94 protein-coding genes, 2 tRNA genes and 5 pseudogenes are annotated in these 114797 nt (G+C 70.0%); 64 read left to right on the top strand and 37 right to left on the bottom strand.

All coding sequences use genetic code 11. From position 1 onward, the window contains the following. Positions 1-746: 746 nt before the first annotated feature. The 3 genes from ABZ855_RS26065 (at position 747) to ABZ855_RS26055 (ending at position 3425) form a co-directional block, all read left to right on the top strand. On the top strand, positions 747-1079 hold the full coding sequence (locus tag ABZ855_RS26065) for a DUF1778 domain-containing protein (RefSeq protein ID WP_360810691.1): 333 nt from the start codon (positions 747-749) through the stop codon (positions 1077-1079). Next, positions 1006-1587: a GNAT family N-acetyltransferase gene (locus ABZ855_RS26060; protein ID WP_360810688.1), complete on the top strand. Its 582-nt coding sequence runs from the start codon at positions 1006-1008 to the stop codon at positions 1585-1587. Before ABZ855_RS26065 ends, ABZ855_RS26060 begins: the two co-directional genes overlap by 74 nt. A 566-nt stretch (positions 1588-2153) precedes the next feature. Beyond that, complete coding sequence (locus ABZ855_RS26055; protein ID WP_360810686.1) at positions 2154-3425, top strand: hypothetical protein; 1272 nt, start codon at positions 2154-2156, stop codon at positions 3423-3425. Between the two features lie 160 nt (positions 3426-3585). Here ABZ855_RS26055 and ABZ855_RS26050 read toward each other — a convergent pair whose 3' ends face one another. The 7 genes from ABZ855_RS26050 to ABZ855_RS26020 form a co-directional block, all read right to left on the bottom strand. Beyond that, complete coding sequence (locus ABZ855_RS26050; RefSeq protein ID WP_360810684.1) at positions 3586-3777, bottom strand: hypothetical protein; 192 nt, start codon at positions 3775-3777, stop codon at positions 3586-3588. Between the two features lie 32 nt (positions 3778-3809). Then, a complete protein-coding gene (locus tag ABZ855_RS26045; RefSeq protein WP_360810682.1) occupies positions 3810-4511 on the bottom strand; it encodes a transposase in 702 nt (233 codons plus the stop codon). A gap of 92 nt (positions 4512-4603) precedes the next feature. Further along, positions 4604-5068 (bottom strand): hypothetical protein, encoded by a 465-nt coding sequence (locus ABZ855_RS26040; RefSeq protein WP_360810680.1) that lies wholly within the window; start codon positions 5066-5068, stop codon positions 4604-4606. 1 nt (position 5069) lies between these two features. After that, positions 5070-5978: a nucleotide-binding protein gene (locus ABZ855_RS26035; RefSeq protein WP_360810678.1), complete on the bottom strand. Its 909-nt coding sequence runs from the start codon at positions 5976-5978 to the stop codon at positions 5070-5072. Between the two features lie 201 nt (positions 5979-6179). After that, positions 6180-6253, bottom strand: a tRNA-Pro gene (locus tag ABZ855_RS26030). A 42-nt stretch (positions 6254-6295) separates the two neighbouring features. Further along, on the bottom strand, positions 6296-7072 hold the full coding sequence (locus ABZ855_RS26025) for a Pr6Pr family membrane protein (protein ID WP_360810676.1): 777 nt from the start codon (positions 7070-7072) through the stop codon (positions 6296-6298). A gap of 94 nt (positions 7073-7166) precedes the next feature. Next, a complete protein-coding gene (locus tag ABZ855_RS26020) occupies positions 7167-8090 on the bottom strand; it encodes a metallophosphoesterase (RefSeq protein WP_360810674.1) in 924 nt (307 codons plus the stop codon). A 78-nt stretch (positions 8091-8168) separates the two neighbouring features. Between ABZ855_RS26020 and ABZ855_RS26015 the strand changes: the two genes are divergently transcribed. Continuing rightward, positions 8169-8633, top strand: coding sequence for a GatB/YqeY domain-containing protein (locus ABZ855_RS26015; RefSeq protein ID WP_360810672.1), 465 nt, complete (start codon positions 8169-8171; stop codon positions 8631-8633). A 159-nt stretch (positions 8634-8792) separates the two neighbouring features. On the opposite strand, the gene ABZ855_RS26010 is transcribed toward ABZ855_RS26015, so the two are convergent. After that, positions 8793-11108: a transglycosylase domain-containing protein gene (locus ABZ855_RS26010; RefSeq protein WP_360810670.1), complete on the bottom strand. Its 2316-nt coding sequence runs from the start codon at positions 11106-11108 to the stop codon at positions 8793-8795. A gap of 419 nt (positions 11109-11527) precedes the next feature. Between ABZ855_RS26010 and wblA the strand changes: the two genes are divergently transcribed. Then, positions 11528-11866 carry a transcriptional regulator WblA gene (gene wblA, locus ABZ855_RS26005; RefSeq protein WP_053745774.1) on the top strand — a complete coding sequence of 113 codons (339 nt, stop codon included), beginning with the start codon at positions 11528-11530 and terminating at the stop codon, positions 11864-11866. Positions 11867-11877: 11 nt separating this feature from the next. On the opposite strand, the gene ABZ855_RS26000 is transcribed toward wblA, so the two are convergent. Beyond that, complete coding sequence (locus ABZ855_RS26000) at positions 11878-13344, bottom strand: ArsA family ATPase (RefSeq protein WP_360810668.1); 1467 nt, start codon at positions 13342-13344, stop codon at positions 11878-11880. Further along, positions 13341-14318 carry an ArsA-related P-loop ATPase gene (locus ABZ855_RS25995; protein ID WP_360810666.1) on the bottom strand — a complete coding sequence of 326 codons (978 nt, stop codon included), beginning with the start codon at positions 14316-14318 and terminating at the stop codon, positions 13341-13343. Before ABZ855_RS25995 ends, ABZ855_RS26000 begins: the two co-directional genes overlap by 4 nt. 95 nt (positions 14319-14413) lie before the next feature. Here ABZ855_RS25995 and ABZ855_RS25990 point away from each other — a divergent pair, with 95 nt between their 5' ends. From ABZ855_RS25990 to ABZ855_RS25975, 4 genes are all read left to right on the top strand, one after another. Further along, positions 14414-14572 carry a DUF4177 domain-containing protein gene (locus ABZ855_RS25990; RefSeq protein ID WP_003967454.1) on the top strand — a complete coding sequence of 53 codons (159 nt, stop codon included), beginning with the start codon at positions 14414-14416 and terminating at the stop codon, positions 14570-14572. Next, positions 14569-15042 carry a RidA family protein gene (locus ABZ855_RS25985; RefSeq protein ID WP_360810664.1) on the top strand — a complete coding sequence of 158 codons (474 nt, stop codon included), beginning with the start codon at positions 14569-14571 and terminating at the stop codon, positions 15040-15042. The genes ABZ855_RS25990 and ABZ855_RS25985 overlap by 4 nt, the downstream gene beginning before the upstream one ends. Before the next feature lie 189 nt (positions 15043-15231). Next, positions 15232-16107 (top strand): NUDIX hydrolase, encoded by an 876-nt coding sequence (locus ABZ855_RS25980; RefSeq protein ID WP_360810662.1) that lies wholly within the window; start codon positions 15232-15234, stop codon positions 16105-16107. Beyond that, the gene (locus ABZ855_RS25975) at positions 16104-16934 is read left to right on the top strand and encodes an MBL fold metallo-hydrolase (RefSeq protein WP_360810660.1); all 831 of its coding nucleotides are present in this window, start codon (positions 16104-16106) and stop codon (positions 16932-16934) included. The genes ABZ855_RS25980 and ABZ855_RS25975 overlap by 4 nt, the downstream gene beginning before the upstream one ends. 175 nt (positions 16935-17109) lie before the next feature. Here the strand turns inward: ABZ855_RS25975 and ABZ855_RS25970 are convergent. From ABZ855_RS25970 to ABZ855_RS25960, 3 genes and pseudogenes are all read right to left on the bottom strand, one after another. Beyond that, positions 17110-17310: pseudogene (locus ABZ855_RS25970) on the bottom strand (nucleotidyltransferase); the annotation flags it as partial. Between the two features lie 22 nt (positions 17311-17332). Then, positions 17333-18412, bottom strand: a complete 1080-nt coding sequence (locus tag ABZ855_RS25965; protein ID WP_360810658.1) for a PQQ-binding-like beta-propeller repeat protein — start codon at positions 18410-18412, stop codon at positions 17333-17335. Between the two features lie 131 nt (positions 18413-18543). Beyond that, positions 18544-19218, bottom strand: coding sequence for a Crp/Fnr family transcriptional regulator (locus ABZ855_RS25960; RefSeq protein WP_006382668.1), 675 nt, complete (start codon positions 19216-19218; stop codon positions 18544-18546). Between the two features lie 326 nt (positions 19219-19544). On the opposite strand from ABZ855_RS25960, the gene nth reads away from it, so the two are divergent. The 3 genes from nth to ABZ855_RS25945 all read left to right on the top strand — a co-directional run bounded on the left by nth (position 19545) and on the right by ABZ855_RS25945 (position 22654). Continuing rightward, the gene (gene nth, locus ABZ855_RS25955; RefSeq protein WP_360810655.1) at positions 19545-20621 is read left to right on the top strand and encodes an endonuclease III; all 1077 of its coding nucleotides are present in this window, start codon (positions 19545-19547) and stop codon (positions 20619-20621) included. Between the two features lie 97 nt (positions 20622-20718). Then, positions 20719-21441 (top strand): CoA pyrophosphatase, encoded by a 723-nt coding sequence (locus ABZ855_RS25950; RefSeq protein WP_360810653.1) that lies wholly within the window; start codon positions 20719-20721, stop codon positions 21439-21441. Between the two features lie 13 nt (positions 21442-21454). Continuing rightward, positions 21455-22654 (top strand): MarP family serine protease, encoded by a 1200-nt coding sequence (locus ABZ855_RS25945; RefSeq protein WP_360810651.1) that lies wholly within the window; start codon positions 21455-21457, stop codon positions 22652-22654. Positions 22655-22693: 39 nt separating this feature from the next. On the opposite strand, the gene ABZ855_RS25940 is transcribed toward ABZ855_RS25945, so the two are convergent. From ABZ855_RS25940 to ABZ855_RS25915, 6 genes are all read right to left on the bottom strand, one after another. Continuing rightward, positions 22694-22873 carry a hypothetical protein gene (locus ABZ855_RS25940; protein WP_319210052.1) on the bottom strand — a complete coding sequence of 60 codons (180 nt, stop codon included), beginning with the start codon at positions 22871-22873 and terminating at the stop codon, positions 22694-22696. 128 nt (positions 22874-23001) lie between these two features. Continuing rightward, on the bottom strand, positions 23002-23982 hold the full coding sequence (locus ABZ855_RS25935) for an alpha/beta hydrolase (protein WP_360810649.1): 981 nt from the start codon (positions 23980-23982) through the stop codon (positions 23002-23004). Continuing rightward, complete coding sequence (locus ABZ855_RS25930) at positions 23979-24455, bottom strand: phage holin family protein (protein WP_360810647.1); 477 nt, start codon at positions 24453-24455, stop codon at positions 23979-23981. Before ABZ855_RS25930 ends, ABZ855_RS25935 begins: the two co-directional genes overlap by 4 nt. 65 nt (positions 24456-24520) lie before the next feature. Further along, complete coding sequence (gene nhaA / locus ABZ855_RS25925; RefSeq protein ID WP_360810645.1) at positions 24521-25972, bottom strand: Na+/H+ antiporter NhaA; 1452 nt, start codon at positions 25970-25972, stop codon at positions 24521-24523. A 180-nt stretch (positions 25973-26152) separates the two neighbouring features. Then, positions 26153-28108, bottom strand: coding sequence for an acetate--CoA ligase (gene acs / locus ABZ855_RS25920; protein WP_360810643.1), 1956 nt, complete (start codon positions 28106-28108; stop codon positions 26153-26155). A gap of 193 nt (positions 28109-28301) precedes the next feature. Then, a complete protein-coding gene (locus ABZ855_RS25915; RefSeq protein WP_360810641.1) occupies positions 28302-30788 on the bottom strand; it encodes a SulP family inorganic anion transporter in 2487 nt (828 codons plus the stop codon). Positions 30789-31093: 305 nt separating this feature from the next. Here ABZ855_RS25915 and ABZ855_RS25910 point away from each other — a divergent pair, with 305 nt between their 5' ends. Then, positions 31094-32353 carry a hypothetical protein gene (locus tag ABZ855_RS25910; RefSeq protein ID WP_360810639.1) on the top strand — a complete coding sequence of 420 codons (1260 nt, stop codon included), beginning with the start codon at positions 31094-31096 and terminating at the stop codon, positions 32351-32353. A 188-nt stretch (positions 32354-32541) separates the two neighbouring features. On the opposite strand, the gene ABZ855_RS25905 is transcribed toward ABZ855_RS25910, so the two are convergent. Continuing rightward, on the bottom strand, positions 32542-33525 hold the full coding sequence (locus tag ABZ855_RS25905; RefSeq protein ID WP_360810637.1) for an ATP-binding protein: 984 nt from the start codon (positions 33523-33525) through the stop codon (positions 32542-32544). 108 nt (positions 33526-33633) lie between these two features. Between ABZ855_RS25905 and ABZ855_RS25900 the strand changes: the two genes are divergently transcribed. Beyond that, positions 33634-34458 carry an oxidoreductase gene (locus ABZ855_RS25900; RefSeq protein ID WP_360810635.1) on the top strand — a complete coding sequence of 275 codons (825 nt, stop codon included), beginning with the start codon at positions 33634-33636 and terminating at the stop codon, positions 34456-34458. A gap of 385 nt (positions 34459-34843) precedes the next feature. Here the strand turns inward: ABZ855_RS25900 and ABZ855_RS25895 are convergent, their stop codons facing one another. Then, positions 34844-35677, bottom strand: a complete 834-nt coding sequence (locus tag ABZ855_RS25895; protein WP_360810633.1) for an HAD-IB family hydrolase — start codon at positions 35675-35677, stop codon at positions 34844-34846. A 517-nt stretch (positions 35678-36194) separates the two neighbouring features. On the opposite strand from ABZ855_RS25895, the gene ssd reads away from it, so the two are divergent. The 7 genes from ssd to ABZ855_RS25860 all read left to right on the top strand — a co-directional run bounded on the left by ssd (position 36195) and on the right by ABZ855_RS25860 (position 41424). Beyond that, positions 36195-37301, top strand: coding sequence for a septum site-determining protein Ssd (gene ssd, locus ABZ855_RS25890; protein WP_360810631.1), 1107 nt, complete (start codon positions 36195-36197; stop codon positions 37299-37301). After that, entirely contained in the window at positions 37298-38503 is a 1206-nt protein-coding gene (locus ABZ855_RS25885; RefSeq protein ID WP_360810629.1) for a TadA family conjugal transfer-associated ATPase, read from the top strand. Before ssd ends, ABZ855_RS25885 begins: the two co-directional genes overlap by 4 nt. Positions 38504-38523: 20 nt before the next feature. Then, positions 38524-39369 (top strand): type II secretion system F family protein, encoded by an 846-nt coding sequence (locus ABZ855_RS25880; protein ID WP_360810768.1) that lies wholly within the window; start codon positions 38524-38526, stop codon positions 39367-39369. 70 nt (positions 39370-39439) lie between these two features. Further along, complete coding sequence (locus ABZ855_RS25875; protein WP_360810627.1) at positions 39440-40246, top strand: type II secretion system F family protein; 807 nt, start codon at positions 39440-39442, stop codon at positions 40244-40246. A 104-nt stretch (positions 40247-40350) separates the two neighbouring features. After that, the gene (locus tag ABZ855_RS25870; protein WP_360810625.1) at positions 40351-40569 is read left to right on the top strand and encodes a DUF4244 domain-containing protein; all 219 of its coding nucleotides are present in this window, start codon (positions 40351-40353) and stop codon (positions 40567-40569) included. After that, positions 40556-40948 (top strand): TadE family type IV pilus minor pilin, encoded by a 393-nt coding sequence (locus ABZ855_RS25865; protein WP_360810623.1) that lies wholly within the window; start codon positions 40556-40558, stop codon positions 40946-40948. Before ABZ855_RS25870 ends, ABZ855_RS25865 begins: the two co-directional genes overlap by 14 nt. Positions 40949-40953: 5 nt before the next feature. Further along, positions 40954-41424: an Rv3654c family TadE-like protein gene (locus tag ABZ855_RS25860; protein WP_360810766.1), complete on the top strand. Its 471-nt coding sequence runs from the start codon at positions 40954-40956 to the stop codon at positions 41422-41424. A 13-nt stretch (positions 41425-41437) separates the two neighbouring features. Here ABZ855_RS25860 and ABZ855_RS25855 read toward each other — a convergent pair whose 3' ends face one another. Continuing rightward, positions 41438-43915, bottom strand: coding sequence for a DEAD/DEAH box helicase (locus ABZ855_RS25855; protein WP_360810621.1), 2478 nt, complete (start codon positions 43913-43915; stop codon positions 41438-41440). Between the two features lie 80 nt (positions 43916-43995). Here ABZ855_RS25855 and bldG point away from each other — a divergent pair, with 80 nt between their 5' ends. The 12 genes and pseudogenes from bldG to ABZ855_RS25795 all read left to right on the top strand — a co-directional run. Next, a complete protein-coding gene (gene bldG / locus ABZ855_RS25850) occupies positions 43996-44337 on the top strand; it encodes an anti-sigma factor antagonist BldG (protein ID WP_005475923.1) in 342 nt (113 codons plus the stop codon). 126 nt (positions 44338-44463) lie between these two features. Beyond that, on the top strand, positions 44464-44892 hold the full coding sequence (locus ABZ855_RS25845) for an ATP-binding protein (RefSeq protein ID WP_319210079.1): 429 nt from the start codon (positions 44464-44466) through the stop codon (positions 44890-44892). Positions 44893-45198: 306 nt separating this feature from the next. Next, a complete protein-coding gene (locus ABZ855_RS25840) occupies positions 45199-47604 on the top strand; it encodes a sodium-translocating pyrophosphatase (RefSeq protein ID WP_360810618.1) in 2406 nt (801 codons plus the stop codon). 207 nt (positions 47605-47811) lie between these two features. Beyond that, positions 47812-48408 carry a small secreted protein gene (locus tag ABZ855_RS25835; protein ID WP_360810616.1) on the top strand — a complete coding sequence of 199 codons (597 nt, stop codon included), beginning with the start codon at positions 47812-47814 and terminating at the stop codon, positions 48406-48408. 117 nt (positions 48409-48525) lie between these two features. After that, positions 48526-50049, top strand: a complete 1524-nt coding sequence (locus ABZ855_RS25830; RefSeq protein ID WP_360810614.1) for a class I SAM-dependent methyltransferase — start codon at positions 48526-48528, stop codon at positions 50047-50049. Between the two features lie 554 nt (positions 50050-50603). Then, positions 50604-50801, top strand: a complete 198-nt coding sequence (locus tag ABZ855_RS25825) for a hypothetical protein (protein ID WP_360810612.1) — start codon at positions 50604-50606, stop codon at positions 50799-50801. 267 nt (positions 50802-51068) lie between these two features. After that, the gene (gene topA, locus ABZ855_RS25820) at positions 51069-53930 is read left to right on the top strand and encodes a type I DNA topoisomerase (RefSeq protein ID WP_360810610.1); all 2862 of its coding nucleotides are present in this window, start codon (positions 51069-51071) and stop codon (positions 53928-53930) included. Between the two features lie 147 nt (positions 53931-54077). Beyond that, complete coding sequence (tmk, locus tag ABZ855_RS25815) at positions 54078-57383, top strand: dTMP kinase (RefSeq protein ID WP_360810608.1); 3306 nt, start codon at positions 54078-54080, stop codon at positions 57381-57383. A gap of 162 nt (positions 57384-57545) precedes the next feature. Next, positions 57546-58751 carry a DNA polymerase III subunit delta' gene (locus ABZ855_RS25810; protein ID WP_360810606.1) on the top strand — a complete coding sequence of 402 codons (1206 nt, stop codon included), beginning with the start codon at positions 57546-57548 and terminating at the stop codon, positions 58749-58751. Positions 58752-58903: 152 nt separating this feature from the next. After that, positions 58904-60439 carry an alpha/beta hydrolase gene (locus tag ABZ855_RS25805; RefSeq protein ID WP_360810604.1) on the top strand — a complete coding sequence of 512 codons (1536 nt, stop codon included), beginning with the start codon at positions 58904-58906 and terminating at the stop codon, positions 60437-60439. A 179-nt stretch (positions 60440-60618) separates the two neighbouring features. Then, positions 60619-60692 (top strand) — tRNA-Thr (locus ABZ855_RS25800). 667 nt (positions 60693-61359) lie between these two features. Next, positions 61360-62688 (top strand): annotated as a pseudogene (locus ABZ855_RS25795) (CocE/NonD family hydrolase); the annotation flags it as partial. Positions 62689-62973: 285 nt separating this feature from the next. On the opposite strand, the gene ABZ855_RS25790 reads toward ABZ855_RS25795, so the two are convergent. Continuing rightward, the gene (locus ABZ855_RS25790) at positions 62974-63972 is read right to left on the bottom strand and encodes a helix-turn-helix domain-containing protein (protein WP_360810602.1); all 999 of its coding nucleotides are present in this window, start codon (positions 63970-63972) and stop codon (positions 62974-62976) included. 93 nt (positions 63973-64065) lie between these two features. Between ABZ855_RS25790 and ABZ855_RS25785 the strand changes: the two genes are divergently transcribed. Then, positions 64066-65034, top strand: coding sequence for an NADP-dependent oxidoreductase (locus ABZ855_RS25785; RefSeq protein ID WP_360810764.1), 969 nt, complete (start codon positions 64066-64068; stop codon positions 65032-65034). Between the two features lie 195 nt (positions 65035-65229). After that, complete coding sequence (locus tag ABZ855_RS25780) at positions 65230-65634, top strand: DUF4345 domain-containing protein (protein WP_360810601.1); 405 nt, start codon at positions 65230-65232, stop codon at positions 65632-65634. A 215-nt stretch (positions 65635-65849) separates the two neighbouring features. Here ABZ855_RS25780 and ABZ855_RS25775 read toward each other — a convergent pair. Together ABZ855_RS25775 and ABZ855_RS25770 are read right to left on the bottom strand one after the other, a co-directional pair. Beyond that, positions 65850-66221, bottom strand: a pseudogene (locus ABZ855_RS25775) (GNAT family protein); the annotation flags it as partial. Positions 66222-66493: 272 nt separating this feature from the next. Beyond that, the gene (locus tag ABZ855_RS25770) at positions 66494-66910 is read right to left on the bottom strand and encodes a hypothetical protein (RefSeq protein WP_360810599.1); all 417 of its coding nucleotides are present in this window, start codon (positions 66908-66910) and stop codon (positions 66494-66496) included. 358 nt (positions 66911-67268) lie between these two features. On the opposite strand from ABZ855_RS25770, the gene ABZ855_RS25765 reads away from it, so the two are divergent. The 5 genes from ABZ855_RS25765 (at position 67269) to ABZ855_RS25745 (ending at position 72247) form a co-directional block, all read left to right on the top strand. Next, entirely contained in the window at positions 67269-67673 is a 405-nt protein-coding gene (locus tag ABZ855_RS25765; RefSeq protein WP_360810597.1) for a hypothetical protein, read from the top strand. Positions 67674-67833: 160 nt separating this feature from the next. Then, a complete protein-coding gene (locus tag ABZ855_RS25760; protein ID WP_360810595.1) occupies positions 67834-68925 on the top strand; it encodes a hypothetical protein in 1092 nt (363 codons plus the stop codon). A 143-nt stretch (positions 68926-69068) separates the two neighbouring features. Then, the gene (locus ABZ855_RS25755) at positions 69069-70277 is read left to right on the top strand and encodes a hypothetical protein (protein ID WP_360810593.1); all 1209 of its coding nucleotides are present in this window, start codon (positions 69069-69071) and stop codon (positions 70275-70277) included. A gap of 156 nt (positions 70278-70433) precedes the next feature. Beyond that, positions 70434-70799, top strand: a complete 366-nt coding sequence (locus ABZ855_RS25750) for a hypothetical protein (protein WP_360810591.1) — start codon at positions 70434-70436, stop codon at positions 70797-70799. Positions 70800-71086: 287 nt separating this feature from the next. Then, positions 71087-72247 carry an acyltransferase gene (locus ABZ855_RS25745; protein ID WP_360810590.1) on the top strand — a complete coding sequence of 387 codons (1161 nt, stop codon included), beginning with the start codon at positions 71087-71089 and terminating at the stop codon, positions 72245-72247. Between the two features lie 10 nt (positions 72248-72257). Here the strand turns inward: ABZ855_RS25745 and ABZ855_RS25740 are convergent, their stop codons facing one another. The 4 genes from ABZ855_RS25740 to ABZ855_RS25725 form a co-directional block, all read right to left on the bottom strand. Then, a complete protein-coding gene (locus ABZ855_RS25740; RefSeq protein ID WP_360810588.1) occupies positions 72258-72449 on the bottom strand; it encodes a hypothetical protein in 192 nt (63 codons plus the stop codon). Continuing rightward, on the bottom strand, positions 72446-73489 hold the full coding sequence (locus ABZ855_RS25735) for an alpha/beta hydrolase (protein WP_360810585.1): 1044 nt from the start codon (positions 73487-73489) through the stop codon (positions 72446-72448). Before ABZ855_RS25735 ends, ABZ855_RS25740 begins: the two co-directional genes overlap by 4 nt. A gap of 50 nt (positions 73490-73539) precedes the next feature. Beyond that, a complete protein-coding gene (locus ABZ855_RS25730) occupies positions 73540-75315 on the bottom strand; it encodes a fatty acyl-AMP ligase (RefSeq protein ID WP_360810583.1) in 1776 nt (591 codons plus the stop codon). Positions 75316-75391: 76 nt separating this feature from the next. Continuing rightward, on the bottom strand, positions 75392-75622 hold the full coding sequence (locus ABZ855_RS25725; protein ID WP_360810581.1) for a DUF6059 family protein: 231 nt from the start codon (positions 75620-75622) through the stop codon (positions 75392-75394). Between the two features lie 245 nt (positions 75623-75867). Here ABZ855_RS25725 and ABZ855_RS25720 point away from each other — a divergent pair, with 245 nt between their 5' ends. From ABZ855_RS25720 to ABZ855_RS25695, 6 genes are all read left to right on the top strand, one after another. Next, positions 75868-77109 (top strand): cytochrome P450, encoded by a 1242-nt coding sequence (locus ABZ855_RS25720; RefSeq protein ID WP_360810579.1) that lies wholly within the window; start codon positions 75868-75870, stop codon positions 77107-77109. Positions 77110-77432: 323 nt separating this feature from the next. Further along, entirely contained in the window at positions 77433-78380 is a 948-nt protein-coding gene (locus tag ABZ855_RS25715; protein ID WP_360810758.1) for a PDR/VanB family oxidoreductase, read from the top strand. Between the two features lie 39 nt (positions 78381-78419). Next, positions 78420-79250: a 2-amino-3,7-dideoxy-D-threo-hept-6-ulosonate synthase gene (locus tag ABZ855_RS25710; RefSeq protein WP_360810577.1), complete on the top strand. Its 831-nt coding sequence runs from the start codon at positions 78420-78422 to the stop codon at positions 79248-79250. Between the two features lie 37 nt (positions 79251-79287). After that, positions 79288-80388 carry a 3-dehydroquinate synthase II gene (locus ABZ855_RS25705; protein WP_360810575.1) on the top strand — a complete coding sequence of 367 codons (1101 nt, stop codon included), beginning with the start codon at positions 79288-79290 and terminating at the stop codon, positions 80386-80388. A gap of 7 nt (positions 80389-80395) precedes the next feature. Beyond that, positions 80396-81595 (top strand): FAD-dependent monooxygenase, encoded by a 1200-nt coding sequence (locus ABZ855_RS25700; RefSeq protein ID WP_360810573.1) that lies wholly within the window; start codon positions 80396-80398, stop codon positions 81593-81595. A 73-nt stretch (positions 81596-81668) separates the two neighbouring features. Further along, positions 81669-82475 (top strand): arylamine N-acetyltransferase, encoded by an 807-nt coding sequence (locus tag ABZ855_RS25695; RefSeq protein ID WP_360810571.1) that lies wholly within the window; start codon positions 81669-81671, stop codon positions 82473-82475. 34 nt (positions 82476-82509) lie between these two features. Here ABZ855_RS25695 and ABZ855_RS25690 read toward each other — a convergent pair whose 3' ends face one another. Beyond that, a complete protein-coding gene (locus tag ABZ855_RS25690) occupies positions 82510-84117 on the bottom strand; it encodes an NB-ARC domain-containing protein (RefSeq protein ID WP_360810756.1) in 1608 nt (535 codons plus the stop codon). Between ABZ855_RS25690 and ABZ855_RS25685 the strand changes: the two genes are divergently transcribed. Further along, a complete protein-coding gene (locus ABZ855_RS25685; protein WP_360810773.1) occupies positions 84116-84865 on the top strand; it encodes a hypothetical protein in 750 nt (249 codons plus the stop codon). The two genes, ABZ855_RS25690 and ABZ855_RS25685, sit on opposite strands and share 2 nt — an antisense overlap. Positions 84866-85332: 467 nt before the next feature. Here ABZ855_RS25685 and ABZ855_RS25680 read toward each other — a convergent pair. The 3 genes and pseudogenes from ABZ855_RS25680 to ABZ855_RS25670 form a co-directional block, all read right to left on the bottom strand. After that, positions 85333-86022 (bottom strand): annotated as a pseudogene (locus tag ABZ855_RS25680) (AfsR/SARP family transcriptional regulator); the annotation flags it as partial. Between the two features lie 153 nt (positions 86023-86175). Continuing rightward, positions 86176-86958 (bottom strand): AfsA-related hotdog domain-containing protein, encoded by a 783-nt coding sequence (locus tag ABZ855_RS25675; protein ID WP_360810569.1) that lies wholly within the window; start codon positions 86956-86958, stop codon positions 86176-86178. Positions 86959-87526: 568 nt separating this feature from the next. Further along, positions 87527-90637, bottom strand: coding sequence for a BTAD domain-containing putative transcriptional regulator (locus ABZ855_RS25670; RefSeq protein WP_360810567.1), 3111 nt, complete (start codon positions 90635-90637; stop codon positions 87527-87529). A gap of 345 nt (positions 90638-90982) precedes the next feature. Here ABZ855_RS25670 and ABZ855_RS25665 point away from each other — a divergent pair, with 345 nt between their 5' ends. Next, entirely contained in the window at positions 90983-91756 is a 774-nt protein-coding gene (locus ABZ855_RS25665) for a thioesterase domain-containing protein (RefSeq protein ID WP_360810565.1), read from the top strand. A gap of 791 nt (positions 91757-92547) precedes the next feature. On the opposite strand, the gene ABZ855_RS25660 is transcribed toward ABZ855_RS25665, so the two are convergent. Continuing rightward, a complete protein-coding gene (locus tag ABZ855_RS25660) occupies positions 92548-94050 on the bottom strand; it encodes a DHA2 family efflux MFS transporter permease subunit (protein WP_360810563.1) in 1503 nt (500 codons plus the stop codon). Positions 94051-94271: 221 nt separating this feature from the next. Here ABZ855_RS25660 and ABZ855_RS25655 point away from each other — a divergent pair, with 221 nt between their 5' ends. From ABZ855_RS25655 to ABZ855_RS25600, 12 genes are all read left to right on the top strand, one after another. Beyond that, the gene (locus ABZ855_RS25655; protein WP_360810561.1) at positions 94272-95531 is read left to right on the top strand and encodes an FAD-dependent oxidoreductase; all 1260 of its coding nucleotides are present in this window, start codon (positions 94272-94274) and stop codon (positions 95529-95531) included. A gap of 31 nt (positions 95532-95562) precedes the next feature. Further along, positions 95563-95931, top strand: coding sequence for a YrdB family protein (locus ABZ855_RS25650; RefSeq protein ID WP_360810559.1), 369 nt, complete (start codon positions 95563-95565; stop codon positions 95929-95931). A 49-nt stretch (positions 95932-95980) separates the two neighbouring features. Then, entirely contained in the window at positions 95981-97909 is a 1929-nt protein-coding gene (locus ABZ855_RS25645) for an HAD-IIIC family phosphatase (protein ID WP_360810557.1), read from the top strand. Positions 97910-98138: 229 nt separating this feature from the next. Next, positions 98139-99944, top strand: coding sequence for an acyl-CoA dehydrogenase family protein (locus ABZ855_RS25640; protein WP_360810555.1), 1806 nt, complete (start codon positions 98139-98141; stop codon positions 99942-99944). Next, positions 99941-101656: an acyl-CoA dehydrogenase gene (locus ABZ855_RS25635; RefSeq protein WP_360810553.1), complete on the top strand. Its 1716-nt coding sequence runs from the start codon at positions 99941-99943 to the stop codon at positions 101654-101656. Before ABZ855_RS25640 ends, ABZ855_RS25635 begins: the two co-directional genes overlap by 4 nt. Before the next feature lie 126 nt (positions 101657-101782). Then, positions 101783-102103, top strand: a complete 321-nt coding sequence (locus ABZ855_RS25630; RefSeq protein ID WP_360810552.1) for an acyl carrier protein — start codon at positions 101783-101785, stop codon at positions 102101-102103. Beyond that, the gene (locus ABZ855_RS25625) at positions 102100-105102 is read left to right on the top strand and encodes a beta-ketoacyl synthase N-terminal-like domain-containing protein (RefSeq protein WP_360810550.1); all 3003 of its coding nucleotides are present in this window, start codon (positions 102100-102102) and stop codon (positions 105100-105102) included. Before ABZ855_RS25630 ends, ABZ855_RS25625 begins: the two co-directional genes overlap by 4 nt. Positions 105103-105192: 90 nt before the next feature. Then, the gene (locus tag ABZ855_RS25620) at positions 105193-106218 is read left to right on the top strand and encodes a 3-oxoacyl-ACP synthase III family protein (protein WP_360810548.1); all 1026 of its coding nucleotides are present in this window, start codon (positions 105193-105195) and stop codon (positions 106216-106218) included. Between the two features lie 139 nt (positions 106219-106357). Continuing rightward, the gene (locus ABZ855_RS25615) at positions 106358-106597 is read left to right on the top strand and encodes an acyl carrier protein (protein WP_360810546.1); all 240 of its coding nucleotides are present in this window, start codon (positions 106358-106360) and stop codon (positions 106595-106597) included. Between the two features lie 17 nt (positions 106598-106614). After that, the gene (locus ABZ855_RS25610; protein ID WP_360810544.1) at positions 106615-107481 is read left to right on the top strand and encodes a 2-oxo acid dehydrogenase subunit E2; all 867 of its coding nucleotides are present in this window, start codon (positions 106615-106617) and stop codon (positions 107479-107481) included. After that, entirely contained in the window at positions 107378-108265 is an 888-nt protein-coding gene (locus ABZ855_RS25605) for a 4'-phosphopantetheinyl transferase superfamily protein (RefSeq protein WP_360810542.1), read from the top strand. The genes ABZ855_RS25610 and ABZ855_RS25605 overlap by 104 nt, the downstream gene beginning before the upstream one ends. A gap of 53 nt (positions 108266-108318) precedes the next feature. Then, a complete protein-coding gene (locus ABZ855_RS25600; protein WP_360810540.1) occupies positions 108319-108792 on the top strand; it encodes a DUF4260 family protein in 474 nt (157 codons plus the stop codon). 80 nt (positions 108793-108872) lie between these two features. Here ABZ855_RS25600 and ABZ855_RS25595 read toward each other — a convergent pair whose 3' ends face one another. Together ABZ855_RS25595 and ABZ855_RS25590 are read right to left on the bottom strand one after the other, a co-directional pair. Beyond that, positions 108873-109265, bottom strand: coding sequence for a type II toxin-antitoxin system VapC family toxin (locus tag ABZ855_RS25595; protein WP_360810538.1), 393 nt, complete (start codon positions 109263-109265; stop codon positions 108873-108875). Next, positions 109262-109450 carry a hypothetical protein gene (locus ABZ855_RS25590; protein WP_360810537.1) on the bottom strand — a complete coding sequence of 63 codons (189 nt, stop codon included), beginning with the start codon at positions 109448-109450 and terminating at the stop codon, positions 109262-109264. The genes ABZ855_RS25595 and ABZ855_RS25590 overlap by 4 nt, the downstream gene beginning before the upstream one ends. A gap of 67 nt (positions 109451-109517) precedes the next feature. On the opposite strand from ABZ855_RS25590, the gene ABZ855_RS25585 reads away from it, so the two are divergent. From ABZ855_RS25585 to ABZ855_RS25570, 4 genes are all read left to right on the top strand, one after another. Continuing rightward, positions 109518-110852: an L-fuconate dehydratase gene (locus tag ABZ855_RS25585; RefSeq protein WP_360810535.1), complete on the top strand. Its 1335-nt coding sequence runs from the start codon at positions 109518-109520 to the stop codon at positions 110850-110852. Then, positions 110849-111616, top strand: a complete 768-nt coding sequence (locus ABZ855_RS25580) for an SDR family oxidoreductase (RefSeq protein ID WP_360810533.1) — start codon at positions 110849-110851, stop codon at positions 111614-111616. The genes ABZ855_RS25585 and ABZ855_RS25580 overlap by 4 nt, the downstream gene beginning before the upstream one ends. Before the next feature lie 37 nt (positions 111617-111653). Next, on the top strand, positions 111654-112697 hold the full coding sequence (locus ABZ855_RS25575) for a sugar ABC transporter substrate-binding protein (RefSeq protein WP_360810754.1): 1044 nt from the start codon (positions 111654-111656) through the stop codon (positions 112695-112697). 86 nt (positions 112698-112783) lie between these two features. After that, entirely contained in the window at positions 112784-114307 is a 1524-nt protein-coding gene (locus ABZ855_RS25570) for a sugar ABC transporter ATP-binding protein (RefSeq protein ID WP_360810531.1), read from the top strand. On the opposite strand, the pseudogene ABZ855_RS25565 reads toward ABZ855_RS25570, so the two are convergent. Continuing rightward, positions 114298-114797, bottom strand: a pseudogene (locus tag ABZ855_RS25565) (hypothetical protein); the annotation flags it as partial. The gene ABZ855_RS25570 and the pseudogene ABZ855_RS25565 sit on opposite strands and share 10 nt — an antisense overlap.

Here is a 114797-nt window from a genome sequence, read left to right as displayed (position 1 = left end):
CGACGACGCGTTCCGTCGGCCCTGCCAACGGGGCGGTTCCGCCCCAGACGCGGTTGAGGATGCGCGACGCGAGGTGGACACCGCCTTGCGTGAGGCAGAACCCCCACTCCCGGGAAGCCGCCCGGGAGCCGGATCCCGAAGATCACACCCAGTTGGCTCCCAAAACAGGGCCACAAAGCAAATCAGGCCCGGCGCTGATTTCTCAGCACCGGGCCTGACCTGGCGTTTCACTGTCGGGGTGGCGGGATTTGAACCCACGACCTCTTTGTCCCGAACGCGATCAGAGCCTTTGTGACCTTGGCTTTGGACTGTTGACGTGCTCTCTCGGCTCCAGGACTGTCCGCTAGCGTCCGATGCGGTCTCGGTGGGGCCGCTTCATTTGGCCCCCCGTTTGGCCCCCTGGTCGGCGTAGCTGTCCTCAGCTCGTGTGTCCTGTGACCAGGGAAGTCGCTCGGCGCGAGGGCTTCGAACCCGTGGCGCTCTCAACGCCCTCTGTCGTCTGCCGGACGAGTGGTCGCCTTGACAATACCCGGCAGGTGTACGGACACTGTACGTACACCACTGCAGGGTGGCTCTCCACTTTGGCCGGAGCGGAGAGCCACCCTGACTGGACCCACCACCCAGGGTGGCTCTTTCTACCTTGCCTGGAGCAGAGAGCCGCCTCTAGTGATGAGCCCCGCCTGTCCGAGGAAGTGAGGAGTCACCGACCTCCCTTCAGCGGGGCTCGCCAGATGGAGACCCTTCCAATGAGCGAGACACAGGAACGAAAGACCAAGGAACGGACCAGTCGCCGCAAAGAAAGCAACCGTACTAGCACAACCCGTCTTGAGATCCGCATTCCAGAAGAAGACAAGAAGTTGATCGAGCGGGCCGCGCAGAGTAGCCACGTAACGACTACGGGTTTTGTCTTGCAAGCCGTAAGGCAGGCAGCGCAAGACCAGTTGCGTCGCGAGCAAGTGACGGTCGTGCCGCCGGATTTCTACGAAGCAATGGTTGCGTCGTTGAATGAACCGGATGAAGCAACCGCGGCTTTGTCTAAGGCGGCAGCCCGGGCTCGGGAGATCATCAGGAAGGCATAGGGCCGAGTTCGTGTACGAATCGGAATCGCTCAGCGAGCAGCATGTCCTGGAGTCGTTCGACTGTGGGAAAGTTGCGCTGAACGACTGGCTGATGAACTCAGCGAGACACTGTCAGAGCAACCGAACGGCTAGCACGTTCGTGTGGCGTGCCCCGAGTGACCCTCATGTGGTCGCCTACTACTCGTTGGCGGGGCATGTGGTGGAGAAGCAAGCACTACCACCGAAGCTGGGCCGGGGATCCCCGGAACAGATGCCGGCTGTGTTGTTGGCTCGACTGGCGATCGACAAGACGCTGCAAGGCCAAGGCCTAGGTGGCGTACTCCTTGCCGACGCCATGGGGCAAGTCGTCGCTGCGGTTCAACGCGTGGCAGCTCGATTCGTTATTGTCGATGCCCTCGATGAGGAAGCTGCCGCGTTCTATGACCGGTACGGCTTCAAGCGCATTCCGGGGCACATGCGGATGTACAGAAAGATCAGCGATATTGAGCGCAGTTTGTCGCTTGACTAGCGGCTTTCAGTACGTAGGGGCGCCGACCGCAAGGTCGGCGCCCCTACGTTGCGGTATGGCCGAAGACATTGGGTGAGCGCCTACCGGACCACCGCGGTCCTCCATGCAGTGGACAGCAGTACGCGGTCGAATTGGGCTCAGCGGCCAAGTCGCCAAGGCGCCTCACAATCGAGGAGCCCGGCCGTCTGCTGTGCCGTCATGATTGACGAGGGGGAGAGCCGCACTTTACCCCGGGACCGCTTGCTCCCGAACGCGATCTACGCCCCTCATAACGTTGCCATGCGTATCTTGACCCCGTTGTTCCCCCTCCGGGGGTGTCCACCACCGTCCAGGAGGGTCCAACGGAGGTTGCTTCGTTTGGCCCCCCAACGGGTCGTTGGCTGGACAGCGTCTGGGGCTGGCGCGCAGCAGCCCGTAGTGCAGTGGTACTGCGAGAACCTGAGTCACTACGTCGGCAGAGCGCGAGGCGGCGGTTGTCCGGGGCGGAGCCGCGATCTGTCCTGGAACCTCGTTGAATGGTCGACAGTTCGCGAGACAATCAGTTACTCACAAAGATAGAATGAAGCATGTCTTATGATGCGCGCGTATTTACCGTACTGGTCGCCTCTCCCGGTGATGTGAAGGATGAGCGTGAGATTATCACCAAGGTAATTCATGAATGGAATAGCATTAATTCCAGAGAGCGGAGTGTTGTCTTTTTGCCGCTCCGATGGGAAACGCATTCCCATCCCGAGATGGGAGCAGAGGCGCAAGCGATTATTAATCGCCAGATCGTCGATGACTGCGATATGGCCGTAGGTGTTTTTTGGACGCGGCTAGGGACGCCGACTGCAAATGCGGAGAGCGGTACTGCCGAGGAGATCTCCCGCGTCGGCGCTGCGGGCAAGCCGGTCATGCTCTACTTCTCGAAGGCTCCAACTTCTCCTGACAGTCTTGATTTGGAAGAAATCGCAAAGCTTAGGGAGTTTCGATCTAGGCAGTATCCTCAAGGGCTTGTTGAGCACTATGATTCTGTTTTGGAGTTTCGCGAAAAGTTCGCGCGTCAACTCTCGTCTAAGATTCTTGAAATTACGGCTACTGATGCTAAACGGCAATCGGCCGAGGCGGAAACTTCTGGTGTTACCCGCCCAGGGGAAGAGCTGTTGAACCTCGTGCTTATCAAGCAACCTGCAAAGAAGGTGATCGATGAGATTATCGAGCTAACCAAATTTGTTTGCGCCGACGAAGGTGACATTCCGGACTACGTGCCCTCTGACGGAAATGATAACTCTGATCTTCCCGCCACTCTTGCTGGTGTTCCTTCTCCCCCTCCGGTGCAGTTCGTGACATTCGGTAGGCAGGCAAATAGCGACTACTATAGGCGTCTCGTCAAATTTGTTGAGCGCTTTTCGGCGCAGCTGCAGTTTAGCTTCGGCCTGGAGGCTGAGCAGCGAGCCGTGCGTGACGTGCATGTCCAGATGCGCATTTTAGTAAGCAGTGGGACTCTGATCTTTAGTAACACCTCACTGGCCACTAGGCCGTCCCAATGGACGGATATGGCTACCTCTAACGGGTTCTCGCAGGTGATAGGCGGTCAGGCTCATCAAATCTCCAAGGTAGGTGGATCCGACGAGTGGACTACAGAGTTTGAGATTCCGGTCGTTCAGGTAGGGCGTCAGGTTCTATCTGATCCGCTTTTCATGCATACGACAGCAGAGGCTTCGCTTCGCTTCGAGGCAACCATTTATTCCAGTGAAGCGAAGCCGTTCTCGGTAGAGCGGGAGTTGCACGTTGTCGTGAAAGAACGTAAATTGCCGTACAAGGATATTTTGAAGATGGTGAAGGTTGATCTTCCGTAGTCTCTCGCTGTTTAATCTCCTACCGGCACGCGGAGCTGGGGGTGGTGGCAAAGTGAAGTGCGCCATGCGGAGGATAGTTCAATGTAGTAATGGTGGGTGCAACGCTTCTGCTTTGCACCCACCATTACTGTAGGTATATCGCGGTGCGAAGATAGATCACTTACCGAGGCATAGAACCGGGCTTCTGCTCGGTGAGCGAGTTAAGTCGTGCGAGGTAGCCCTTTGCCGCCGGTTCGGAGCTGTACCGGCGTCGTATCTCGGCAGCGAGTTCGCGGCTGGTCATGATGAGCGACGGCACCGACTGCCGGTCACCTTCCAGGGCCCGCTCACCCATGAGAGGTGCCTGTTCCAAGTCGCCTTCACACGCCGCCGTTACGCGGGTCTTCAAAGTTGAGCGGTGCGGAGGTGTCCGCGGGCTCGTCGGGTGGTGACGCAACGTGTGCGTAGCCGTTGGTTCGTGGCGTTGCGGAACCCGAAGGCAGCGCGGGCGACGAGCTTGATCACGCCGTTGATGCCGTGGCTTTTGGCGTTGCTGTGTCCGGTGTCGATGAACGCGGCGATCTCGTTCCACCAGCGGTCCACGGTGGTGGCGAGGGTATGCACTTGCGGGATGTCGGCGTCCGCGCACCAGGTGAGGAACTTGTAGCGGGCCTGGCCGATGCGGTGGCGGTCGGCGCCGGTGCGGGCCAGCGCGAGGAGAGTGCGCAGGGACTCCTTGACGATCCAGGCGGTCAGCAGGGTCTGTCCGATCTTCCCTTCGTCCAGCAGCGGGTTCCACATCTTCGCCAACTGCTCGTCGGTGAGGTCCTCGCGGTTGCGGAGGAGTCGTCGGCGAGCCTTCCATTCCGGGTCGGTGGCGCGTCCGCGTCGTCCCCTGATTTCGGCGGTGGTGCGGCGCCGCACCAGGGACAGCATCGCGTGGGGCAGGCCGGTGCGCAGGGCGGCGCAGTAGGTGGCCGACATGTCGATGGCGACGTGCCGGATGTTCTTGCGCCAGGTCAGGGGCTTGGTAGCGAGCCAGGCCAGCACGTCGGCGACAGTGCGGCCCTCGACCTGGCCGAGCAAGCCACCCCGCAGTCTGACCATGCCGCGATGATGTGCGACTCCTGTGGCTCACGCGATCGCCGCGTGGGGCACAGGAGTTTGCTTCGTGTGACCGTTGCTTCGATCGCCTGGGATCAGACGGCGAAGGCTTGACCACACACGAGGCAGTGATATGGGCCCGACGTGTCTTCGGGGACCTTTACCGGCTCGTATGAGTGGCATGGGGACGTCACGATCATCATGTCGTCGGGCTCGGTGAGTGGAGCCGGTACGTCCGGTGCGCCGAAACCACCTTGCAAGTCGAACCTCACGTGCTTGTTGCCGACCCCCTTGAACGCCTCCCGCAGTCCTTGCTCGATGTCTCGCGTCGCAGCAGGAATAGCCGCGCCTTGGGCGTATTCGAGTTGCTCCTGCGTCCACCAGGAGTCCATTCCTGCTGGCTGCCCGCACAGGGGGCAGTGGTAGGCCGCCGGGGCGGGCTGTCCCTCGGCTTCCTCGTTCGCTGGGCCGTGATGCCACTTGAACTGGCGTACGCAGTGCGGGCATTCCCGACGGAGGAACCCGTCGTGGTCCAGGGGCAAGGTCAACTGGATGTCCATGTCACACTCCACTCACGAACTCGTCGATCGCGATTGGTGTCCCATCGGCGGTTTTGGCGGTGATGGTGATGTTGAAGTACGAGTTCGAACGTGACGCGAGAGAGTCTGACGACATGCGCCCTACGCGCACGGACTTGCCTTCGGGCAGCTTCGGGACGGGGAATTCGCCGGCGTTTCGCATGACGAGCCCAACCTCGGCATCAGCGTCGACGTCTAGGTCGTACACGTCGCCGGGACCGTGGTTGGTGATCTCGACCGCGTCGATCTTGCCGCGCCCATTGTCGATGTATCGGGCCTTGAGTCGGGGCGTGCCTGTCGCCTGGGATGCCGGTAGTTTCCGGCCCATCGGGAGCCCGCCGCCCGGGGGAACAGGTGGGGTCAGGTCGCCGGCCTCGTGCCAGTCCGTTCCTGCCAGCCGGGTGGCGCACCCTGCGGTTTCTAGACGGATCGCGAGATCCTGCCGCTTCTTGACGCTGTTGTCGAGGCGGACGACATGTCGGCCATGGATGTCGCTGAAGACCTTCACCTGTCCGAGTTCCACGATCACGGTGCGATCCGCATCGCGGCCCATGGCCATGCCTGCCTCGAAGAGCACATTCGGACGGGGCTGCATCTGCGGGTTGCACTCTGGATCGCCTGGGTGAGCCAGGCTCTCGTGCAGATAGGTGACGTCGTCCGGCGTCTGTAGGACGACGACGGCCTGGGCGTTACCGAACGCCGCATCGAGGATCTCACCGATATACGGGGAGCCCTTTCCCGTCATGCGGCCTGCTTCTGACCACTCGATTGGATCGAGCCCGATGGCCCGCAGGAACTCGAACAGTCCCCGGCGTGCGCGGTCGTTGCGTCCGTGGATCACGAACACTCTGCGGCGGTCCACCCCACGCCCGTCTTCTGCTGTGGTTGGCATGCCTTGCTCCCTGCTGATGTACGAGAGACCTGTGCCATTCGACGTTAGCGGCAGGGTCTGACATTGATGCTGGTACTCAGGTTGCGAGAGCGGGAGCCGGATTCAGACACCGGTTCCCAAATGGCTCCCAAGACGGCCCTCGCAACCACTCAGGGGCCTGATCCGTTAAGCGGATCAGGCCCCTGACCTGGTACTTCACTGTCGGGGTGGCGGGATTTGAACCCACGACCTCTTCGTCCCGAACGAAGCGCGCTGCCAAGCTGCGCTACACCCCGATGTCGCTGCTTGTCCTGCTTGTCGCGGCGACGTCGTTTACTTTAGCCCACCGGTGGCCCCAGGCGAAATCCGGTTTTGGCGCGGTGGTGGACGGGGTTCGGGCGGATGTGGTCGAGCGTTACGAGGAGCACGGCGAGGGCGTAGAAGGCGAGCCCGAGGAGCAGAGCGTTGCCCAGGATGGTCTTGTAGCCGTCCTCGGCGACGTCGAGGAAGCCGTACAGGTAGCGGTTCGGTGTGCCGGCGACGAGAAGCTCGCCTCGGGCCAGGGAGAAGCCCAGGTACGCCAGGGGGTACAGGAGCCAGGGTGCCGCGTGGCGCAGGTGAAGTTGGCCGGAGGGGGTCAGCAGGAGCCAGTTCACTAGGGCCGCGATAGGGACCGCCGTGTGCAGGAGCTGGTCGGTGAGGACATGCCAGCCCGTTGGTGGTGGGGCGGTGGCGAAGGGGCTCGCCGGGTTGGTCAGGAGTAGGTGGTGGACCAGGGCTGCTATGGCGATGTAGAAGAGTGCGGCGCCTGTCAGGGCGTCCGGCAGCGGGTGGTGGGCCGTCCAGGCGCGGCGGGCCGCGATGGTCATGACCAGGGTCAGCAGGATGCTGCTCTGGATGGCGAACTGGCTCAGGACCTGGGCCGGGCTGCCCAGGAACAGTTCGATGGTCACGGCCGTGGCCGCCGCGGCGGCGATGAGGAGGCGGAAGATCGCCGTCAGTGGGCGGCGAGCCGGGGTCACCACCGCCGTGGCGGGGACGGGCGACGGGAGGAGGGTGGGGCCGCCCGGGAGCGCGGGGAGGTCCGGTATGTCCCTGGGTATCGGAGCGGTCATGCCCTCACGCTAGGGCGGGAGGGCAAATGGGGCGATCCGGGCGGGCTGGGTGGGTTACGCGGGAGACGAGGACGCCCCGCTATGACGCCCCCCGCTATGGCGCCGTAAGCGTCAGCAACGTAACCTCCGGCGGGCAAGCGAACCGTACCGGCGTGTAGCGGTTCGCGCCGCAGCCTGCCGAGACGTGGAGGTACGACGTCCTGCCCTCCGCCGTGTGGGTCGACAGGCCCTTCACGCGGTCGGTGTCCAGGTCGCAGTTGGTGACCAGGGCGCCGTAGAAGGGGATGCACAGCTGGCCGCCATGCGTGTGGCCGGCCAGCATCAGGGGGTACGCGTCCGCCGTGAACGCGTCCAGGACGCGGAGGTACGGGGCGTGGACGACGGCCATCGAGAAGTCCGCCGTGTCGGAGGGGCCGCCGGCAACCTCCGCGTACCGGTCCCGCTTGATGTGCGGGTCGTCCAGTCCCGTCAGCTCCAGTGACATCCCGTCGATCTTCAACGTGCCCCGGGTGTTCGTCAGGTTCAGCCAGCCCGCCGAGTCAAAGCCGTCGCGCAGGTTCTCCCACGGGTTGTGGACCACGTCGACGGCGGGCGGGTTGCCGTTGAGGCCGTGTTTGCCCTGGGCCTTCTCCAGCAAGTACCGGGCGGGGTTACGGGGCTTGGGGCCGTAGTAGTCGTTGGAGCCGAACACGTACGCACCCGGGAACTCCATCAGCGGGCCGAGCGCGTCGAGCACCTCGGGCACGCCCTCCGGGTCGGACAGGTTGTCGCCCGTGTTGATCACGAAGTCGGGGCGGAGGCCGGCGAGGGAGCGGAGCCAGCGCTGCTTCTTGTACTGGCCGCTGACCATGTGGATGTCGGAGACCTGGAGCACGCGCAGCGGGCGCATGCCCGCGGGCAGCACCGGCACGGTCACCCGGCGGAGGCGGAAGGAACGGGTCTCGAAACCGGCCGAGTAGGCGAGGCCGGCGGCGGCAACCGCCGTGATTCCCAGGGGTACTCCGTATCGCGCGCGCATGCTCCCATCGTGTCAGGCCGGAACGGGCGGTGGAAATCCACGGGCGATCCACTTGTCGCACCTGCGACAATCGATCCCATGACCACGCTCAAGTCGAAGCTCAGGGAAGACCTCAACGCCGCCATCAAGGAGCGCGACGAGCTCCGCTCCTCGACGCTCCGGCTGACCCTGACCGCCATCACCCAGGAAGAGGTCTCCGGCAAGGAGAAGCGCGAGCTCTCCGACGAGGAGGTCACCAAGGTGATCACCCGCGAGGCGAAGAAGCGCCGCGAGGCCGCCGAGGCCTTCGCGCAGGGCGACCGCCCCGAGCAGGCCGAGCGCGAGAGGGCGGAGGGCGAGATCCTCGCCACCTACCTGCCCAAGCAGCTCGACGACGACGAGTTGAACCGGATCGTCGCCCAGGCCGTCGAGGAGGCGAAGGCGGCCGGAGCGGAAGGGCCGCGGGCGATGGGCCAGGTCATGAAGATCGTGAACCCGAAGGTCGCCGGCCTCGCCGAGGGCGGCCGGGTCGCCGCCGCGGTCAAGAAACTCCTCGCCGGCTGACCTCCGGTCACCGGCCACCAGCCACCGGTGACCAACCACCGGTCACCGGCCGCGACCAGCGGTCACCCGCCCGCCCGTACGCCAACGGGGGCGCCCTTCTCAAGAAGGGCGCCCCCGTTCACGTACTGCCTACTGGCTACTGCCTACTGGCCGGCCGTTTTACGGAAACCCTCCGTTGCCGCCGTCCCCGTTGCCTCCGTTACCGCCGTTCCCGTTGCCGTTGTTGCCGCCGTTGTCGTTGCCCTGGACGAAGCCGGGCGGGAACGAGAAGGTCGGGGGCGGGAACGTCGTGTTGCCGCCGTTGTCGGCGCCGCCGTTCGTCGCGCCGGCGTTGTTGTTGCCGTTGTTGTCCCCGTCGTCGTCGCCTCGGCCGTCGTCGTTGCCGCCCGGCTTCTGGACCGGCGGTTCGATGATGGGTACGAGGTTGAACTTCCCGGAGTCCTTGCCCACCAGGGCGCCGGTCATGGCGTCCTTCCAGATCGGGCCCGGGACCGCGCCGCCGAAGACGAGTTCGTGGAAGACGCCGCCGATCCTGATGTTGGTCATCTTCACGTTCTGCATGGCGCTGCCGACCCAGACGGCACCGGACAGGGTCGGTGTGTAGCCGACGAACCAGGCGTTCTTGCGCTCGTCCGTCGTACCCGTCTTACCGGCGTTGTCGCGGCCGTCGGTGAGGCCGGCCGCCTTGCCGGTGCCGGAGTCGACGACGCCCTGGAGCAGGGTGCTGATCGTGTCGGCGGTCTTCTCCGACATCGCGCGCGAGCACGTCGACTTCGGGACCTCCAGCGACTTCTCCTGGCCGTTCGTCTTCTGCGTGATCGACTCGATGGCGATCGGCGTGCAGTACATGCCCCGGGAGGCGAAGGCCGCGTACGCGCTCGCCATGGTCAGCGGCGAGATGCCCTTGGAACCGAGGGCGATGGCGGGAACCTCGGGCAGCTTGTCGCCGTTGCCCTGCGTCACATGCAGCGCGTCGGTCATCTTGACCACCGGGCAGAGACCGATGTCGGAGATCATCTGCACGAAGTAGGTGTTGACCGAGAGCTCCATCGCCTTCCGCAGGCGGTAGGGGCCCTTCTCCGACTCGCTCTCGTTCTCCACCTTCGCGTTTTCCAGGTTGGTCCACGGCTTGCCGCTGCACGTCTGGACCGGGCTCGGGTACTCCATCTCGTACGGCGACGAGTACTCCTGGATCGGCTGGCGCCCCTCCTCCAGGGCCGCCGCCGCCACGAACGGCTTGAACGTCGAACCGGTCGGGAAGCCGAAGTTGGAGCCGCCCCGGTCGCTGCCGACGGAGTAGTTGATCTCGGTCTCGTTCTTGCCGTAGCCGTACGGCTTCGACTGGCCCATGCCGAGGATCTTGCCGGTGCCCGGCTCGACCAGCGTGACCGCCGTCGCGACCGAGTCCGACTTGTTCACGTGCTCCTTGATCGACGCCTGCACGGACGCCTGCGACTGCGGGTCCAGCGTCGTCCGTATGGTCAGGCCGCCCTGGTTCCAGATCTTCGTCCGGTCCTCGCGGGTCTTGCCGAAGACCGGGTTGGCGAGGAACTCCCTCTCGACGTACTTGCAGAAGAAGCTGGCGCCCTTGACCGCCACGATGCAGCCGTTCTTCGGCTGGCTGACCTTCAGGCCGAGCGGCGCCTTCTTGCCGGCGTCGGCCTGCTGCTGGGAGATGTCACCGACCTCCGCCATCCGCTGGAGCACGGTGTTGCGGCGCTTGATGGCCTCCGCCGGGTCGTTGACCGGGTCGTACCGGGTCGGCGACTGGACGAGGCCGGCCAGGAGGGCCGCCTGGGGGAGGGTGAGGTCCTTCGCGGCCTTGGAGAAGTAGCGCCGCGAGGCCGCCTCGGCGCCGTAGGCCTGCTGGCCGAAGAACGTGATGTTCAGGTAGTTCTCGAGGATCTTCTTCTTGCCGAGCTCCTCCTCGACCTGGATCGCGTACTTCAGCTCCTGGACCTTGCGGCCGACGGTCTGCTGCTGAGCCTGCGCGACCTTCGTCGGATCGTCGCCCGCCTCCTCGACGAACACGTTCTTCACGTACTGCTGCGTGAGCGTGGAGGCGCCCTGCGCGACGCCGCCGCTCTGCGCGTTCTTGTTGAGGGCGCGCAGGACGCCCTTGAGGTCGATCGCGCCGTGCTCGTAGAACCGTGAGTCCTCGATCGCGACGATCGCCTTCTGCAGGTACGGCGAAATGTTCTTGAGCTCCACGACCGTGCGGTCACGCGAGTACACCGTGGCGATCTGGCCGCCCTTGGCGTCCAGAATCGTGGTGCGCTGGCTCAGCGGCGGGCGCTTGAGGTTGGCGGGGATCTCGTCGAACCCCTCGACCGACCCCTTCGCCGCGAGACCGAGCGCGCCGGCGGCGGGCAGGGCGATGCCCGCCGCGACGGCTCCCGCGAGCACGCTGACACCGAGGAACTTTGCGGCCTGCTGTGTTGCCGACAGGCCACCGCCCGAGCGCTTGTTTGGCATGAGGGCAGCCTACGTTCTCATTCGCCGGACACACGTATAGGCCTTGGCCTAAGCTGCTCACAACTGTCACAGCAGTGAGGTCACGTATCAATACGTCCGTGAGACCCGAATCGTTTCGGATGTAGCCCAACTTTTTTCGGATTTTTTTGTGGCGTACGTGCCCGGATGCGCCTCGTGTGTCCTGTGGTGCCCGTTGTGACCTGGCTGAATCGTCCCGCTCTGCCGGGATGGTCGCGCATGTCGGTCGCTCACTCCCCCGGGTGATCTGCCGATAACCCATAGTCCGTTCGGGCCATTCAAGATTGGGCCCGAAGGGGGTGTTGCGCTGTGCCCGCCTTCCGTAACGTCCTCAACTGGCGGCGGTGAATATGCCGCTGCCGCCGTGGGGGAGCCTCGATTCGGGAGAGGACGGCGCCGGTATGGGCTGGGTAACCGACTGGAGTGCGCAGGCGGCCTGCCGCACTACCGATCCGGATGAACTGTTCGTTCAAGGAGCAGCGCAGAACAGGGCCAAGGCGGTGTGCACCGGATGTCCGGTACGCACGGAATGCCTGGCTGACGCGCTCGACAACCGCGTCGAGTTCGGCGTGTGGGGAGGAATGACGGAGCGGGAGCGCCGCGCACTGCTGCGCAGGCGTCCCACTGTCACCTCGTGGCGCCGGCTGCTCGAGACAGCGCGTACGGAGTACGAGCGGGGGGCGGGAATCCTGCCTCTCGACGAGGAAGAGGTGTACGAGAACTACTTGGCGGTGGGCTGAGCCGACCCGGGTCAGTCACTCGCCTCCGCGAGCTCCGGCGGTTCCGGCAGCTCTGGCCGGTCGGTCGCGAGCCGGTCGCCGATGTCACGCAGTCCTGCGAGGTCATGGACGTCGCCGGGCAGCGCGGCGACCTCGGTCACGGCCACCTCCGGGTGGAGCGCGGTGAAGCGGTCACGTGTGCGCTGCTCGCGGGAGAGCAGCTGCATACGGTCGGCGTGCAGCCGGAGCAGACCTGCGGTGAGTTGTCGGACGGTGGGCTCGGCAAGGGCGCCTGGGTCACCGGGGGCGACGGTCGACGCACTGTTGTCGTCGGCGGTGGGGGAGCCTTCGACGTGTTCTACGTCGTGTTCTACGGCGCGTTCCACGACGTCTTCTGAGCCATGTTCTGCGACGTGTTGCGTGACGTGTTCTTCGACGTCTGTGGCCGGGGGGTTCGGCCGGTCTGAACTGCCGTACGTGTCGGGAGAGTTACGAAGTCCAGCTTTCCCGTCCTCCTGATCGACAATGCGGGGCTCTTCAAGATTTTCCGCGGCGGCGATCGCACGCTCGGCGGACAGTTGGGCGGCGCCGCTGCCGTGGACCCGGTTGAGCACCAGTCCGGCGAGCGGCATGTCCTCCGCGGCCAGCCGCTCCACGAAGTACGCGGCCTCGCGCAGTGCGTCGCGCTCCGGGGCCGCCACCACCAGAAACGCCGTGCCCGGTGCCTGGAGCAACTGGAAGGTGGCGTCGGCGCGGGTACGGAAACCACCGAAGGTGGTGTCCATCGCGGCCACGAACGTCTGGACGTCCTTGAGGAGTTGGCCGCCCAGGAGCTTGCCCAGGGTGCCGGTCATCATCGACATCCCGACGTTCAGGAACTTCATCCCCGCGCGCCCGCCCAGCTTCGCCGGCGCCGTCAGCAGCCGGATCAGACGGCCGTCGAGAAACGAACCGAGGCGCTTCGGGGCGTCCAGGAAGTCCAGCGCCGACCGGGACGGAGGCGTGTCGACGACGATGAGGTCCCACTCGTCGCGCGACCGCAGCTGCCCCAGCTTCTCCATCGCCATGTACTCCTGCGTGCCCGCGAAGCCCGCCGAGAGCGACTGGTAGAAGGGGTTCGCGAGGATCGCGGCGGCCCGCTCCCGGTCGGCGTGCGCCTCGACGATCTCGTCGAACGTACGCTTCATGTCGAGCATCATCGCGTGCAGTTCGCCGCCGCCCTCGACGCCCTTGACCCGCCGCGGCACGTTGTCGAGCGAGTCGATGCCCATGGACTGGGCGAGCCTGCGCGCCGGGTCGATGGTGAGCACGACCACCTTCCGCCCCCGCTCGGCGGCGCGCAGTCCGAGGGCCGCCGCGGTGGTCGTCTTGCCGACCCCGCCGGCCCCGCAGCACACCACGATCCGGGTCCGTGGATCGTCGATCAGCGGATCGATCTCGAGCACGCGCGCGGGGGACAGGCCATGGCGGGAGGCGGTCTCGTGTGGTTCCGGGCTCATGACATCCTCTGCTTCCGCAGCTCGGTGGCCAGTTCGTAGAGACCTGCCAGGTCCATACCCTCGGCGAACAACGGCAGTTCGTGCGTCGGCAGACCCAACTCGCCCAGCACAGAACGCTGTTCATGTTCCAGCGCGTATCGCGCGGCGTACTCCTCGGCCTGGGCCAGCAACGGGTCCACCAGCTTCTCGGCGTGCCCGCCGCGCCGCGCCCCGCCGAGCCCGGCGGCCGACAGCGACCGCGCGAGCGTGCCGCGGGGTGCCGCCCGTACGAGTTCCAGCTCGCCCTCGTCCAAAACCTCGGGCCGCACCATGTTGACGACGATCCGTCCCACCGGCAGCTTGGCCGCCCGCAGTTCGGCGATGCCGTCCGCGGTCTCCTGGACGGGCATCTCCTCCAGGAGCGTCACCAGATGCACCGCCGTCTCCGGCGACTTCAGTACGCGCATCACGGCCTGCGCCTGATTGTGTATCGGGCCGATCTTCGCCAGCCCGGCCACCTCGTCGTTGACGTTCAGGAAGCGGGTGATGCGGCCGGTCGGCGGGGCGTCCATCACGACGAAGTCGTAGGCGAACCGCCCGCTCTTGTCCTTCCGCCGGACCGCCTCGCACGCCTTTCCGGTCAGCAGGACGTCTCTGATGCCGGGGGCGACGGTGGTGGCGAAGTCGATCGCGCCGAGTTTCTTCAGGGCGCGGCCGGCGCTCCCGAGTTTGTAGAACATCTGGAGGTAGTCCAGCAAAGCCTGCTCGGGGTCGATGGCGAGGGCGAACACCTCCCCGCCCCCGGGAGCGACGGCGATCTTCCGCTCCTCATAGGGCAGCACTTCCGTCTCGAAGAGCTGCGCGATGCCCTGCCTGCCCTCGACCTCGACGAGAAGCGCGCGCTTCCCCTCGGTGGCGAGGGCGAGCGCGAGCGCTGCGGCGACCGTGGTCTTTCCGGTCCCGCCCTTACCGCTGACGACCTGGAACCTGCTCACGTATTCGAGATTAACCAGTCCGGCCGGAAGCTACGCCGGAGGCTGTGGACAACGTGGGCGCGGGGTGCCCCGCGGCAGCGGATAAAGTCGCCTCCATGACCAAGTGGGAATACGCGACTGTGCCTCTGCTCGTCCACGCCACGAAGCAGATCCTGGACACCTGGGGCGAGGACGGCTGGGAGCTCGTCCAGGTCGTGCCCGGGCCGAACAACCCCGAGCAGCTCGTGGCGTACCTGAAGCGGGAGAAGGCGTGAGCGCGGTCGAGGCGCGCCTCGCCGAACTGGGCCTGACCCTCCCGGCGGTGGTGCCTCCGCTGGCCGCGTACCAGCCGGCCGTGCAGTCGGGGGTGTACGTGTACACCTCGGGCCAGCTGCCCATGGTGGACGGGAAACTCCCGGTCACCGGGAAGGTGGGCGCGGAGGTCACCCCCGAGGAGGCCAAGGAACTGGCACGCACGTGTGCGCTGAACGCGCTCGCGGCGGTCAAGTCGGTCGCCGGTGACCTGGACCGGATCGCGAGGGTCGTGAAGGTCGTCGGCTTCGTGGCCTCGGCCCCCGATTTCACGGGCCAGCCCGCGGTGATCAACGGCGCGAGCGAACTCCTGGGCGAGGCACTGGGCGACAAGGGCGTACACGCCCGCAGCGCGGTAGGAGTGGCGGTACTGCCCCTGGACGCACCGGTGGAGGTCGAAATCCAGGTAGAGCTGGAGCTGAGCGCTCTTTAGCCCGTCCGCCCTTTGAGGCGCCGGCCGGCATTTCCAGCCCGTCCGGCGTTTGAGGACGAGGCCCGTTCAGGGCCGGAGCGGGGGACTGGGGGCGGCAGCCCCCAGGGACAGGATGGGACGGGTAGGGGCGGCGGGGGCGAAACCCCTCGCGCCCTCGAACATGCGCCCACCACCGGATAACCTCCGCCCATGGCAAACGGGCAGTGGTACCCACCGGAGTGGCCGACCCTCATCCGCGGGCTCGCCGAAGGCACCCTCACCCCGGTCACCCCCAAACGCGCGGCCACCGTCATGCTCCTCAAGGACACCGACACCGGCCCCGCCGTCCACATGCTGCGCAGACGCGCCTCCATGGCCTTCGCCGGGGGCGCGTACGCGTATCCGGGCGGCGGAGTAGACCCGCGCGACGACGACCACCTGATCCGCTGGGCGGGCCCCACGCGCGCGTGGTGGGCCACCCGGCTGGGCCTGGGCACCGACGAGACGTCCGCGCAGGCGGTCGTCTGCGCCGCCGTACGGGAGACGTACGAGGAGGCGGGCGTCCTGCTCGCCGGCCCGACCGCCGATTCCGTGGTCGGCGACACCACGGGCGACGACTGGGAGACGGACCGAGCCGCCCTGGTCGCCCGGGAACTGTCCTTCGCCGAGTTCCTGGACCGCCGGGGCCTGGTGCTCCGCTCGGACCTCCTCGGGGCGTGGGCCCGCTGGATCACCCCGGAGTTCGAAGCCCGCCGCTACGACACCTGGTTCTTCGTGGCCGCGCTCCCCCAGGGCCAGCGCACCCGCAACGCCTCCACGGAGGCCGACCGCACGGTGTGGATCGAACCGGCCCGGGCGGCGGCCTCGTACGACAAGGGCGAGCTGCTGATGATGCCGCCCACGATCGCGACCCTGCGGGCGCTGGCACCGTACGACAGCGTGTCCGGGGCCCTCACCGGGGCCCTGGAGCGCGACCTGGCGCCCGTGCTGGCCACCGCGAGTGTGCAAGATGACGAGATCGTGCTCTCCTGGCCAGGGCACGACGAGTTCACCAAGCACATCCGGATCGGGGGAGCCCCCGCATGACCGAAGCCGCCGCTCTTCCCGGCCGGCCGCGCGGCGGGGTCCTCTCCGGCCCCGCCACCGCGCGCGCGGTCAATGTCCTCGCGCCCAACGCCTCCGCGATGACCCTCGACGGGACGAACACCTGGATCGTCTCGGAGCCCGACTCCGAACTGGCCGTCGTCGTCGACCCGGGGCCCCTGGACGACGTCCACCTCAGGCATGTCGTCGACACCGCGCACAAGGCCGGCAAACGGATCGCGCTGACGCTGCTCACACACGGGCACCCGGACCACGCGGAGGGCGCCGGACGGTTCGCCGAGCTGACGGGCACGCGTGTGCGGGCGCTCGATCCGGCGCTGCGGCTGGGGGACGAGGGCCTCGCGAGCGGGGACGTCGTGTCCGTCGGCGGGCTGGAGCTGAGGGTCGTACCGACGCCGGGGCACACCGCGGACTCGCTGTGCTTCCATCTCCCGGCCGATCGGGCCGTCCTGACGGGTGACACCGTCCTGGGGCGCGGAACGACCGTGGTGGCCCATCCAGACGGCCGCCTGGGGGACTATCTGGACTCTCTGAGGCGGCTGAGGTCCCTGACGGTGGACGACGGCGTACACATCGTCCTGCCGGGTCACGGGCCCGTCCTGGACGACGCCCAGGGTGCCGTCGAGTTCTACCTCGCCCACCGCGCCCATCGGCTCGCCCAGGTCGAGACGGCGGTCGAGAACGGCCGCACGGACCCGGCGGAGGTCGTCGCCCACGTGTACGCGGACGTCGACCGCTCCCTGTGGCCGGCCGCCGAGCTGTCCGTACGCGCCCAGCTGGAGTACCTCCGCGAGCACGGCCTCATCTAGTCACGGTGAGCCGGGCCTGGGCGCCTTGACGCCGTGCACGCGCGCGTACTCCTCCACCAGCCACGACCCCAGCTCCTCGACGTGAGAGCGCAGGAACGCCCGCAGGACGGCCGGATCGTCCGTCGCCGCGCGGATGCCACCCCGGGTAGTACGCGGCGAACGCGTCGGCCATCTCGTCCAGGTCGCTGCGACCCACGCGCGCGGTGCCGCGCGGAACCGACCCGTACAGGTACGCGCTGTGCAGCCGCTCCCCGAAGAGGCCGACGATCCGGCCACGGGCCGCGTCGACGACGGGCCGGAAGGCGGGCGGCACGCGCGCGAGGGAGCCCTCGCGGACGATGAAACCCTGCTGGTCCAAGCCAGGGCGCACGGTCATTCCGTACGCCACGTCACCCGCCTCACTTCCAGCGGAACACCCGCACGCGCCGTGTCTCGCTCACCGCGTGGCACACCACGGCCAGCCGGTCGTCCCAGGCGGCGTACCGGGCCCGGTAGCTGAAGCCGGGCAGCCTGCGCTCGGCGACGGTCCGGCCGTCGGCGGGGTCGAGGACGGTGACGCGGCTGCCGTAGCCGTTGCCGACCATGAAGTACCCGCGGTGGGCCAGCGGATGGAGCGTACGGCCGTGATCGGTGCGCCACTCCCAGAGCTGCTCGCCGGTCGCGACGGAGTACGCGCGCAGGACGGTGTCGGCGTTCTTCTTGTCGTCTCCGGCGGGGTCCTCCGGTTCCAGCCCGACGGCGAGCGTGTCGCCGACGACGGCGACGGCGGGCCCGAAGTCCTTGTATCCGGCGGGAAGTTCGACAGACCACTCGCTGTCCTCGCGCACCACGCACAGCCGGGGGCGGGAGCGCCGGCCGCTGTTACGGGCGGACAGGACGGGCGGGTCGGTCGCCAGGACGGTGAACGAGTCGCCCCGGTGGTCGGGAAGCGGCCGCTCCCACTGGAGGGCGCCCGTGCGCGTGTCGAGACACCGGACGACCGGCGGCGCGTCCGCATTGCCGCCGGTGACGGTCGCTATTCGGCCGCCGCCGATCGCCACCTCGCGCGCGTGGTCGCCGCCGATGTGGCCCAGCCGGTCCTTCGGCTGCTCGCGCGACCAGGCGACGGCTCCGGAGCCGAGGTCGAGGGCGGTGAGACGGACGTGCGTGGCGCCGGGCTGGCCGTCGTCGTGGTGCAGGACGACGCCCAGACCGCCCTGGGTGTCCTCGGCGACCCGGACGATCACGTCCCGGTCCGGCGGCTGCCAGGTCCAGCGGGGCTCACCGGTCGCCGGTGCGTACGCGGTCACGCGGTCGAAGCGGACCAGGGCCACCGCCTCGTCCGTCGCCCACAGGCCGAGCGGCTCGCCCTGGTCCTGCTGTTCGAACTCGGACTGCCACAGCGTCGGCGCCTCCGGGTCCCGGCGGAACAGGCGCAACCGGCGCTTCGGGGGCTCCGGCGCCGCCCAGACGGACTCGGGCGCTCGGTCCTGGTGCATCCCACCCACCCCTTGGTTCCGTTCCACACGTTCTCGTCGTCTCGTCGTCTCGTCGTCCCCTGGTCTCGTCGAACGCGAGAGGGGCCCCGCCATGCGGCAGGGCCCCTCGTACGCGTACGGACGGCTCCCGGCTAACGCGAACGCTTCGCGAGGCGCTCCACGTCCAGCAGGATCACGGCCCGCGCCTCCAGGCGCAGCCAGCCGCGGCCGGCGAAGTCGGCGAGCGCCTTGTTGACCGTCTCGCGGGAGGCGCCGACGAGCTGCGCCAGCTCCTCCTGCGTCAGGTCGTGCACGACGTGGATGCCCTCCTCCGACTGCACGCCGAAGCGGCGCGAGAGGTCGAGCAGGGCGCGCGCGACACGGCCCGGCACATCGGAGAAGACCAGGTCGGACATCTGGTCGTTGGTCTTGCGCAGGCGCCGGGCGACGGCGCGCAGCAGCGCGGCGGCCACCTCGGGGCGGGCGTTCAGCCAGGGCTGGAGGTCGCCGTGGCCGAGGCCGAGCAGCTTGACCTCGGTCAGCGCGGTGGCCGTGGCGGTGCGCGGGCCCGGGTCGAACAGCGACAGCTCGCCGATCAGCTCGCCGGGGCCGAGGACGGCCAGCATGTTCTCGCGCCCGTCCGGTGACGTGCGGTGGAGCTTGACCTTGCCCTCGGTGACCACGTAGAGCCGGTCACCCGGGTCGCCCTCGTGGAACAGGGCGTCACCGCGCGCGAGGGTCACCTCACTCATGGAGGCGCGGAGCTCCGCGGCCTGCTCGTCATCGAGCGCCGCGAAGAGCGGGGCGCGCCGCAGAACGTCGTCCACGAGTTCTCTCCTTGTCACCTGCTCAGGGGATCTTGCTCCCCGGTTGACGGGGACCGTGTTCCCCATCTTGCCGGGCGGTCCAAACAGTGTGATCTGTCACAAGGATGCCGTACGGGTGTCCCGATCAGTGTGGCAGGGGGCCAATTGGGCGCCGATCTTCAGGGTCCGGGGCGGATGTCAGTGCCGGGCTCTAGGCTGGCCGGGTGTCCAAATCGCCGGTGAGAGCACAGGCCACGGGGGCTGGGTGGGTGGCCGCAGAGGGTGATTCCGCTGTGGGCGAACAGGGCACGGGTGGGGGCCGGAATGCGGAGAAAGCGGCAGAGGTGATGTCGGTGGAGAAAGCCGCCAAGCAGGTGACCGGGGCGACTGAGGTGGCTGGGACGGCCGGAAGAGGAGCGTCCGGGGGCGTCCCGGAGGGTGCTCCGAGGACACCTCCGGTGAAGAGGGCTGCCACCGCGGCGGCGAAGAAGACGGCTGCGGCGAAGAAGACGGCTGGAGTCAAGAAGGCGGCCGCGGCCAAGAAGACGGCTGCAGGCAAGAAGGCCGCCCCCGCGAAGCAGGCAACCGCATCCGGGACTGCCGTTTCCAAGACCGCCGTTTCCAAGACCGCCGTCGCGAAGCCGCCCCGCAGCGAGTCGCGTACCGCGCTCGTGCGGCGGGCCCGGCGGATCGACCGGGAGCTCGCCGAGGTGTATCCGTACGCCCACCCCGAGCTGGACTTCGCGAACCCCTTCCAACTGCTCGTCGCCACGGTCCTGTCCGCCCAGACCACCGACCTGCGCGTCAACCAGACGACCCCCGCCCTCTTCGCCAAGTACCCCACCCCCGAGGACCTGGCCGCCGCCAATCCCGAGGAGGTCGAGGAGATCCTGCGCCCGACCGGCTTCTTCCGGGCCAAGACCAGGTCCGTCATAGGGCTGTCCAAGGCGCTCTCGGAGCAGTTCGGCGGTGAGGTGCCCGGCCGCCTCGAAGACCTCGTCAAACTCCCCGGCGTGGGCCGCAAGACCGCCTTCGTCGTGCTCGGCAACGCCTTCGGGCGCCCCGGTATCACCGTGGACACGCACTTCCAGCGGCTCGTGCGCCGCTGGCAGTGGACGGCGGAGACGGACCCGGACAAGATCGAGGCCGCCGTCGGCGCGCTCTTCCCCAAGAGCGACTGGACGATGCTGTCGCACCATGTGATCTTCCACGGCCGCCGTATCTGCCACGCCCGCAAGCCCGCCTGCGGCGCCTGCCCGCTCGCCCCGCTCTGCCCGGCGTACGGGGAGGGCGAGACGGACCCGGACAAGGCGCAAAAGCTCCTGAAGTACGAGAAGGGCGGCTTCCCCGGCCAGCGGCTGAACCCGCCGCAGGCCTACCTCGACGCGGGCGGCATCCCGGCGCCCCCGCTGGGGGCCGGATGAGGCCCGGCGGTCGTACGGCGTCATCGGGTACATCGGGTACGGAACCGGAACCAACGGGGTGGCCGCAGGCGTTGGAAGCAGCAGAACGGGGGTGGCGGTGACGCGCGCGAGCAACACACAGGGCGGCGAGGTGACGCTCAGCAGGGACGGCCTGCCCGGCTGGCTCGATCCGGTGGTGCACGCCGTCGAGACGGTCGAGCCGCTCCAGCTGAGCCGCTTCCTGCCGCCCGAGGACGGCGGCGGCCGGCAGTCCGCCGTGCTGATCCTCTTCGGGGAGGGTGAGGGCAAGGGCGACACCCCGGAGGGCCCTGGCGGGCCCGAGTTGCTGCTCATGGAGCGGGCCAGTTCGCTGCGCTCCCACGCCGGTCAGCCGTCCTTCCCCGGCGGCGCCCTCGACCCTGAGGACGGGGACCCGCAGGGCGACGGTCCGTTGCGGGCCGCGCTGCGCGAGGCCGAGGAGGAGACCGGGCTCGATCCGGCCGGTGTCCAGCTCTTCGGCGTACTGCCCAAGCTCTACATCCCGGTGAGCGGGTTCGTCGTGACGCCCGTGCTGGGCTGGTGGCGTGAGCCGTCGCCGGTCGGGGTCGTCGATCCGAACGAGACGGCACGGGTCTTCACGGTTCCCGTGGCGGATCTCACGGACCCGGCGAACAGGGCGACCGCCCTGCACCCAAGTGGCCACAAAGGCCCGGCATTTCTGGTCGAATCGGCCCTCGTGTGGGGCTTCACGGCCGGAGTCATCGACCGACTGCTGCACTACTCGGGCTGGGAGCGCCCCTGGGACAGAAACAAGCAGGTCCCGCTGGACTGGCACGCGTGACAGGGTGGCCCATGTGAACGTGCTGGACATCTTGTTGCTGGTCGCCGCCGTGTGGTTCGCGATCGTGGGCTACCGCCAGGGCTTCGTCGTCGGCATCCTGTCGGTGATCGGCTTCCTCGGGGGCGGTCTCGTCGCGGTCTATCTGCTGCCTGTCGTCTGGGACGGCGTGACCGACGAGGCGGAGGTGAACACGACCGCCGCCGTCGCCGCGGTGGTCATCGTGATCGTCTGCGCGTCCGTCGGCCAGGCCCTGACCACCCATCTCGGCAACAAGCTGCGCAGATTCATCACCTGGTCGCCCGCGCGCGCCATCGACGCGACCGGCGGGGCCCTCGTCAACGTCGTCGCGATGCTCCTGGTCGCCTGGCTCATCGGGGCCGCCCTCGCGCAGACCACGATGCCCACAGTGGGCAAGGAGGTCCGCGGCTCCAAGGTGCTGGCGGGTGTGCAGGAAGTACTGCCGTCCGACGCGGACACCTGGTTCAAGGACTTCACCTCGGTCCTCGCGCAGAACGGCTTTCCGCAGGTCTTCAGCCCGTTCTCCGACGAGCCCATCAAGGACGTCGACCCGCCGGACCCCGCGCTCGCCAACAGCGCGGTCGCCGTCAACGCCCAGCGTTCCATCGTCAAGGTCATGGGCACCGCCCAGAGCTGCGGCAAGGTCCTGGAGGGCACCGGCTTCGTCTTCGGCGAGCGCCGCGTGATGACCAACGCGCACGTGGTCGGCGGCGTCGACGAGCCCACCGTCCAGATAGGCGGCGAGGGCAGGAAGTACGACGCGACGGTCGTCCTCTACGACTGGGAGCGCGACATCGCCGTACTCGACGTACCGGATCTGCGCGCGCCCGTGCTGCGGTTCACGACCGACGACGCGAGCAGCGGCAGCGGCGCGATCGTCGCCGGCTTCCCGGAGAACGGGTCGTACGACGTCCGTCCCGCGCGCGTGCGCGGTCGCATCACGGCCAACGGCCCGGACATCTACCACCGCGGCACGGTGCGCCGCGATGTCTACTCCCTGTTCGCGACCGTCCGCCAGGGCAACTCCGGCGGCCCGCTGCTCACGCCCGACGGCAAGGTGTACGGCGTGGTCTTCGCGAAGTCCCTCGACGACCCGGAGACCGGTTACGCGCTCACGGCGGACGAGATCCAGGAGGACATCGACCAAGGGCGCCTCGCCAGCCAGCAGGTGGACAGCGACAGCTGCGCGCTCTGAACCCGGCCCGGCAGTACGGGTTCGGGTTCGGCGCGGGGTTCAGGGGCGCGGGTGGCGCAGGCGCACCGAGACCCAGCGGGCACGGCGGCGCAGAATGCGCGGGATTCCCACCCTCAGATCCGTTCCCGCGATGTGCGGGGACCCTCCTTGGTGGGCGCTCAGACCATGGTCCGAGCGGCGATTGCGTGCTACGTCACTGTAGTCGTGCGTCCAGCCCATACCTCGACCTCTGCCCCTGCCCCAAGGTCGATAACCGCCCCATGGGCCCCTAATTGGCCTATGCGCCGGGCAATTGGCCGCCCGTAGGACAGGTGTTCAATTCTCGGATACCGGGCGTACCGGCGTGCTCACCGGTCCGGCTCGGGGTCCTTGAGCCAGTTGACGAGTTCCGTCGAGAACGCGACCGGATCCTCCTCGTGCGGGAAGTGTCCAAGGCCGTCGAAAAGACGCCAGCGATACGGCGCTTCGACGTACTCCCCGGAGCCGGCCGCGCTGCGCGTACGCAGCACCGGATCGAGTGAGCCGTGCAGATGCAGCGTGGGCACCCGCACCGGCCGCTTCATGCGCCGGTTGAACTGGATGCCGTCCGGCCGGGCCATCGAGCGCACCATCCAGCGGTACGGCTCGATCGCACAGTGCGCGGTGGACGGGATGCACATGGCCGCGCGGTACGTGTCCACCGCCTCGTCGTCGGGCAGCCGCGGCCCCGACCAGTCCCGGATCAGCCGCCCGACGAGCGCGCCGTCGTCCGCGACGAGCTGCCGCTCGGGCAGCCAGGGCCGCTGGAACCCCCAGATGTACGAACCGGCGGCCGTCTGCCTGACGTCGGAGAGCATCGCCGAGCGCCAGCGCCGGGGGTGCGGCATCGAGGACACCACGAGCCGCCGGACCAGCTTGGGGCGCATCACCGCGGCCGTCCACGCCAGGTATCCGCCCAGGTCGTGGCCGACCAGCGCGGCGTCGGGCTCGCCGAGGGACCGTACGACGCCCGTGATGTCGAGGGCGAGGTTCGCCGGGTCGTAACCCCGGGGTGTACGGTCGCTGCCGCCCACGCCCCGCAGGTCCAGGGCTACGGCCCGGAAGCCGGCGTCGGCGAGGGCGGCCAGCTGGTGCCGCCATGTCCACCAGAACTGGGGGAAGCCGTGCACCAGCATGACCAGCGGCCCGTCGCCCAGCTCGGCGATGTGGAACCGGGCGCCGTTCGCGGCGACATCCCGGTGGAGCACCTCGCGCCCGCCGGGAAGGTCGAGCCGTACGACCGAGGCGGGCTGTGTCGGGGCGGGTTGGGCCGGGGCGGGTTGCGCCGGGGGTGTGGCGGGGTCCGTCATGAGGACGAGCGTGCCACAACCTCGACGCTGTCACTCACCGGGGCGGGCCGGGGGTGTGGCTTGGCCTTCTGGAGGACGCCCGCCGTCTCCTTCACGGATGCGGCGACCTTCTGCGGGCCCTTGCTCTTCTTGGCCTTCTTCGCGAAGACGACGCCGATCAGCACCAGGAGCACGGCGAGGAGGACGTTCGCGGCGAACGACAGCAGGAAGCAGACCGCGAGGTTCCAGTCGCTCCACGTCCGAATGGCGTACGCCAGTGCGAAGTTGAGCATCGGCAGGGAGAACAGCAGTACTGCACCGGCCACCGTGAACGCCCCGCCGCTTGTCGCGCCGCGCTTCACATCCTGCTTGAGCTGCGCTTTCGCCAGTGCGATCTCGTCGTGCACCAGCGCGGACATCTCGGTCGTCGCCGAGGCGAACAACTGGCCGATGCTGCGTTCGGCGCCGACCGGGCTGCCGTCGGGTGCGCTCATCGAGGTCTCCCTGTTGTCTTTGTCGTCTTGCTGTCTGACTGCCTGTCCGACATCTACGTGTCAGATCATGCCGGACCGTCACCCACGTCGCCCGCCCCGCCCGTGACTTCGGCAAGCCGGTTCCGCTCGGCGGCCTCCAGTTCGGCGGCCTTGAGCCGTGCGATGCGCCGGTGTTCTGCCGCCTTCCCCTCGTAGATCTCGGCCATGCGCAGGTGATACGCCGGATCGTGCTCCTCGTAGATGTCGGGGATGCCGTCGAGGTCCTCGTCGCGCTCCTCCGCCTCCCACAGCCGGCGGTACCGGGCGTTCCGGATCTTCAGCAGTACGGTCGCGGCGAGCGCGGCGATGAGCGAGCCGGACAGTACGGCTGCCTTGACCTCGTCGGTGAGCGCCGGGTTGCCGTCGAACGCGAGTTCGCCAATAAGGAGCGAGACGGTGAACCCGATTCCGGCGAGCGAGGCGACGGCGAACACATCGGCCCAGGCGAGGTCGTCGCTGAGCGAGGCCCGGGTGAAACGGGCCGTCAGCCAGGTCCCGCCGAAGATCCCGAGCGTCTTCCCGACGACCAGCCCGAGCACGACACCGAGGGTCTCCGGCTGGGTGAACACGTCCCCCAGCACCCCGCCGGACACCGAGACACCCGCGCTGAACAGGGCGAACAGCGGCACCGCGAACCCGGCCGACAGGGGCCGGACCAGATGTTCGACGCGCTCACCGGGCGAGCACTCCTCCCCGTCCCCGGTCCGGGTCGTACACCGCAGCATCAGCCCCATGGCGACACCGGCGATGGTGGCGTGGATGCCGCTGTTGTACATCAGTCCCCAGATGACGAGCGCGAGCGGGACGTACACGTACCACCCGCGTACGCCCTTGCGCAGCAGCAGCCAGAAGACGGCGAGGCCGACGAGCGCGCCGCCGAGCGCGGCGAAGTTCAGGTCGGAGGTGAAGAAGACGGCGATGATCAGAATGGCGAAGAGGTCGTCGACGACGGCGAGCGTGAGCAGGAACGCGCGCAGGGCGTTCGGCAGGGACGTCCCGATGACGGCGAGCACGGCGAGCGCGAAGGCGATGTCGGTGGCCGTGGGCACGGCCCAACCGGCGAGCGAACCGCCGCCGGTGACGTTGGTGAGGGTGTAGACGAGCGCCGGTACGGCCATTCCGCACAGGGCGGCGACGACGGGCAGCGCGGCGGCCCTCGGGTCACGCAGATCCCCGGCGACGAGTTCGCGCTTGAGTTCGATGCCGGCGACGAAGAAGAAGACGGCGAGCAGTCCGTCGGCGGCCCAGTGCTGGAGGGAGAGATCGAGTCCGAGGGCGGCGGGCCCGACATGGAAGTCGAGGACGGCCTCGTAGGTGTCCTTGGCCGGTGTGTTCGCCCAGATCAGCGCGGCGACGGCGGCGACGAGCAGCAGTACCCCGCCGACGGTCTCGGTCCGCAGCGCGTCCGCGACGAACGTCCGCTCGGGCAGGGAGAGCCGTCCGAGGAGCTTGCGGCTGGCGTTACGGGGGGTGGCCACGGGGGGATCCTCCGGTCGGTGGGCAGCATGGAACACATGCCGACCAGACTTCCCGGCGCACCTTGGCGATCCTCGCGGATCTTGTCGCGGAGGATCTTGTCGCGTTGTTGACGCGATCTTTAGCTTACCTAAGGTGCGCGGGATGCGCCGTCCGGAGGAAACCCCCTTTTAGCCGGCTCTCTAGTCCTCGCTGCCCGCCGCGGGCAGCTTCGTCTGGATGAGGTCCATGACGGTGGAGTCGGTCAGCGTGGTCACGTCACCCAGCTCCCTGTTCTCGGCGACGTCACGCAGCAGCCGGCGCATGATCTTCCCGGAGCGGGTCTTGGGGAGCTCAGCGACCGGCAGGATGCGCTTGGGCTTGGCGATCGGGCCGAGGGTGTCGCCGACGTGGTTGCGCAGTTCGGCGACGAGGCCCTCGGTCTCGGAGGCGGTGCCGCGCAGGATGACGAAGGCGACGATGGCCTGCCCGGTGGTCTCGTCGGCGGCACCCACGACGGCCGCCTCGGCGACCGACGGGTGGGACACCAGCGCCGACTCGACCTCCGTCGTCGAGATGTTGTGCCCGGAGACGAGCATGACGTCGTCCACCCGGCCGAGCAGCCAGATGTCGCCGTCGTCGTCCTTCTTCGCGCCGTCACCGGCGAAGTACTTGCCCTCGAACCGGGACCAGTACGTGTCGAGGAAGCGCTGGTCGTCGCCCCAGATGGTGCGCAGCATCGACGGCCACGGCTCGGTCAGCACCAGGTAGCCGCCGCCCCCGTCCGGCACCTCGCGCGCCTCGTCGTCGACGACGGTGGCGGAGATCCCGGGCAGCGCACGCTGCGCGGATCCCGGCTTGGTCTCCGTCACGCCGGGCAGCGGGGAGATCATCATGGCGCCGGTCTCGGTCTGCCACCAGGTGTCGACGATGGGCGTCACGTCGGCGCCGATGTGCTTGCGGTACCAGATCCACGCCTCGGGGTTGATCGGCTCGCCCACGGACCCCAGCACCCGCAGGGAGGAGAGGTCGAACTTGGCGGGGATGTCGTCGCCCCACTTCATGAACGTACGGATGGCGGTGGGCGCCGTGTAGAGGATGGTCACGCCGTACTTCTGGATGATCTCCCAGAAGCGGCCCTGGTGCGGGGTGTCCGGCGTCCCCTCGTACATGACCTGCGTCGCGCCGTTGGCCAGCGGCCCGTACACGATGTACGAGTGCCCGGTGACCCAGCCGACGTCGGCGGTGCACCAGTAGACGTCGGTCTCCGGCTTGAGGTCGAAGACGGCGTGGTGGGTGTAGGCCGCCTGGGTGAGGTAGCCGCCGGAGGTGTGCAGGATGCCCTTGGGCTTACCCGTCGTACCGGAGGTGTAGAGGATGAACAGCGGCTGCTCCGCCTCGAACGCCTCGGGCGTGTGCTCGGCACTCTGCCGCTCGACGACCTCGTGCCACCACACGTCCCGGCCCTCGTGCCAGTCGACGTCCTGCCCGGTACGGCGGACCACGAGCACGTGTTCGACGTTGTCGACGCGCTCGACCGCGGCATCGACGGCGGGCTTCAGCGCGGACGGCTTGCCGCGCCGGTAGCCGCCGTCCGTGGTGATGACGATCTTGGCGTCGGCGTCCTGGATACGGGTCGCGAGCGCGTCCGCGGAGAATCCGCCGAAGACGACGGAGTGCGCGGCGCCGATCCGCGCGCAGGCGAGCATCGCGATCGCCGTCTCCGGGATCATCGGCATGTAGACGGCGACCCGGTCGCCCTTCTGGACTCCCAGCTCCAGCAGGGCGTTGGCGGCCTTGGAGACCTCGTCCTTGAGCTCGGCGTAGGTGATCGCGCGGCTGTCGCCGGGCTCCCCCTCGAAGTGGATGGCGACCCGGTCGCCGTTCCCGGCCTCGACATGCCGGTCGACGCAGTTGTACGCGACGTTGAGGGTGCCGTCCTTGAACCACTTGGCGAACGGCGGGTTGGACCAGTCCAGTGTCTCGGTCGGCTCGGTGGCCCAGGTCAGCCGGCGGGCCTGCGCGGCCCAGAAGCCGAGCCGGTCAGCCTTGGCCTGTTCGTACGCCTCCGCCGTGACGTTGGCGTTCGCGGCCAGCTCGGCGGGTGGCGCGAACCTGCGCTCCTCCTTGAGCAGGTTGGCCAGGCTTTCGTTGCTCACGACATCTCCCTTTCCCAGGGTGTCCGTTGTGTCCCGGGCGACAGCTCATCAGACCGGGGGGCCCGCTGACAAGGGCCGACGAAAAATAGGTCTAGACCTTTAACCCCTTGGGGTCGCTGTCGTCGGCGCGCCTCTTGGCGAGGGTGACAACCAAGGTCACGTACGCCATGGCCGCCCGGTTCACCCCTCTCCGTCAGGCGGGCAGTCCCGCCGCCCGCACATGATCGAACACCTCGTCGCCGTCCACCACACCGGCGAGCAGATACGCCTGTGCCTCACCCACATGGAAGTACATCCCGTGCAGCTCGAGCACGCCCTCCCGCAACGCCCGGGCCACCGACTCGTGCGCCCGGAGATGCTCCAACTGCTGGACCACATTGGTCAGGCAGAGCTGCTCGACCGCGTCGGCGGGCGCCCGCCCGGCGAGCCGCGCCCAGGGCCGGTCCGTCGCGGCCATCCGCGTCAGACTCGGCAGCCCGTGCCGCAGCCACCGCCTGAGCGGCGTCGGTGCCCCGTCGGGCTCCATGCTCAGCAGCGCCTGCATGGCCCCGCACCCGGAGTGCCCGCACACGGTGATGGAACGCACCTTCAGTACGTCCACCGCGTACTCGATCGCGGCCGCCACCGAGTCGTCACCGCTCTCCTCGCCGGGCCTCGGTACCAGGTTGCCGACGTTCCGCACGACGAACAGGTCACCGGGACCACTGGACGTGATCATCGACGTGACGAGGCGAGAGTCGGCGCACGTCAGGAACAGCTGTGAGGGCTGCTGCCCCTCGCGCGCCAGCCTGGCCAGCTCACCGCGCACCAGCGGCGCGGTGTTCCGCTGGAACGCGCTGATCCCGCGCGCCAGTTGATGCCCACTCGGCTCGACGGCACCCGACGACGACCCCGGTTCGACCGAGCTCGACGAGCCGACCGAAACGGACGAACCCGGTGAACCGGCTGAGCCGACGGCACTGCCCGCCCCGCCCGACCCGTTCGACGTCTCCCCCCGCCCCTGTCCGGACTCCGGGACCTCGCACTGGTGGTTGCGCCAGGGCGTCCAGGGCCGACAGCGGCAGTCGGAGGCGTTGGCCGGTTCGGCGATACGGGTCCCCGCGCGGCCGGTCACCTCCACGCTGCCGCCCTGCGCGGTGTGCGTGCTCTGCCAGTGCTGCAGTGACTCGTACGCCGCGTGGTCCATGAACGAGCCGTCCAACTCCACGACGACGCTCGCCCCTTGGGGCATGAGGTGCAGCGTCCGGCTGAGCCGGGGCACCGCGAGGAACGTCAACTGCCCTCGTACGTGTACGTAATGGACTCCTCCTGTCTCGTCGTGCCTTTCCTCATGGGTGATCCGGGTGCGGGCGAGGCGGTTCAGGGCGACGGTGACGGCGACCGCGACGCCCAGCAACACCCCTTCGAGGACGCCGAGCAGGACGACGCCCAGGGTCGTCACCGCGTAGACCAGGACCTCGCGGTGGCGGGTCACCGTGCGAATGTGGTGCAGGGACACCATCTGGATACCGACGGCCATCACCAGGGCGGCGAGTGAGGCGAGCGGGATCAGCTCCAGGATCGGAACCATCAGCAGCGCGGCGACTACTACGAAAACGCCGTGCAGCATCGTGGAGTTCCGGCTCACGGCACCGGCTTGCACATTCGCCGAACTTCTCACCGCCACGCCGGCCACCGGCAGCCCGCCGAGCACGCCGGACACGACGTTGGCGGCACCCTGGCCGAGGAGTTCGCGGTCCAGGTCGGAGCGCCCGACGCGGCTCGCCGCCCGGCCCCCGTCGGCCCGTCCGGCCAGCAGCTCGGGCCGGGAGGCCGCCAGCTTGTCCACGGCCACCGCGCCGAGCAGCGACTGCACGCTGCACACCAGGGTGGTGGTGAGTACGGCGGCGACGACGCCGAGCGCGGGTCCTTCCGGCAGCCCGGCCAGCGCATGGCTGCGCCAGGACGGCAGGTCGACCTTGGGGAGGACCAGCCCGGCGAGCGAGGCGGTGACCGTGGCGCCGCTGACGGCCACGAGCGCGGCCGGCACCTTGCGCAGCACACGCCCCGCCCGGCCGGGAAGCCTCGGCCAGACCAGCAGCAGGGTCAGGGTCAGCACGCTCATCGACACGGCGGCGGGGTGCAGCCCGGCCAGCTGGGCGGGCAGCGCGCGGAGATTGTCGAGGACCGAGCTCTCCGGCGTACCCCCGAGGACGATGTGCAGCTGGGCGACGGCGATGGTCACGCCGATCCCGGCGAGCATGCCGTGGACGACGGCGGGGCTGACGGCGAGTGCCGTGCGGGCCACGCGCAGGCAGCCGAGGCCGAGCTGGGCGAGCCCGGCGAGGACGGTGATGGCACAGGTCGTACGCCATCCGTACCGCTGGATGAGGTCGGCGGTGACGACGGTGAGCCCGGCGGCGGGGCCGCTGACCTGGAGCGGGGAGCCGCCGAGCCGGCCGGCGACGAGTCCGCCGACGGCCGCTGCGACCAGGCCGGCCTGGAGCGGGGCGCCCGTGGCCAGGGCGATGCCCAGGGAAAGCGGGAGGGCGATCAGGAAGACCGCGATCGAGGCCGACACATCGGCGCCCTCGACGCGGAAGCGGCGGGGTGGGGTCGAGGGTGATGGGGGGCTGGGTGGCTGGTGCATGCGCTTCGTCCGAGTCCGGTCGGGGGCGCGAGTGGGGACGCAGGCAGACATGTTTCCCGTCTCCTCCGGGGCAGCGCGGTCGCGGAACAGGTGGTCCCCCGTCGATGGGCGGGGGGCGGGTCGCGGCCGTGGGTCACGGCGTGCAAGCGGCGGGATTTTCAACGCTCGGTAAACGAATCGTAATGCACAGTAAAGGACGTGTATGGATTTTCGGTGCAAATGGGTTAACGAATCACTTCAATGAGTGAAGTGGACTTTTGATCGGCTTGTCGTACTAATTCCTTCTCGGTCCCGTGCGATCTTGACGGCGCCGCGCCCGAAAGCGCCGGCCCGAACGAAGGAAGAGGTGGGCGGACATGGCCGTCACCAAGAGGATCGCCGCGGGCGTCGTGGCCGTCGCGGCCTGCGCCGCGTCACTCGCCGGCTGCGGGTCGGGAGCCACCGGCTCCTCCGGTGCGAAGGAAGGAACGGGCGGTGCGAAGAAGGCGGCCCCGGCCCCGGCGCCCAGGAGCGCGGTCCGGCTGATCGGCGACGGCTCCACCGCGTACACCGGAGCCCAGCCCTACCAGCCCACGCCCGAGCGTCTCGAGCCCGGCCAGAAGCCGCCGCAGTTCGTCGTCTTCTCCTGGGACGGGGCCGGCGAGGACAGCCAGCGGCTGTTCTCCCGCTTCCGCAAGGTGGCCAAGGCCAACAAGGCGACGATGACGTACTTCCTGAGCGGGGTGTACCTGCTCCCGGAGAACAAGCGCGACCTCTACCGGCCACCCCAGCACTCGCCGGGCCGCTCCGACATCGGCTTCAACGACGAGCAGGGCATCGCCGACACCGTGAAACAGCTGCGGCTCGCCTGGCTCGAGGGCAGCGAGATCGGCACCCACTTCAACGGGCACTTCTGCGGCCGAGGGGGCGGCGTCGGGGAGTGGTCGGTGGAGGACTGGAAGAACGAGATCGCCCAGGCGAAACGTTTCGTGAAGTCCTGGAAGACCACCACGGGCCTGAAGAAGGCGTCCCCGCTTCCCTTCGACTACGAGAAGGAGCTCGTCGGGGCCCGCACACCGTGCCTGGAAGGACAGAAGAACTTCATGAGCGCGGCCCGCGAACTGGGCTTCCGCTACGACACGAGCGGCGTCAACGAACAACTGTGGCCCGCGAAGAAGCGGGGACTGTGGGACCTGTCGATGCAGCTCGTCCCGATGCCCGGCCGCCGCTTCGAGACGCTGACCATGGACTACAACTTCTACATGAACCAGTCCGGGGCACGCGCGGGCGAGAAGGCCCGGCACGAGTTCTGGGGCGACCAGTACCGCGACGGCCTCCTCAAGGGCTTCGAACGCGCCCATGACGGCAACCGGGCACCGCTACTCATCGGCAACCACTTCGAGTCCTGGAACGGCGGCGTCTACATGCGTGCCGTCGAGGAGGTCGTCGAGCGGGTCTGCACGAAGCCCGACGTGCGCTGTGTGTCCTTCCGGCAACTCGCCGACTGGCTGGACGCGCAGGACCCGCAGACCCTGGCGAAGTTGCGCACGCTCAGGGTGGGGGAGGCGCCGAAGGGGGGATGGGCGAGGTTCCTGGCGGGGCCGGCGCCGAAGGGGGTGCCGGGCGTTGCGCGGTAGCTTCGCTGGGGGCGGGGTGTTGGTGCGGGTTGGGGTGGTGCGGGTTGGCGGGGTGGTTCGTTGGGCGCGGGGCGGTGGGGGCTGGTCGCGCAGTTCCCCGCGCCCCTGTCGGGGGCGCTTCGCGCCCCGACAATGCGCAGTTCCACGTGCCCCGGACAACGTGCAGCGGTGGGCCGTTGGGGTCGCCGTCAGACAGTCGTTGCCGTCATTTGTTCGGTGAGGACGTAGTCGGGGTCGATCTGGGCCGCCAGGTCGACTCCTGTGCGGGCGTTGGCCCAGGAGTGGGCGTTTTTCAGGTGGAAGTGGACCATCTGGTGGGTGTAGCGCTCCCAGTCGCGCAGCTCGTACGTGGCGTCGGCGGCCGTCCGCAACCTCTGCAGGCAGCGGTGGTTGGTGTCCTCCAGGTGTTCGAACCGGGTGGGCCGGCCCTTCTCCATGGCACGCACCCAGTCCGAGTGGCCCACCGTCTCAAGGAGGTCGTCGCCTACCTCGGAGCGGAGGAAGTCGACGTCGTCCTGGCTCTGCACCTTGTTGCCGACGACTTTCAGAGCGACCCCGAAGTCCTGGGCGTACTCCTTGTACTGGCGATAGACGGAGACCCCCTTCCGGGTCGGTTCGGCGACGAGGAACGTGATGTCGAAGCGGGTGAACAGGCCGGACGCGAAGGAGTCCGAGCCCGCGGTCATGTCGACGACGACGTACTCACCCGGGCCGTCGACGAGATGGTTCAGGCACAGCTCCACCGCACCCGTCTTGGAGTGGTAGCAGGCCACTCCGAGATCGGCCTCGGTGAACGGCCCGGTGACCATCAAACGGACGGCGCCCCCGTCGAGTTCCACCGGCCGCGCGCAGGCGTCGTACACCGGATTGGTCTCCTGGATCCGCAGCAGGCGCGAGCCCCCGCCGGGCGGGGTCGTCTTGATCATCGCGTCGGCGCAGGTGATGCGCGGGTTCGAGCCGCGCAGATACTCCTTGATCAGATCCATCCGCTCGCCCATCGCGGGCATCGCGGCGGCTTCGGAGTCGTGGAGGCCGAGCGCGGCGCCCAGGTGCTGGTTGATGTCGGCGTCGATGGCGAGGACCGGCGCCCCGGAGGCTGTGAGGTGGCGCACGAACAGCGAGGACAGCGTGGTCTTGCCGCTGCCGCCCTTCCCGACGAAAGCAATTTTCATGTTCACTAACGGTAGTGGAGCGAACGCCGAACGTGTCCAGGGGGCGTGAGGAAGTCCACTCCTTCGTGGGTGGGGAGCATGCGCCCCGGAGTGCGTAGGGTCGTACTCATGAGTACGACAGGCGCGACCGCCGACCCGCTCGCGGCCCTGGGGGCACTGCCCGGGGTGACCGACTCCGTGGAGTCCGTGCGCAAGGCCGTGGACCGGGTTTACGGGCATCGCATCATGCGGCGACGCAGCAACGAGATCACCGGTGAGGCGGCTCTGCGCGGTGCGCGCGGCTCCGCGGCCCTCTCCGGGGCCGACTGGGCCCTGGAAGAGGTGCGCCGGCGTACCGACTTCAGTGGGGACGACGAGGCCCGCGTCATCGGCGCGTCACTCCGGCTGACCGCGGAGGCGGGCCAACTCCTCTCCATCTGGCGCCAGTCGCCGTTGCGGGTGCTGGCCCGGCTCCATCTGGTCGCCGCCGCGGGGACGGGTGACGCGGTGGGGCGGCCGCGCCAGGACGGCGAGCCGGTAGACGAGCCGACGATCGACCTGCCGCTGCCGAGCGCGGCTGAGGTGTCCGGACGGCTGGAGGGGCTCGCGGAGCTGATCATCGCGGGCGGTTCGGCTCCTGCCCTGGTCACGGCCGCCGTCGTGCACGGCGAACTCCTGGCGCTGCGCCCGTTCGGCTCCCACAACGGCCTCGTCGCGCGCGCGGCCGAGCGGATCGTCCTGGTCGGCAGCGGGCTCGACCCGAAGTCCGTCTGCCCGGCCGAGGTCGGCCACGCCGAACCGGGCCGCGCGGCCTATCTGTCGGCGCTCGACGGCTATGTCTCCGGCACCCCGGAGGGCATGGCGACGTGGATCGCCCACTGCGGCCGGGCGGTCGAACTGGGCGCGCGTGAATCGGTGGCCGTGTGCGAGGCGCTGCAGCGCGGAGCGGCTTAGGGAATAGCGGCCGGCACTTCTGGGGATCAGGGGAAGCGAAAAGGCCCTCCGGGGAGGGCCTTCAACGGGTTGCGGCGGTACGAGGATTCGTACCGCCGCCAGCATGTTCACCCGGTTACCAAGCGTCCTCGGATTTTTGCCCATCAGGTCGGGAACTCTGCCCGTCGCCTGGTGCGGCTGGCCCGTAATCGACGGGTCGACGTCGCGTGGGTGCCCGGTGTTCATGCGCGGTCCGTGGGCCAAATGCGTTATTAAGGTGATCCTTTCGGATGTCCTTGGTCTCGCGGGCCGTTAAGTCCTTTCTACTCCAGGACCGGAGTAAGCGGAAGGCCTGGCTGTACTTCTTTACTTTTATGATCAAAAGGACGGTAAACGGGCGCGGAGATCACGCGACCGTGGGGCGACGCCGGCTCGCGTACCAGACGAGACCCGCTGTGGCGGCCGCCGCGCCTATCGCGGCGGCGGCGACCAGGGCCGGACGCGGCGGTACGGAGAGGGCGGGCAGGCGCTGCTTCAGCCGGACCGGGCGGTGGAAGTCGAGGATCGGCCATCCGCGGGCGACCGCTTCCCGGCGTAGCGCGCGGTCCGGGTTCACGGCGTGCGGATGGCCGACGGACGCCAGCATGGGGATGTCGGTGACGCTGTCGCTGTAGGCGTAGCAGCGCGCGAGGTCGTATCCCTCGGACTCGGCCAGCCCCTTGATCGCCTCGGCCTTCGTCGGCCCGTACGCGTAGTACTCCACCTCGCCCGTGAAGCAGCCGTCGTCGCCGACGACCATGCGGGTGGCCACCACGCGGTCCGCGCCGAGCAGTTCGCCGATCGGTTCGACGACCTCCGCGCCCGACGTGGACACGATCACCACATCGCGGCCGGCGGTGTGGTGCTCCTCGATGAGGGAGGCCGCCTCGTCGTAGATGATCGGGTCGATCAGGTCGTGCAGGGTCTCGGCGACGATCTCCTTGACCTGCTGGACGTTCCAGCCGCGACAGAGCGCGGACAGATACTCGCGCATGCGCTCCATCTGGTCATGATCGGCACCGCCCGCCAGGAAGACGAACTGGGCATATGCGGTACGCAAGACGGCCCGGCGGTTGATCAGACCGCCTTGGTAGAACGACTTGCTGAACGTGAGCGTGCTCGACTTCGCAATGACCGTCTTGTCCAGGTCAAAGAAGGCGGCTGTGCGGGGCAAGGAGTGGTTTTCCACGAGGCAGAGCATATGCGCCCGCCATTCGGCGTAAGCTGGGGTGCGTGGGTTTGCCTGAGAGGGCTCTCGGGTACACCATGGAAGTCACGGATCGTTCGCGACCGTGCTAACCCGGTCCGGCTCCTCCCCCCCCCGAGTCGAACCGTGGGGACGACCCCCGCTCTCCCCCCCGGCGGGGGTCGTCGCATGTCCGGGTGGGTCTCTTCCACTTCGCACTCTCAGTTTCATCGGCCATGTGGCCGGACGAGGCGGCTCCGGCCGCCTTTTTTGCATGCCCATGATCTGTCACCGTGCGTAGCTGAAGCGCTGCTCTGTGGAAAGCCGAACGGCACTCACCTGTTCGGGTGACGGCGATATTCACAACCACCGAGTTGTCCACAGATATCGACCAAGATCCACACGATTTCCGGGTTCGTTGCACCGTGATTCCAACGCGGCCCGCCTCGCGGCGAGTTCATGGCCGGAACCGATAGTCGGGCGCGTTTGGCCGGATTCCGTCGGCCGTCAAATAGCGAAGGGGGCGGAAAACATGGCGGGAGCCATCACACACGACAACGAACAGCCCGCGGCCGAGGGACGGCGGAGCGGACCGCTGATCGTCACCGAGGACGCCGACCTGCTCGACGACCTGCTGCGCCTGTGCGCGGCGGCCGGTGCCACTCCCGAAGTGCACCACGGGGTGCCCGAGCGAGGCGGCGGCTGGGAGGCCGCCCCACTCGTCCTGGTCGGCGACGACGCCGTACGGCGGGTACGCGGGGCCGCGCGGCGACGGGGAGTGGTGCTCGTGGGGCGGGACCAGGACGACTCCGGGGTCTGGCGGCGGGCCGTCGAGATCGGCGCCGATCACGTCCTGATGCTGCCCGACGGGGAGCAGTGGCTCGTCGACCGGATCGCCGACGTCGCCGAGGGCGTGGGCAGGCCCGCGCTCACCGTCGGCGTCATCGGGGGCCGGGGCGGGGCCGGGGCGTCCACGCTGGCCTGCGCGCTCGCCGTCACCTCCGCGCGCGAGGGACTGCGCACCCTCCTGGTGGACGCGGATCCGCTGGGCGGCGGACTCGACGTGCTCCTCGGCGGCGAGACGGCCGACGGACTGCGCTGGCCGGCCTTCGCCGCCTCGCGCGGCCGGGTCGGCGGCGGCGCCCTGGAGGAGTCACTGCCGAAACTGCACTCCTTGAGGGTGCTGAGCTGGGACCGCGGCGACTGCGTGGCCGTCCCGCCCCAAGCCGTCCGGGCGGTGCTCGCCGCGGCCAGACGGCGCGGGGGCGCGGTCGTCGTCGATCTCCCTCGGCGCATCGACGACGGTGTCGCGGAGGTCCTCGCCCAACTGGACGTGGGGATCCTGGTGGTCCCCGGCGAACTGCGCGCTGTCGCCGCGGCAGGCCGGGTGGCGTCCGCCGTCGGCATGGTCCTGCGCGACCTGCGCGTGGCGGTGCGCGGGCCGTACACCCCGGGGCTGGACGACCACGAGGTGGCCCGGCTGCTCAACCTCCCCCTGGCGGGCGAAGTACCCGTCGAATCGGCCCTGGCGCGCCCGCACGAGGGCAAGGCACCACCGGGAGCGGCCGCGCGCGGCCCGCTGGCCCGGTTCTGCACGGTGTTCTGGGAGCGGGCGCTGGCCGAGGCGGGTGGCGTATGAACGGCGTGCGCTGGGACGAGGGGCCGGGGGCGCCCGCCGGGTTGCTGGACGGCGTACGCCAGTGGCTGGCCGAGAGCGGGGCCGAGGCGACCCCCGCGCGCGTGGCGCAGGCCCTGCGGGAGCAGGGGAGGGTGCTGGGAGACGCCGAAGTACTGGGCGCCGCCGAGCGGCTCAGGTCCGAGCTGGTCGGCACCGGCCCGCTGGAGCCGCTGCTCGCCGACCCGTCGGTGACCGACGTACTGGTGGCCGCCCCGGACCGGGTGTGGGTCGACCGGGGCGGCGGACTGGAACTGACCGCTGTCTCCTTCCCGGACGCGGGCGCCGTACGACGGCTCGCGCAGCGCCTGGCCGCGGTGGCCGGACGGCGGCTGGACGACGCCCGGCCCTGGGTCGACGCCCGGCTGCCCGATGGGACCCGGCTGCACGCGGTACTGCCTCCGGTGGCCGTGGGCTGCACCTGCCTGTCACTCCGGGTGGTACGGCCGCGCGCGTTCACCCTCGATGAGCTGATGGCGGCGGGGACGGTACCGCCGGGCGGCGACAGAGTCCTGCGGCAGTTGCTCGACGCCCGGCTGTCCTTCCTGGTCAGTGGGGGTACGGGGTGCGGCAAGACCACCCTTCTGAGCGCGCTGCTCGGCCTGGTCGGCCCGGGCGAGCGGATCGTGCTGGCCGAGGACTCGGCGGAGCTGCGGCCCGACCATCCGCACGTCGTACGACTGGAGACCAGACCCGCCAACCAGGAGGGCGCGGGCCTGGTCACCCTCGAGGACCTGGTGCGGCAGGCGCTGCGGATGCGGCCCGACCGGCTGGCCGTCGGGGAGGTCCGAGGCGCCGAGGTCGTGCACCTGCTGGCGGCGCTGAACACGGGGCACAGCGGCTGCGGCACGGTCCACGCGAACGCGGCGGCGGACGTACCGGCACGGCTCGAGGCGCTGGGTACGGCGGCGGGGCTCGACCGGACCGCGCTGCACAGCCAGTTGGCGGCCGCGCTGTCAGTGGTCCTGCATCTCGTACGTGACCGGGCCGGGCGGCGCCGGATCGCCGAGGTGCATGTGCTGGAGCGGGATCCGTCGGGGCTGGTGGTGACGGTTCCGGCGCTGCGGTGGGGCGAGGAGGCCTTCGCGTACGAGCGGGGGTGGGAGCGGCTGCGGGGGCTGCTCCGGGCCGACGGCGACAAGGGCCGGGGGAGTGAACGGGCGTGACAGGGACGGGAGAGCTGGCGATGGGTGTGGCCGTGGTGTTCGCGGGGGCGGTCTGCTGGCTGCTGGGCGGGCGGTATCCGGGGGCGCGGCGGGCGGAGTTGCTGCTCGCCGGGGGCGGGGCCGTGGGGGCCGGGCCTCCAGTGTGGGCACGAGCTGCCGGTGAACTGCGGCGCCTGCGGGGGAGGTTGCGCGCCGAGTGGTGGTCGGTGGCCGTCGGACTGGTGGTGGCGCTGTTGGGTGCCTCCGTCGTGCCGGCGGTGGTGGGCGCGGCCGGGGTGCCGTTGCTGCGCCGGGTGCGGCGGGCCGGTGAGGTGCGGCACGCGCGGGAGCGGCGGGGCGACGAGGTGATCGCGCTGTGCGCGGCGCTCGCCGGTGAGGTGCGCGCCGGACGGCAGCCGGGGGAGGCGCTGCTGCGGGCGGCACGTGACTCCGGCGGCCTCGGGGAGGCGCAGGCGTCGGTGCTGGCGGCCGCGCGGTTCGGCGGCGACGTACCCGGGGCGCTCGCCGGGGCGGCCCGACAACCGGGCGCGGAGGGGCTGTTGGGCCTCGCTGCGTGCTGGCGGGTGGCTGTCGACCAGGGCGCGGGCCTGGCAGCCGGGCTGGACCGCCTCGAAGGGGCCCTGCGTGCGGACCGGGACCAACGCGCCGATCTGCGCGCCCAGTTGGCGGGCGCCCGGTCGACGGCGGTGATGCTCGCCGGCCTGCCGGTGCTGGGTCTGGCCCTGGGCACGGCTCTGGGGGCCGACCCCTTGCAGGTGCTGCTCCACACCGGCGCCGGACTGGGCTGCCTGCTGGTCGGTGGGCTGCTGGAGGGCGTGGGGCTGTGGTGGGCGCTGCGGATCGTGCGGGGAGCGGAGACGGCGTGAGTGTCGGCGGAGTGAGTGAAGAGGGCCGGGTCCGTTGGGCTGTCGGGCGTGGCCGGAGAGGGGAGTCGCTGTGAGCGCGGAGGTTTTCCACAGGCTGGGGGTGGTTTTGGGGGTCCTGCTGGCCTTGGGGTGGCTGCTGCGGTGGATCGAGGCGGCACGGCGTCAACGCAGGGTGCGCCGGAGGCTGGCTCGGCTGCTCACGCTCGAACTGGAGCTGGAGCGGGGACGCGTCGCGGCGGGGCGGTGGTTCGGGGCGCGGGAGTTCGTACGCCGGTGGCTGCCCGTGGTGGGCGCGGTGAGCGCGGGGTGGGTGCTGGTCGGCGGTGGGGCCGGAGTCGTGGTCGGGATGGTCGCCGGGTTCGGACTGTGGCGGTGGCGACTGCGGCGGGTCGCCTGTGGTTCGGCGGCGGAAGACGTCGATGCGGCCGAGGCGGCACGGCAACTCCCGCTCGCCGCCGATCTGCTGGCCGCCTGCATCGCGGCCGGTGCCGGGCCGGTGATCGCGGCTCAGGCGGTGGGCGAGGCGCTGGCGGGACCGGTCGGGGAGCGGCTGGCGCGGGGCGCGGCGGAGGTGCGGCTCGGCGGTGAACCGGCCGAAGCCTGGCGGAGGTTGGCGTCGATACCGGGCGCCGCCCCCCTGGCGAGCCTGCTGGAGCGGGCCGACGAGTCGGGCGTACCGACGGCCGGACCGGTCGCCCGCCTCGCAGCCGACACCCGCGCCGACTGGGGCCGCGCCGCGACGGAGCGCGCTCGTCGGGCGGCGGTCATGGTCACCGCGCCGGTGGGGCTGTGCTTTCTGCCCGCGTTCATCGCGATCGGCGTACTGCCTGTCGTGATCGGGCTGGCGGACGGGTTGTTGGGCGGGGGTGGTGGATGACATCGGTGGTGTCCGGGGAGCGGGTCATCAACAACGGGTCATAGAGCGGGTTGTCAGTAGTCAGTAGTCAGTCAGCAAGAGATCCAGAAACAAAGGGAGTTGAGATGTTCGCAGTGGTGCGGGAACGAATGTGTGCCCTGGTGTGCAGGACGCGCGTGGCGCTGGTGGCGCGGAGGGATGCCGGAATGGTGACCTCGGAATACGCCGTCGGGATCATCGCGGCGGTGGCCTTCGCCGCGGTGCTCTACAAGGTGGTGACGAGCGGGCAGGTCGGCTCGGAACTGCAGGCCATCGTGAAGAAGGCCCTCGATGCCAAAATGTGAACCCCAGGGCCTGGAGCGGGATGTGGGGCGGTTTCGGGACCGGGGGTTCGTGACCGCCGAGGCCGCGGTGGTGCTGCCCGCCCTGGTGCTGTTCTCGATGACGCTGGTCTGGGCGCTGCTCGTCGCCGCGGCTCAGATCCAGTGCGTGGACGCGGCCCGGGCCGGTGCCCGGGCCGCTGCCCGGCAGGACCCGCCCGACGCGGTCGCCGAGGTGGCCCGTGGAGCGGCCCCGCGTGGGGCGGAGGTCACCGTCACCAGAGAGGGCGACTTCGTGCGTGTGGCGGTGGTGGCGCAGCCGCCGGGGCTCGGTGGCCTGGGCGTCGATGTGACCCACGAAGCGGTGGCGTTGGCGGAGGAGACGGTGGGGGTGGGGGCGTGAAACGCCTGCGAAGGGGGTGGCTCGCCGCTCTCGCCAGAGCTGCCTTCGCTCGCTCTCTCCGCGCCGACCGTGGCTCGGCGACCGTCTGGAGTGTGGGGGCCATCGCCGTCCTGTGTGTCGTGTTCGGGGTGGTGCTGGCCATGGGGCAGGCCGCTGTGGCCCGGCACCGGGCAGCCGCCGGTGCGGATCTCGCGGCGCTCGCGGCGGCGGACCACTGGACGGAGGGCGCCGCGGCGGCCTGCGCACGGGCGGACCGGGTGGCTGCGGCCCAGGGCACCCGGCTTGCCCGGTGCGCGCTGGTGGGCGAGGTGTCGGACCTGACGGTGACGGCGGGACGGGGCCTGTTCGCGGCGGAGGTCAGATCGAGGGCGGGCCCACCGGGCCCACCGGGCCCACCGGACTCACCGGGCCCGCCAGGACCCCCTGGACCCCTCGGATCCCCTGGGCCTTCGAAGCCGACCGGGCCGCCCCCGTAAGGCAGCCCCGGCCTCAGCCCAGGCCGTCCGGGGCCTCCTTCTCCTCGGGTGCCCCCTGCAGCAGGACCGTCAGCAGCCGCACCGCCCCCCGCTTGTGCAGCGGCTCGTTGCCGTTGCCGCACTTGGGGGACTGGATGCAGGACGGGCAGCCGGCGTCGCACTCGCAGGAGGCGATGGCCTGGCGGGTGGCCGTCAGCCAGGAGCGGGCCGTGTGGAAGGCGCGCTCGGCGAAGCCCGCGCCACCCGGGTGGCCGTCGTACACGAAGACCGTGGGAAGGAGGGTGTCCGGATGGAGCGGGACGGAGACGCCGCCGATGTCCCAGCGGTCGCAGGTCGCGAAGAGGGGCAGCATGCCGATCGACGCGTGCTCGGCGGCGTGCAGGGCGCCGCCGAGGATCTCCGGGTTGATGCGGGCGGCGTCGAGCTGGTCCTCGGTGACGGTCCACCACACGGCACGGGTACGCAGCGTACGAGGAGGGAGGTCGAGCTTTGTCTCGCCCAGGACTTCACCGGTGATGACGCGTCGGCGCAGGAAGGAGACGACCTGGTTGGTGACCTCGACGGAGCCGTAGCAGAGGCGGCCGTCGCCCCACGGGATCTCGACGTCGGTCTCCAGGACGGCGATGGACGTGGTGTCGCGCGCGACCGTCGAATACGGCGGGTTCGCCTCCTCGACCAGGGCGACCGAGTCCGCCAGGTCGAGGGAGCGGACGAGATAGGTGCGGCCCTGGTGGAGGTGGACCGCGCCCTCGTGGACGGCCGTGTGCGAGGCGCCCGCGTCGACCGTGCCGAGCAGCCGTCCCGTGCCCTCCTCGACGATCTGGACCGGGTTGCCGCCCCCGCCCCGGATGTCGGCCAGGTCGGCGGCCCGTTCACGGCGGGTCCAGTGCCAGGCCGTGGTCCGGCGGCGGAGCAGCTTCGCGGCCTCCAACTGCGGGAGCAGGGCGGCGGTCTCGGGTCCGAAGAGCGCCAAATCGTCCTCGACCAGGGGGGATTCGGCCGCCGCGGCACACAGGTGGGGGGCGAGCACGTACGGGTTGTCCGGGTCGAGGACCGTCGACTCGACCGGCTGGTCGAACAGGGCCTCCGGGTGGTGGACGAGGAACGTGTCCAGCGGGTCGTCGCGGGCGACCAGGATCGCCAGCGCGCCCTGTCCGGCCCGTCCGGCGCGGCCCGCCTGCTGCCACAGGGAGGCGCGGGTGCCGGGGTAGCCGGCGATGACGACGGCGTCCAACCCGGAGACGTCGATGCCGAGTTCGAGGGCGGTGGTGGCGGCCAGGCCGAGGAGGTCGCCGGAGTGCAGGGCCTGTTCGAGGGCTCTGCGCTCCTCGGGGAGGTAGCCGCCGCGATAGGCGGCCACCCGCCGGGCCAGCGAGCGGTCGACCTCGGACAGCCGTTCCTGGGCGATCACCGAGATCAGCTCGGCGCCGCGCCGGGAGCGTACGAAGGCCACCGAGCGCACGCCCTGGACGGTGAGGTCGGTCAGCAGGTCGGCGGTCTCCGCGGTGGCCGTACGGCGGACGGGGGCGCCCTTCTCGCCGTGCAGGTCGGTGAGCGGGGGCTCCCACAGGGCGAACACCAGTTCACCGCGTGGTGAGGCGTCGTCGGCGACCTCGACCACCGGGAGGCCCGTCAGACGGCCCGCGGCGACGGACGGCTCGGCGGCCGTGGCGGAGGCGAGCAGGAAGACGGGGGAGGCGCCGTAGCGGGCGCACAGGCGGCGCAGCCGGCGCAGGACCTGGGCGACGTGGGAGCCGAAGACACCGCGGTAGGTGTGGCATTCGTCGATGACGACGAACTTCAGCGACTTCAGGAAGGAGGACCAGCGGGGGTGGGACGGCAGTATCCCCCGGTGCAGCATGTCCGGGTTGGTGAGGACGTAGTTCGCGTACTGACGGACCCACTCGCGTTCCTCGGGGGGCGTGTCGCCGTCGTACACGGCCGGGCGTACCGCGTTTCCCAATGGTTGTGAAAGTTCCTTCACGGCTCGTCGCTGGTCTGCGGCGAGGGCCTTGGTCGGGGCGAGGTAGAGGGCGGTCGCCCCACGGCCGTTGGGTGCCTCGGAGCCGTCCAGGAGGCGGGAGAGGACCGGCACGAGGTACGCGAGCGACTTGCCCGAGGCGGTGCCTGTGGCGACGATCACGTTGTCGCCGTCCAGGGCGTGCTCGGCGGCCAGTGCCTGGTGGGCCCAGGGGTGTTCGACCCCGCAGGCCTGGACGGCGGCGATGACCTCCGGTCGAATCCGGTCGGGCCAGACTGCATGGCGGCCCGCACGTGGGGGCAAGTGCTCCGTATGAGTGATGCGCGAAGCCCGGCTCGGCCCCGAGGCGAGCCGGTCCAGGATCGTGCCCGGATCGGGTCGCCCGGCGGCGAAAGCCGAGGGTCGTTCGGATCGGTGATTCTTGGCCATCGGCATCGAGTGTGTCACTGGCATGACGGACAATGGGCCCAAGGCGTCGTGCACGCCCTGCGGTAAGTGATTGAATGCCATCGCGGCTGGCGAACCGTCCTGGGGACTCTGCCGAGGTGTCCCTTGGGATGACCGCTCGATAGCAAGGTGCTGGAGGATCCGTGGACCTGTCCCTGTCGACCCGTACCGTCGGCGATCGTACGGTCGTCGAGGTCGGTGGAGAAATCGACGTTTATACCGCGCCCAAGCTGCGTGAGCAGCTGGTCGAGCTGGTCAACGACGGGAGTTTCCACCTCGTCGTCGACATGGAGGGTGTCGACTTCCTCGACTCCACCGGGCTCGGCGTGCTGGTCGGCGGCCTCAAGCGTGTGCGTGCCCATGAGGGCTCGCTGCGCCTGGTCTGCAACCAGGAGCGCATTCTGAAGATCTTCCGCATCACCGGTCTCACCAAGGTGTTCCCGATCCACACCTCGGTCGACGAAGCGGTGGCGGCCACCGACTGACGGCCGTTCGTCGGACGCGCGTGCGGTCACCCGTATGCGTGTTCGTGACGGAAGAAGTTAACGCGGGGGGTCCGGGTCTCGGCGACCCGGCCCCCTGACCGCACGCCCGTATTCCGAGGGGGATGCATGGCCACCGTTGAACTCCGCTTCAGCGCGCTGCCCGAGCACGTCAGGACCGCCCGTCTGGTGGCGGCAGCGGTGGCGCGCAGGGCCGGAGTGGACGAGGCCGTACTCGACGAGGTGCGACTCGCCGTCGGCGAGGCCTGCTCCCGTGCCGTCGGACTGCACCAGAGCGGTGGGATCTCGGAGCCCGTGTGGGTGACGCTGACCGAGGAGGAGAAGCTGTTCTCCATCGAGGTCGGCGACGAGGCGCCCCGCTCCGTTCCCGGCGACGCTCCGGGTGACGGCGATGTGGACGTGGATGCCGAGGAGGACGAGATGGGCCTCGCGGTCATCAGCGGCCTCGTCGACGACGTCGAGGTCACCGCTGGGGAGAACGGCGGATCGATCCGCATGAGCTGGCCAACCGTGCCGCCGGCCACGCTCCTCCCCTGAGCTGCCCCTCGACACCACCCCGTACCACCGCAAGGGCCCTGCTGAGCAGGGCCCTTGTTGTTTTTATCGGCGACCTCCGGAATTAGTGAACATATTCACGATCAGGTGCGCGATAATTTGATCAAGCGTGAATGCGTCTGCGCCATTACGCCATATGGGTCAATGGATCACCCGCCGATCTCCTTTCGATCATTTGCCGAATAGCAGGGGGCGATCTATTCCGTTTCCGCGTACTGTTTTGATCAGCTTGCGGTACCTACAATCCCGTCCACATCTTGAGCTCAGCCCAAGCGTCAAGGAGGACGAATGGCGGGGCTTTCTACCCCTCATCGGTTCGACCAACCCACAACCTTCGCAGCCGCGGTACTGACCGACGACAACCGAATGATCGTGATGGTCATCGGCGTCGTCGCCCTGGCGGCGCTCGTGGTCGCCGGGGTGCTGGTGCGCCAGGTGCTCGCGGCGGGCGAGGGCACCGACAGCATGAAGGACATCGCGAAGGCCATCCAGGAAGGCGCGAACGCCTATCTGGCACGGCAGTTGCGCACACTCGGCGTATTCGCCGTGATCGTTTTCTTCCTGCTCATGCTGCTGCCCGCGGACGACTGGAATCAGCGCGCCGGACGGTCGCTGTTCTTCTTGATCGGCGCGGCGTTCTCGGCGGCCACCGGTTATATCGGCATGTGGCTCGCCGTGCGCAGCAATGTGCGCGTCGCGGCCGCGGCGCGGGAAGCGACGCCGGCGGAAGGCGAGCCGGAAAAGGATCTCACCGACGTCTCGCACAAGGCGATGAAGATCGCTTTCCGTACGGGCGGCGTCGTCGGCATGTTCACGGTGGGCCTCGGCCTGCTGGGCGCGTCCTGCGTGGTCCTGGTGTACGCGGCCGACGCGCCGAAGGTGCTCGAGGGCTTCGGCCTCGGCGCCGCCCTCATCGCCATGTTCATGCGCGTCGGCGGCGGCATTTTCACCAAGGCCGCCGACGTCGGCGCCGACCTGGTCGGCAAGGTCGAACAGGGCATCCCGGAGGACGATCCGCGCAACGCCGCGACCATCGCCGACAACGTGGGCGACAACGTGGGCGACTGCGCGGGCATGGCGGCCGACCTCTTCGAGTCGTACGCCGTGACGCTGGTCGCCGCGCTGATCCTCGGCAAGGCCGCCTTCGGCGACGCGGGGCTCGCCTTCCCGCTCCTGGTGCCCGCGATCGGGGTACTCACGGCGATGATCGGCATCTTCGCGGTGGCGCCGAGGCGTTCCGACCGCAGCGGCATGAGCGCGATCAACCGCGGCTTCTTCATCTCCGCGGTGATCTCGCTCGTCCTCGTCGCGATCGCCGTCTTCGTCTACCTGCCGTCGTCGTACGCCGATCTGGACGGGGTCACCGACGCGGCGATCGCGGCCAAGGGCGGCGATCCGCGGATCCTCGCGCTCCTCGCGGTGGCCATCGGGATCGTGCTGGCGGCTCTGATCCAGCAACTGACCGGCTATTTCACCGAGACCACCCGCCGGCCCGTACGGGACATCGGCAAGAGCTCACTGACCGGCGCGGCCACCGTCGTCCTCGCCGGTATCTCCATCGGGCTCGAATCGGCCGTCTACACCGCCCTGTTGATCGGCCTCGGCGTGTACGGGGCGTTCCTCCTCGGCGGTACGTCCATCATGCTGGCGCTGTTCGCGGTGGCACTGGCCGGCACCGGCCTGCTCACCACGGTGGGTGTCATCGTCGCGATGGACACCTTCGGGCCGGTCTCCGACAACGCCCAGGGCATCGCCGAGATGTCGGGCGACGTCGAGGGCGCGGGCGCGCAGGTCCTCACCGACCTGGACGCCGTGGGCAACACCACCAAGGCCATCACCAAGGGCATCGCCATCGCCACCGCCGTCCTGGCCGCCTCGGCGCTCTTCGGGTCGTACCGCGACGCGATCACGACCGCCGCACGCGACGTGGGCGAGAAGGTCGGCGAGGGCGGGCCGATGAACCTCGTGATGGACATCTCGCAGCCCAACAACCTGGTCGGTCTGATCGCCGGCGCGGCGGTCGTCTTCCTGTTCTCCGGGCTGGCGATCAACGCCGTTTCCCGGTCGGCGGGTTCGGTCGTCTACGAGGTGCGGCGGCAGTTCCGCGATCATCCCGGCATCATGAACTACACCGAGAAACCGGAGTACGGGCGCGTCGTAGACATCTGTACCAAGGACGCGCTCCGGGAACTCGCCACGCCCGGGCTGCTGGCCGTCCTGGCGCCGATCGCCATCGGGTTCACGCTCGGTGTCGGCGCGCTCGGCGCGTTCCTCGCGGGCGCGATCGGGGCCGGCACGCTGATGGCGGTGTTCCTCGCCAACTCCGGTGGCGCGTGGGACAACGCGAAGAAACTGGTGGAGGACGGCCACCACGGCGGCAAGGGCAGCGAGGCCCACGAGGCGACCGTCATCGGCGACACCGTGGGCGACCCGTTCAAGGACACCGCGGGTCCGGCCATCAACCCGCTGCTGAAGGTGATGAACCTGGTCGCGCTGCTCATCGCGCCCGCGATCGTCAAGTTCAGCTACGGCGACGACAAGAACCTCGGTTTGCGCATCCTCATCGCCGTCCTGGCGATCGCGGTGATCGTGGGCGCGGTGTACGTGTCCAAACGGCGCGGGGTCGCCGGGGGCGACGACACGGAGGAGGCGGAACGGGTGGCCAAGTCGGCTGATCCCGCGGTGGTTTCGTAGCCGGGACCGGAGCGAACAGGCCAACGAAAAGGCCAACGAGCGGGCGGGCGGCGCGTGGTGACGCGTCGTCCGCCCGCTCGCCGTGAGGGGCCCACCATTTTCGTGAGCCTTCTCTCTCTTGGTGCAAATGGCTGCAATAGCATATGAACCGGATTCCCGTCACGCCGGTGTCGCCCAGTTGGCGTGTATGTTCCGGGGCCGAGAGCCATGGAAGGGACCAATCCGGTGAACAAGAAGCTCGCGGTCGCACTGTCCGGCGGTGCGGTACTGGTACTGGCGCTGTCGGGATGCAGCAGCGACGACGGCAACGAGAAGCTGGATGCCTGGGCCAAGCAGGTGTGCGACGCGGTGAAACCGCAGGCGAAGAAGATCGAGGCCGCCAACGCCGCGATCCAGAAGGAGACCTCCGACAACAGCACCCCGGCGGACGTCCAGAAGACCGACGCGCAGGCCTTCCAGGACATGGCCGACGCCTACAAGGCGATCGGCGCGGCCGTGAACACCGCAGGCGCGCCGAACGTCGACGACGGCGAGACGAAGAAGACCAACGCCGTCAAGGAACTCAACGACATCGCGGCCTCCTACGCCGGCCTGAAGAACCAGGTGGACGGCCTCGACACCAAGAACCAGGCGAAGTTCGCCGACGGCCTCAAGGGCGTCGCCACCCAGCTCGACAAGCTCAGCCAGAGCGGGAACGACGCCCTCAAGGCCCTGGAGGAGGGCGACGTCGGCAAGGCGATGGCCAAGCAGGAGAGCTGCAAGTCGACATCCGCCTCCCCCTCGGCCGCCTCGACGGCCAGCTGACCTCACGGCCGGACACCCCGTCGCCTCGACGAAGGTTTTCCACAGGCCTACGGGATGTCCGCGCCCGTCTGTCCACAGGCGGGCGCGGGGAAGCGGCAGGGCGGACACAATGGGGGCGTGAGTAACGCCAGCCAGCACACCCTGCCCTCCGCCGACCGCCCCGACGTCGCCGCGCGCCTCCGGGACGCCCTTCTGGCCGCCGACTTCACCGCCGACGGGCTGCTCGACCTGCTCGGCGCGCCCGCGTACGCCGCGCTGGCGCGCAGCGAGACCGTGCCCGCGCTCCGGGCGACCCGTGGCGACACGCCGCTCGAACTGCTCGTACGTCTGTTCCTCCTGCAGCAGCCCGTGCCCCACGCGCGCGTAGCGGGCGTCCTGCCCGTCGACGACTGCGTGGCGAGCGGCTGGCTGGTGTCCGGGGACGGGGGCGAGCTGTCCGCCACCGTCGATGTACGGCCCTACGGCGGCCCTGACGGCGAGGACTGGTTCATCGTGTCCGACCTCGGGTGCGCGGTCGGCGGGGCGGGTGGCATCGGCAGCCACGACGAGGGCGTCGTCCTCGGGGTGGGCGGCGCCTCCACGACCCTCGCCGGCATCACCGTCCGTACGCCGGTCGCCTCCGCGCTCGACCTCGGCACCGGCTCCGGGATCCAGGCGCTGCACGCCGCCCAGCACGCCACGCGCGTGACGGCGACCGACCTCAACCCCCGCGCCCTGCACATCACCGCGCTGACACTCGCCCTGTCCGGCGTCCCCGCGGCCGACCTGCGCGAGGGTTCCCTGTTCGAGCCGGTCCGGGCGGACGAGACGTACGACCTGATCGTCTCCAACCCGCCGTTCGTGATCTCGCCGGGTGCGCGCCTCACGTACCGGGACGGCGGGATGGGCGGGGACGATCTGTGCCGCACGCTCGTTCAGGAGGCGGGGGAGCGGCTGCGCGAGGGCGGGTTCGCACAGTTCCTCGCCAACTGGCAGCACGTGGAGGGGGAGGACTGGCAGGACAGACTGAGGTCATGGGTGCCGCGCGGGTGCGATGCCTGGATCGTGCAGCGCGAGGTGCAGGACGTCACGCAGTACGCCGAACTGTGGCTGCGCGACGCCGGCGACCACCGCTCCGACCCGGCGGAGTACCGGGCGCGCTACGACGCGTGGCTGGACGAGTTCGAGGCGCGCAAGGTGAAGTCGGTCGGGTTCGGCTGGATCACCCTGCGCAGGACCGGGGCGGCCGAGCCGTCGATCACCGTGGAGGAATGGCCGCATCCCGTCGAACAGCCGCTCGGGGACGTCATCCGGGCGCACTTCGAACGCCTGGACTACCTGCGCACGCATGATGACGCCGCCCTGCTCACCGGGCACTTCAGACTGGCGGACGAGGTCGTGCAGGAGCAGGTCGGGCTGCCCGGCGCCGAGGACCCGGAGCATGTGGTGCTGCGCCAGCACCGCGGGATGCGCCGGGCCACCAAGGTGGACACGGTCGGCGCGGGCTTCGCAGGCGTGTGCGACGGCACGCTGAGCGCCGGGCGGATTCTGGACGCCATCGCCCAACTGGTCGGCGAGGACCCGGTGTCGCTGCGGGACCGGACGCCCGCGCAGATCCGGTTGCTGGTGGAGCAGGGGTTCCTGGAGCCGTCGGAAGCGTGAGCGCGCCCCGGGGTGCGGAGTCGCCGCGAGGTGCCGTCGCGGTGCCGTGCGGCGCTGGACTGCCGGTTCGGCCTCCTTGAGGCTGTTCTCTACGCCGGGACGACCACCGCCGAAGGGGACTCCGCGGCCGGTGGGGGTACGGCAGGTCGCGTACCCCGCCGCCGTACGGCAGTGGGAGGCGTGCGGGCGGCGCGCGAGGCGTCGGGAAGCGTGCGGGTGGCGCGGCGGTGCGGGTCGGCCGCTCGCGGCGTCTGTTCCGGCGTACCGAGGGTGGGGGTGGCGAGGTTCGGGCGGCATATTCACGCCGAGTTGCGGCGGCCGGTTCGCGGCGGGGCGCGTGCCACAGGTTGTGAGATCAGTGGGAGCCGTCCGCGACGGACCGTGGTCGGCCGACGCCTTCGCGCGCGTCCTCCGGGGCCGCTCTGCGGGTGATCGAGGGGCGCCGTGGCCGCCGTCCGCCCGCCGTTCACCTCGGGTTCGCGTGGACGCTTCCCGGGCGTGGCAGCCTCCCGGGTCCGGGGAGTCCCGGGTGGGACGAAAGGGCGTGCGGGGGCATGGAGAGCGGACCGGCGATCTTCGCGGGAGGGGTGTTCGCCCTGTTCGGAAGCGGGCTGCTGATGTGGACCGTGACCCGGGTGCGGCACCGGGAACCCGTCGCCCACGGTGTGAACCCCGTCGCATCGGCGGTCCTCGCGAGCGTCGCCGCGCTGCTCGCCCTCGGGGTCGGCGCATGGTGCCTCACCCGCGTGTGAGGTGCGCGAGAGACAGCTGAACGGCGCGCACGCGCGGGCCGCGCCGGTAACCGGTAGCTCGCCCTCCGATCGGGTCCGGAGAGGCAGGTCGATACTCCGGGCGGCAGGAATGGCGGTAGTCGGGTTACCGTTCGAGTGGCCGTTGCGGGCTTTTCCCGTTTGACACGGGGGCGGGATGTACCGTCACACTCCGCAGCGTCAGCATGACCCGACCCCGGGAGCAAGGCCGGGGGAGACCCCGAGTGTCGACCGGAGAGAAGAGCGAAGTTGTCCCCGACCAGCGAGACCGCACAGGGCGGCCGCCGACTCGTCATCGTCGAGTCGCCTGCCAAGGCGAAGACGATCAAGGGCTATCTCGGCCCCGGATACGTCGTCGAGGCGAGCGTCGGGCACATCCGCGACCTCCCCAACGGCGCCGCCGAGGTGCCCGAGCAGTACACCGGCGAGGTGCGCCGCCTCGGGGTGGACGTCGAACACGACTTCCAGCCGATCTACGTGGTCAACGCGGACAAGAGGGCCCAGGTCAAGAAGCTCAAGGACCTGCTGAAGGAGTCCGACGAACTCTTCCTCGCCACCGATGAGGACCGCGAGGGCGAGGCCATCGCGTGGCACCTCCAGGAGGTCCTGAAGCCCAAGGTCCCGGTCAAGCGGATGGTCTTCCACGAGATCACCAAGGCCGCGATCCAGGCCGCCGTCGCCAACCCGCGCGAGCTGAACCAGAAGCTGGTCGACGCCCAGGAGACCCGCCGCATCCTCGACCGTCTCTACGGCTACGAGGTCTCGCCGGTCCTGTGGAAGAAGGTCATGCCGCGCCTGTCGGCCGGCCGTGTCCAGTCGGTCGCGACCCGACTTGTGGTCGAGCGGGAACGCGAGCGCATCGCTTTCCGTTCTGCTGAGTACTGGGACCTGACGGGAACCTTCGCGACCGGCCGCGCCGGTGACCCGTCGGACCCGTCGTCGCTGGTCGCCCGACTCACGGCCGTCGACGGCAGGCGAGTCGCGCAGGGCCGTGACTTCGACTCCCTGGGACAACTGAAGAGCGCGAACACCCTCCACCTGGACGAGGCGAACGCCCGCGCCCTGGCCGCAGCCCTGGCGGACACCCGCTTCGCCGTCCGCTCGGTCGAGTCGAAGCCGTACCGCCGCTCGCCGTACGCCCCGTTCCGTACGACGACGCTCCAGCAGGAGGCCAGCCGCAAGCTCGGCTTCGGCGCGAAGGCGACCATGCAGGTGGCGCAGAAGCTGTACGAGAACGGCTTCATCACCTATATGCGTACGGACTCCACGACCCTGTCGGACACGGCGATCGCCGCCGCCCGTGCCCAGGTCACCCAGCTGTACGGCGCCGACTACCTGCCCTCGGCCCCCCGGACGTACGCCGGGAAGGTCAAGAACGCGCAGGAGGCGCACGAGGCGATCCGCCCGTCGGGTGATCGTTTCCGCACCCCGGCGGAGACGGGCCTGACCGGCGACCAGTTCCGGCTCTACGAGCTGATCTGGAAGCGCACGGTCGCCTCCCAGATGAAGGACGCGGTCGGCAACTCGGTCACCGTGAAGATCGCGGGCGCGTCCGCCGACGGCCGGGACGCCGAGTTCAGCGCCTCCGGCAAGACGATCACCTTCCACGGCTTCCTGAAGGCGTACGTCGAGGGCGCCGACGATCCGAACGCCGAGCTGGACGACCGCGAGAAGCGCCTGCCCCAGGTGAACGAGGGCGACGCCCTGTCCGCCGAGGAGATCACGGTCGACGGGCACGCCACCAAGCCCCCGGCCCGCTACACCGAGGCGTCCCTGGTCAAGGAGCTCGAGGAGCGCGAGATCGGCCGCCCGTCGACGTACGCGTCGATCATCGGGACCATCCTCGACCGCGGCTATGTCTTCAAGAAGGGCACGGCCCTCGTGCCGTCCTTCCTGTCCTTCGCCGTCGTCAACCTCCTGGAGAAGCACTTCGGGCGGCTCGTCGACTACGACTTCACCGCCCGCATGGAGGACGACCTCGACCGCATCGCCCGCGGCGAGGCCCAGTCCGTGCCGTGGCTGAAGCGCTTCTACTTCGGCGAGGGCGCGGACGGCGCTCCCGCCATCGGCGGCGCGGCCGACGCGGGCAACGGCGACGGGGACCACCTCGGCGGTCTCAAGGAACTGGTGACCGACCTGGGCGCGATCGACGCGCGCGAGGTGTCGTCGTTCCCGGTGGGCAACGGCATCGTGCTGCGCGTGGGACGCTACGGCCCGTACATCGAGCGCGGCGAGAAGGACTCCGAGAACCACCAGCGCGCGGACGTGCAGGAGGACCTCGCGCCCGACGAGCTGTCGATCGAACTGGCGGAGGAGCTGCTCGCCAAGCCGAGCGGCGACTTCGAGCTGGGCGCCGACCCCGAGTCCGGCCACCAGATCATCGCCAGGGACGGCCGCTACGGCCCGTACGTCACCGAGGTGCTCCCCGAGGGCACCCCGAAGACCGGCAAGAACGCCGTGAAGCCGCGTACGGCCTCGCTGTTCAAGTCGATGTCCCTGGACACGGTGACGCTGGCGGACGCGCTCAAGCTGATGTCCCTGCCCAGGGTCGTCGGCGCGGACGCCGAGGGTGTGGAGATCACCGCGCAGAACGGCCGCTACGGCCCGTACCTGAAGAAGGGCACGGACTCGCGGTCCCTGCAGACCGAGGACCAGCTCTTCACGATCACCCTCGAAGAGGCGCTGGAGATCTACTCCCAGCCCAAGCAGCGCGGCCGGGCCGCCGCCAAGCCGCCGCTGAAGGAACTGGGCACCGACCCGGTCAGCGGAAAGCCGGTGGTCGTCAAGGACGGCCGCTTCGGGCCGTACGTCACCGACGGCGAGAGCAACGCGACCCTGCGCTCCGGCGACAGCGTCGAGGAGATCACCCCGGAGCGCGGCTACGAGCTGCTCGCCGAGAAGCGCGCCAAGGCGCCGGCCAAGAAGACCGCGAAGAAGGCGCCGGCGAAGAAGGCCCCCGCCAAGAAGGCCACCACGACGAAGACCGCCGCCGCCAAGAAGACGACGGCCGCGAAGACGACAGCCGCGAAGACGACCGCGGCCAAGAAGACGGCCGCGAAGAAGGCTCCGGCCAAGAAAGCGACCGCCGCGAGGGCCACGGCCGAGGACTGAGCCGGCAAACGCATGGAGGCAAGTGATCTTCACTTCGCCTTCGCGCGAGCTTCGCGAAAAGACCGCCCCGCACCCATCAGGTGACGGGGCGGTCTCACGTCCGGACGGCCACTTCGGGCTGTCGGTGGCTGCCGATAGGCTGAAAGCATGACGCCAGCCGAGCTGCCAACGGCCACCCACCAGGCCCCCGACGACGCCCTGGTCGCGGACTCCCGCGAACGCGCCGTCCGTGCCCTGCTGCGCCAGCCCCAGCTGAAGAGGCTGTGGAGCGCGCAGTTGGTGGGCGGTGTCGGTGACGCGCTCGCGCTGCTGGTCTTGGTGGTCCTGGTCCTCCAGGCGGCCATCGCCGAGGGTTCGTTCGGCGGAGGCTACCGGGGCGCGGCGCTCGCTGTGACCGCCGTGTTCGGCGCGCGCGTACTGGCCACGCTGCTCTTCGGCGCCGTACTGCTCGGTCCGCTCACGTCGCTCACCGCGCAGGAGGGCCCGCTCGACCGCCGCTGGACCATGGTCGGCGCCGACGGACTGCGCGCCGTACTCATGATCATCGCGCCCTTGTGGATCGACTGGACGCCGGACAACGCCCTCGCCATCCTCCTGGTCACCGCCTTCGTGGCGGGCGTCGCCGAGCGTTTCTGGACGGTGTGCCGGGAGAGCGCGGCGCCCGCGCTGCTGCCCACGCCTCCCCCGGAGGGGGCGACGGTCCGCCCGCTGCCGGACCACATGGACGCCCTGCGACGCCTGTCCCTGCGTACGACCTTCGTCGCGCTGCCGCTCGCCGGCGCCGCGCTCCTCGTCGCCGGGCTGGTCAACAACCTGCTGGGCACCGGGATCGACTGGTTCGCCCGGCACCAGGCGGCCTTCGGGTCGTACGTCGCGGCCGGACTGTTCGCCGCCTCGCTCTCCGTGCTCACCGCCCTGGAACTGCCCGACGCACGCACCCCGCGCGCGCGGTCACCGCTCGAAGGCCTACGCCGCCCCAAGTACGGCACGGCCACCGACAAGGGCCGCACGGGCGCGATCCCGCTGCTCGTGCTGGTCTGCGCGGCCATCTCCGGCGCGGTCGCGGCGGCCGGCTCCGTGGCCGTACGGCACGCCCAGGACCTCGGCGGCGGCCCGGTGCTGTTCGCGCTGCTGTTCCTCGCCCTGACCGGCGGCACGGTCGTCGGCATCCGTACGGCGCCGAAGGTGCTGGTGCCGCTGTCGCGGCGCCGGCTTCTCGCGCTGGCCGTCGCATTCACCGGCATCGCGCTGCTCGCCGCCGGGCTGGTCCCGGACGTGACGACGGTGCTGCTGGTCTTCGCCCTCGCGGGCATCGGCGCGGGCGTCGCCGCCAACACCGCGCACACACTGCTCGACCAGGAGACCGAGGACCAGCGGCGGGCCCGGCTGACCGAGCACCTGCACGCGGTCGTACGGGTGTCCGTGGCGCTGGCCGTGCTGATCGCGCCCCTGGTGGCCGGCCTCATCGGGCCGCGCAGCCTGGAGAACGGCAAGTTCGTGTTCGCGCACGGCGGCGCGGCGTTCACGCTGATGCTGGTGGGCGCGCTGCTGCTGCCGGTGGCCGCGCTGGTCCTCGCCAAGGCCGACGACCGGTCCGGCGTACCGCTGCGGCACGACCTGCGGGACGCGGTGCGCGGCGGCGACGACCCCGCGCAGGCACCCGCCGCGACCGGCTTCTTCATCGCCCTGGAGGGCGGCGACGGCGCCGGCAAGTCCACCCAGGCGGAGGCCCTGGCCGAGTGGATAAGGGCCAAGGGCCACGAAGTCGTGGTCACACGCGAGCCGGGGGCGACCCCGGTCGGCAAGCGGCTGCGCTCGATCCTGCTGGACGTCTCGAGCGCCGGACTCTCGCACCGCGCGGAGGCGCTGCTGTACGCGGCGGACCGCGCGGAGCACGTCGACACGGTCGTACGGCCCGCCCTCGAGCGGGGCGCGGTCGTCGTCTCCGACCGGTACATCGACTCGTCGGTGGCCTATCAGGGCGCGGGCAGGGACCTCTCCCCGACGGAGATCGCCCGTATCTCGCGCTGGGCGACCGACGGCCTCGTCCCGCATCTGACCGTCCTGCTCGACGTCTCCCCGGAGGCCGCCCGCGAGCGGTTCACCGAGGCGCCGGACCGGCTGGAGTCGGAGCCGGCCGAGTTCCACGAGCGCGTGCGCTCCGGTTTCCTGACCCTGGCCGCCTCCGACCCGGGCCGTTACCTGGTTGTGGACGCGGCCCAGGAGCCCGAGGCCGTCACGGCGGTCGTCCGCCACCGGCTCGACCTCATGCTGCCCCTGTCCGAGGCCGAGGTGAAGGCCCAGGAGGAGGCCCGCAAGGCGGCCGAGGAGGAGGCCAGGCGCAAGGCGGAGGAAGAGGCCGCGCGCAAGGCCGAGGAGGAGCGGATCGAGCGCGAGCGCCAGGAGACGCTGGCCCGGCTGCGCGCCGAGGAGGAGGAGCGCAAGCGCCGCGAGCTGGAGGAGGCGCAGCGCCGCGAGGCCGAACGCCAGGCCGAGGAGGCCCGGCAGCGGGCCGAGGACGCGCGCCGCCGTGCCGAGGAGGAGCGGGCGCGCCTGCTCGCCGAGGAGAAGGCCCGGGCCGAGGCCGAGGCCCGCCGCAAGGCCGAGGAGGACCGCCGGCGCAAGCAGGCCGAGGAGGAGGCCCGCCTCCACGCGGAGGCGGAGGAACGCCGCCTGGAGAAGCAGCGCAAGGCCGAGGAGGCACTGGTCCGGGCGGAGGCCGAGCGGCGCCGGGTCGCGGAGGCGGCGGCCGCGGCCGCCGCGAAGGCCTCGGCGGCAGCGGCGGAGGCTGCAGCGGCAACTGCCGCTACGGCGGCTTCTGCGGCTGCTCCGGCTGCCGCCGAGGGCACGGCTACGGGTGCGGGTGCTGACGCGGGTAGTGGCTTCGGTGCGGGCACGGGCACGCGTGCGGCTGGGGCCGTGGGTTCCGGTGCGGTGGCGGGTGGCGGTCGGTCCGGTGGACCCGACGCGGAGGTGACGACCAGGCTGCAGAAGCCGCCGGTGCCTCCGGGGGCGGCCGACGAGACGGCTGTTCTTCCGCCCGTCGTGCCGGGTGCCGCGGACGAGACGGCTGTGCTGCCGGCCGTGCCTCCGGGTGCCGCCGACGAGACGGCTGTGCTGCCGCCCGTGGTGCCGGGTGCGGCGGACGAGACGGCTGTGCTGCCTCCCGTACGTGAGGACAGGGCGGGTCGGCAGGAGAGCGCGCCGGCGGATCGCGTGCCGCCGGGGTTCTTCCGGGACGAGCGGGTGGACGATCCGTCCGGGACCGGCGAGGACCGTACGCGGGAGCTGCCCCAGCTCGACGCCGACGGCACCCCGCGTCGGCGCCCGCGCTCCGACTGGGCGGAGGAGACTCCGCTGGACGACTTGCCGACGCTGGCCGACGAACTGCTCGGGCCGCACGCGGACGACGACCGGGACGAGGGACGCGGGCGAGGCGGGCGGCGCCGCTGAGAGCGGGGTTCGTTCGCCTGCGAGGCTCGTTGCAGGTGAGCTCGTTGCAGGTGGGGTCGTTGTCAGTGGGGCCCCGCACAATGGACTCCGTGCGGCAAGCCGTGACGAAACGGCGTGCTGGGACGGTGTCGCGCGATGGCGTGACGGAAGGGTGGTGCTCCCATGCCGGTGTGGGACGACCTGGTGGGCCAGGAGAAGGTGAGCGCGCAGCTGGAGGCCGCCGCGCGGGACGCCGACGCCCTGGTCACCGCCGTCGCCGCGGACGAGCCCCTGCCCGACGCGTCGAAGATGACACACGCCTGGCTCTTCACCGGCCCGCCCGGCTCCGGCCGGTCCACGGCGGCCCGCGCCTTCGCCGCCGCGCTCCAGTGCGTGAGCCCCGACCGTGCCCTCGGCGGAATCCCCGGCTGCGGGTTCTGCGACGGCTGCCACACAAGCCTGGCGGGCACCCACGCCGACGTGGAGATCGTCCGTACGGACCTGCTCTCCATCGGCGTAAAGGAGACCCGCTCACTGGTCCGGCGGGCCCAGTTGTCACCGGCCGTCGGACGCTGGCAGGTCATCGTCCTCGAGGACGCGGACCGGCTGACGGAGGGCGCCGGCAACGTGCTGCTCAAGGCTGTCGAGGAGCCCGCGCCGCGCACGGTGTGGATGCTGTGCGCCCCGTCCATCGAGGACGTACTGCCCACGATCCGCTCCCGCTGCCGTCTCCTCACCCTGCGCACCCCGCCGGTGGAGGCGGTGGCCGACATCCTCATCCGCCGGGACGGTATCGAGCCGGACGTCGCGCACAACGCGGCCCGGGCGACCCAGGGCCACATCGGCCGCGCCCGTCGGCTGGCCACGGACGCGCGTGCCCGGGAGCGGCGGGCCGCCGTACTCAGACTGCCGCTCCGCGTCCAGGACGTCGGCGGCTGTCTGAAGGCGGCCCAGGAGCTGATCGACTCGGCGGCGGAGGACGCCAAGCAGCTCGCCGAAGAGGTCGACGTCAAGGAGGCGGACGAGCTGAAGGCGGCGCTCGGAGCGGCCCAGGGCGGGCGGATGCCGCGCGGCACGGCGGGCGTGATGAAGGAGCTGGAGGACCGTCAGAAGCGCCGGAGAACGCGTACGCAGCGCGACACCCTCGACCTGGCCCTGATCGACCTCACCGGCTTCTACCGTGACGTTCTCGCCCTCCAGTTGGGTTCCCGCCTGGCGATCGCCAACACGGAGGCCGAGGACACCCTCGAGCGCCTGGCCCGCGCCGGCTCACCGGAGTCCACGCTCCGCCGCATCGACGCGATCGCCGCGTGCCGCGACGCGCTCGACCGCAATGTGGCGCCCCTGCTGGCGGTGGAGGCGATGACGCTGGCACTGAGAGCGGGCTGAGGCAGACCGCCGGCTCGGGGCTGGGGGGTGAGGGCTCGAATCTGGGGGGTGAGGGCTCGGGCCTGGGGCTGGAGCCTGGGGGCTGGTAACTCGTATGAGTCATATTGTGGACGGAGGGTATCCGTGCGGCTTCCCAGGGTTACGCTCGGTGAATGCACATGAGGCGCATTCCCCGTCAGACCTGGACACTGCTCGCGGTCGCCGCGCTGCTCGTCTCCGCCTGTTCCACAGGGAGTTCGACGAGCGCGGCGAGTTCGTCGGCGGACACCGGGTCGGCCGGGCTCGCGCCGTACTACGCGCAGAAGCTGAGCTGGCGGTCGTGCGGGGTCGCCGGTTTCCAGTGCGCCACGATGAAGGCGCCCCTCGACTACGCGGCTCCTTCCAAGGGTGACGTCAGCCTCGCCGTCTCCCGCAAGAAGGCCACCGGTGGGGGCAGGGCGCTCGGCTCGCTGCTGGTCAACCCGGGTGGACCGGGTGGTTCGGCGGTCGGGTACGTGCAGGCGTACGCGGGCATCGGCTACCCGGCCAAGGTCCGCGCGCGCTACGACATGGTCGCGGTCGACCCGCGCGGGGTGGCACACAGCGAACCGATCAAGTGCCTGAACGGCCGCGAGATGGACGCGTACACACAGACGGACACGACCCCCGACAACGCCCGCGAGACGGACGAACTGGTGGGCGAGTACAAGAAGTTCGCCGAGGGCTGCGGCAGCAACTCGCCCAAGCTGCTGCGGCACGTGTCCACGGTGGAGGCGGCCCGCGACATGGACATCCTGCGGGCGGCGCTGGGCGACCGGCGACTGACGTACGTCGGAGCGTCGTACGGAACCTTCCTCGGGGCGACGTACGCGGGTCTCTTCCCGGACCGCGTGGGCCGGCTCGTCCTGGACGGCGCGATGGACCCCTCCCTGTCCGCGAGCCGACTGAGCCTCGACCAGACGGCGGGCTTCGAAACGGCGTTCGAGGCCTTCGCGAAGGACTGCGTACGCCAGCCGGACTGCCCGCTGGGTACGCGGGAGAGCGCGGTCGGCGCCAACCTGAAGGCGTTCTTCCGCCGCCTCGACGCGTCACCGATCCCGACCGGCGACGCGGACGGCCGCAAACTGGGCGAGGCCCTCGCCACGACCGGCGTGATCGCCGCGATGTACGACGAGAGCACGTGGCCGCAACTGCGCGAGTCGCTGACCTCCGCGATGCAGGACAAGGACGGCGCGGGCCTGCTGCTCCTCGCCGACAGCTACTACGAGCGGGACGCCGACGGCCGCTACTCGAACCTGATGTTCGCCAACGCGGCCGTGAACTGCCTCGACCTCCCGGCGGCGTTCTCCACCCCAGAGCAGGTGCGGGAGGCGCTGCCCTCCTTCGAGAAGGCGTCCCCCGTCTTCGGCGAGGTCATGGCCTGGTCCTCACTGAGCTGCGCGTACTGGCCGGTCCGGCCGACGGGCGAGCCGCACCGCATCGAGGCGAAGGGCGCATCCCCGATCGTGGTCGTCGGCACGACCCGCGACCCGGCGACCCCGTACCGCTGGGCCCGTTCCCTCTCCGACCAGCTCACCTCGGCCCGCCTCCTGACCTATGAGGGCGACGGCCACACGGCGTACGGGCGGGGCAGCGGGTGCATCGACGATGCGATCAACGCGTATCTGTTGCGGGGGGTGTCGCCGGTGGAGGGGAAGCGGTGCGCGTAGTGGGGGGCGTGTTCATGCGCGTTCATGCGCGTTCATGCGTGGGTGGTCACCGGTGTGAGGAGACGGCTGAGGGGGCCTCGGGGTGGGCCGTCTGGAGCCCTCCGGGGGGTGTTCGGAGCACCCTCGGAAACTGTGTAGACTTACCGACGTTGCTGATCGCACCATAGTGCGGACGGCGCGCCGCCTTAGCTCAGATGGCCAGAGCAACGCACTCGTAATGCGTAGGTCTCGGGTTCGAATCCCGAAGGCGGCTCTATCGAACCCCGGGTCGGAAACGCTTCCGACCTGGGGTTTTGTCGTTCAGTGAGTGTGATTGCGACGCCGGGTGAGCCTGCTGCCCGTGTCAGAGGTCTCAGTTCTGGTCTCAGTCGACGTCGAGAGCGGGGGCGGCGTGCTCAGCGCCGTACGGGCTGCACGTGTGAACGCCTGCCGGTCGATTTCATGCTGTTCCCGGCTCAAGATGGTTCTGCTCCCACCGGGAACGCTTGCTCCGACGCTGCTGAGAGTCGTTCAAAGTTTTCTGTAAATGCATCACGAGCGGCGCTGGAGACCTGACGGTACTGCTGCATGCTCTCCAGCGCTGCACGGAGCACTGGGTGTCCATCCAATTCACGCAGGTCTCGCCCTTGTGCCCGATACGACGTCACGAGGTTTGTGAGGTCTCGATTCCGGCGCTGGAACTCTGCTGTCGCCTCGGCTAGGGCGTCGTTGTCGATGGGACGTCCGTCCACATCAGCCTTCCGATTCAGCGGCGCTGGAAACCCTTCGAGTGGCCGCAGTCCGCATGGCTGAGCGGGCACGACGCATCGCCATACTCGGCCCCTTGGATGTCGCGCGTGCCGCTGAGTCCCTATCTACAACAATGGAGCGAGACGTAAAGATCGTTGCTCGACTCACCACAGAGGTCCAACAAGCGATACACCCTCGACGGTCCCGGCGACCCGCGCGTCGGCATGATCGGCGGCTCCTACGGCGGCGCGATCCAGCTGGCGACCGCGTCCGTGGACCACCGGGTGGACGCGCTGGTGCCGATGATCACCTGGAACGACCTGGCGTACTCCCTGGCCCCCAACAGTGTCACTGACAGTGGAAGCGTCCCCGGTGCCTTCAAGTGGCAGTTTGCCAACGCCCTCTATCTCACCGGCGAGAGTCAGCCGCTCACCACAATCAATCTCGACCTGTCCCGCATCAACTCCCTCGACTGTCTGCACTTCGTCACCAAGGCCTGCGACACCGTCCGCACGCTCAACTCCGGCAGCTATCCGGCGCACCGCACGGCCGAGTTCCTCGACTACTCGCACAGCGTCTCGCCGGTGTCGTACCTGAGCCGCGTCAAGGCACCCACCCTGCTGGTCCAGGGGCAGGCCGACAGCCTCTTCAACCTCAACGAGGCCACCGCGACGTACAAGACGCTCAAGGCGCAGGGCACGACCGCCAAGATGATCTGGCAGTCCTGGGGCCACAGCGGCGGGTTCACCAATCCGGCTGCCGGTGAACTCAGCTTCGCCCAGGGCAACTTGGAGTCCAGCTATGTGGGCCGGCGGATCCTCGCCTGGTTCGACCGGTACCTGCACAAGCAGAACGTCGACACCGGTCCTGCCTTCGCCTACTACCGCGACTGGATCACCGACCCGGACCACACCTACGCCACCGCCGGGGGTCTCCCCGGGCTCAGCCAGACGTTCTACCTCTCCGGCGACGGAAAGCTCGTCGACAACAGCCGGAAAGTGACGCGGGGGAGTCGGTCGTACGGCAACAACTTGCTTGTCTCCACGAGCCATTCGGAGACCTCGCTGGCCGGTTTCCTCGGGCTTCCGGACTCGGCGCCGTACGACACCGAGGGCACCTACGCCGGTTGGACCAGTGCGCCGCTGACCCGGACCCTCGATGTCGTGGGTGCTCCGAAGGTGACCCTCGAGGTGAGTTCGCCGGCGGCCGAGCGCACCCAGGGCTCCGGCGACGCGGCGGACAAGCTGGTTCTGTTCGCCAAGATCTACGACATCGCGCCCGACGAGACGAAGGCGCTCGCCCACCGGCTGGTCGCCCCGGTGCGGGTGCCCGATGTCACGAAGCCGTTCACGGTGACGCTGCCGGGGGTCGTCCACCGGTACGAGAAGGGGCACCGGCTGCAGTTCGTGATCGCGGCGAGCGACGACGCGTACTCCGGGAACCGGGGAGTCAAACCGGTGACGGTGGTGAGCGCACCGGGCGCGACCGGGGTGCTGGAGCTGCCGGTCGTGGGCGGCTGAGCCGGCCGGAGGGATCACCCGGAGGCGGGCCTCACCGCGCGTGACGAGGGCTCGTCTTCAGCGTCTCCGGGCGGGTCATACCCCAGAGGCTCACAGATCATCAACACGCCGTTTTGACCCTGCCGTGGGGGTCGCTGCTGAGGGTGACAACCCGCCGATCACGAGTCCGACAGCCGGTTCGCGCGCCGGCACGCAACGCCGTGCGAGGCAGTCAAGGAGGCCGTGCACGGCCTCGCCGGACACATGATCAACATGTAGTGCGACGGAGGCGGCGACGGGGTCGGTTCATCGCCGCGTTCGCGCAGCGGTGTGTGCGGTGGTGGCCGGCGGGTCGGATGCCAGGGGACCGCGGAAGGTGCGCCGGTAGGCGAGCGGTGAGACGCCTACGGCGGTATGCAGGTGTTCCCGCAGCGAGGTGCCGCCGGCGAAGCCGACCTGGCCGGCGATCTCGTCCACTGGCAGCTCGGTGGTTTCCAGGAGGTGACGTGCCCGGTCGACGCGCTGCTGGATGAGCCAGCGTCCCGGGCTCATGCCCACCTCCTCGGTGAACCGGCGGGCGAAGGTGCGCAAGCTCATGCGGGAACGCTCGGCGAGGTCCCCCAGGGCCAGGGGCTCGTGGAGGTGCTCCAGCGCCCACTGGCGGGCGCCGGCCGTTCCGGTGGCCGTGCTCTCGGGGACCGGGTGCTGGATGTACTGCGCCTGCCCTCCGTCGCGCCATGGAGGGGTGACGCACAGACGAGCCACCTGGTTGGCGACTTCGCTGCCGTGGTCCTTGCGGATGATGTGCAGGCAGACGTCGAGCCCGGAGGCGGCGCCGGCCGAGGTCAGCACGTCCCCGTCGTCGATGAACAGGACGTCGGGATCCAGTTCGACCTGGGGGAACCGCGCACGGAAGAGGTCGGCGACCGCCCAGTGGGTGGTGGCGGGCCGGCCGTCGAGGAGGCCGGCGGCGGCCAGGACGAAAGCGCCGGTGCAGATCGACACGAGTCGCGTGCCGGGAGCCACGGAGACGAGCGCCTCGACCACGGCCGGCGGCACTTCCTGAGCGGCCACGGTGGGGATGAAAGGCGGGATGACGACGGTGTCGGCGATGCGCAGTGCCTCCGGACCGTGCTCGACGGTGATGGAGAAGTCGGAGTTGGTGCGGACCGGACGGCCGTCGATGGTGCAGGTGAGGACCTCGTAGCGGCCGTCGACGGCCTCGAAGACCCGGCTGGGAATGCCGAGCTCGAAGGGATACACCCCGTCGACGGCGAGGACGACGATGCGGTGAACGCGAGTCATGGCAGAATCCCGTCGGAAGTTGGCATTCATGCCATGGTAGTGGGCCGCGATGACGGTCAAGCTGGACCCATGACGAATTCCAGCACCGCCACCATGCGAGCCATCCTCCAGGAGACCCACGGATCCCCCGAGGTACTCAAGGAGGTCGAACTTCCCCGGCCCGTTCCGGGTCTGAGCGAGATCCTGGTCGCCGTCCGAGCAGCGGGCGTCAACCCGACCGACTGGGGAAACCGCGCCCAGCCCCGGACCATCGACCGCCTGCCGCTCGTCCTCGGCTGGGACGTCTCCGGGGTCGTCGAGGCCGTCGGTATCGGCGTCACCCTCTTCAAGCCGGGTGACGAGGTCTTCGGCATGCTGCCCTACCCCGACGGGGTCGGCTCCCACGCGGAGTACGTGACCGCCCCCGCTCGCTCCTTCACTCACAAGCCGGCCGGCATCGACCACATCCAGGCCGGTGCCCTGCCGCTCGCGTCCCTCACCGCCTACCAGGCCCTCGTCGACACCGCCGATGTCCAGCCCGGACAACGCGTCCTCATCCACGCGGCCGCCGGCGGAGTCGGTCACCTCGCCGTCCAGATCGCCAAGTCCCGCGGCGCGTACGTCATCGGCACCGCCAGCGCCGCCAAGCACGACTTCCTGCGTTCCCTGGGAGCTGACGAGGCCATCGACTACACCACCGTCGACATCGCCGAGGCCGTCACGGACATCGACGTGGTCCTCGACCCGATCTCGGTCGACACCGAAGGCCGCGCCCGCTCCCTCGCCGTCCTGCGCCCGGGCGGCACGCTGATCTCGATCCTGCCGGTGCCCGTAGGACCCGACGAGCTGGCGAAGATCGCCGAGCGGGGCATCCGCTTCGAGTCCCTCCTCGTCGAGGCCGACCACGGCGGCATGCAGGCCATCGCCCGCCTCGTCGAAACCGGCGCCCTGCGCGCTCACGTCGAGGCCACCTTCCCGCTCGGCGAGGCCGCCAAGGCCCATGCCCTCGGCGAGACCCGTCGTACTACCGGCAAGATCGTGCTGACCGTGGAGGGGGCGGAAAAGGGGCAGGCCGTCGCCTAGGCCGTTTCTGATGGCTCTTGGCGGGCCGGGTGGATCTCGTCGTTGGCCGGGCGCCGAACGCCTCACTTCGGATCTACCCCATGCCGGCCGTGGCGGCGTCTTCCCACACCACGAGCAGTTCTTGCCGCATGTTCGGTTCTTGCCGCATGTTCTGGAGCTTCTTCGATGAGCTCCCAAACCGGAGGTATCAGAACGATGAGCCTGAAGAAGGTGGTTCTTGGTTCCGCGGGTCTCGGGCTCGGCGTGATCGGGTTGATCTATCTCTTGGTTCCCCGCTTCCTGCTCGACGTCTACGGGGTCGACATCCAGTCGCCGTCGGAGGCGAACCTTTTCAGGAGCGGTTCCGGGTCACTGTTCGTAGCCGTGGCGATCCTGTTCTGTCTGGGAGCCGCCAACACGCGTTACACCAGGACTTCGCTCGTCACGCTGTTCACCTTCATGAGCGGCCTGGCTGTGGGACGCGTGGTCAGCATCGTGGCGGATGGGTGGCCCCATGCGCTGCTGATCGCCGTTCTTGTCGTCGAGGCTTTCTACGCCGGCGCTGCGGCGTATGTGTTGCGGGTGGAGGACTCCTCCCCGCGGCTGAGGGAGACCGCCTGACAGGTACACGCGGCCCGCCCGGCCGGGCAGCCAGGGCATCACCGCCGAGCCGGGCGCCGAAGGGGTAATGGGGGAACACTGTTGGGAACCATGACCGTACGAGTTCGCGTACTGGCCGAGGCTCCGCCGCGCGTGTGGATGGCGGTCCGGCTCCTCAGCAGGGCGGAGGTACGAGGCCTGTTCTCAGCCCCGGCCGGGCTGTGCGACAGAACAGGTCACTCGTCCCGAGCGGTGCTCTGCGCGGTTGGCCGCCATTCCTCTTCGAGGAGGCTGAAGATCAGAGAGTCTCGCCAGCCGTCGCCAATCAGATGCGTGTGACGCAGGCATCCCTCATAGGTCATGCCGAGCTTGGCCAGTATCCGGGCAGAGCCGAGATTCCGCGGGTCACAGGTTCCGTAGATCCGATGGAGCCCCAACTCGCCGAAGCCAGAGGCGAGAAGCTGCCGCGCGATCTCTGTCCCGATCCCCTTGCCCCATACTCGCGGATGCACGACATAGGAGACCTCGGCCTGACGCTGGATGTCACTGCGAACACGCAGTTCCCCCATGCCCACCGCTTCCCGCCCGAGGCGGGCCACATAGGCGAACCGGCGTTGGGGGCTGTCCGACTAGGCTTTGACCGCGTCTTCCACGAAGTCCCGTGTCTCGTCCTCCGTGTTCGGCCCCCATGTCTGATAGCGGCAAACCTCCGACAGACACGCCCACGAGTGAATGGTCGGCCAATCCGCCGAAGTGATCTTGTCCAGGGTCACCGGGTGTTGGTTCATCAGGTGAGCCTCACTGTTGAGAGCCAACGGGTTTCAACATCAACCGTCATGTCTGTCGGTATCGGTCCCCCCCAATGGAGAACCCGCTGAGGCTACGTCCTGGCGATCTCCTGCCGGACTTGGCGGGTGAAGCGGCGCAGAAGATCCAGCGTTTCCCTGTGCTCAATCCTGTGATCGTCCCTGCCCTCGCTGGGGCGGGAACCCCAGACCCGGACCGCGAGTGCGTCGGCGAGATCGACGGTGTCGTTGTCGCACAGCAGATAGAGCGCCGACCGGGCCTCCTGCATCCGGCCCGCCAGTTCGTTGGCCCCGGCGCCGTCGTCACTCAGCCGTGTTTCCCGAAGGTGATCGATGAGCTGGACCACGGCCGTGTTGAAGCCGACCCCGGCTTTCAGCTTCTGTTCGCGCAACCACATGCGGTCCTGCCGACGCGCGGTGAACCATGACCCGAACACGGCCCCTATCAAGCCGAAACCAGCCCCGATGGCCACGGACAAGATGTTCACCACGCCAGCTCCCCCCGACACACAGCTCCCCCCGACACACAGCTGACGGCAGGCTACAGAAGCCATCAAGCACCCAACTCGACGGGGAGCTCGCCATCCAGCGCGGTCCCGTCCGGCAACCGCCCGGCCCCGGCCCCGGCCGCCACCTCCGGAAACGCCAGGCTCCTCGCCCGGAGAAGCGAGGCGTCTTTTACCACGATCTCGATATGCGTTTCTCGTAAATCCACTTAAAGGCATATATCGCTTCTGGGCTATCTACCCTGGGTGCTCGATGCGTCATTCTGCGTGCTTCTGCGGCGCTTCTGCGGTGCTTCTGCGGCGCTTCTGCGTGCTCGGCTGTCGTGTGGAAGGGAGTCGGTCCATGGACCCTGTCACTCTGGTCACTACCGCACTTGTGGCGGGTGGGGCTGCGGGTATCTCTGGTACGGCCTCCAGAGCAGTCCAGGATTCGTACCAGGCGCTGATCGACGCGGTGCGCAGGAGAATCTCGGGCGGCCCGGAAGAGGAGTTGGCTCGTCCGGAGGTACTGGACGCCTACCTCGCGGACCCGGTCGGCCACTACGAGCGCCTTGTGCGCGCGCTGGTCGCGGCGCACGCCGACCGCGACGCGGACCTGGCGGACGCCGCGCGGGCGATCTTCGTGCTGACCCACCCCGGCGAACAAAGCGACCGGCGTATCTACAACAACACCATCGACGCCCGCCATGTCCAGGGCCTCGTCGTGGGCAACGGCCACGTCGAGCAGACCAATCACTTCTCCGGATGACGGTCACATGACCGACCGGAACATTGGCGATCAGGGCCTGCGGCCGGATCCGGAGAGCCACGGGTCTCACGATCTTCGGGGTGCCCAAGGCGTAGTCGTCGTTGACGGCCGTGGGCGTCCCGTCAAAGTCCGTCAGCGCAACGTCTTCATCAAGTACCTCGTGGAGCTGCCGCGTAGCGTCAAGGTGGCGCTGCTTCTGCTGCTTTGCCTGGCCGTCATCGCCGGCGGGGGGTGGATCTACTCCCGGTGGATCCTTCCGGAGATCGCCCCCTCCTACCGCACGCAGTTCCTCGTCGACACCGCGCAGGGCTCCGACCCTCGTGGAGCGGCCGATGTCGCCTCAGCCGTGCGGACGACGGTGGGCAACTCCGGGGACCAGGACGCGCTCGCCCTGCGCGCCTTCGGCGGTGAGTGCGGGGCGAGCGACAACACCCGGCGTCTGGCCGACTTCGCGACCGGCAATCGACGGAAACTCATGCAGGTCACCGACGGTGTCCGCGCCGCCGGGAGCCCCACCCTGGTGCGCGGCATCGTGGAGGCGGTGCAGGACTTCTCCCGGCCGTTCGACCTTGCCGCCACCCAGATGAACCGCGTCATCGTCATCACCCGCCATGGCGCGGACGCCTGTGACGACGACATCGCCTTCGTGGAGAACGAGATCCGGGACCGGATACGTGCGGCAGGACTGCGCCTGGAGTTCCGAGTGATCGGCTACCAGGTGCCGAAGACAGAGCGCGACGGGCTGCGCCGGATCGCCGCAGGTGCCGGAGCCCCGGATCCGGTGCTCACCGACACACTGCCGGAACTGAAGGCCGCCGTGGACTGGTATGCCAACGATGAGCCGGTGCTGCGCGGGGCCCAGAAGGTCATCGACGCGCTCAATCCCGCCGCCGAACAGGTCGACGCGGCCGTGCGGGCGATCGACGACGGCCGGTTCGAAGCCGCGGAGGAGCACCTGCGTACGGCACGCGGGGCGGACGGAAAGGTCAGCGCGGTCCTCGAGGATCTGACGGGCCGCACCAAGAACCCGACCGAACGTGACATCCACGCTCGCACCCTTCGGCTTCGTGACTGGCAACGGAGCGTCCTCTCGACCGCCGGTGACCTGCTGGACGCCGAACGGTCCGGCACCGCGGGGAGTCCGGACCCCAGGACGGCCTACCGGAAGGCCGCCGACGCCTACAACACGGAGGTCGAAGCCTTGAACAGGACACTCGCCAAGCTGCGCGCGAAATCCCCGGTCGCCTCGTGACGGGCCCGCGATCCGCGGAGAACCCGGAGGCCGGGAGGAGCGTGGGCACAGGTGCCACAGGTGCCACAGGTGCCACAGGCGGTGCCGGGACGTGGCCGGAGGCGTCGGCAGCACCCCGGAAGTCCCGGCGCCGCAGGGCGGTCATGGCGCTGATCGCGGTGATCGTGCTGATCCTGGCAGCCGCTGCGTTCTTCGTGTACCGCTCCATACCCGACCACCGCACCGCGTTCCTCGTGGACGCGTCCGTCCCCGCCGCGCCCGCCGCCGCGGCACGCCGTGGGGCCGACTTCGCCGCCGTGGCCCGCGCCGTCGGTTCGGCTGCCCAGAACGCGGGAAACGGAGATGCTCTGTCGCTGCGCAGGTTCGGAGGCGATTGTGACGAACCCGGCAACACATCGCAGGTCGTCCGGAGCGGTACCGGCCGTGGAAGCGAGATCGCGGACTCCGTCCGCCGTCTGGCACCTGGCGGACGCGCGACGCTGCGCAGTGGAATTGCTGCGGCGATCGACGATTTCGACGGTCTCTACCCGTTCCGGGGGGAAAAGAGCAACCGCATCATCGTGGTCACCAGCACGGGCAAAGACGCCTGCGCTTCCGACCAGCGCGCACTTCTCAAAGAAGCCCACGACAAGGCGAAGGCCGCCGGGCTGGAGCTGGAGTTCAGGTTCGTCGGCTACAGGGTGCCCGTCGACGAGCGGGCCGGCCTCAACCAGCTCGCGGCCGCTGTGGGCGCTCCGGCGCCCAGCTTTGTCAGCGCACCCGGCGCACTCGCCCCTGTGCTCCGGAAACTGGTGCTGCCGAAGGAGGACGAAGCCCGGAAGGTGACGGTGCCCAGCAGCCCCGGTGCGCCGGAGACATCCACGCGCCCGGAACACCCCTTCGTGGTCGGACTCAGCACCGGCTGGGCGGTCACCGTGACCGGCACGCCGGTGCGCTGCGCTACAACGACCAACGCGCCGACCAACTGCCGGTTCACGATGCGCGAGGGTGAGCGCGTCACGCTGCGGGCCATGGTGAGCGGTCCCAACCCCAACCCGATGGGCGACCTGGCCGAACAGAACAACCCGTACTACCGGCCGAACAGAACGCCTTACTGGTACGGCTGCGACGAAGGATCCAGGTCGCGCACCTGCACGGTCACCATGACCAGGGAACGCGTCGAGACCAGCGAGAAGTGGGCAGACGGCGCCTCGTCACCCACGGGCATGGCCGCCAGCCGCCTGTTGGCCTGCGTGACCACCGAGGAGACATCGGAGCTGACGCTCGCGCGCACCTGCGCCGCCATGACCGGCTCCGAAGCACCGCCGGAGCCCAGGGTCACCTACGCCGACGGTTCGACGAGTGAACAGTGACCGGACGGGGCCCGCACAGGGTGCCGTGCGCTGCCGGCGGACCTGCCGGCAGCGCACGGATCACTCGGCGCCGCCCGCGCGGAACTGGCCTTCTGGAATTCGGCCCGCGGGGAGCGGGATGACGCGCTACGGCAACTGACCGACGCCGTACGAGCCATGGCGGGTACGTCCTTCCGCGCGTCGGCACAGGCGATGCCCGACGTGCCGTCGGCGACGTGGCCCGACGGTGAGGGCGGCGCGATCGCCAACGTTGCGCTGGGCGCGGCGGTCGTCGCCGATGTCCCCGAACACCTGTTGGGCCGCGCGATGGCCGGCCTGCAGGTCCTCATGGCGGCGGCCGGTGTGGCCGGTGCTCTGGCCGGTGGTGCCCTCGGCGACCGGGTCGGCGTGCGCCCGGCCCTGTGGCTGCTCGCCCTCGTCATGCTGACCGCCACGGCCCTGGCCGCCCCGCCCGCCCTGCGCGCCGCGCGCCGGCAGGCGACCCCCGTCGCGGCGCCGGACGAGACCCTGGACCCGGCCTGACCACTGCGAGAACCCGGCCGTACGACGTACCGCAGCCGACGAACTCCGGGACTCCTCTGTTGAACTGCTCAGCCGGACGCCACGTATCACTCTCGGTGGTGGGCGGCGTCATGGCGCCCGGCGCACCAGTGGGGAAACGGGTCGGCGGGCGTGCGTCTGTCGGGGGTTGCATCGCGCAGCGATCGTCGGGGTGTCGGCGGGGGATCGCGAACGCGGTGCCGGGGGAAAAGGGCTGAGCCATTTCTGTGGATTCGCGCCGTTCAGGCAGTGACAGTGGTGTTCTCGACGTGGTCGTCCCAGCGGGGCGCGCGGAGGGGGTGAGTGGGGGAGACGTACGGCGGCAGGTGCTGGGGCTGGACGGTCTCCGTGGCCTGGCGGCGCTGTATGTGGTGCTGTTCCACTGCTGGTTGTACACGTTCCCGGGGTATCCCAACAGCTCGGCGCCTCCATGGCTGGACGGGCTGATGTTCGGGCGCCTGGCGGTCGTCTTCTTTCTGGTGCTGTCCGGGTTCTCGCTGGCGATCTCTCCGGCGCGTCACGGGTGGAGGTCGGGTGGCGTCGGGGAGTTCCTGCGCCGTCGGGCCTGGCGGATTCTTCCTCCGTACTGGGCGGCGCTGGTCATGAGCCTGCTCATTTCCTGGTTCGTGGTGCCCGCCTCGCGTTTCGGACCGCCCACGGGCTCGTCCGTTCTGGTGTACGGCCTTCTCGCTCAGGACATGGTCACCGCGCCGACGCCGAACGGCGCGTTCTGGTCGATCGGGGTGGAGGCCGAGCTCTACCTCCTCTTCCCCCTGCTGCTTTTCGTGCGGCGGCGGCGGTGGGGCGCGGTCGTCATGGTCGCGTTCGCGAGTCTTCCGGTGGTCGTTCTTGCTCTGACGGCGGTGGGCGGATCTCCTGAGGAGGGCGTCAACCAGCTCGCTCCGCATCTCGCGCCGGTGTTCGCGGCCGGCGTGGCGGGTGCGGGGATCGTGGTGGCGTCGGACCGGGTGCGGCGCCTGCCCTGGGGATGGTTCGCCGTCGTGGCCGCCTTGCCGGTGCTGGCTCTCGGTGTCGTTCGAGGGTCCGTATGGACGGTGACCCACTACTTCTGGGTGGATCTCGCCGTCGCTCCCGCCATGACGATGCTGATCGCCGCGGTCGCCACCGGCAGACCCGCCGCCCTCGTGCGGCTGCTGACCGCGCGGCCCGTCCGGGGTCTCGGGAGCTTCTCCTACAGCCTCTATCTGATCCATCTGCCGATCGTGCTGGCCGTGATCCGCCGGGTGGCCCCGCACTTCGTGTCGCCCGGCCTGCCCACCTTCGGGTTCACGCTTCTTGTGGCACTGCCGGTCTCGGTGGTCGGGGCGTGGCTTTTCGCGCGGATCTTCGAGCTTCCCTTCAAGGGGAACAGGTCCTGGAAATCGATGATCGCCTTGTGTCGTTCCCGATTGACGGGCGGGATCCAGTAGTTCGGGTTTGTCACTCGGGGACGGCCGCGGCCGGCGCCTCGGTCGTGGCGGTGGGTGGGGGCTCGTTGTCGGCTTCTTGCATCCGGTCCAGCTCCGGGAAGCCCAGTGAGGTGAGGGAACGCCAGGGCAGGACGGTGGGGGCGGGTCGGGTATGAGGAAGTGCGGACATGGACATCATCGCCTCGCTCACGGAGTGGGTCATGCCGTCGTTCGGGTACGCGTACGGAGCAGAGAGAGGGCCAGCCAGCGGCGCATCGCGCCCAGGTGTGCCGGTGAGCCGTGGACGTCGTCGAACTTCTTGATGCGGAGGCCGGGCAGCAGAGCGGCGAGCCGGTGGAGTTCGCCGGGCGGGATGATCTCGTCGCGGGTGCTCGCGACGTAGCCGACCGGGATGCGCACCGAGGCGAGCTGGTCGGCGTTCAGGGGGAAGTCGGCCAGCAGGGTGCGTAGGTGGGGTTCGTCCGTCGCGTGGGTGAGGCGGCGCAGGGTCTCCACGGTGATGCCCGGTACGCGGGGCCACCAGCCGGGGTCGGTGAAGAAGCCGGCGACCGGGGCGCCGACCGTGTGGATGCTGCGGATACGGGGGTCCTCGCCCGCCGCGCGCAGCGCGAGGTGGCCGCTGAAACTCAGGGCCAGCAGGGATGTGTCGGTGACGCGGGCGCGCCCGGCGAGCCGGTCGAGGAGGAAGGGCAGTACGCGCCAGGAGTCGGCCCGGTAGGGAAGGGTGTTCTCCCCGACGCCGGGAAGTTCGCTGACCACGGCGGCGAAGCCGAGCCGGGCCAGCTTGGGAAGCAGCGGGGCCCACTGCTCCTTGACGCTGACGATCCCGCCCATGACCAGGAGCAGCGGGCGCGGGCGCCTGTCCGAACCCACCGGCGTCAGACCGGCCGCCCAGCACGCGATCGTGCCGTCGGGGTGGTCGAACTCCAGCCGTTCCATGCGGGGTTGAGAGCTTCGCCGCCAGTCGTCGAAGGAGCGCACGCAGCGGCGCTGGGCCTCCTGGCGGTCCTCGTCACCGGCGTGCGGGAAACGGGCGAGGGCGTAGTGGCGGCAGGCGTCGAGGGGGCGTCCGCGTTCGAGGAGCTCGTCGCCCTTGGCGGTCCAGACCCGGGCCCAGGAGTCCGGGGCGCCGGGCTCGTCGCCGGTGATCAGGGACAGCGTGTCCTCGAGCCGGCGGGTGGGGATTCCCTGGCCGCGGGCGTGCAGCCGGGCGAATTCTTTCAGTTCTTCCAGGTGGTCCATGCCGTGTCCATCTCCGAGTCCATCTCCGTGCTGGGGAGCGGCGGTCAGTTTCAGCGGGTCGGGGTCAGGGACGGCTCGGGTGCCTCGATCAGGGTCCGTACGGACGGTTCGAGCACCGAGTGCAGCGGGGTGACCGAGCCCTGGAGGAAGAGCTTGCGCATCAGGGTTCGCTGGATCTTTCCGCTGGTGGTCCGGCTGATGGTGCCGGGGCGGACCAGGAGGACGTTGCCCGCCGGGACGGCGAACTCCCTGCCGACCAGCTGCTGCACGGCGGAGACCATGGCCTTCAGGTCCGTGTCCGCGCGCGGCCGGAACTCGTGCACCACCACCAGGTGCTCCTGGTCGGTCTCGACCCCGAACACGGCGCCGTTGCCGAAGGCCGGGTCGAGGTCCCGTACGGCGCTCTCCACGTCGTACGGGTAGATGTTGCGGCCGTTGATCAGCACCATCTCCTTCAGGCGCCCGGTCACGAACAGTTCGCCCTCCTCCATCGCGCCCAGGTCGCCGGTCCGCAGCCACGTTCCCAGCTCCGGGGCGTCGGCGATCCGCGCCCCGAACACCTCCACGTTCACCTCGGGCCGGTCCCAGTACCCCGAGGCGACGCTCGCGCCGCGCACCCAGATCTCGCCCACCCGCCCCTGCGGGACCTCCTCCTTCGACTGCGGGTCCACGATCCGCACCTCGAAGTCCTCGGCTCGTACGATCCCGCTGCTCACCAGCGTCCGGGTGGTCGCGTCCGGGAACGGCCCCGTCAGCCGGCCTTCTTCGAGTCCGCCGGCGTCCACCTCCCGCAGCAGCGGCCTGGTGTCGGGTCGTGTGCCGGAGACCAGGAGGGTGGTCTCCGCCATCCCGTAACAGGGGGAGAGGGTTCCCGGGCGGAGTCCGTACGGTGCGAAGCGCTCGGTGAACGCCCGAACGGTCTCCGCCCGGACCGGCTCCGCGCCGTTGGGGGCGACCTGCCAGGTCGACAGGTCCACGCCCTCCAACTGGGCGTCCGTCACCCGGCGCACGCAGAGTTCGTAGGCGAAGTTGGGCCCGCCGGAGGCGTTGACGCCGAACTCGCTGACCATCTCCAGCCAGCGCACCGGGCGGCGCAGGAAGGACATCGGGGACATCAGTACCGAGGTGGTCCCCAGCCACAGCGGCTGGAGCACATGCCCGATGAGACCCATGTCGTGGTAGAAGGGCAGCCAGCCACCGATCATGTAGTCCGGGGTGTTGCCGGTGGACCGCTGGATGGCGGCCTCGTTGGCCAGCAGGTTGCCGTGCGAGACCATGACCCCCTTGGGCGCGCTGGTCGACCCCGAGGTGTACTGCAGGAACGCGAGGTCGTCGCGGCCCACCCCCGGGTCGCGCCACGCACCGGCGTCCCCGACGGGCCCTTTGTCGGTCGGCAGACAGACGACGTCGGAGAAGCCCTCCTCCGCCAGCCACGCCTCCACGTCCGGCACGTGCGCTCCCAGCGTCAGCACCGCACCCACCTGGGCGTCGCGCACGATCCCCGACACCCGCCGGAAATGCTTGCCCTGCTCACTCGGCAACGGCGCCGGAATCGCCACCGCCCCCGCGTACAGGCAGGCCACGAAGGCTTTGACGAACTCCAGGCCCGACGGATACAGCAGCAGCACCTGGCGCTTCGTCAGGTGGTGCTCCCGCAGCCACGAGGCCACGTCCTTCGCCGCCTGGTCCAGCCCCGCGTAGGACAACCGCTCCGGCTCGACTCCCCGCACTCCGTCCGCCAGGAACAGGAAGGCGTCCTTGTCTCCGCGTTCGACCGCCCGCGTCAGCACGAGCTCCGTGAACGAACCAAATTCCGGCACCGTCATCCCCTCGCCCATCCCCTCGTTCTGGTTGATTTCCCGTGTCCGATGGTCGGTCGGGTTCCTAAAGCCGCCGTTGCGCTCAGTCCTGTCCCAGCCCCTCCAGTTGCGCCCACAGCTCCCGCTCGTCGGCCGAGAGCGTGCTGTGGGGAAGCAGACGCTCGGGGTGGTTCGGAGGGGGTTCGTTCTGCGGTCGGCCGGGGACCGGTGCCGACCGCTCCGCAGGCGTGAGCAGGTGCGTCACGTCGACCATGCCGAACATGGCGCCCAGCAGGGTGAGGCCCGGGGAGCAGGATGCCGCCGCGCGCCGCATCAGGCGCCACACCCCCCGTCGTGGACCGCCCCCGGCAGTCAGCTCCCCGTCTCCCATTTCCCCGTCCCCCATCTCGCTTCCGTACGGGCACAGCGTGGGTCCCGGGGCTGAAGGCAGCCTTGTGCGACCTGTGCGAAGGGGGCTCGGAGGCGGCCCCGGTGGGGCCCGCGGTGCGCAAGCCCGGCTTTAGGCGGAGTTCGGACAGTGGGCCGGACTGTCCTGCCAGGAGAAAGAGGACCGAATCGATGAGCACTGAGCCCGAGACGACACCCGGCGCGGAAGTCCCCGGAGACGGTCAGGAAGTGCTGACCTACCCCTTCGAGCGCACCTCCGCGATGCAGGCCTGCCCGGTGTACGGGCACCTCCGGGAGAACCGGCCGGTGGCCGAGGTGGAGATGCCCAGCGGAGACCACGCCTTCCTGGTCACCACCTACGACGACGTGCGCACCGTGCTGTCGGACCCGAGGTTCAGCCGGGCCGCCACGCTGGAGGACGGCGCGCCCCGGCTCGCCTCCGCACCGCAGAAGTTCAAGAGCCTGCTCAACATGGATCCGCCCGAGCACTCCCGGGTCCGCACGCTGGTCTCCCGGGAGTTCACCGCCCGCCGGGTGGCCGCGCTGCGCCCGCAGATCCAGCAGCACACCGACGCGCTGCTCGACGCCATGGCCGCGGCGGCGCCGGGTCCGGTGGACCTGATCCCGGCGCTGGCCTTCCCGCTGCCCGTGATCGTGATCTGCGAGCTGCTCGGGGTGCCGTTCGAGGACCGGGAGAAGTTCTCCGGCTGGTCGAGCGCCTTCCTCTCGACCACGTCACGGACCGCCGACGAGATGCTGGAGGCCCAGATCGGCCTGTTCACCTATCTGTCGGAACTGGTGGAGGCCAAGCGCCAGAACCCGGGCGAGGGGCTTCTCTCCGCCCTGGTCCAGATCCACGAGGACGACGGCGACCGGCTCAGCCACGAGGAACTCGTCTTCCTCGGCATCAGCATGCTGGTGGCCGGCCACGAGACCACGGTCAACCAGATCGCCAACAGCGTGGTGGCGTTGCTGACCCACCCCGACTCCCTGGCCGAACTCCAGGCCGACCCCGAGCTGCTCGGCCCCGCCGTGGAGGAGCTGCTGCGTGTGTACCCGCCGGGCGACGACGGACTGCTGCGTATCGTCACCGAGGACGTGGAGCTGAGCGGCACGCTGATCCCGGCCGGGAGCGCGGTGCTGCCCGGTATGGCTTCGGCCAACCGGGACGCGTGCCGGTTCGCCAACCCGGACGAGCTGGACTTCCACCGCCCCAACAACGCGCATCTCGGCTTCAGCCATGGCCCGCACTACTGCATCGGATCGGGACTGGCCCGGCTGGAGTTGCAGATCGCGATCGGCTCGCTCTTCAAGCGCTTCCCGACACTGAAACTGGCCGTCGCCCCGGAGGATCTGCCGCGCCCGTCGGGAATGCTGGTGCACGGCATCTCGTCGCTGCCCGTGGTGTGGTGAGCCTTTCGTGAACGTCGGTCTCCACGCCCTGGTCGGGGTCGTGGAGACCGACGTTGTCGTGTGGGGACGTCGGAGTCCCGGGCCGGCCGGAGACGTGGACGACACGTGTGCGCCAGGATCCAGGCACCGGCTGTAAGGCGGCTAAAGCACCGCGTCACAGTCGGCACTTAAGCGGCCTCACTTGTACTTCTCCCAGTCAGGACGCGGGCTCCTCGTACCTCACGAGCCCGCCTGTTCGAAGGGATCAGTCTGTGGTCGCGGCCAGTGCACAGCTCTCACCCGGAACGCTTCCTCCTGGCGCGCCGGAGACCGAGCGGACCCTTCTGGTGGAGGACATCGCCACGCTCGCCGAAGGCGTACGAGGAGTCACCCTGCGGTCCGTGGACGGAAGTCCGCTACCGCCGTGGGAGCCGGGCGCCCACGTGGATCTCGTGCTGGAGCCGGCCGGCGGCACGCAACAGGCCCTGGTCCGCCAGTACTCGCTGTGCGGCGACCCGGCGGACCGGACCCGCTGGCGTATCGCTGTGCTCCGTGAGCCCGCGAGCCGGGGCGGGTCGGCCCACGTCCACGAGACGTTGGCCCCCGGTGACCGCGTACAGGTGCGCGGACCGCGCAACCACTTCGCCCTGGTGGACGCCCCCGGCCTGCTCTTCGTCGCCGGAGGCATCGGGATCACGCCCATCCTTCCCATGCTCGCGGCGGCCGAGGCGGCGGGAACGCGCTGGCGGCTGCTCTACGGGGGCCGACGGCTGGACTCCATGGCCTTCCTGGACGAACTCGCGTGTTACGGCACGGCAGTCGAGGTCCGCCCGGAGGACGAGTACGGCCTGCTCGATCTCGCCTCCTTCCTGCGCCCGGCCCGCCACGACGGCACCGCCGTGTACTGCTGCGGGCCCGAGCCCCTCCTCGCCGCCGTCCAGGAACACTGCGCGGACTGGCCTGCGGGCAGCCTCCACCTCGAACGGTTCCACGCGGTCGCGGCGGACCCGGCCGCACCGCCCGCGGGCGAGTTCGAGGTGGAACTGCGTCAGTCCGGCCTGACCGTGCGGGTGAAGGCCGACCGCTCCGTCCTGGAATCGATCGAGGACGCGGGCGTGTACGGCGTGAACTCCTGCCGGGAAGGCACCTGCGGCAGCTGCGAGACCCCGGTCCTGGAGGGCGTCGTCGACCACCGCGACAGCCTGCTCACCGACGAGGAGCGCGCGGCCGGCGACACGATGATGATCTGTGTCTCCCGTGCCCGGACCCCCCGGCTGGTGCTGGACCTCTGAAACGCCTTCAACCACCACTCACAGCGGGGACGGATACCCATGCAGGTGTTCAACGGCACTTCGGCTGCCCGGCGGCTGCGATTTCTCCGCCTTCACCGGCGCAATCCCCGGCGCATTCTGGTGGTCCCCCTGGACCACCCGATGTCGGACGGGCCGATCGCGGGCGGCGGCACCGGACTCAACCGTCTCGTCGGCCAGCTGGCGACCAACGGCGCCGACGCCGTCGTACTCCACAAGGGAAGCGTCCGCTACGTGGACCCGGCCTGGTTCACCCAGACCTCGCTCATCATCCACCTCAGTGCCGGCACGGCCCACGCGCCCGACCCCGATGCCAAGTTCCTGGTCTCGAACGTCGAGGAGGCGCTGCGGCTCGGCGCGGACGCGGTGAGTGTGCACGTCAATGTCGGGTCGCGCGAAGAGGCCCGGCAGATCGGTGACATGGCGGTGGTCGCGGAGGCCTGCGACCGCTGGAACATGCCGCTGATGGCGATGATGTATCCGAGGGGACCGCGGGTCACCGACCCCAGGGACCCGGCGATCGTCAGCCACGCGGTGGCCGTCGCGGCCGAGCTCGGCGCCGACCTGATCAAGACCTACTGCATCGACTCGGACGTGGAGATGCTGCGTCTGACGTCCTCCTGCCCCGCGCCGATCGTGGTGGCGGGCGGACCACGGCTCGGCAGCGAGGCGGAGCTGACGGCCTTCGTCGACACGGCGCTGCGGCGCGGCGCGGCCGGTATCGCCATGGGACGCAACGTCTTCGAGTCCGCGAACCCCGCCGAGACGACCCGCAACCTCGCCCGCCTTGTGCACGGAGACGTCCTTCCGCCCGCCCCGGTCGAGCTGATGGCGCGCGCACAGAGCAGCTAGAGAACCCAGAGAAACCAGACACAGGAATCGAGTTGCCATGAAACTCACTTGGCTGGATGTTCGCGGCGCGACCGCCCCGCAGGCCGTGCTGGAAGAGGCCGTGCACCAGCGGCTGGACGGTGTCGTCTCCGACACCCCGGCGGATCTGGAGCAGCTGCCCCCCACCGTGAAGAAGATCCTCTTCCCGCAGGGCAAGAAGCTCCCGAAGAACCTCGGCAAGGTCGACGTGGTGATCGTCGATCCGCGCGAGCACGGCGACCCCGTGGAGCTGGCGGCCGCTCATCCGGGGGTGGAGTTCGGCCGGTTCGTGGAGATCATCGACGCGGAGACACTGGAGGAGGCCTGCGAGTCGGCTCGCAGCCGGCAGTGGAGCCTGCTTCTGTTCCGTGATCCCACCAAGATCCCGCTGGAGATCGTCATCGCGGCGGCGGCCGGTGCCACGGGCAGCCTGATCACCGTCGCCAAGGACGTGGAGGAGGCGGAGATCATCTTCGGGGTGCTCGAACACGGCTCCGACGGTGTGATGATGGCGCCCGCAGCCGTGGGTGACGCCACCGCGCTCAAGCAGGCAGCCGTGGTGAACACCCCCGCCCTCGAACTGGTCGAACTCACCGTCACCGCCACCGAGCACGTGGGCATGGGCGAGCGGGCCTGCGTCGACACCTGCAGCCACTTCCGTGAGGACGAGGGAATCCTGGTCGGCTCGCACTCCAAGGGGATGGTCCTCTGCGTGAGTGAGACGCACCCCCTCCCCTACATGCCGACCCGGCCGTTCCGGGTGAACGCGGGGGCCATCCACTCGTACACGCTCTCCCGTGACGGGCGTACGCACTATCTGAGCGAGCTGAAGTCCGGCAGCAAGGTGATGGCGGTCGACGTCAAGGGACAGACCCGCCTTGTCACCGTCGGACGGGTCAAGATCGAGAGCCGCCCGCTGATCTCGATCGACGCGGTGGCCCAGGACGGACGTACCGCCAATCTGATCCTTCAGGACGACTGGCACGTGCGGGTGCTCGGTCCCGGTGGCGTGGTGCTGAACAGCACCGAACTCAAGCCGGGCGACCGGGTGTTGGGATATCTGCCGGCCGAGGACCGGCATGTCGGTTACCCCATCAACGAGTTCTGCCTGGAGAAGTGAGCCGACGGTGTCCGAGCAGAAACGCGGTACCCGCATCGCGATCGTGGGGGGCGGCATCACGGGCCTGGCGCTCGCCGCGGCCCTCAACCGCTTCGGAATCGGCTGTGAGGTCTACGAGCAGGCCCAGGAGCTCGGTGAGGTGGGTGCGGGCATCCAGCTCTCGCCGAACGCCGTGCGCCTGCTGCACCGGATCGGCCTGGCCGAGTCCCTGGCCGGCGTGTCGGTGCGGTCGGCCGCGATGGAACTGCGTACCTGGCAGCACGGCGAGGTGATCGGCCGCGTTCCGCTCGACCGGTGCGAGGAGCGGTTCGGTGCCCCGTACTACCTGCTGAGCCGGCCCGATCTGCACAGATCGCTCCTGCGGCTCCTGCCCCCGGGGACGGTCCGGCTCTCGATGGCCTGCACCGGGGTGGAGGACCGTGCGGACGGGGCCGAACTGCGCTTCTCCGACGGTACGTTCGTGACGGCGGACCTCGTGGTCGGCGCGGACGGCATCCGCTCGAAGGTACGCGAGCACCTGGTGCGCGACGAGCCGAGATACTCCGGCCAGACGGTCTACCGGGGGCTGGCGCCGGCCCACCGCGCGCCCTTCCTCGGCGCCGAGCCCGGGTCGGTCATCTGGGCAGGCCCGGGGAGACACTTCGTGTGCTACCCCGTCGCCTCGGGCCGGCTGGTCAACTTCGTCGCGACGGTCCCCTCCGCCGACTGGTTCCCGGAGTCCTGGTCGCAGCCGGGGGAGGTCCAGGAGGTGCTCAAGTCCTTCACCGGCTGGGATCCCGCGGTCCGACAGATCATCGAAGCCACGGACACCGTGACCCGCTGGGCCCTCCACCTCAGGGACGCCGACTTCGGCTGGAGCCGCGGGCGCGTCACCCTGGCGGGAGACGCCGCCCATCCCATGCTGCCGTTCATGGCACAGGGAGCCAACCAGGCCATCGAGGACGCCTTCGCTCTCGCGGCCTGTCTGCGGCAGGCCCCGGCCGACGGCGTTCCGGCCGCGCTACGGCGGTACGAGGCGGCGCGCCGCCCCAGGACCGCCCTGGTCCAGCAGCGGTCCGCCGACATGGCCCACGTCTTCCACGATCCGGACGGACCCCGTCCGACGCCGGGTCATTCGCCCTCGTCGGACGAGGGCGGCGCGCTGTCCGCCTTCAACTGGCTCTTCGGCCATGACGCCGAGCAGGGACTTGTTCGTCCCCCTGCCTGATGACCTGATGATCTGATGACCTGATGCTGTCATTCGTCAAAACGTAAAACGTGCCACGGGAGTGAAGAGGCAAATGGACTCAGAACTCGTCGACGCCTATCTTCGCCGGATAGGAGCCGAAAGGCCGGAACGGGCCGACGCCGCCGCGCTGAGATATCTCCAGGAACGCCATGTGTTGTCCGTCCCGTTCGAGAACCTCGCCTTTCATCTGAACGAGCCGGTACCTCAGTCCGTGGAAGCGGTGCGGAAGATCGTGTACGAGGGTCGCGGTGGATGCTGCTTCGAGCTCAACACGGCTTTCGCGCTGCTCCTCCAGACGCTCGGCTTCCGTGTTTCCCTCCTGGGCGGGCACATTTACCGCGGCAAGGAGATCAGCAGTCCGTTCGGGCACCTGGCTCTCCGGGTCGAGGTGGACGAGCCCCGGGCCGGCGGCGGCTCGTCGTGGCTGGTGGACGTGGGGCAGGGAAGTCACAGCCGATGGCCGCTGGACTTCGCCCTGCGGACCCCGCAGGAGGATCCGCACGGTGCGTATCTGCTGACGGAGACACCCGAAGGGGATATCGACGTCGCCTGTGACGGTGTGCCGCTGTACCGGATGGAGATCAGGCCCCGGGACGCGGAATTCAGCACACCGGTCATCTGGTGGTACAGAACCGCTCCCGATTCTCCTTTCGTGCGCCGGATCATGTGTGTGCAGCCCCGGGAGGACGGAAAGGTGGTGCTGACCGGACAGTTGCTCATCCGGGACCAGAACGGTCACCAGACCCGGGAGAGGATCCTCGCCGAGGAGGATCTGCGGGAGGCGTACCGGACCTGGTTCGGAATTCACCTGGAGCGACTTCCGGAACTCCCTGAAAGACCGGTCGCGCGGGCAAGCTGATCCCACAAACACCTATTGCTGCGATGACGTCTCATCAGGGTGTGTCGTCACCGAACAGCCAGACACCGGGCCTGGCTTCCACCGCGGGGAGCGGCTGTGGCCGGCTGCCCGGCCCCTGGTCCGCCGAGTGCTCCAGGAGCCGTTCGGCGCTCCGACGTCCGAACCGGGCCCACCGCCGGTCGCCCAGCCGTTCGGCGGCCTCGACGAAATCCGCCAGCCCCCGCAGCGCGTCCTCCGTACGGCCGCGTAGGAGCGCGACGAGGGCGAGGCCGCGGTGGATGTCCGCCTGGGCGCGCGGGTCCGCCCGGTGGCGGTGCAGGTCCGAGGCCCGTGCGTAGAGCTTCGCCGCCCGTGCCGTGTCCCCCTCGCTCACGGCCACGTCCGCCGCACCCACCAGACAGCGGGCCTGCCCCGCCGGATCGGACAGCTCGAAGAAGATCGCGCGGGCGCTGTCGTGGTGCTCCAGGGCCTGCCGGGTACGCCGTTGCTGCCAGGCGAGGTTTCCCAGTGAGTGCAGGACCGCGGCGCGCGCCGCCGGCCGGTCCGCGCGGCCCGCCGCGTCCAGGGCCAGTTCGTGGGTCAGGGCCCATGGTTCCCACAGGGCGGCGGCCTCGAAGTAGCCGGCCAACGCGTCCGCGAGCTCCCACACCAGGTGCCACAGCCCTGCTCCGTGGGCCTGGCGCACGGCGTCGACGAGTCCGTCCAGCTCCTCCTCGTACCAGTGCAGGGGTGTGTCACGGATGTTCGCCGCGGTGGCCCCGTACGCCGCCCTGTCCGCCCTGTCCGCCCTGTCCGCCCTGTCCGCCCCGTTCGTCGTCCGGAGGCGGGGTCTTCGTCCCGGGGCGAGCAGCCGGTCGGCGTGGCGGGCGAGAGCGAGGTACGTCGTGCACAGCCGCTCGATCGCCAGCCGGCGCTCCCCGCACGTCTCCTCCTCTACGAGCTGTTCCCTCGCGAGGGCCCGGAGCAGCCGGTTCTGGCTGAAGCGCGGTGTACCGCCGGGGGTTCTGCGCACCGTCAGGAGCCGGGCGTCCACCAGACGTTCGGCGGCCTGCTCGGCGGCGGCAGGCGGGACGTCGAGCAGGGCCGCCACCGCCCATACGGCGAAGCCGGACCCGGGGGCCGACGCCAGCAGACGGAAGGTCCGACGATCGGCGGGGCCGATCTCGCGGTACCCCACCAGCAGGGCGGCCCGCACATCCAGATCCCCCAGTACGAAGGGGTCGAGGCCGGCGTTGTCGTCGGCGAGCCGTCCCGCCAGCCTCGCCGGGGACCAGTGCGGCCGGGCCGTCAGCGTGGCGCCGGCCACGCGCAGGGCGAGCGGCAGCCCGCCGCACAGCCGGGCGATCTCCCGGGCGGCCGACGGATCGCCGGCCATCCTGTCCCCGCCGACCGCGACCAGCAGTTCCTGGGCCTCGGCAGGCCGCAGCTCGTCCAGCGTCAGATGCCAGGTCCCGCCGAGCCCCGCCAGGGTCCGCCGACTGGTGACCACGACCAGACTGTCGGGCACGGCCTCGAGCACCGGACGAACCTGCTCCTCGGACACCGCCCCATCAAGAACGATCAGCAGCCTCCGCCCCTGCTGCACCCGGTGAAGGGCAAGTCCGAGCGCACGGGGATCGGGGACCCCGCCGGTCCCGGACATGACCCCTGCCCCGGACCCGGACCAGGCCCCGGACCCCGACATGGACCCCGGCCCGGCCCCGGACCCCGACATGGACCCCGGCCCGGACCCGGAGCCGGGCGCCGACTTGGCCTCGGGCGCCGACCTGGAACTGGGCCCCGGCTCGGCCCCGGAGCGGGACCCCGACCCCGCCCCGGAGCCGGACCCGGACGCGGACCCGAAGCCGGGTATTGACTCGGACCCCGGCCCGGACCTGGAGCCGGACTCAGACCCGGGCACCGACCTGGACCCAGATCCCGGCCTGGGCATTGACTCGGACCCCGGCTCGGCCCCGGAGCGGGACCCCGACCCCGACCTGGAGCCGGACCCGAAGCCGGGTATTGACTCGGACCCCCTCCCGGACCTGGAGAAGGACCCCGACCCCGACCCGGCCCGAAAGCTGGACTCAGCCCTGGACTCAGACCCGGGCACGGACCTGGACCCGGACCCCGGCCCGGGCATTGACTCGGACCCCGTCCCGGACCCCGATCCGGACCACGACCCCGATCCGGCCCGGGAGCCGGACTCAGACCCGGACTCAGACCCGGACCCCGACCTGGACCCGAACCTGGACCCGAACCTTGACCCGGAGCCGGAGCCGGACCCGGACCCGGGCACCGACCTGGACCTGGGCCCCGACCCGAAGCCGGACTCCGACCCGGGCATCGCCCCGGAGCCGGAGCCGGACCCGGACCCGGGCACCGACCTGGACCTGGGCCCCGACCCGTAGCCGGACTCCGACCCGTGCGTCGCCCCGGACCCGGACTCCGACCCAGATCCCGGCCGCGATCCGGACCCGGGCCCAGGCCCGGATCCAGGCACCCCACCAGTCCCGTCAAGGTGGCGCAGCAGCTCCGCCATGATTTGGGACGGCTTGAGTGGGGTGCCCTGTGGCTCGCGTAGCTGTACCAGGATCCGGCCGTGCGGGAACATGTCGGCGCATTGGCGGGCCAGTTCCAGGGCGAAAGCGGTCTTGCCCACTCCCGTCTGGCCGTTGACCGCCAGCACGGGGGACGGCCAGTTTCCCGTGACCTCGCGGATCAGCTTCACGGCCGTCGCGAGTTCGTCCTCGCGCCCGGTGAAATCGGCCGCGGCCGAGGGGAGCCACACCACCGGATCGACGGCACCGTTCGCGACGGGCTCGGCGACCGGAGGCTCCTTCCAGCCGAGTTCGGGGTCGGAACGCAGGATGCGCTCGTGCAGACCGCGCAGTACCGGGCCCGGCTCCACCCCCAGTTCGCCCACCAGGGACTTACGGGCGCGCGCGAACACCTGGAGGGCGTCGGACTGCCGCTGGGACCGGTAGAGCGCCGTCATCAGGAAGGCGTACAGCGTCTCCCGGTAGGGGTGGGTGCCGATCAGGCCCAGCAGCTCGCCCGTGAGTTCCCGGTGCCGGCCCAGCCGCAGATCAGCCGCGATGCGCTGTTCCAGGGTGCTGATCCGCAGTTCCTCCAGCCGCACGGCCGTGGCGGAGAGTATCGGCCCGTGCGGGATTCCGGACAGGGCCGGGCCGGTCCACAGCTCCAGCCCCTCGCGCAGCAGCCGGGCGGCCTTGCCGAACTCCCCTTGTTCGTAAGCCTCCTTGCCGCCGAGCCGCAGCGCTTCGAACCGGTGCTGGTCGAGTTCCTCCTCGTCCACGTGAAGCCGGTAACCGGGGGACACGGTGTGCAGCCGCGCCGCCTGGTCGGTCCCGGGCGGCGAGCCCGTCGCCAGCAGCTTGCGCAGTTGCGAGACATAGACCTGAAGGGTGGTCACCGCGGTCCGTGGCGGTGCGACACCCCAGAGCTCGTCGATGAGCTGGTCGGTGGGGACGACCTCGTTGGCCCTGAGCAGCAGGACCGCGAGAAGCACCCGGACCTTCGGCGCCGTGGGCGAAGACGGCGCCATACCGACCGGGCCGAGGACCCTGAACGTCGTCCCCGCGGTTTTCCCGTCCGCTGCGGGACGCACTGTGTAAGGCATGTCGGACACACCCCCCTGGGTGGAACGCAGTCGTTCGTACGGAGATGCGGTTGTACGGAGATGCAGCTGTACGCGAATTCAGCAGTCCTGGAGGACGACGGCCCCCACCGTCCCGATGCGGTGGGGGCCCTGGGAGAAGACGAGGGTCAGCGGCAGCGCGGGGCGTCCGTCGGGTTCCCTGCGCAGCGCGCCGGAGGAGGCCGTGCAGCTCGCCGGAAGCCCTGGGGCGGCCGAGCTCTCGAGCCGGGCGTTCCAGCGGCTCAGAATGCAGCTGCCGACGGAGAATCCGCCCAGTTGGGCCGCGAGCAGAAAGGCCATCTCCCGCGAGCCCTCGAGCAGTTCGACGGTGGACCCGTGATGGTCTGTGTCGGGTGCCAGGAACTCCATCCGTGCGGTGGCGGTACCGCACACGGACCCCTCGATGCGGAGCGTGCTCTCGCATTCCAGCCCGCGCGGCACACCGTGCACGACGTCGACCGGACTGAAGGTCAGCTCCATCGTCAGCTGGGCCGGCCCGCCGCTCCGGCGCCAGGGCGCGAGTGCCGTGACCTCGGAGTCGGTGCTGGAGAACACCGCCGCCCGCTCCGCCGGCACCCGGAAGTAGCGGTGGGCGACGAACAACGCCGAGCGGCGCAGTGCCTCCAACGGGAGGTGCATGTCGTGGAACAGCCCGGACCGGGGCGCGCCGCCGAAATCCGGACGCTGCTGGGGCAGTGCCATGGACAGGGTGAAGTGCTGGGCCACCGGTGTGGCGCTGCCGTGCATGATGCCTTCGAATGAGCTCGCGCGGTGCACCAGATGGCGGGTGAACGACATGGCGGGGATGTCCGCGGGGATGTCCGACCGCTTCGTCGGCACCATGACGAGGGAGGTTTGCCAACGCTCCTGATGACTTGTTTCCAGGCTTGGTACCGCCACGGGAATCCTTTCTCGTGAGCGTTGAAGCATGTGATGTGGGCCACTTGAGAAGCTTTGCGACGACACCTTTTCCGTTGGGAACGGCGTTTGCGGCCCAGCATGATTGCTTTCGATTCCCATCGGGTCCCAGGCTCATCCCGAACCCGTTCCGAACCCGTTCCGAACCCGTTCAGTATCGCCAGGGGAACTTTTTGGGAATGGCCGCGGTGATGATCTACGCAGGCTGTTGAAAAGCGCAACACGCACCAGGGGAGGCACTGATGAGTAACCATGTGGACAGGCTGTGCGGCGACGATGAGATCAGCCCCAACTTCGCCACTGAACTGCCCGGATGCCGTGTGGGATGAAGTTAAGAATCTTCACTCGACGGACGTTCGTCAAGCCATGGACATGGACGCCCGGAAAATAATCCGGGCGGCTCCCACGCTGCCCTGAGGATGCCGGGGAGTGAATTCTCCCCGGCCACTCGACCGGTCTGCTCGACCGGGTGGGCGAGTGTCGCACGTCACATTTAAGCGATCCTGTCGGACGGTGAATGCGACGATGAGGCGTCCAGCCCGGGAAACCCGCTTTCCAGTGCCCGCTGAATACGCCGGAACGGGCGACGGGCGTGATCCGGGACACCCATACGCTCGAAAAGCGCCTTCGCCGTGTCCCAGTGCTGCGCGGCCTGAGCGGTATCGCCGAGTGCGGCGGCCGCGAAAGCCATTCCTTCGAGAGCCTCTGCCATTCCGAGGCAGAATTTTATGTCCGAGGCCATTCTGTACGCGCGCTGATGTCTTCGCAGCGCCTGCGCGTGCTCCCCGCCGACGCTGCAGACGCGGCCGACAACGTTCTCCAAGGTGGACATGAAAGCGGGCGAATGTTCGCTCCAGACCAGGTCCAGAGCGCGACGCCCCGACTCGTACGCTTCCTGGCGGCGGCCGATCTGCAGATAGGCGTCGGCGAGCCGGGCCAGCACCACGGCTGTGGTCCGCGGCGTACCCAGGCGTCGGCTGAGTTCGTGCGCCCGCGTCAGGCAGGTCAGGGCCGCTTCGCTCTCGCCGAGCCCGAGCCGCGCCTTCCCCTCGTTGACCAACCCCATGAGCTGGCCGTTGAGTTCGCCGAGCTGCTGGTTGAGCTCGAGCGAGTGGTGTGCCGCGGCGGAGGCCTCGGCGTACCGGCCGAGTACGAGGTTCGCCGAGCTGATGCTGACGAGTGTCTCCGCCGCCTCGCGCGGGCTCCCCAGCTCCTGGTGCATGGACAGCGCCCGTCGCAGGTGGCCAAGGCCCTTCGCGTACTCGCCCAGGCTGTTGTGGAACACCCCCAGCCTGCTCAGGCACGCCGCCTCGCCATGGCGGTCACCGATCTCCGTGGCCAGCGTCAGCGCCTGGTCGAGGTAGGCGACTCCTTCCTGGAAGCGGCACATGTGCCACAGGGCCACGGACAGGTTGGTGAGGGCCAGCCGCAGCAGCAGCGGTTCCCCCGCCATACGGGCCGACTCCACGCCGATGCGGCCGAGGTTCAGACTGTCCGTCAGGTGTCCCTGGTTCTGCAGGTACTGGCCGAGGTTGCGGGGCAGCCAGGCCGCGTGGCGGTGCAGCCCCCTCGTCTGGGCGAGCTGAACGGCGGCGCGCAGGTTCCTGCGTTCACGCTCGAACCAGGACAGGGCCGCGTCGACGGTGGCCAGAACCGGCAGGTCGGCCGTCCCACTGGGTAAACCCGTCGCATAGCGGACCCGGCCCGGATACAGCGTCTCCGACGCCGCCTCGACCGCCTGCACGTAGTAGTCCATGAGCCGCAGTAGCGCCGCCTCGGCCTCGTCGGCCTGATCCGGGCACTCCTCCCGCAGGCTCTGGGCGCAGCTGCGGACCAGGTCGTGGAACACGTACCGGCCGACGTCGGGCTGGCCCAGCAGATGGACGTCCAGGAGGTGCTCCAGGAAGGCCTCGGCCTCCGCGGCGGACGTGCCGAGCAGGGCCGCGGCCGTCGAGACGTCGACCTCCTGGCCCGGATGGATGCTCAGCAGCCGGAAGGCGGCCTGGTGGGACCGCTCCATCGCGAGATAGGACAGCCTCAGACTGACCGCGACGCTCCGGTCACCGGCGCTCAGCTCCTCGAGCCTGCGGGCCTCGCACCTCATCCGGTCGACGAGGTAACGGATCGTCCAGTGCGGCCTGTTGACCAGCCGTCCCACGGAGATCTGCAGCGCCAGCGGCAGATATCCGCACCGCTGGGCCAGTTCGTGAGCCGCCTGCGGCTCCGCGGAGACCCGTTCGGTCCCGAGCGCCCGCTCCAGCAGGTCCGCGCTCTCCCGTGGCGAGAGCAGTCCGACGGGAAAGGACCGCGAACCCTCGATGCCGGTGAGGTGGACCCGGCTGGTGACCAGCACCAGACAGCCGGGCGAGGAGGGGATCAGTGGTCTCACCTGCGCCGAGTCGAGCGCGTTGTCGAGGAGGATCAGGAGCCGGCGTTGCGCCGTGGTCACCCGCCAGAGGGAGATCATGCCGAGCAGATCGTCGGGTATCTGGTCGCCGGGCACCCCCAGCATCCGTAGCTGGACGTCCAGGACGACTTCCGGTTTCAGGGCCTCCTGACCCGGGGTGAAACCGCACAGGTCGATGGCCAGCTGGCCGTCCGGGTACTGGTCGGCGAGCGCGTGCGCCGCCCGCACGGCGAGTGCCGTCTTGCCGCACCCGCCCATGCCCTCAATGGTGATGATCTTCGTACTTCGGTCGGCGGAGCTGGTCGCGCTTTCGGTCAGCTGTCGCAGCAGTTCTTCCCGCCCAATGAAATTCGGCAAGTCGTAAGGCAGTGAACAGGGCGCTATCGGCGCGATGGAGGGCGGTGGCGCGGGGCCCGCCTGCGGCGCAATGGCCAATTCCGGGCTGTTTAGAAGGATGCGCTGATGGATATCAGACAGCTCCGCGCCGGGGTCCACGCCCAACTCATCGGCGAGCAGCCTCCGGACTTTCCTGTACTCCTCCAGTGCCTCTGCCTGCCGGCCGGACCGGTAGAGGGCGAGCATCAGCCAGGCGCGCAGCCGTTCGCGCAGGGGATGTTCCCGTACGAGCCGCTGGAGGTCCCCGACGAGGTCCGCGGCTTCGCCCAGGCCGAGCCTGATCTCGATGAGCTGCTCGGTGGCGGCGAGCCGCTGCTCCTCGAGGGCGGCCCCCGCGGCGCGGATCACCGCCCCGCCGGCCCCGGCCAGGACCGGGCCCCGCCAGAGATCCAGTGCCGCGCGCAACCGGTCTGCCGCGTCGGCCCGTTGCCCTGCGGCTGCGGCCTCCTTGGCCTTGCGTACGTGGGCGGTGAACAGGTTCAGGTCGAGCTGATCGTCCGTGATGGCGGCGCGGTATCCGGCGCCCTCGGTGCGGATGACGGCGGTGCCGTCGGGAATGCGTCGGCGCAGGTCTGCGATGATTTTGCGGATCTGGTGCGGGGCTGTGGCGGGCGGTTTCTCGTCCCAGGCGGACTCCACGAGCCGGGGCAGCGGGACGACCCGGTTGGCTTCCAGGAGCAGGGTGACCAGGACGCGCTCCTGGATGGGCCCTCCGAGGCGCAGCCGCGTCCCTGCGTACCAGCCCTCCAGCGAGCCCAGTATGTGGAAACGGGAGCCTGGCTTGTCGGACTCAGCGCTCATATCACGCCCTCACAGATCCGCAATCGGGACCAACTCACGTCCTCAAGGCGAACCATATAAATCGCATTGAGGCCACAGAGGTCAGAGGCGGCAAGATCAAGTAAAACTTTCAAGAACTGGGATGTTGCCATATTCCGGCACCTGTCTGGTAGTTGGCCGGTATGACAGATGGATGAAACCCGGGGGTCGATTTTCAGCCAACGGCCTCTGTTCTGTTCTGTACTTCCTCTCTGTACTTCCTCCAGGGCACGGCTTTAGGGAGCCGCAGCGGCTCGGCCGCACTCTCGAAGGAGCACAGCGCCGGCGCGCGACGGGCGCGGGACCGGAGAGGGGAGTACCACGGAGATGACGCGCTATCTGCTGGGTCACGCGGGACCGGCACCGGAGGACACGGGCCGGCTGCGCCTGTTCTGCTTCCCCTACGCGGGCGGCGGTGCCTCGATCTACTCGGGCTGGCAGCGCCACCTCGGTCAGCATGTGCGGGTGATGCCGGTTCAGCTGCCGGGCCGTGAGGGCCGCGCCGGGGAGCCCAGGTTCACGGATCTCGAGTCGCTCGTCGACGACCTCGACGACGAACTCGGCCCGCTTCTGGAGCAGCCGCACGCGTTCTTCGGCCACAGCATGGGCGCCCTCATCGCCTTCGCGCTGACCCAGCGCAGGCATGCCAGGGGGGCACGGCTCCCGAGCTGCCTCCTCCTCAGCGCCTACCGCGCCCCGCATCTGCCGGCACCCCGGGAACTGGCGGCCGACGCCGACGAAAACGAACTGCTGGAGAGCCTGATCAGCCTCGGCGGCATTCCGCCGCTCCTGCTCGACCACCCCGAATGGCTCTCGGCGCTGCTGCCGGTGACCAGGGACGACCTACGCCTGTGCGCCAGCGCTCGCGAAACGCCGGACTCGGGAGTCCCCGTACCCATCCACGCCTTCGCGGGCCTCCACGACTCCCTGGTGACCCCGGCGGAGGTACGGGGCTGGCACCGCTACGCAGCGGGCGGCTTCAGAATGCGAACGTTGCCGGGCGACCACTTCTTTCTACGAGACCGGCACAACCCGCTTTTCGCAGAACTCACCCACCTGCTGTCGTCGCTGTCGCCGACGGCGACGCCGGCCAGGACCTGACAACAAGACGTCGCCACGACAAGAGAACAGCTGCCGGGCCACCCCAGAGAGGGGCGGCCCGGCAGCTGTTCCCTTGCCGCGGAGCGGCCGATCGCCGCTGCTTCCGCGCTGTGCGTGGACGAGGGGGAGGTTGTAGTGGGCCTGGGGCCCGCCGGCGGTGGTCCGCCTGCGCCGGGGGTCGCCGCAGAGCAGCCCAGGGGCTGCCGCGTTGCCGCTGGTTGTCCCTGCGGCAACGCGGCGAGTCGATGTGCCGCGCGGTGCACACGTGCCGGTCGCCGGTGCTTCCGCGCTGTGCGCGGACGAGGGGGAGGTTGTAGTGGCCTGGGGCCCGCCGGCCGTGGTCCGCCTGCGCCGGGGGTCGTCGCAGAGCAGCCCAGGGGCTGCCGCGTTGCCGCTGGTTGTCCCTGAGGCAACGCGGCGAGTCGATGTGCCGCGCGGTGCACACGTGCCGGTGTAGTGGGCCTGGGGCCCGCCGGCGGTGGTCCGCCTGCGCCGGGGGTCGCCGCAGAGCAGCCCAGGGCCCGCCGTGGCGCCGCTGGTTCCGGGCTGTGCGCGGACGACGGGGATGGTTGGAGTGGGCCTGGGGCCCGGTGGCGAAGGGGCGCCGGCTCGCTTTTGCAGTGTGTCGGGCGCAGGCCCACGTACGAGGCATGCGCCCGGCGCACAGCGAGCAGCCGCCCGCTCGGACAGCACCGCTGTCGCGGAGAGCGCGGGCGCCGTCCTCCGGTGGACGGCCCGATCGCCCGCTCGGACAACAGTCGCTGTCGGGGCGGGGCGACCGGCAGGTCGGCCTAGACGTGGGCCGTGTTCGGTTCCGGGGTTTCCGAGTGGGGCGTCTGTGCGGTCTTCGGGGTGCCCAGGTCGCGGAAGCCGAACGCGCCGTTCAGCATGCTCAGCACCAGCATCACCAGCAGGGCCACGAAGGCCGCGCTGAGGCCGTGGACCAGGGCCGCGTTCGAGGCCGTGCCCTTGGCGATCTCGTCGGTCATCCGGTTGTTCAGCACCGTGACGCCGATGGCGATGCCGAACGCCGCGCCGATCTGCGTGGACGCGTTGAGCAGCGCGGAGGTGGTCCCCGCGTCCTCCTCCGTGGCGTGGGCCGTGCCCACCACGGGGGTGGCGATCAGGCACAGCACCAGGCCCACGCCGAACAGCGCGGACAGCGGCAGCATGAAGCGGACGTAGCCGCCGTGCTGGGGGATGCCGATGGCCACGGCCAGGACCCCGCCCAGAATCACCGTTCCGGTCAGATACATCGCGCGGGGCGTGACGGTCTTGGTGATGAGCTGGGAAGCGATGGGGGCGCAGATCATCAGGCCCAGGCTGGTCGGCAGCCACGCGAGGCCGGTCTGCAGCGGGGTGTAACCGAGCACCTCCTGCATGTACAGCGGCAGCAGGAAGAAGATCGGCATCATCATCGACGCGGTGAGGAACTCACCGAGGGCGCCGACCACCACCGACCGGGTCCGGAAGAGGCGCAGCGGCACCAGCGGAGCCGAGGCGCGGCGCTCCACGGCCACGAACGCGGCCAGCAGGACCACCGCACCGGCGAAGGAACCCGCCGTCCGCGCCGAGGTCCACCCATGGGCGTCGCTGGTGACGATCCCGTAGACCAGCAGCATCAGCCCGCCGGTCACGGTGAGCGCGCCGGCCAGGTCGGTCGGCGGGCGCTGCGCCGGCCGCTTCCCGCCACGCACCAGCACGTACGTGCCGACCGCGACCAGGACACCGACCGGCACGTTGATCCAGAACGCCCAGCGCCAGTCGGAGTTGGCGATGGCACCGCCGATGATGGTGCCGATGCTCGCGCCGATGCCGATCACCGCCCCCCAGACCCCGAACGCCTTGTTCCGCTCCTCCGGGTCGGGGAACGAGGTCACCAGGATCGACAGTGACGCCGGGGAGAGGGCCGCCGCCGAGACACCCTGGGCGGCGCGGGCCAGCAGCAGTTGGCTCTCACTCTGGGCGAAGCCCGCCGCGAACGAGGCGGCGGTGAAGACCAGCAGGCCGACCAGGAAGACCTGCTTGCGCCCGACGACGTCGGCGAGGCGGCCACCGAGCAGCAGCAGGCCTCCGAACAGCAGGACGTAGATGTTCATGACCCACTGCAGACCGGTGGTCGACAGACCGATGGCCTCCTGCAGCCTGGGCCCCATCACGTTGACGACGGACGAGTCGATGGCGGTGATGAACTGGGCACACGAGATGACGCCGAGAATCCACCATCTCCTCGGATCCGCGGGGGGATCGGCCGAGTCGGCGGAGTGGTCGACCCCGGCGGTGTTCGTCGTCATGTGCTTCTCCTCGTGATCGCGGCGGTGGGGACGCTGACGCTCCTCGTGCGTGACCGTAGGGAGCGGGCCTGTAGGCGCGTTAAAGCCCGCCGCGCGCCACACCCCCGCAAGCGCAGCTTTAGGCGCGCCGCGAACGATCAGTGCCACCCACTGCTCCACTGCTCCACCGCTCCACCGCTCCACCGCTCCACCTCGGCTGTGCACCCCAGAAAGGCAAGGCGATGACAACTGCACTGACCACGCAGGTCTGCGTGGTGGGAGGCGGACCCGCCGGACTCGCCCTCGCCCTGGAACTCGCCAGGCGCTCGTGCCAGGTGACGGTCGTCGAGCAGAGCCCGCACTTCGAGCGCTCGTTCCGGGGCGAGTCGATCTCGCCGGACTCCGTCTGGCTGCTGGACCGGCTCGGCGTACTGGACACGGTCATGGCCAGCACCCTGCGCACCGAGCGCATGGAGATCATGGACGGCGGCAGGGTCGTCCTCGCCGGGGAGTTCTCCTCCTTCGGCCGCCCCAACCCGTATCCGATGGAACTGCCGCAGCCGGTACTGCTGAACGCGCTCGCCGAGGAGGCCGCGCGCAACCCCGGCTTCAGGCTGCTGCGACGTACGGCCGCCACCGGGCTGCTGCGCGAGGGCGGCAGGGTGACCGGGGTGGCCTGCAACGGCCCCGACGGGCCCCTGGAGATCAGCTCCTCGCTGGTCGTCGGTGCGGACGGGCGGTTCAGCAAGATCCGCGAGCTGTCCGGGCTGACCTACGAAAAACGGCCGCTGGAACGCGACTTCATCTGGTTCAAGGTCCCGCTGCCGGAGAGCTGGGACCCGCACACCTACCGGGTGCGGATCAGCGGCGACCGGCACGCCCTGTTCATCCCCAGCTTCCCCGACCTGATCCGCGTCGGCTTCAACATCCCCAAGGACGGCCTGCGGGACCTGCGGCAGCTCGGCATCGGCGCGCTCCACGAACGCATCGACGAACTCGCCCCGGAACTCTCCGAGTCGGTCCGCGCGCAGGTGCGGAAGTGGTCCGACACCTCGATGCTGGAGATCTTCACCACCGTACTGCCGCGCTGGTCGATGCCGGGGCTGGTGCTGATCGGCGACGCGGCGCACACGCTGACCCCCGTCCTGGGGCAGGGCGTCAACCATGCGATCATCGACGCGGCCACGCTCGCACCACTGGCCGCCGCCGCCCTCGAGGCAGCGGACCCCGGCCCCGCACTGGACGCGGCGGGTACGGAACTGCAACGCCTGCGGGAACCGTCCGTCGCCGTGGCGCGCAATCTCCAACTGCGCCAGGAACGGGCGTTCGCGCTCTCCGGGCGCCCCGCCGTAACGATGCGGCGCGGACTCTACCGGGTCGTGAACCGCAACAACTTCCTCAAGCAGAAGATCCTCGGCGGCGTCTACTACCAGCTGCAGGACGCCGTTCGCAGCGGACGACAGCGGCTGGATCTGGCGCCGTTCGGCCCGGCAAGGCAGTGAGCACCATCTCTCCTCGGAAGGACTGCACGACATGGGGTTTCGACCAGCGGCTCTGGCGATCCGGTTCCTCCTCGAACTGACCGCGCTGGGCTCGTTCGGCTACTGGGCCTGGAAGTCCCTCCCGCCCAGCCTCCGGTGGGTCGGTGTCGTGGCCGCGCCGCTGCTCGCGGCCGTCCTGTGGGGAGTCTTCGCCACCCAGGGCGACCCCGCCCGCTCGGGGGACACGGTGATCGCGACCCCGGGTGCGCTGCGGCTCGTACTGGAACTGTCCATCTTCTTCGGCGCCGCCCTCGCCCTGTACGTCGCCGGGGCCCGTACGGCGGGAATCGTTCTCGCCGTGATCCTGATCGGCTATCACCTGGCCTCCTACGACCGGGTGGTGTGGCTCCTCAAGCACTGAGGTGCCGGCCGGTCGACGACACTCCACGAAGCGGAAGTGTGAGAGACCCATGACGCCTGCCGTCGCAAACGCCGTAAACGCTGTAAGCGCCGTAAACGCTGCAAACGTCGCCGACGAACCGGCCGGTTCCCTGGACCGACTGCGCACCCTGGCCGGCCAGGGCCGGCTGGCCCTCGAACACCCCTCCGTGGCGGCCCTGTTGGCCGGGCTGGAACCGGAGGACCTGGCCCGGGCCGGCCGGCTGCTGGCCCGGCTGGACCGGGCGGAAGTGCTCCGCCATCACCCCGACACCCCGGTGCTGACGGTCTCGGTGACCGGCAGCTCCACCCTCGGCGCCCTTCTTCCGCCGCTCACCGGGGAGTTCGCCCGCCACGGGCTGCTGCTGAACCCGCTGATGGGCGACTACGACGGCTGGATCACCGAGCTCCAGGACCTCGACGGGCCCCTCTACACCGCCCAACCCGACCTGGTGCTCTGCGTGTTGGACGCCGAGGCGGTGTTCCACTCCGTCCCCTCGCCCTGGCGCGCGGCGGACGTCGAAGCGGCCTCCGCACAGACCCTGGCCATGGTGGACCGGCTCGCCGCGCACTACATGCGGCACGGCACCGGCACCCTCGTACTCAACACCGTCCCGCTCCTGCGCGCCCACACCCACCAGCTGGTCGACCTCGCATCGCGGGCTCAACTGGGCGCCGCATGGCGGGAGTTCAACGCAGGACTGCTGCGGCTGTCGGCCCGGCACGAACGCGTCGTCGTGGTGGACCTGGACCCGCTGCTCGCGGCGGGCGGCCCGGTCCACGACGAGAGACTGGCCACGTACGCCAGGGCCCAGCTCGGCGAAGAGCTGCTGGGACGCTACGCCCGCGAGCTGGGCCATCTCGCCCGAACCCTGCGCGGCCGGACCAAGAAGGTCCTGGTGGTCGACCTCGACAACACCCTGTGGGACGGAATCCTCGGCGACGACGGCAAGGACGGCATCGCCGCCGCCACCACCTTCCGCGGTGAGGCGTTCGGCCGGTTCCAGCAGGTCGTCAAGCAACTCGGCTCGCAGGGCGTGCTGTTGGCGATCAGCAGCAAGAACGACCGCGAGCCGGTGCTCGAAGTGCTGCGCGATCACCCCGACATGGTGCTGCGCGAGGAGGACTTCGTGCGGGTCAACGCCGACTGGAACCCCAAGGACGGCAACCTCCGCGACATCGCGGACCGGCTCAACCTCGGTACGGACAGCCTCGTCTTCGTCGACGACTCGCCCTTCGAGACAGGCCTGGTCAGGTCGAGCCTGCCGGAGGTCGCGGTGATCCCCCTCGACGAGGAGCCCGCCTCGCACATCGGACGGCTCCTCGCCGACGGCTGGTTCGACGTCCGGGAACTCACCGCCGAGGACCGGGCCCGCGCCGGCCAGTACCGGAGCGAGGCGGCACGCAAGTCGCTGCTGGACAGCGCCGGTTCACAGGCCGCGTACCTCGCGGAGCTGGGAGTCAGGGTCGAACTCTCCCCGGTGCGCGAGCACGAGGTCGCCCGGGTGGCCCAACTGACCCTGCGCACCAACCAGTTCAACCTCACCACGCAGCGGCTCCAGACAGCCGACGTACGGACCCGGCTGGACGACCCGGACCACTGGGTCCTCGCGGTACGCACGTCCGACCGGTTCGGGGACCAGGGCCTGGTGGGCGCGGTGTTCGCCCGCCTGAGCCCCGAGGCCCTGCACCTCGACAACATGATCCTCAGCTGCCGGGTGTTCTCCCGGGGCATCGAGGAGACCGTCCTGGCTGCCGTACTCGGCCGGGCCCGCGAACTCGGGCTGCCCGCCGTACGGGCCGCCTACCGGCCCACCGCCAAGAACCACCGCGTACGGGCCTTCTACCCCTCCCTCGGCTTCCGGACCTCCGGGGGCACGGAGGAGGCACCCGACTTCGAGCACGACCTGCGGGAACTGCCGTCAACGCCCGGGCATGTACGGCTCGAAGCCGCGCTCTGACCCGCGAATGCCCACAAGGGCGGCTTAAGGCCCACCGGAGAACATTGCGGTGCGCAGTCGAGTCGTGAGAGTCCGGTCCGGTCCGGTCCAGTCGAGTCCAGTCGAGGAGAAGACTTTGACGTATCTCCACACGTCCACCGAAGCGGTGCGCCACGGTCGCCGAGGCCGTCGCGACACTCGCACCGCCTCCGGCCGGGCCGGGCGCGTACCGAGCCCGGTGGGCTGACCCATGGACCACACCCCCTACCGACTGGCGGAGCGGCTGGAGCATCAGCTCGGTGACCCCGAGGACCCGGCGACGCTCTTCAGCCACGCGAACTGTCTGGCCCTCGACGAACGCGAGGAGTTCCCCGCCGACATCTGCCGTCAGCTGGAGTCCCTCGGCGTCCACGAGTACTACGTCCCGGCCCAGCACGGTGGCCGGCTCACCGACTACGAGCAGGTCCTGCAGCTGATGCGCGCGGTGGCCCGGCGCGATCTCACCGTGGCCATCGGGCACGGCAAGACCTATCTGGGCGGGGTCTGCGTCTGGGTGTCCGGGTCGGCCGAGCAGGCGGCGGCACTCGGCGCGGACATCCTCGCCGGGGTACCGGTCTCCCTGGGCCTCACCGAACGCGGACACGGCAGCGACCTGCTCGCGGGCGAGGTCGGCGGCGAAGGCCAGGAGGGCGGCGGATACCTGGTCAGCGGCGAGAAATGGCTGATCAACAACGCCACCCGGGGCACCCTGCTGTCCCTTCTCACCCGTACGGAGGCGAGCGGCGGGCCGCGCGGTTTCAGCGTGCTCCTGGTGGACAAACGCCGGCTCACCGACGGCAGTTACCGCCACCTCGACAAGGTGCCGACCCTCGGTATCCGGGGCGCCGACATCTCGGGGATCGCGTTCAGCGACGCCGAGGTCCCGGCCTCGGCGCTTGTCGGCGCGCCGGGCACCGGCCTGGAGACCGTGCTCAAGGCACTGCAGCTCACCCGCACGATGTGCGCGGCCCTGTCGCTGGGCGCCGCCGACCACGCGCTGGCCCTGGCGATGGACTTCACGGATCAGCGCGAACTGTACGGACGCCGCCTGGCCGAACTGCCGGTCGCACGGCGGACGTTGGCCACCGCCGCCATCGACGTCCTCACCGGAGAGGCCCTCGCCCTGGTGGCGGCGCGGGCGGTCCAGACGACGACCGCCGAACTCAGCGTCAGCGCCGCCGTCGTGAAGTACCTGCTGCCGACCAGCACCGAGGCGGTGATCGCGGAACTGACCCGGCTGCTGGGGTCACGTGCCTTCCTGAGCGATGTCTACGCCCAAGGCAGGTTCCAGAAGGTCGACCGTGACAACCGGATCGTCGGTCTCTTCGACGGCAACACCCTGGTCAACCTCAACTCCCTGATCAGCCAGTTCAGAAGCCTGGTACGCGGTTACCGGCGCGGCACCGGGGACACGGCGGGCGCGGCGGCGGCCTTCGACCTCGGCGCGCCGCTGGAACCGCTCGCCCCCGAGCGGCTGTCCCTGGTCGCACGGCACGGCAGCGGGGTGCTCGCCTCGCTGCCCGCCCTGGTGACGGCGCTGCGCGAGGCCGCCGCCGACTCCCCGCCGCTCAAGCCGGCGCTGGCCGCGGCGGAACGTCTGCTGACGGTGACCGACGAGGTGCACGACGCCATGGAGGCGCACCAGAACGTGGTGGCGGATGTGCCACCGGAGGCGTTCGAGGTGGCCAAGCGCTACACCCTGTGCTTCGCCGGAGCCGTCTGTCTCGGCCTGTGGACGCACAACCACGAGGCCGCCGAGCGGTCGGACACCGCAGGGCTCTGGCAGGACGGGCTGTGGCTGCGCGCGGCGCTGTCCCGGCTCCTGGTCCGCCTCGGTGCGGCCGGCCCCGAAGACGCGCCCGGCCCCGAAGACGCGCCCGGCCCCGAGGACACGGACGTCCACGAGGAACTGCTCGAACAGGTCACTGCCCGGCACGCGGACGGCGCGCTGGTCTCGCTGCTGCCGTTCTCCCTGGCCCCGGCCCTGGCCCGAAGAGAAGGTGAGAGCACATCATGACGACCGAGGCAGGCATCGTCGCCCGGGTGGCCGAGCTGGAACAGGCCTTCGGCGATCCGACGGACCCGGCCAACCCGGTGGGCTTCGCCCGTCTGCTCGAAGCGGACGAGGCCAGGGAACTGCCGGAGAGCGCGGAGAAGCTCCTGGACGGGCTGGTGTTCAACGCCGAGTTCGTGCCCGCCCACCTCGGCGGCCGTCTGGAGCGGATCGACACCCTGGTCCGGGTGGTCCGCCAGGCGTTCCGCCGGGACATCACGCTCGGGCTCGGCTACGGCGTCACCTCCTTCATGGCCGCGGTCAACGTCTGGACGGCGGGCAGCGCCGCTCAGCAGCGCCGCCTGGCCGATCTCCTCCTCGACGGCGGCAAGGCCTCGGTCGCCTATCACGAGCTGGCGCACGGCAACGACTTCCTCCGCAACGAGTTCCGGGCCACTCCGGACGGCTCCGGTTTCCGTCTGCGGGGCGCCAAGCAGGTCATCAACAACGCCCACCGGGCCCAGGCATGGCTGCTGTTCAGCCGTACCTCCGACGCCCCCGGCAGCCGCAGCCACTCCGTACTGATGGTCGAGCCGGGCCAGGTGGACCGGGAACGGCTGCGGGTGCTCCCGCGCTACGAGACGGTCGGCGTCCGGGGCTGCACACTCTCCGGCCTGGAGTTCGACGACTGCGAGGTCCCCGGGGGCACTCTTGTCGGCGAGCAGGGGCAGGGCGTCGAACTGGCGCTGCGTTCCTTCCAGATCACCCGCAGCGCGGTCCCCGGGATGGCACTGGGCGCCGCCGACACCGGTCTGCGTACCGTGGTGCGCTTCGCCGTGGGACGGCAGCTGTACCGCAGGTCGGTCATGGAGATCCCGCATGCCAGAGGCGTCCTCACGGGCGCCTTCCTGGACCTGCTGATCTGCGACAGCTTCTCCCTGGCCGGCACCCGCGCGGTCCATCTCCTCCCGGAGCAGACCAGCGTCTACGGCGCCGCCGTCAAGTACCTCGTACCCAGGGTCCTCACCGAGGTCATGAACGAGCTGTCGGTCGTGCTCGGGGCCAGGTTCTATGTGCGCGACGGCGAGTTCGGCGTCTTCCAGAAGCATCTCCGGGATCTTCCGGTGCTCAGTCTGGGCCACGCGGGATCGGCCGCCTGCCAGGCCACGATCATCCCGCAGCTGCCCCGGCTCGCGAAGCGGTCCTGGTTCAGGGACGCGCCCGCTCCGGCCGAGCTGTTCCGGCCGCGCGCCGACCTGCCCGCGATCCCCTTCGACCGGCTGACCCTCGCCAGCGGCCAGGACGGCCTCAGCGCCTCCCTGGTCACCGCGCTCGACGAACTGCCGAGCGGCACCCCGCAGGAGCAGGCGGTCCAGGGTCTCGCCCTGCGCCTGGTGGACGAGCTGCACGGGCTCCGGGAAGCAAGCCTCGGGCTCTCCTCGGCGGACCGCACCTCGCTGGCCCGCCCGCACAGCTTCGCCCTGGCCGACCGGTACGCCGTACTCCTCGCGGCGTCGTCGGTACTCGGTGTCTGGCGGCAGGCCAGGGTCGGCGGCGACGCCTTCCTGGCCGACCCGTCCTGGACCGCCGCCGCCCTGCACCGGCTGGTCCGCCGGTTGGGCTGGCGTCCTCCGGCACTGCCCGCCGGCTGCGAGGAGCGGGTGCACGAGGAACTGCTGCGCCGCTTCCACGAGGGCCGCAGCTACGACCTGTACGACACCCCGCTGACCGGCTGAACAGCCAACAGCGGCAACGGACTTCGAACATCCGCACCGGCCTGCGAGCGTCACCGGCCTGCGAGCGTCACCGGCCTGCGAGCGTCAACGAACCACGAGCGTCAACGAACTACGAAGGAGCGCGGCATGACCGTCCCCGTAACCGACAACACCGCCAACCCCGCAGGCGGATCCGACCGCTCCGAAGAGTCGCTCGCCGTGTGGCTGGCCGACCGCATCGCGGTCTACCTGCGGCGCGAGCCGACCGAGATCGACCCGTCCGTCCCCCTGGCCGAGTACGGGCTGGACTCCGTCGCCGCGCTGAGTCTGTGCGGCGACATCGAGGACGAGTTCGACCTCGTCCTGGAACCCACGGTCGCCTGGGACTACCCCACCGTCCACGCGCTCGCCGCCTATCTCGTGCAGGAGTTCGACAGCTCGGGAAACGCCGGGGGCGCCGAGCGATGAGCGACATTGCGATCGTCGGCATCGACTGCCGGTTCCCGGGAGCCCCCGACACGGCGGCCTACTGGGACCTGCTGACGCGCTCGGGCGACGGTGTCGGCCGGGTGCCGGGCAACCGCTGGGACGTCGGGGACTTCCACACCGCGGAGGGCGGTGAAGGACGGAGCAACACGGCCGAGGGCGGATTCATCGCCGACCCGGACGCCTTCGACAACGAGTTCTTCACCGTCTCCCCCCGGGAGGCCGCGGCCATGGACCCGCAGCAGCGGCTGCTGCTCCAGTGCGCGTGGCGCGCGGTGGAGGACGCCGGCGTCGCCCCGGGCCGGCTGGCGGGGACGTCCACCGGTGTGTTCGTCGGCATCATGGGCAACGAGTGGGCGCAGCTGCATCTGACCGACTACGACCGGATCACCGCGCACGTGGGGTCCGGCAACGGGTACTGCATGACGGCCAACCGGATCTCCTACCACCTGGACCTCAGGGGCCCCAGCCTCGCGGTCGACACCGCCTGCTCCTCGTCCCTGGTCGCCGTGCACCTGGCGGGCAACTCCCTGCTGTCCGGCGAGTGCGACTACGCGCTCGCCGGTGGCGTCAACGTGGCGCTCACCCCCGCGCTGGGGATCTTCTACACGCAGGCCGGCCTCTCCGCGCCCGACGGCCGCTGCAAACCGTTCAGCGCGGACGCCGACGGCATCGGCCGCGGGGAGGGCGTCGGCGTCGTCGTACTGCGCCGTCTGGAGGACGCCCTGGCCGACGGGCAGCAGGTGTACGCGGTGATCCGCGGCACGGCCGTCAACCAGGACGGGCGGAGCAACGGCATCACCGCGCCCAGCCGCTGGTCCCAGCAGGAGGTGCTGGCCGCCGCCTACCGGCGGGCCGGCGTCGAGCCCGACGAGGTGACCTTCACCGAGGGCCACGGCACCGGAACCGTGCTCGGCGACATGATCGAGGTCAAGGCGCTGGGCCACCTGCACGGCCGGCGCGAGGGCAAGCCGATGGCGCTGGGCTCGGTGAAGGGGAACCTCGGTCACACCGAGGGCGCGGCCGGTATCGCCGGGCTCATCAAGGTCGCGCTGGCGCTGCAGCACCGGCTGGTGCCGGCCAGCCGGTTCGCCAGCCGCGAGAACCCCGACCTGCGCCTGGCCCGGAACGGCCTCAGACTGCTCAAGGCGCCGCTGCGGCTGCCCGCCGGGACCACGGTGGCGGGGCTGAGCAGCTTCGGGATGGGGGGCACCAACGCCCACGCGGTGCTGGCGTCGGCTCCGGCGCCGGTCAACCGTGCTGTCGCCGGTTCCCTAGCCCCCGCCGGGGGCGGTGTGTTCACGCTGAGCGCGACCGGTCCGGACGCGTTGCGCCGCAACCTGCTCGCACAGGCGGAGGAGGTGTCACGCCGACGCGTACCCGTGGCCGGTCTCTGCCGGAGCAGCAACCGGGTGAAGACCGGGCACAAGCTTCGCTTCGCCCTGCCGGTCACGGACACCGGCGCCCTGGCCGAGGGGCTGCGCGCGGCGGCCGAGGACGAGGAGCTGCTGGGACGCCTGACCGCGCAGCCGGTCGGCCGCCCCAAGACGGCGTTCCTCTTCACCGGCCAGGGCTCCCAGTCGCCCGGAATGACAGCCGGGCTCCACCGCGACTCGGAGCTGTACCGCCGCTTCCTGGACGAGGCCGACGCGGCCCTGCTGCCGCACCTCGGCGAGTCGGTACGCGACCTGATCCTCGGGCGGGACGAACGGGTGCACCGGACCGGCCTCACCCAGCCCGCCCTGTTCGCCGTCGAATACGCGCTCGCCCGCACCCTGGCCGAACTCGGCGTGGAACCCTCCCTGTTGATCGGCCACAGCGTCGGCGAGTACGCGGCCGCCGTGACGGGCGGGGTCTTCGGGCTCGAGGAGGGCGCCCGGCTGATCGCCGCCCGGGGCGCGCTGATGCAGGAGCTGCCGTCCGGCGGCGGGATGCTCGCCGTGAACGCGCCGGTGGACGAGGTCCGCGCGCTCGTCGAGGCCGAACCCCTGGTCGGCGTCGGCGCGGTCAACGGTCCGCGGCGGACCGTCCTGTCCGGTGACCTGGCCGCGCTGGAACGGCTCGCCGGGCTGTTCCGCGCGGCGGGCCTGAGAACGAGTGCGCTCCAGGTCTCGCACGCCTTCCACTCGCCGCTGATGGAACCCATGCTGGACCGCTTCGCCGCGGTCGCGGCCCAGGTCGGCGGCGGCATCCCGCAACTCCCGGTCTTCTCCACGGTCCGGGGCAGGCTGCTGCGCGACGAACCGATGGACGCCGACTACTGGGTGGAGCACGTCAGCGCCCCGGTGCTGTTCGCGGAGGCGGCCGAGGCACTGCTCGGCGCCAACCCGACCCACGCCGTGGAGATCGGCCCCAAACCGGTGCTCAACAGCCTGCTGCGCGGTCTGCGCCCACCGGCGGGCCTCCGCACACTGCATCCCGCGCCGTCCGGCGAGGGCGGGGCTCCCGAACTGGCCGAACTGCTCGCCGAGTTGTACCGAGGCGGCCTCGACCCGCACTGGGACAGGCTGTACCCGCAGGACGGGCGGCCCGCGCCGCGACTCGCGCCGTACGTGTTCTCCGACGCCCACCGGTACTGGAGCGGCGGTCCGATACGGAGGGGCCCCGCCGCCCTTGCGACGGTGCGGCCCCTGACCGACGGCGAGGCGGTCGCCGCCGTCCCTCCGGCCCAGGCATCACGGGTCACCGCGCTGATCGGACCGGCCGTGGGCACCGCCTTCACCGGGCAGTTGGCGGAGCTGGCGGCGGCGGCCGTCGCCGAGGTGGGCGGCTACACCCTGGACGAGCTCAGCCCGCAGTCCCGCCTCTACGAGGATCTCGGCTTCGACTCCGTGATGGTCATGGAGCTGAAGACCCGTATCGAGAAGACGGTCGGCGGGATCGGCCCGATCTCCGTCCAGGACCTCCTGCCGAGGCTCTCCTCGGTGGGCGACCTGGTCGGTTTCCTGGAGGAGCGCGGCAGCGGAGCGGTGGCTTCCTGACCGTGCGGGCCCACGCCGGCTCCGCCGAAAGCGACACCAGCAGCGCACCAGCAGAGACAGCAGAAGCGACAGCAGATGAGAGGACATGCGATGGAGGAGCAGCGCGAGGCGTACATCAACGCCGTCGGCACCGCTCTGCCGGGCGATCCCGTCGACAACGCGCGGTTGTCCAAGGTGCTCGGCGTCAACGAGGAGTGGATCGACGTCTTCATCGGCACCAGGACCCGGCACTTCGCCCGCGACCTCGGCACCGGCGAGGTCCGCTGGACACTGGCCGACCTGTGCGCCCAGGCCGGCGAGCGGGCCATGGCCGCGGCGGGCGTCGACGCCGCGGAGATCGACTTCGTCGTCCTGGGTACGGCCACTCCCGACACCCTGATGCCGGCCAGCGTCAACCATGTCGCCGAGCAGCTCGGCCTCGACCAACTCCCCACCTACCAACTGCAGTCCGGGTGCGCGGGCGCGGTACAGGCGCTGGATCTGGCGCGCACCTTGGTCACCGGCACCGGCGGCAGGGGACTGGTGATCGGCGGGGACGTCTGCAGCAAGCATCTCGACCTGCGCCGCGACCTCTCCCAGGCCACCCCGAGCGAGCTGGTCAACTACGTGCTCTTCGGCGACGGCGCCGGTGCCGTGGTGATGTCCCCCGAACCGACCGGCGAGCGGGTGGCCCTGCGCCGGGTCCTGAACCGCCTGACCGGTCTCGGCCGGGCGCCGGGCCAGGTGATCGAGTGGTTCGGCCTGGCCGACCGGGACAGCGACAAGCAGGCCATCTACGAGGACTACAAGGCGATCGAGGAGTCCGTCCCGGTCATGGCGGTGGAGATCCTCTGGGAGCTGCTGGAGGAACTCGACTGGTCCGCCGAGCAGTTGGACCATCTGCTCCCGCCCCAGCTGGCCGGCCGGATGACCCGGCGGATCTACGAGCAGCTCGGGGTTCCCGGCGCGCGGGAGGTCTCGTGCGTGGCGGACACCGGCAACAACGGCAACGCCCTGCCATTCCTCCAGATGGAACGACTGTTCGGGCAGATGGCCGGGGGTGAACGGGCGCTGGCCGTGGCGGTGGAGTCCAGCAAGTGGATCAAGGGCGGATTCGCCCTGGAGAAGCTCGCATGAATGGCCCCGGAGCCCCGGCAGGCTTCCGCAAGCACAGCCCAAATCCGACCCCAAGCCCCTTGCGAAGCGACTTCCCGAGCCTTTCCCCAAGCCCCTTCCCAAGCCCCTTCTTCCCTTGCTTCCGAACTGGAGTGCAGTCGTGATCCCCACCACCCAATCCGTCGAGGACTTCCTCTCCCTCTTGCGTGACGAGCTCGGACTGCAGCTGGACGAGTCGTCCCTGGGCACGGACTTCGACGCGCTCCCCGACTGGGACTCCCTCCATCTGCTCAAGCTGGTGACCTCGCTGGAGCGGGCGACCGGTCGGCGGATCGCCGTCGGTCAGCTCCTCGAGGTGCGCAGTCTGCGCGAGGTCTACGAACTCGCGGGCCGGCCATGACCGTCGATCGCGGCGGCGTGTCGATACGGCCGGTGCGGGCCCGCCGCCACACGCTCTACTTCCTGGAGTACGCGGCCGGGCAGCGACCGGTGTTCCTGGACACCGAGGTCGACATGACCCGGGTGACGGCGCACCGGCAGACCGCCCGTACCCCGGCGGGCGGCAAGTTCTCCCTGGTCAGCTATGTGCTCCTGGCCACCGGCCGGGTCCTCGCCCGCCACCCTGAGGCGAACGCGGTCATGGCACCGGGCTGGCCCGGCCGGCTGCGCGCCCCGAAAATCGCCCACTTCCCCCAGGTCACCGCCAAACTCGCGCTGGACCGGCACATCGACGGCCAACGCAGTGTCCTGTCGGCGCTCCTTCCCGACCTGGAGCAGGCAGGTCTGGCCGAGATCCAGGAGCGGGTCGACCGCTACCGGGGTCAACACACCGCTGAGCTACCGGAGTTCGCCAGGCTGCGCCGCCTGGACCGGCTCCCGGCTCCCCTCGGCCGGCTGGCCTTCGCCGCCGCGCTGCGCGACCCGCGCCGCCGGGCGGAAATCTTCGGCACGGTCTCGGTCAGCTCGCTCGGCCATCAGCCCGTGCACGGCTTCCACTCGACCGGCGGCACCGCTCTCACCGTCTGCCTCGGGCAGGTGGCCGAGCGGCCCACGGTCAAGGACGGCGCGCTCGCCGTGGCGCCGTTGATGCGGTTGAGCCTGGCCTTCGATCACCGGGTCGTGGACGGCGCCACCGCCGCCGAGGTGCTCGGCGACCTCAGACACACGTTGGAGGAGTTCGATGCAGACTCCGACTCCGATACCGACTCCGATTCCGATTCCGGGCTTCGGGGAGCCGCTGAGGATCAGCGGCCGGTACGGCTCGTGGGACGCGGTCCGCGCTGAACTCGACGAGCACGGGGTCACGGTGCTCCATGCCCGGCTGGCGGACTGGAGACCGGGACGTGTCCCGGGACCACGGCTGCGGACGCTGCTCGGCCGGGACTGGGCCCGCTACCTCGACCTCACCCACCCCGACGTACGAGCGCGCTTCGCGGCATCGCGCATCCTGCTCAAGTTCGCGGCGGCCGCGGCGGTCGAGGTGGCTCCGGAGGCGGTGGAACTGGCGTACCACCTCACCGGGCGGCCCTACCTCCGTGGCATCGACGCGGTGGACATCAGCCTGAGTCACACGGACGAACTGCTGGTGGTCGGCCTCAGCAGCCGGGGCCCGATCGGCGTCGACGCCGAACGGGGAGACCGCGACCTGTACGGCTGCGGTCTGGCCGACCACTTCTGCACCCCCCACGAACTCGACTCCCTAAAAATCCTCCAACCCCAACGACGAAACCCCGAACTGCTTCGCCTGTGGACGCTGAAGGAGGCGTACACCAAGGCCACCGGCCTGGGCCTGCGCTTCCCCTTCACAGACTTCGGCTTCCGTACGCCGGACGGGCAGGGCGGGGTGAGGCGCAGGGACGGCACCCCGGCCACCGGCCCCGAATGGTCCTTCCGCACCTCCTACGTGGACGACGCGTACGTCCTCAGCACAGCGGTCCGCGACACAGGCTTCGGCACCACCAGGGACAGGTCGGCGCACACCATGCTCGACGAGGCCCTGGTCGACGCGCTCGTCTCCGCGCTCGACGAGGAGGCAGAGGAATCCGGGCCGGACGACGAGGACTGGTGAACCACGACGCCCGCCGACCCCCCCCCACACACACACACGTAAGGACCCGTGACATGACCACGACCACGACCACGACTGCTGCCACGACCACGGCGGCCGACACACCCGACGACCTGACCGCACCCACCGGAGATCACGCAGTAACCCATGTCCCGCGTGACCTCTGGACATGGACTACTCCCGAGGGCCGAGTCCTGAGCGCCGCCGCCGGAATCGGCGCGTTGACCGCGGCCACCCTCCTCGGCGGCCCGGCCACCTGGACCTTCTGGGCGGGCCTGATCGGGCCGGACGTGGCGTTCCTGAAAGGGCTCGGCGAGGAGCGGGCCGGCCAAGGCGCCCTGCCGCGCTCGGCCGTGGGCCTCTACAACGGCCTGCACAACCCCGTGGCCCCCGCCTCCGTACTGGCGCTCGGCCTGGCGACCCTCTCCCAGCCGCTGGTGGTCGGCGGCCTCGGCTGGTTCGCCCACATCGCCCTGGACAGGGCATTCGGCTTCGGCCTGCGCCGCCCCGACGGCCACATCCACTGACGCCCAGGACCTCTTGCACGGAGTGAGCGCCCTCAGGACGTCCCAGTCGTAATCGTTGCTGGGCCCGTGCCGACGAGGGTTCAGATCTTCACGATGCGAACGTCGGGGCCGCACAGCATCACGAGGTCCTCGGGGTCCGACGTCAGGACTGTCACTGGAGACGGCGAGGCCAGTGCGGTGGCCGCCACGATCGCGGCGAGGGCGTATTTGTGGCCGTGGAGGCCTGCTGCGGCGAGGAGTCTGCTCGCGTGGCGGGCGATGGCCTCGGTGGGCGGGACGACATTGACGCGGGAGGCGGCGTGGTCGAAGCGGGCCTGGCTGGTCCTGGGATCGCGGGCCTCGACCAGGGTGACGGAGCTGGTGACGACGCGGATGTCCTCGGCCTCGGCGGCGGCCAGCCACTCGGTGAGTTCGGGTGTGCGGCGTACCAGTTTGGACAGGCCCTCGCAGTCCAGGACGAGGGTGCCGCTCACGCGGTGTCCGCCGAGCCGGCCGCATCGCCGCGCAGGAGTGCTCGCTTGGTATCGACCGCGGCCTGATCCACCGGGCCGTGCTCGGCTTCGGCGTCCTCGATGAGTTCGCGCAGCCGGTCCCGTTCGAGTTGCCGCTGGATGAGGGCCTCTTCCGTCCGGCAGCCCGCGCCGCCAACAGGCATCATTGGGTCGATATAGACTCATTTGGGGTGTTCGAACCCGCCGGCAGGTCTGATTTCCCTGGAGTCCCCGATGACGTCGATCACCGCGCTGGACGCCCACGACATCCGGTTTCCCACCTCTCGGTGGCTCGAGGGGTCGGACGCGATGCATCCCGATCCGGATTACTCGGCCTCCTACGTGATCATCCGCACCGATGCCGGGGACGGGCTGGAAGGGCACGGGTTCTGTTTCACCATCGGCCGGGGGAACGAGGTCGCGGTCGCGGCGATCAACGCCTTGCGGCCGCATGTCGTGGGGCTGCCGCTCGGGGAGGTGCTGGCCGACCTCGGGGGGTTCTCGCGCTCGCTCGTCGGTGACAGTCAGCTGCGGTGGCTCGGGCCCGAGAAGGGCGTCATGCATATGGCCATCGGGGCCGTCGTCAACGCCGTCTGGGATCTGCACGCGAAGCGCGAGGGGAAGCCGCTGTGGAAGCTGCTCGCCGACCTCGCTCCCGAGCAGGTCGTCGCGTTGATCGACTTCCGGTACCTGGAGGACGCGCTCACGCCCGACGAGGCGCTCGGGATCCTGCGGCAGGCCCGGGACGGGATCGCGGAGCGGGAGGCGCGGCTGCTCGCCGAGGGGTATCCGGCGTATGCCACCTCCCCCGGCTGGCTCGGTTACCCGGACAGCAAGGTCGCCGACCTGGCCCGGGAGGCCGTGGACAGTGGGTTCCGGCAGATCAAGCTCAAGGTCGGCGCCGATCTCGACGACGACGTACGGCGGTGCCGTACCGCGCGGGAGGTGATCGGCCCCGGCGTGCGGCTGGCGCTGGACGCCAACCAGCGGTGGGGCGTCGGCGAGGCGGTCGGGTGGGTCCGGCGGCTGGCGGAGTTCGACCCGTACTGGATCGAGGAGCCGACCAGCCCGGACGACGTGCTCGGGCTCGCGGCGATCCGCAAGCAGGTGGCGCCGGTACGGGTGGCGACCGGCGAACACGTGCACAACCGGGTGATGTTCAAACAGCTGCTCCAGGCGGAGGCGCTCGACTTCGTGCAGCTGGATGCCTGCCGGGTCGGCGGAGTCAACGAGAACCTGGCGATCCTCCTGCTCGCGGCCAAGTTCGGGATCCCGGTGTGCCCGCACGCGGGCGGGGTGGGCCTGTGCGAGCTCGTACAGCATCTGGCGATGTTCGACTGTCTCGCGGTCTCCGGCACCCTCCAGGACCGGGTTCTCGAGTACGTCGATCATCTGCACGAGCATTTCGTCGACCCGGTGGTGATCGTCCGCGGGCGGTACGCGGCCCCGGCCGCCCCCGGCTTCAGCTCGACGATGCGGCCCGAGTCGCTCGCCGCGTACGCGTTTCCCGGCGGCGCGGCTTGGCAGGTCCCGTACGGCGGGTCCTCGGCCGAGGGCTCCCGGGTATGAATCCCGGGGAGGAGTTCCAGGGGCTGGCCGCCATCGTCACCGGCGGGGCGTCCGGGATCGGGCTGGCCACCGCCGAGACCCTGGCCGCGAAAGGGTGCCGGGTCGCGGTGCTCGACCTGGTTCCCGGGTCCGCGCCCGCACGGCTGCACCCGGTGGAGGCCGACGTCGGGGACGCCGCGTCGGTGTCCGACGCCGTACGCCGGGTGGCCGACCTGTTCGGAGGCCTCGACGTCCTGGTCAACAACGCCGGCATCGGCGCGCTGGGCACCGTCGAGGACAACACCGACGACGAGTGGCACCACGTGCTGGACGTCAACGTGCTCGGCATCGTCCGCACCAGCCGGGCGGCACTGCCGTATCTGCGCCGGTCCTCCAGAGCGGCCATCGTCAACACCTGCTCGGTCGTGGCGCTGGCCGGGCTGCCGCAGCGGGCGCTGTACGCGGCCAGCAAGGGCGCGGTGCACGCGCTGACCCTCGCGATGGCCGCCGACCACCTCGGCGAGGGCATCCGGGTCAACTGCGTCAGCCCGGGCACCGTGGACACCCCCTGGGTGCGTCGGCTGCTCGAACACTCCGACGACCCGGAGGCGGAACGGGCCGCTCTCGTCGCCCGCCAGCCCACCGGCCGCCTGGTCACCGCCCAGCAGGTCGCCGACGCCATCGCGTACCTCGCCGGACCACTGGCCGGATCCACCACCGGGACGGCCCTCGCCGTCGACGGAGGGATGACCGGCATCCGCAGACCCCCGGGCGCCTTCCACTGACCACTGACCACGACAACTGATCTCGGAGCCGAGCATGATGAAGCGACGTATCGCCGCTGTGGGAACAGCCCTCGCACTCGGCTGCGCACCGGTCCTCACCGCCTGCGGCGGGGACTCGGGCAGCAACGCCGGTTCCGGTTCGGGCCGGGTCGGGGTGGTGCTGCCGCTGCTCACCTCGCCGTTCTGGGAGTCGTACGACTCCTACATCCCCAAGCAGGCCGCCGCCCAGGACGTCCGGGTGCTGCAGACGGTGAACTCCGACTCGGATCCGAGCAAACAGATCACCGACATCCAGAACCTGCTTTCCCAGGACGTGAAGGGCCTGGTCGTCTCGCCGCTGGACTCCGCGGCGATCGTCGCCGGGCTGAACGCCGCGCAGCGCAAGGACGTGCCGGTGGTCGCCGTCGACGTGGCGCCGGACAAGGGCAAGGTCGCGATGGTGGTCCGCGCGGACAACCGCGCCTACGGGGAGAAGGCGTGCCGGCAGATCGGCGCCGCGGTGAAGACGGGCAAGGTCGTACAGATCCAGGGCGATCTGGCGTCGATCAACGGGCGGGACCGGTCGGAGGCGTTCAGCGCGTGCGTCAAGAAGAACTACCCGGGCATCAGGGTGCTGAACATTCCCGCCGTCTGGAAGGCGGAAAGGGCGGCGGCCGGTCTGGAGGCGCTGTACACGGCCCACCCCGACATCAAGGGCATCTACATGCAGGCCGGCGGCGTGTATCTGGCCCCCACGCTGAGCACACTGCGGCGGCACGACGCGCTGGTGCCGGCCGGCGACCCCAAGCACATCGTGATCGTCTCCAACGACGGCATCCCGCAGGAGCTGGACGCGATCCGCAAGGGCCAGATCGACGCGACCGTCTCCCAGCCCGCCGACCAGTACGCCAAGTACGGCATCTACTACATCAAGCGGGCGATGGCGGGCGAGACCTTCCACCCGGGTCCGACCGACCACGACAGCACCATCGTCCGGCTGCCCAGCGGAATCCTGGAGGACCGGCTCTCGGCACCCCTGGTGACCAGGGCCAACGTCGACGACGCGTCGCTGTGGGGCAACCAGATCGGCAAGAGCTCCTGACACCCGCGACACCGGCCCTCCGGACCCCCGGCCCTCCGGACCCCCGGCCCTCCGGACCCCCGTCCCGCCCAGGAAGCGAGACCGCGATGAGCAACCAGACCGTGGCCGAGGCCCACGGGATCCACAAGCGTTACGGGCCCACCGTGGCCCTCGACGACGTACGGATCGCCGTCCGGGCCGGGGAGTCGCATGCTCTCGTCGGCCGTAACGGAGCCGGAAAGTCGACCCTGGTCAGCATTCTGACCGGGCTGCAGCGGCCGGACAGCGGTGTCGTCCTGTTCGACGGGGAACCCGCGCCCGCTCCGGCGGACCGTGAGGCGTGGCAGCGGCGGGTCGCCTGTGTCTACCAGCAGTCGACGATCATCCCCGGCCTGACCGTCGCCGAGAACCTGTACGTCAACCGGCAGCCGACCGTTCGCGGCCAGGTGATCAGCTGGCGGCGGATGCGTTCGGCGGCCCGCGAACTGCTGGACGCGTGGGGTGTGGAGGTCGACGAGAACGTGCCGGCCGGTCGGCTCACCGTCGAGGACGCCAAAATGGTGGAGATCGCGAGGTCGATCTCGCGCGGAACCCGGTTCATCATCCTGGACGAGCCGACCGCCCAGCTGGACAGCCGGGCCATCGACCGCCTGTTCACCCACGTCCGGCGGTTGCAGCGCGCCGGGATCACCTTTCTCTACATCTCCCACCATCTGGAGGAGGTGTACGCCGTCTGCCAGGTCGTCACCGTCTTCCGGGACGCCCGCTGGATCACCACGGCACCCGTGGGCGAGCTGGGCAGGACCGAACTCGTCCGGGCGATGACCGGAGAGCGGGGCGCGGACGCGGGTGCGGGTGCGGTTGCCGGGTTCGGGGCGAACCGGTCGCCGTCGGCGGACGCGCCCGTGGCCGTACGGGTGGACCGGCTGAGCGGCGCGCACTTCACGGACGTCAGCTTCGCCGTCCGGTCCGGCGAGACGGTGGGGCTGACCGGGCTCGCGGGGTCCGGGAGCCACCAGGTCGCCGAGGCGGTGGCGGGGCTGTACCGGGCCGACAGCGGGCGGATCGAGGTGCTCGGCCGTACGACGCGGCCGGGCAGCGTCGCCTCGGCGCTCGCGGCGGGCGTGGGCTGTGTGCCGCGCGACCGGCACCACGAGGGGCTGGTGCCGGAGCTGTCGGTGGCCGAGAACGCCTCCATGACCGTCACGGACCGGCTGGGCCGCTTCGGCGTGATCTCGCGCCGGGCCCGGAACGCCTTCGCCCGGCGGACGATCACCGACCTCGACATCAGGACGGACGGCCCGGACCAGCCGGTCAAGGACCTGTCCGGCGGCAACCAGCAGAAGGTCGTCATGGGCCGGGCGCTGGCCACCGACCCGGCGGTCCTGGTGCTCATCAACCCGACGGCGGGTGTCGACGTGAAGTCCAAGCGGGCGCTGCTGTCGGTCGTCGACCGGGCCAGGGCGGCGGGACGGGCGGCGCTCGTCGTCTCGGACGAGCTGGCCGACCTGCGTACCTGCGACCGCGTCCTGGTGATGTTCAACGGCTCTCTCGCCGCCGAGTACACCGTCGGCTGGACCGACGGGGAACTGGTGGCCTCGATCGAAGGGGTCGGCGCCCGCTATGAATGACACCGAGCCGAACAACCCCGCGTCCGGCGGCCGCCCACCGACGCCCGGCGGCCGCCCACCGACGCCCGGTGGCCGCCCGCCGACGCCCGGTGGCCGCCCGACGGCGCCCGGTGGCCGCCCGACGGCGCCCGGTGGCCGCCCGACGGCGTCCGGTGGTGGTTCGGCGGCGTCTGGTGGTGGGTCGTCGACGCCCGGTGGTGGTCCGGCGGGGACTGGTGGTGGTTCGGCGCCGTCCGGTGGTGGGTCGTCGACACCTGGTGGTGGTCCGACGGCGTCCGGTGGTGGTTCGGCGGCGTCTGGTGGTGGGTCGTCGACACCTGGTGGTGGTCCGACGGCGTCCGGTGGTGGTTCGGCGGCGTCTGGTGGTGGGTCGTCGACGCCCGGTGGTGGTCCGACGGCGTCCGGTGGTGGTTCGGCGGCGTCTGGTGGTGGGTCGTCGACGCCCGGTGGTGGTCCGGCGGGGACTGGTGGTGGTTCGGCGCCGTCCCGT

Source organism: Streptomyces sp. NPDC047042 (genome assembly GCF_040644035.1).
GTDB lineage: Bacteria > Actinomycetota > Actinomycetes > Streptomycetales > Streptomycetaceae > Streptomyces.
Note: the sequence above shows the minus strand (reverse complement) of the source record. Positions and strands in the feature narration are given on the sequence as shown.

What these genes read in the sequence shown, in the direction of transcription:
- ABZ855_RS25930 (WP_360810647.1), bottom strand. Translation starts at nt 24,455, where the DNA reads ATGAGCGCACCCGACGGCAGCCCGGTCGGCGCCGAACGCAGCATCGGC.
- ABZ855_RS25660 (WP_360810563.1), bottom strand. Translation starts at nt 94,050, where the DNA reads ATGACGACGAACACCGCCGGGGTCGACCACTCCGCCGACTCGGCCGAT.
- ABZ855_RS25730 (WP_360810583.1), bottom strand. Translation starts at nt 75,315, where the DNA reads ATGACGGTGCCGGAATTTGGTTCGTTCACGGAGCTCGTGCTGACGCGG.
- ABZ855_RS25790 (WP_360810602.1), bottom strand. Translation starts at nt 63,972, where the DNA reads ATGACTCGCGTTCACCGCATCGTCGTCCTCGCCGTCGACGGGGTGTAT.
- ABZ855_RS25670 (WP_360810567.1), bottom strand. Translation starts at nt 90,637, where the DNA reads ATGAGCGCTGAGTCCGACAAGCCAGGCTCCCGTTTCCACATACTGGGC.
- ABZ855_RS26020 (WP_360810674.1), bottom strand. Translation starts at nt 8,090, where the DNA reads ATGCGCGCGCGATACGGAGTACCCCTGGGAATCACGGCGGTTGCCGCC.
- tmk (WP_360810608.1), top strand. Translation starts at nt 54,078, where the DNA reads ATGACGCCAGCCGAGCTGCCAACGGCCACCCACCAGGCCCCCGACGAC.
- nth (WP_360810655.1), top strand. Translation starts at nt 19,545, where the DNA reads ATGTCGGTGGAGAAAGCCGCCAAGCAGGTGACCGGGGCGACTGAGGTG.
- ABZ855_RS25935 (WP_360810649.1), bottom strand. Translation starts at nt 23,982, where the DNA reads ATGACGGACCCCGCCACACCCCCGGCGCAACCCGCCCCGGCCCAACCC.
- ABZ855_RS25940 (WP_319210052.1), bottom strand. Translation starts at nt 22,873, where the DNA reads ATGGGCTGGACGCACGACTACAGTGACGTAGCACGCAATCGCCGCTCG.
- ABZ855_RS25630 (WP_360810552.1), top strand. Translation starts at nt 101,783, where the DNA reads ATGACCGTCCCCGTAACCGACAACACCGCCAACCCCGCAGGCGGATCC.
- ABZ855_RS25655 (WP_360810561.1), top strand. Translation starts at nt 94,272, where the DNA reads ATGACAACTGCACTGACCACGCAGGTCTGCGTGGTGGGAGGCGGACCC.
- ABZ855_RS25570 (WP_360810531.1), top strand. Translation starts at nt 112,784, where the DNA reads ATGAGCAACCAGACCGTGGCCGAGGCCCACGGGATCCACAAGCGTTAC.
- ABZ855_RS26040 (WP_360810680.1), bottom strand. Translation starts at nt 5,068, where the DNA reads ATGGACATCCAGTTGACCTTGCCCCTGGACCACGACGGGTTCCTCCGT.
- ABZ855_RS25625 (WP_360810550.1), top strand. Translation starts at nt 102,100, where the DNA reads ATGAGCGACATTGCGATCGTCGGCATCGACTGCCGGTTCCCGGGAGCC.
- ABZ855_RS25580 (WP_360810533.1), top strand. Translation starts at nt 110,849, where the DNA reads ATGAATCCCGGGGAGGAGTTCCAGGGGCTGGCCGCCATCGTCACCGGC.
- ABZ855_RS26065 (WP_360810691.1), top strand. Translation starts at nt 747, where the DNA reads ATGAGCGAGACACAGGAACGAAAGACCAAGGAACGGACCAGTCGCCGC.
- ABZ855_RS25640 (WP_360810555.1), top strand. Translation starts at nt 98,139, where the DNA reads ATGGACCACACCCCCTACCGACTGGCGGAGCGGCTGGAGCATCAGCTC.
- ABZ855_RS25990 (WP_003967454.1), top strand. Translation starts at nt 14,414, where the DNA reads ATGACCAAGTGGGAATACGCGACTGTGCCTCTGCTCGTCCACGCCACG.
- ssd (WP_360810631.1), top strand. Translation starts at nt 36,195, where the DNA reads ATGGCGGGAGCCATCACACACGACAACGAACAGCCCGCGGCCGAGGGA.
- ABZ855_RS25690 (WP_360810756.1), bottom strand. Translation starts at nt 84,117, where the DNA reads ATGTCCGGGACCGGCGGGGTCCCCGATCCCCGTGCGCTCGGACTTGCC.
- ABZ855_RS25805 (WP_360810604.1), top strand. Translation starts at nt 58,904, where the DNA reads ATGCACATGAGGCGCATTCCCCGTCAGACCTGGACACTGCTCGCGGTC.
- ABZ855_RS25840 (WP_360810618.1), top strand. Translation starts at nt 45,199, where the DNA reads ATGGCGGGGCTTTCTACCCCTCATCGGTTCGACCAACCCACAACCTTC.
- ABZ855_RS25605 (WP_360810542.1), top strand. Translation starts at nt 107,378, where the DNA reads ATGCAGACTCCGACTCCGATACCGACTCCGATTCCGATTCCGGGCTTC.
- ABZ855_RS25915 (WP_360810641.1), bottom strand. Translation starts at nt 30,788, where the DNA reads ATGTCTGCCTGCGTCCCCACTCGCGCCCCCGACCGGACTCGGACGAAG.
- ABZ855_RS25600 (WP_360810540.1), top strand. Translation starts at nt 108,319, where the DNA reads ATGACCACGACCACGACCACGACTGCTGCCACGACCACGGCGGCCGAC.
- ABZ855_RS25695 (WP_360810571.1), top strand. Translation starts at nt 81,669, where the DNA reads ATGGACTCAGAACTCGTCGACGCCTATCTTCGCCGGATAGGAGCCGAA.
- ABZ855_RS25780 (WP_360810601.1), top strand. Translation starts at nt 65,230, where the DNA reads ATGAGCCTGAAGAAGGTGGTTCTTGGTTCCGCGGGTCTCGGGCTCGGC.
- ABZ855_RS26060 (WP_360810688.1), top strand. Translation starts at nt 1,006, where the DNA reads ATGAACCGGATGAAGCAACCGCGGCTTTGTCTAAGGCGGCAGCCCGGG.
- ABZ855_RS25835 (WP_360810616.1), top strand. Translation starts at nt 47,812, where the DNA reads ATGGAAGGGACCAATCCGGTGAACAAGAAGCTCGCGGTCGCACTGTCC.
- ABZ855_RS25755 (WP_360810593.1), top strand. Translation starts at nt 69,069, where the DNA reads ATGGCGCTGATCGCGGTGATCGTGCTGATCCTGGCAGCCGCTGCGTTC.
- ABZ855_RS25590 (WP_360810537.1), bottom strand. Translation starts at nt 109,450, where the DNA reads ATGATGCCTGTTGGCGGCGCGGGCTGCCGGACGGAAGAGGCCCTCATC.
- ABZ855_RS25720 (WP_360810579.1), top strand. Translation starts at nt 75,868, where the DNA reads ATGAGCACTGAGCCCGAGACGACACCCGGCGCGGAAGTCCCCGGAGAC.
- ABZ855_RS25975 (WP_360810660.1), top strand. Translation starts at nt 16,104, where the DNA reads ATGACCGAAGCCGCCGCTCTTCCCGGCCGGCCGCGCGGCGGGGTCCTC.
- ABZ855_RS25710 (WP_360810577.1), top strand. Translation starts at nt 78,420, where the DNA reads ATGCAGGTGTTCAACGGCACTTCGGCTGCCCGGCGGCTGCGATTTCTC.
- ABZ855_RS25870 (WP_360810625.1), top strand. Translation starts at nt 40,351, where the DNA reads ATGTTCGCAGTGGTGCGGGAACGAATGTGTGCCCTGGTGTGCAGGACG.
- ABZ855_RS26045 (WP_360810682.1), bottom strand. Translation starts at nt 4,511, where the DNA reads ATGGTCAGACTGCGGGGTGGCTTGCTCGGCCAGGTCGAGGGCCGCACT.
- ABZ855_RS25665 (WP_360810565.1), top strand. Translation starts at nt 90,983, where the DNA reads ATGACGCGCTATCTGCTGGGTCACGCGGGACCGGCACCGGAGGACACG.
- ABZ855_RS26010 (WP_360810670.1), bottom strand. Translation starts at nt 11,108, where the DNA reads ATGCCAAACAAGCGCTCGGGCGGTGGCCTGTCGGCAACACAGCAGGCC.
- ABZ855_RS25635 (WP_360810553.1), top strand. Translation starts at nt 99,941, where the DNA reads ATGACGACCGAGGCAGGCATCGTCGCCCGGGTGGCCGAGCTGGAACAG.
- ABZ855_RS25785 (WP_360810764.1), top strand. Translation starts at nt 64,066, where the DNA reads ATGCGAGCCATCCTCCAGGAGACCCACGGATCCCCCGAGGTACTCAAG.
- ABZ855_RS26055 (WP_360810686.1), top strand. Translation starts at nt 2,154, where the DNA reads ATGTCTTATGATGCGCGCGTATTTACCGTACTGGTCGCCTCTCCCGGT.
- ABZ855_RS25685 (WP_360810773.1), top strand. Translation starts at nt 84,116, where the DNA reads ATGACCCCTGCCCCGGACCCGGACCAGGCCCCGGACCCCGACATGGAC.
- ABZ855_RS25910 (WP_360810639.1), top strand. Translation starts at nt 31,094, where the DNA reads ATGGCCGTCACCAAGAGGATCGCCGCGGGCGTCGTGGCCGTCGCGGCC.
- ABZ855_RS25765 (WP_360810597.1), top strand. Translation starts at nt 67,269, where the DNA reads ATGGACCCTGTCACTCTGGTCACTACCGCACTTGTGGCGGGTGGGGCT.
- ABZ855_RS25880 (WP_360810768.1), top strand. Translation starts at nt 38,524, where the DNA reads ATGGGTGTGGCCGTGGTGTTCGCGGGGGCGGTCTGCTGGCTGCTGGGC.
- ABZ855_RS25885 (WP_360810629.1), top strand. Translation starts at nt 37,298, where the DNA reads ATGAACGGCGTGCGCTGGGACGAGGGGCCGGGGGCGCCCGCCGGGTTG.
- ABZ855_RS25980 (WP_360810662.1), top strand. Translation starts at nt 15,232, where the DNA reads ATGGCAAACGGGCAGTGGTACCCACCGGAGTGGCCGACCCTCATCCGC.
- ABZ855_RS26025 (WP_360810676.1), bottom strand. Translation starts at nt 7,072, where the DNA reads ATGACCGCTCCGATACCCAGGGACATACCGGACCTCCCCGCGCTCCCG.
- ABZ855_RS25895 (WP_360810633.1), bottom strand. Translation starts at nt 35,677, where the DNA reads ATGCTCTGCCTCGTGGAAAACCACTCCTTGCCCCGCACAGCCGCCTTC.
- ABZ855_RS25900 (WP_360810635.1), top strand. Translation starts at nt 33,634, where the DNA reads ATGAGTACGACAGGCGCGACCGCCGACCCGCTCGCGGCCCTGGGGGCA.
- ABZ855_RS25810 (WP_360810606.1), top strand. Translation starts at nt 57,546, where the DNA reads ATGCCGGTGTGGGACGACCTGGTGGGCCAGGAGAAGGTGAGCGCGCAG.
- ABZ855_RS25905 (WP_360810637.1), bottom strand. Translation starts at nt 33,525, where the DNA reads ATGAAAATTGCTTTCGTCGGGAAGGGCGGCAGCGGCAAGACCACGCTG.
- ABZ855_RS25585 (WP_360810535.1), top strand. Translation starts at nt 109,518, where the DNA reads ATGACGTCGATCACCGCGCTGGACGCCCACGACATCCGGTTTCCCACC.
- wblA (WP_053745774.1), top strand. Translation starts at nt 11,528, where the DNA reads ATGGGCTGGGTAACCGACTGGAGTGCGCAGGCGGCCTGCCGCACTACC.
- ABZ855_RS25865 (WP_360810623.1), top strand. Translation starts at nt 40,556, where the DNA reads ATGCCAAAATGTGAACCCCAGGGCCTGGAGCGGGATGTGGGGCGGTTT.
- ABZ855_RS25705 (WP_360810575.1), top strand. Translation starts at nt 79,288, where the DNA reads ATGAAACTCACTTGGCTGGATGTTCGCGGCGCGACCGCCCCGCAGGCC.
- ABZ855_RS25725 (WP_360810581.1), bottom strand. Translation starts at nt 75,622, where the DNA reads ATGCGGCGCGCGGCGGCATCCTGCTCCCCGGGCCTCACCCTGCTGGGC.
- ABZ855_RS26035 (WP_360810678.1), bottom strand. Translation starts at nt 5,978, where the DNA reads ATGCCAACCACAGCAGAAGACGGGCGTGGGGTGGACCGCCGCAGAGTG.
- ABZ855_RS25740 (WP_360810588.1), bottom strand. Translation starts at nt 72,449, where the DNA reads ATGACCCACTCCGTGAGCGAGGCGATGATGTCCATGTCCGCACTTCCT.
- ABZ855_RS26000 (WP_360810668.1), bottom strand. Translation starts at nt 13,344, where the DNA reads ATGAGCCCGGAACCACACGAGACCGCCTCCCGCCATGGCCTGTCCCCC.
- ABZ855_RS25825 (WP_360810612.1), top strand. Translation starts at nt 50,604, where the DNA reads ATGGAGAGCGGACCGGCGATCTTCGCGGGAGGGGTGTTCGCCCTGTTC.
- ABZ855_RS25650 (WP_360810559.1), top strand. Translation starts at nt 95,563, where the DNA reads ATGGGGTTTCGACCAGCGGCTCTGGCGATCCGGTTCCTCCTCGAACTG.
- ABZ855_RS25965 (WP_360810658.1), bottom strand. Translation starts at nt 18,412, where the DNA reads ATGCACCAGGACCGAGCGCCCGAGTCCGTCTGGGCGGCGCCGGAGCCC.
- ABZ855_RS25620 (WP_360810548.1), top strand. Translation starts at nt 105,193, where the DNA reads ATGGAGGAGCAGCGCGAGGCGTACATCAACGCCGTCGGCACCGCTCTG.
- ABZ855_RS25845 (WP_319210079.1), top strand. Translation starts at nt 44,464, where the DNA reads ATGGCCACCGTTGAACTCCGCTTCAGCGCGCTGCCCGAGCACGTCAGG.
- ABZ855_RS25735 (WP_360810585.1), bottom strand. Translation starts at nt 73,489, where the DNA reads ATGGACCACCTGGAAGAACTGAAAGAATTCGCCCGGCTGCACGCCCGC.
- ABZ855_RS25750 (WP_360810591.1), top strand. Translation starts at nt 70,434, where the DNA reads ATGGCGGGTACGTCCTTCCGCGCGTCGGCACAGGCGATGCCCGACGTG.
- ABZ855_RS25675 (WP_360810569.1), bottom strand. Translation starts at nt 86,958, where the DNA reads ATGGTGCCGACGAAGCGGTCGGACATCCCCGCGGACATCCCCGCCATG.
- ABZ855_RS26015 (WP_360810672.1), top strand. Translation starts at nt 8,169, where the DNA reads ATGACCACGCTCAAGTCGAAGCTCAGGGAAGACCTCAACGCCGCCATC.
- ABZ855_RS25645 (WP_360810557.1), top strand. Translation starts at nt 95,981, where the DNA reads ATGACGCCTGCCGTCGCAAACGCCGTAAACGCTGTAAGCGCCGTAAAC.
- ABZ855_RS25855 (WP_360810621.1), bottom strand. Translation starts at nt 43,915, where the DNA reads ATGGCATTCAATCACTTACCGCAGGGCGTGCACGACGCCTTGGGCCCA.
- ABZ855_RS25575 (WP_360810754.1), top strand. Translation starts at nt 111,654, where the DNA reads ATGAAGCGACGTATCGCCGCTGTGGGAACAGCCCTCGCACTCGGCTGC.